This window comes from Cytobacillus oceanisediminis 2691 (assembly GCF_007678455.1).
GTDB lineage: Bacteria > Bacillota > Bacilli > Bacillales > Cytobacillaceae > Mesobacillus > Mesobacillus oceanisediminis_A.
Window position 1 is genome coordinate 1 of record NZ_VEEP01000012.1, and the last position, 115,343, is coordinate 115,343.

117 protein-coding genes, 1 pseudogene and 1 riboswitch (1 of these 119 running past the window's edge) are annotated in these 115,343 nt (G+C 42.7%); of the genes and pseudogenes, 86 read left to right on the forward strand and 32 right to left on the reverse strand.

From position 1 onward, the window contains the following. On the reverse strand, nt 1–1,024 hold a 1,024-nt coding region (locus FS736_RS20685; protein WP_144480908.1), incomplete at its 3' end, for an IS110 family RNA-guided transposase. Nucleotides 1,025–1,191: 167 nt separating this feature from the next. On the opposite strand from FS736_RS20685, the gene FS736_RS20690 reads away from it, so the two are divergent. From FS736_RS20690 to FS736_RS20740, 12 genes and pseudogenes are all read left to right on the forward strand, one after another. Continuing rightward, a complete protein-coding gene (locus tag FS736_RS20690; protein ID WP_144480910.1) occupies nt 1,192–1,599 on the forward strand; it encodes a hypothetical protein in 408 nt (135 codons plus the stop codon). Between the two features lie 115 nt (nt 1,600–1,714). Next, complete coding sequence (locus tag FS736_RS20695; RefSeq protein ID WP_102262484.1) at nt 1,715–2,077, forward strand: hypothetical protein; 363 nt, start codon at nt 1,715–1,717, stop codon at nt 2,075–2,077. A gap of 189 nt (nt 2,078–2,266) precedes the next feature. After that, entirely contained in the window at nt 2,267–2,641 is a 375-nt protein-coding gene (locus tag FS736_RS20700) for a YciI family protein (protein ID WP_144480912.1), read from the forward strand. Nucleotides 2,642–3,093: 452 nt separating this feature from the next. Then, on the forward strand, nt 3,094–4,389 hold the full coding sequence (locus tag FS736_RS20705) for an IS110 family RNA-guided transposase (protein WP_144480914.1): 1,296 nt from the start codon (nt 3,094–3,096) through the stop codon (nt 4,387–4,389). Between the two features lie 472 nt (nt 4,390–4,861). Next, on the forward strand, nt 4,862–5,008 hold the full coding sequence (locus FS736_RS24485; RefSeq protein WP_186326875.1) for a hypothetical protein: 147 nt from the start codon (nt 4,862–4,864) through the stop codon (nt 5,006–5,008). Nucleotides 5,009–5,377: 369 nt separating this feature from the next. After that, entirely contained in the window at nt 5,378–6,172 is a 795-nt protein-coding gene (locus FS736_RS20710; RefSeq protein WP_260983675.1) for a serine hydrolase domain-containing protein, read from the forward strand. A gap of 173 nt (nt 6,173–6,345) precedes the next feature. Beyond that, entirely contained in the window at nt 6,346–6,663 is a 318-nt protein-coding gene (locus FS736_RS20715) for a hypothetical protein (RefSeq protein ID WP_144480916.1), read from the forward strand. Nucleotides 6,664–6,746: 83 nt separating this feature from the next. After that, complete coding sequence (locus tag FS736_RS20720; protein ID WP_144480918.1) at nt 6,747–7,202, forward strand: SRPBCC family protein; 456 nt, start codon at nt 6,747–6,749, stop codon at nt 7,200–7,202. A 106-nt stretch (nt 7,203–7,308) separates the two neighbouring features. After that, nucleotides 7,309–7,476, forward strand: a pseudogene (locus tag FS736_RS20725) (GNAT family N-acetyltransferase); the annotation flags it as partial. 70 nt (nt 7,477–7,546) lie between these two features. Continuing rightward, nucleotides 7,547–8,155, forward strand: coding sequence for an SdpI family protein (locus FS736_RS20730; RefSeq protein WP_144480920.1), 609 nt, complete (start codon nt 7,547–7,549; stop codon nt 8,153–8,155). A 167-nt stretch (nt 8,156–8,322) separates the two neighbouring features. Beyond that, nucleotides 8,323–8,679 carry a DUF2750 domain-containing protein gene (locus FS736_RS20735; protein ID WP_144480922.1) on the forward strand — a complete coding sequence of 119 codons (357 nt, stop codon included), beginning with the start codon at nt 8,323–8,325 and terminating at the stop codon, nt 8,677–8,679. A 110-nt stretch (nt 8,680–8,789) separates the two neighbouring features. Next, a complete protein-coding gene (locus tag FS736_RS20740) occupies nt 8,790–9,251 on the forward strand; it encodes an SMI1/KNR4 family protein (RefSeq protein ID WP_144480924.1) in 462 nt (153 codons plus the stop codon). Between the two features lie 262 nt (nt 9,252–9,513). Here FS736_RS20740 and qoxD read toward each other — a convergent pair whose 3' ends face one another. The 5 genes from qoxD to FS736_RS24490 form a co-directional block, all read right to left on the reverse strand. After that, entirely contained in the window at nt 9,514–9,813 is a 300-nt protein-coding gene (qoxD, locus tag FS736_RS20745) for a cytochrome aa3 quinol oxidase subunit IV (RefSeq protein ID WP_144480926.1), read from the reverse strand. Between the two features lies 1 nt (nt 9,814). Then, nucleotides 9,815–10,420: a cytochrome aa3 quinol oxidase subunit III gene (gene qoxC / locus FS736_RS20750; RefSeq protein ID WP_144480928.1), complete on the reverse strand. Its 606-nt coding sequence runs from the start codon at nt 10,418–10,420 to the stop codon at nt 9,815–9,817. Then, complete coding sequence (gene qoxB / locus FS736_RS20755) at nt 10,410–12,389, reverse strand: cytochrome aa3 quinol oxidase subunit I (protein WP_144480930.1); 1,980 nt, start codon at nt 12,387–12,389, stop codon at nt 10,410–10,412. Before qoxB ends, qoxC begins: the two co-directional genes overlap by 11 nt. After that, nucleotides 12,379–13,383: a cytochrome aa3 quinol oxidase subunit II gene (gene qoxA, locus FS736_RS20760; protein WP_144480932.1), complete on the reverse strand. Its 1,005-nt coding sequence runs from the start codon at nt 13,381–13,383 to the stop codon at nt 12,379–12,381. The genes qoxB and qoxA overlap by 11 nt, the downstream gene beginning before the upstream one ends. 304 nt (nt 13,384–13,687) lie before the next feature. Further along, nucleotides 13,688–13,852, reverse strand: a complete 165-nt coding sequence (locus FS736_RS24490) for a hypothetical protein (RefSeq protein WP_186326876.1) — start codon at nt 13,850–13,852, stop codon at nt 13,688–13,690. A 133-nt stretch (nt 13,853–13,985) separates the two neighbouring features. On the opposite strand from FS736_RS24490, the gene FS736_RS25420 reads away from it, so the two are divergent. The 5 genes from FS736_RS25420 to FS736_RS20780 all read left to right on the forward strand — a co-directional run bounded on the left by FS736_RS25420 (nt 13,986) and on the right by FS736_RS20780 (nt 19,606). Continuing rightward, nucleotides 13,986–14,186 (forward strand): SDR family NAD(P)-dependent oxidoreductase, encoded by a 201-nt coding sequence (locus FS736_RS25420; RefSeq protein WP_313959739.1) that lies wholly within the window; start codon nt 13,986–13,988, stop codon nt 14,184–14,186. After that, nucleotides 14,176–14,880, forward strand: a complete 705-nt coding sequence (locus FS736_RS20765; RefSeq protein ID WP_313959740.1) for an oxidoreductase — start codon at nt 14,176–14,178, stop codon at nt 14,878–14,880. The genes FS736_RS25420 and FS736_RS20765 overlap by 11 nt, the downstream gene beginning before the upstream one ends. 186 nt (nt 14,881–15,066) lie before the next feature. Next, the gene (locus FS736_RS20770) at nt 15,067–15,294 is read left to right on the forward strand and encodes a hypothetical protein (protein WP_144480934.1); all 228 of its coding nucleotides are present in this window, start codon (nt 15,067–15,069) and stop codon (nt 15,292–15,294) included. Between the two features lie 127 nt (nt 15,295–15,421). Beyond that, nucleotides 15,422–18,025, forward strand: coding sequence for a bifunctional acetaldehyde-CoA/alcohol dehydrogenase (gene adhE, locus FS736_RS20775; protein ID WP_144480936.1), 2,604 nt, complete (start codon nt 15,422–15,424; stop codon nt 18,023–18,025). Between the two features lie 177 nt (nt 18,026–18,202). Next, a complete protein-coding gene (locus FS736_RS20780; protein ID WP_144480938.1) occupies nt 18,203–19,606 on the forward strand; it encodes a M28 family peptidase in 1,404 nt (467 codons plus the stop codon). 239 nt (nt 19,607–19,845) lie between these two features. On the opposite strand, the gene FS736_RS20785 is transcribed toward FS736_RS20780, so the two are convergent. Next, nucleotides 19,846–20,046, reverse strand: a complete 201-nt coding sequence (locus FS736_RS20785) for a cold-shock protein (RefSeq protein ID WP_044392209.1) — start codon at nt 20,044–20,046, stop codon at nt 19,846–19,848. A 336-nt stretch (nt 20,047–20,382) separates the two neighbouring features. Here FS736_RS20785 and FS736_RS20790 point away from each other — a divergent pair, with 336 nt between their 5' ends. Next, a complete protein-coding gene (locus FS736_RS20790; RefSeq protein ID WP_144480940.1) occupies nt 20,383–20,565 on the forward strand; it encodes a hypothetical protein in 183 nt (60 codons plus the stop codon). A 23-nt stretch (nt 20,566–20,588) separates the two neighbouring features. Continuing rightward, nucleotides 20,589–20,711 (forward strand): hypothetical protein, encoded by a 123-nt coding sequence (locus tag FS736_RS25285; protein ID WP_260983676.1) that lies wholly within the window; start codon nt 20,589–20,591, stop codon nt 20,709–20,711. Between the two features lie 87 nt (nt 20,712–20,798). Here the strand turns inward: FS736_RS25285 and bioB are convergent, their stop codons facing one another. Beyond that, the gene (bioB, locus tag FS736_RS20795; RefSeq protein ID WP_144480942.1) at nt 20,799–21,797 is read right to left on the reverse strand and encodes a biotin synthase BioB; all 999 of its coding nucleotides are present in this window, start codon (nt 21,795–21,797) and stop codon (nt 20,799–20,801) included. A 23-nt stretch (nt 21,798–21,820) separates the two neighbouring features. Then, a complete protein-coding gene (locus FS736_RS20800; RefSeq protein ID WP_144480944.1) occupies nt 21,821–22,411 on the reverse strand; it encodes a biotin transporter BioY in 591 nt (196 codons plus the stop codon). A gap of 180 nt (nt 22,412–22,591) precedes the next feature. On the opposite strand from FS736_RS20800, the gene FS736_RS20805 reads away from it, so the two are divergent. After that, on the forward strand, nt 22,592–23,359 hold the full coding sequence (locus tag FS736_RS20805) for an NAD-dependent protein deacylase (RefSeq protein ID WP_186326877.1): 768 nt from the start codon (nt 22,592–22,594) through the stop codon (nt 23,357–23,359). A 31-nt stretch (nt 23,360–23,390) separates the two neighbouring features. Here FS736_RS20805 and FS736_RS20810 read toward each other — a convergent pair whose 3' ends face one another. Next, nucleotides 23,391–23,699 carry a hypothetical protein gene (locus tag FS736_RS20810; RefSeq protein ID WP_144480948.1) on the reverse strand — a complete coding sequence of 103 codons (309 nt, stop codon included), beginning with the start codon at nt 23,697–23,699 and terminating at the stop codon, nt 23,391–23,393. Nucleotides 23,700–23,846: 147 nt separating this feature from the next. On the opposite strand from FS736_RS20810, the gene FS736_RS20815 reads away from it, so the two are divergent. After that, on the forward strand, nt 23,847–24,830 hold the full coding sequence (locus FS736_RS20815; protein WP_186326878.1) for an alpha/beta hydrolase: 984 nt from the start codon (nt 23,847–23,849) through the stop codon (nt 24,828–24,830). Between the two features lie 135 nt (nt 24,831–24,965). Next, on the forward strand, nt 24,966–25,415 hold the full coding sequence (locus FS736_RS20820) for a CoxG family protein (RefSeq protein ID WP_144480951.1): 450 nt from the start codon (nt 24,966–24,968) through the stop codon (nt 25,413–25,415). A 38-nt stretch (nt 25,416–25,453) separates the two neighbouring features. Here the strand turns inward: FS736_RS20820 and FS736_RS20825 are convergent, their stop codons facing one another. Continuing rightward, nucleotides 25,454–25,756, reverse strand: coding sequence for a hypothetical protein (locus FS736_RS20825; protein WP_144480953.1), 303 nt, complete (start codon nt 25,754–25,756; stop codon nt 25,454–25,456). A 120-nt stretch (nt 25,757–25,876) separates the two neighbouring features. Here FS736_RS20825 and FS736_RS20830 point away from each other — a divergent pair, with 120 nt between their 5' ends. Beyond that, complete coding sequence (locus tag FS736_RS20830) at nt 25,877–26,590, forward strand: DUF2161 domain-containing phosphodiesterase (protein WP_144480955.1); 714 nt, start codon at nt 25,877–25,879, stop codon at nt 26,588–26,590. A gap of 468 nt (nt 26,591–27,058) precedes the next feature. Here FS736_RS20830 and FS736_RS20835 read toward each other — a convergent pair whose 3' ends face one another. Then, entirely contained in the window at nt 27,059–27,925 is an 867-nt protein-coding gene (locus FS736_RS20835; protein ID WP_144480958.1) for a TetR/AcrR family transcriptional regulator, read from the reverse strand. Nucleotides 27,926–28,110: 185 nt separating this feature from the next. Between FS736_RS20835 and FS736_RS20840 the strand changes: the two genes are divergently transcribed. The 3 genes from FS736_RS20840 to FS736_RS24495 all read left to right on the forward strand — a co-directional run bounded on the left by FS736_RS20840 (nt 28,111) and on the right by FS736_RS24495 (nt 30,454). Beyond that, a complete protein-coding gene (locus FS736_RS20840; protein ID WP_144480960.1) occupies nt 28,111–29,649 on the forward strand; it encodes a DHA2 family efflux MFS transporter permease subunit in 1,539 nt (512 codons plus the stop codon). Nucleotides 29,650–29,721: 72 nt separating this feature from the next. Further along, complete coding sequence (locus tag FS736_RS20845) at nt 29,722–30,060, forward strand: nuclear transport factor 2 family protein (protein WP_144480961.1); 339 nt, start codon at nt 29,722–29,724, stop codon at nt 30,058–30,060. Nucleotides 30,061–30,295: 235 nt separating this feature from the next. Next, nucleotides 30,296–30,454, forward strand: coding sequence for a hypothetical protein (locus tag FS736_RS24495; RefSeq protein ID WP_186326879.1), 159 nt, complete (start codon nt 30,296–30,298; stop codon nt 30,452–30,454). A gap of 24 nt (nt 30,455–30,478) precedes the next feature. Here FS736_RS24495 and FS736_RS20850 read toward each other — a convergent pair whose 3' ends face one another. Then, nucleotides 30,479–31,315, reverse strand: a complete 837-nt coding sequence (locus FS736_RS20850) for a GDSL-type esterase/lipase family protein (RefSeq protein ID WP_144480963.1) — start codon at nt 31,313–31,315, stop codon at nt 30,479–30,481. Between the two features lie 235 nt (nt 31,316–31,550). On the opposite strand from FS736_RS20850, the gene FS736_RS20855 reads away from it, so the two are divergent. Together FS736_RS20855 and FS736_RS20860 are read left to right on the forward strand one after the other, a co-directional pair. Beyond that, nucleotides 31,551–32,918 (forward strand): MATE family efflux transporter, encoded by a 1,368-nt coding sequence (locus tag FS736_RS20855; RefSeq protein WP_144480965.1) that lies wholly within the window; start codon nt 31,551–31,553, stop codon nt 32,916–32,918. Nucleotides 32,919–33,019: 101 nt separating this feature from the next. After that, the gene (locus tag FS736_RS20860; RefSeq protein ID WP_144480967.1) at nt 33,020–33,541 is read left to right on the forward strand and encodes a DUF1572 family protein; all 522 of its coding nucleotides are present in this window, start codon (nt 33,020–33,022) and stop codon (nt 33,539–33,541) included. Between the two features lie 26 nt (nt 33,542–33,567). On the opposite strand, the gene FS736_RS20865 is transcribed toward FS736_RS20860, so the two are convergent. Continuing rightward, nucleotides 33,568–33,996, reverse strand: a complete 429-nt coding sequence (locus tag FS736_RS20865) for a DUF4395 domain-containing protein (protein ID WP_144480969.1) — start codon at nt 33,994–33,996, stop codon at nt 33,568–33,570. Between the two features lie 171 nt (nt 33,997–34,167). Here FS736_RS20865 and FS736_RS20870 point away from each other — a divergent pair, with 171 nt between their 5' ends. The 3 genes from FS736_RS20870 (at nt 34,168) to FS736_RS20875 (ending at nt 35,825) form a co-directional block, all read left to right on the forward strand. Next, nucleotides 34,168–35,175 carry a VanW family protein gene (locus FS736_RS20870; RefSeq protein WP_144480971.1) on the forward strand — a complete coding sequence of 336 codons (1,008 nt, stop codon included), beginning with the start codon at nt 34,168–34,170 and terminating at the stop codon, nt 35,173–35,175. Nucleotides 35,176–35,283: 108 nt separating this feature from the next. Beyond that, entirely contained in the window at nt 35,284–35,433 is a 150-nt protein-coding gene (locus tag FS736_RS24500) for a hypothetical protein (RefSeq protein ID WP_186326880.1), read from the forward strand. A gap of 41 nt (nt 35,434–35,474) precedes the next feature. After that, on the forward strand, nt 35,475–35,825 hold the full coding sequence (locus tag FS736_RS20875; RefSeq protein ID WP_144480973.1) for a hypothetical protein: 351 nt from the start codon (nt 35,475–35,477) through the stop codon (nt 35,823–35,825). Between the two features lie 38 nt (nt 35,826–35,863). Here the strand turns inward: FS736_RS20875 and FS736_RS20880 are convergent, their stop codons facing one another. The 6 genes from FS736_RS20880 to FS736_RS20905 form a co-directional block, all read right to left on the reverse strand. After that, nucleotides 35,864–36,082: a hypothetical protein gene (locus tag FS736_RS20880; protein WP_144480975.1), complete on the reverse strand. Its 219-nt coding sequence runs from the start codon at nt 36,080–36,082 to the stop codon at nt 35,864–35,866. Between the two features lie 133 nt (nt 36,083–36,215). After that, the gene (gene metH, locus FS736_RS20885) at nt 36,216–39,668 is read right to left on the reverse strand and encodes a methionine synthase (protein WP_144480977.1); all 3,453 of its coding nucleotides are present in this window, start codon (nt 39,666–39,668) and stop codon (nt 36,216–36,218) included. Continuing rightward, on the reverse strand, nt 39,649–41,511 hold the full coding sequence (locus FS736_RS20890) for a bifunctional homocysteine S-methyltransferase/methylenetetrahydrofolate reductase (RefSeq protein ID WP_144480979.1): 1,863 nt from the start codon (nt 41,509–41,511) through the stop codon (nt 39,649–39,651). Before FS736_RS20890 ends, metH begins: the two co-directional genes overlap by 20 nt. Beyond that, nucleotides 41,508–42,692, reverse strand: coding sequence for a cystathionine beta-lyase (metC, locus tag FS736_RS20895; RefSeq protein WP_144480981.1), 1,185 nt, complete (start codon nt 42,690–42,692; stop codon nt 41,508–41,510). The genes FS736_RS20890 and metC overlap by 4 nt, the downstream gene beginning before the upstream one ends. Continuing rightward, on the reverse strand, nt 42,689–43,804 hold the full coding sequence (locus tag FS736_RS20900; protein ID WP_144480983.1) for a methionine biosynthesis PLP-dependent protein: 1,116 nt from the start codon (nt 43,802–43,804) through the stop codon (nt 42,689–42,691). Before FS736_RS20900 ends, metC begins: the two co-directional genes overlap by 4 nt. Nucleotides 43,805–43,959: 155 nt before the next feature. Further along, a riboswitch (SAM riboswitch) is annotated at nt 43,960–44,069 on the reverse strand. Between the two features lie 396 nt (nt 44,070–44,465). Beyond that, nucleotides 44,466–46,097 carry a M4 family metallopeptidase gene (locus FS736_RS20905; RefSeq protein ID WP_144480985.1) on the reverse strand — a complete coding sequence of 544 codons (1,632 nt, stop codon included), beginning with the start codon at nt 46,095–46,097 and terminating at the stop codon, nt 44,466–44,468. 508 nt (nt 46,098–46,605) lie between these two features. On the opposite strand from FS736_RS20905, the gene FS736_RS20910 reads away from it, so the two are divergent. The 5 genes from FS736_RS20910 (at nt 46,606) to FS736_RS20930 (ending at nt 51,587) form a co-directional block, all read left to right on the forward strand. Next, the gene (locus FS736_RS20910) at nt 46,606–48,348 is read left to right on the forward strand and encodes a carbon starvation CstA family protein (RefSeq protein WP_144480987.1); all 1,743 of its coding nucleotides are present in this window, start codon (nt 46,606–46,608) and stop codon (nt 48,346–48,348) included. Between the two features lie 56 nt (nt 48,349–48,404). Continuing rightward, on the forward strand, nt 48,405–48,668 hold the full coding sequence (locus FS736_RS20915) for a cory-CC-star protein (protein ID WP_144480989.1): 264 nt from the start codon (nt 48,405–48,407) through the stop codon (nt 48,666–48,668). An 11-nt stretch (nt 48,669–48,679) separates the two neighbouring features. Further along, a complete protein-coding gene (locus FS736_RS20920) occupies nt 48,680–49,645 on the forward strand; it encodes an ArsA family ATPase (protein ID WP_144480991.1) in 966 nt (321 codons plus the stop codon). Nucleotides 49,646–49,742: 97 nt separating this feature from the next. After that, nucleotides 49,743–50,420: a hypothetical protein gene (locus tag FS736_RS20925; RefSeq protein WP_260983677.1), complete on the forward strand. Its 678-nt coding sequence runs from the start codon at nt 49,743–49,745 to the stop codon at nt 50,418–50,420. Nucleotides 50,421–50,510: 90 nt separating this feature from the next. Continuing rightward, complete coding sequence (locus FS736_RS20930; protein WP_313959741.1) at nt 50,511–51,587, forward strand: thermonuclease family protein; 1,077 nt, start codon at nt 50,511–50,513, stop codon at nt 51,585–51,587. Nucleotides 51,588–51,791: 204 nt separating this feature from the next. Here the strand turns inward: FS736_RS20930 and FS736_RS24505 are convergent, their stop codons facing one another. Then, nucleotides 51,792–51,953 carry a hypothetical protein gene (locus FS736_RS24505; RefSeq protein WP_186326881.1) on the reverse strand — a complete coding sequence of 54 codons (162 nt, stop codon included), beginning with the start codon at nt 51,951–51,953 and terminating at the stop codon, nt 51,792–51,794. Between the two features lie 130 nt (nt 51,954–52,083). Here FS736_RS24505 and FS736_RS20935 point away from each other — a divergent pair, with 130 nt between their 5' ends. Beyond that, nucleotides 52,084–53,337, forward strand: a complete 1,254-nt coding sequence (locus tag FS736_RS20935; protein WP_186326882.1) for a sensor histidine kinase — start codon at nt 52,084–52,086, stop codon at nt 53,335–53,337. Nucleotides 53,338–53,418: 81 nt separating this feature from the next. On the opposite strand, the gene FS736_RS25425 is transcribed toward FS736_RS20935, so the two are convergent. Further along, on the reverse strand, nt 53,419–54,261 hold the full coding sequence (locus FS736_RS25425) for an STAS domain-containing protein (protein WP_144480995.1): 843 nt from the start codon (nt 54,259–54,261) through the stop codon (nt 53,419–53,421). Between the two features lie 257 nt (nt 54,262–54,518). Here FS736_RS25425 and FS736_RS20945 point away from each other — a divergent pair, with 257 nt between their 5' ends. The 19 genes from FS736_RS20945 to FS736_RS21035 all read left to right on the forward strand — a co-directional run bounded on the left by FS736_RS20945 (nt 54,519) and on the right by FS736_RS21035 (nt 77,072). Further along, entirely contained in the window at nt 54,519–55,664 is a 1,146-nt protein-coding gene (locus FS736_RS20945) for an exonuclease SbcCD subunit D (RefSeq protein ID WP_144480997.1), read from the forward strand. After that, a complete protein-coding gene (locus tag FS736_RS20950; protein WP_144480999.1) occupies nt 55,661–58,798 on the forward strand; it encodes an SbcC/MukB-like Walker B domain-containing protein in 3,138 nt (1,045 codons plus the stop codon). Before FS736_RS20945 ends, FS736_RS20950 begins: the two co-directional genes overlap by 4 nt. 126 nt (nt 58,799–58,924) lie before the next feature. Continuing rightward, on the forward strand, nt 58,925–59,986 hold the full coding sequence (locus FS736_RS20955) for a DUF3900 domain-containing protein (protein WP_144481001.1): 1,062 nt from the start codon (nt 58,925–58,927) through the stop codon (nt 59,984–59,986). Nucleotides 59,987–60,115: 129 nt separating this feature from the next. Next, nucleotides 60,116–60,610, forward strand: a complete 495-nt coding sequence (locus FS736_RS20960) for an NUDIX hydrolase (protein ID WP_144481003.1) — start codon at nt 60,116–60,118, stop codon at nt 60,608–60,610. Nucleotides 60,611–60,629: 19 nt separating this feature from the next. Further along, complete coding sequence (locus FS736_RS20965) at nt 60,630–61,409, forward strand: class I SAM-dependent methyltransferase (RefSeq protein ID WP_144481005.1); 780 nt, start codon at nt 60,630–60,632, stop codon at nt 61,407–61,409. Nucleotides 61,410–61,557: 148 nt separating this feature from the next. After that, the gene (locus FS736_RS20970; protein WP_144481007.1) at nt 61,558–62,310 is read left to right on the forward strand and encodes an SDR family NAD(P)-dependent oxidoreductase; all 753 of its coding nucleotides are present in this window, start codon (nt 61,558–61,560) and stop codon (nt 62,308–62,310) included. Between the two features lie 28 nt (nt 62,311–62,338). After that, entirely contained in the window at nt 62,339–63,952 is a 1,614-nt protein-coding gene (locus FS736_RS20975) for a long-chain-fatty-acid--CoA ligase (RefSeq protein WP_144481009.1), read from the forward strand. An 84-nt stretch (nt 63,953–64,036) separates the two neighbouring features. Beyond that, the gene (locus FS736_RS20980) at nt 64,037–64,600 is read left to right on the forward strand and encodes a TetR/AcrR family transcriptional regulator (protein WP_144481012.1); all 564 of its coding nucleotides are present in this window, start codon (nt 64,037–64,039) and stop codon (nt 64,598–64,600) included. An 88-nt stretch (nt 64,601–64,688) separates the two neighbouring features. Then, a complete protein-coding gene (locus tag FS736_RS20985; RefSeq protein WP_144481014.1) occupies nt 64,689–65,090 on the forward strand; it encodes an acyl-CoA thioesterase in 402 nt (133 codons plus the stop codon). Between the two features lie 46 nt (nt 65,091–65,136). After that, nucleotides 65,137–65,916: an SDR family NAD(P)-dependent oxidoreductase gene (locus tag FS736_RS20990; protein ID WP_144481016.1), complete on the forward strand. Its 780-nt coding sequence runs from the start codon at nt 65,137–65,139 to the stop codon at nt 65,914–65,916. A gap of 23 nt (nt 65,917–65,939) precedes the next feature. Further along, nucleotides 65,940–66,728: an enoyl-CoA hydratase/isomerase family protein gene (locus tag FS736_RS20995; protein WP_144481018.1), complete on the forward strand. Its 789-nt coding sequence runs from the start codon at nt 65,940–65,942 to the stop codon at nt 66,726–66,728. Between the two features lie 11 nt (nt 66,729–66,739). Next, nucleotides 66,740–67,714, forward strand: coding sequence for a quinone oxidoreductase family protein (locus FS736_RS21000; protein WP_144481139.1), 975 nt, complete (start codon nt 66,740–66,742; stop codon nt 67,712–67,714). Nucleotides 67,715–67,736: 22 nt separating this feature from the next. Continuing rightward, nucleotides 67,737–68,729 carry a phosphotriesterase family protein gene (locus FS736_RS21005; RefSeq protein WP_144481141.1) on the forward strand — a complete coding sequence of 331 codons (993 nt, stop codon included), beginning with the start codon at nt 67,737–67,739 and terminating at the stop codon, nt 68,727–68,729. An 88-nt stretch (nt 68,730–68,817) separates the two neighbouring features. Continuing rightward, entirely contained in the window at nt 68,818–69,714 is an 897-nt protein-coding gene (locus tag FS736_RS21010; RefSeq protein WP_260983680.1) for an MBL fold metallo-hydrolase, read from the forward strand. 42 nt (nt 69,715–69,756) lie between these two features. Then, complete coding sequence (locus FS736_RS21015) at nt 69,757–71,274, forward strand: class I adenylate-forming enzyme family protein (RefSeq protein WP_144481022.1); 1,518 nt, start codon at nt 69,757–69,759, stop codon at nt 71,272–71,274. A gap of 25 nt (nt 71,275–71,299) precedes the next feature. Next, nucleotides 71,300–72,193, forward strand: a complete 894-nt coding sequence (locus FS736_RS21020) for a R2-like ligand-binding oxidase (RefSeq protein ID WP_144481024.1) — start codon at nt 71,300–71,302, stop codon at nt 72,191–72,193. A gap of 738 nt (nt 72,194–72,931) precedes the next feature. Next, on the forward strand, nt 72,932–74,461 hold the full coding sequence (locus tag FS736_RS21025; protein WP_144481026.1) for an aldehyde dehydrogenase family protein: 1,530 nt from the start codon (nt 72,932–72,934) through the stop codon (nt 74,459–74,461). A gap of 23 nt (nt 74,462–74,484) precedes the next feature. Continuing rightward, nucleotides 74,485–75,699: an iron-containing alcohol dehydrogenase gene (locus FS736_RS21030; RefSeq protein ID WP_144481029.1), complete on the forward strand. Its 1,215-nt coding sequence runs from the start codon at nt 74,485–74,487 to the stop codon at nt 75,697–75,699. A gap of 158 nt (nt 75,700–75,857) precedes the next feature. Continuing rightward, nucleotides 75,858–77,072 carry an acyl-CoA dehydrogenase family protein gene (locus FS736_RS21035; protein ID WP_144481143.1) on the forward strand — a complete coding sequence of 405 codons (1,215 nt, stop codon included), beginning with the start codon at nt 75,858–75,860 and terminating at the stop codon, nt 77,070–77,072. Between the two features lie 266 nt (nt 77,073–77,338). Here FS736_RS21035 and FS736_RS21040 read toward each other — a convergent pair whose 3' ends face one another. Then, on the reverse strand, nt 77,339–78,388 hold the full coding sequence (locus FS736_RS21040; RefSeq protein ID WP_144481031.1) for a M42 family metallopeptidase: 1,050 nt from the start codon (nt 78,386–78,388) through the stop codon (nt 77,339–77,341). Nucleotides 78,389–78,539: 151 nt separating this feature from the next. On the opposite strand from FS736_RS21040, the gene FS736_RS21045 reads away from it, so the two are divergent. The 19 genes from FS736_RS21045 to coaW all read left to right on the forward strand — a co-directional run bounded on the left by FS736_RS21045 (nt 78,540) and on the right by coaW (nt 97,730). Beyond that, the gene (locus tag FS736_RS21045; protein ID WP_144481033.1) at nt 78,540–79,433 is read left to right on the forward strand and encodes a superoxide dismutase; all 894 of its coding nucleotides are present in this window, start codon (nt 78,540–78,542) and stop codon (nt 79,431–79,433) included. An 81-nt stretch (nt 79,434–79,514) separates the two neighbouring features. Next, complete coding sequence (locus tag FS736_RS21050; RefSeq protein ID WP_144481035.1) at nt 79,515–79,826, forward strand: DUF3892 domain-containing protein; 312 nt, start codon at nt 79,515–79,517, stop codon at nt 79,824–79,826. 174 nt (nt 79,827–80,000) lie between these two features. After that, nucleotides 80,001–81,176: an acyl-CoA dehydrogenase family protein gene (locus FS736_RS21055; protein WP_144481037.1), complete on the forward strand. Its 1,176-nt coding sequence runs from the start codon at nt 80,001–80,003 to the stop codon at nt 81,174–81,176. 49 nt (nt 81,177–81,225) lie between these two features. Further along, complete coding sequence (locus tag FS736_RS21060; RefSeq protein WP_395883663.1) at nt 81,226–81,987, forward strand: beta-ketoacyl-ACP reductase; 762 nt, start codon at nt 81,226–81,228, stop codon at nt 81,985–81,987. A 17-nt stretch (nt 81,988–82,004) separates the two neighbouring features. Then, complete coding sequence (locus tag FS736_RS21065; RefSeq protein ID WP_144481041.1) at nt 82,005–82,454, forward strand: MaoC family dehydratase N-terminal domain-containing protein; 450 nt, start codon at nt 82,005–82,007, stop codon at nt 82,452–82,454. Further along, nucleotides 82,451–82,858, forward strand: a complete 408-nt coding sequence (locus tag FS736_RS21070; RefSeq protein WP_144481043.1) for a MaoC/PaaZ C-terminal domain-containing protein — start codon at nt 82,451–82,453, stop codon at nt 82,856–82,858. Before FS736_RS21065 ends, FS736_RS21070 begins: the two co-directional genes overlap by 4 nt. A 245-nt stretch (nt 82,859–83,103) precedes the next feature. Next, nucleotides 83,104–84,249 (forward strand): acyl-CoA dehydrogenase family protein, encoded by a 1,146-nt coding sequence (locus tag FS736_RS21075; RefSeq protein ID WP_144481045.1) that lies wholly within the window; start codon nt 83,104–83,106, stop codon nt 84,247–84,249. Between the two features lie 57 nt (nt 84,250–84,306). Beyond that, nucleotides 84,307–85,512, forward strand: a complete 1,206-nt coding sequence (locus FS736_RS21080) for an acyl-CoA dehydrogenase (RefSeq protein WP_144481047.1) — start codon at nt 84,307–84,309, stop codon at nt 85,510–85,512. A 12-nt stretch (nt 85,513–85,524) separates the two neighbouring features. Beyond that, nucleotides 85,525–86,298, forward strand: a complete 774-nt coding sequence (locus FS736_RS21085) for an SDR family oxidoreductase (protein ID WP_144481049.1) — start codon at nt 85,525–85,527, stop codon at nt 86,296–86,298. Between the two features lie 15 nt (nt 86,299–86,313). After that, nucleotides 86,314–87,483 (forward strand): thiolase family protein, encoded by a 1,170-nt coding sequence (locus tag FS736_RS21090; RefSeq protein WP_144481051.1) that lies wholly within the window; start codon nt 86,314–86,316, stop codon nt 87,481–87,483. 25 nt (nt 87,484–87,508) lie between these two features. Beyond that, on the forward strand, nt 87,509–88,567 hold the full coding sequence (locus FS736_RS21095; protein WP_144481053.1) for a phosphotransferase family protein: 1,059 nt from the start codon (nt 87,509–87,511) through the stop codon (nt 88,565–88,567). A 5-nt stretch (nt 88,568–88,572) separates the two neighbouring features. Then, nucleotides 88,573–90,291, forward strand: coding sequence for an alpha/beta hydrolase fold domain-containing protein (locus FS736_RS24510; RefSeq protein ID WP_186326883.1), 1,719 nt, complete (start codon nt 88,573–88,575; stop codon nt 90,289–90,291). 23 nt (nt 90,292–90,314) lie between these two features. Next, nucleotides 90,315–91,991, forward strand: coding sequence for a long-chain fatty acid--CoA ligase (locus tag FS736_RS21105; protein ID WP_144481055.1), 1,677 nt, complete (start codon nt 90,315–90,317; stop codon nt 91,989–91,991). Between the two features lie 44 nt (nt 91,992–92,035). After that, complete coding sequence (locus FS736_RS21110) at nt 92,036–92,899, forward strand: branched-chain amino acid ABC transporter permease (protein WP_144481057.1); 864 nt, start codon at nt 92,036–92,038, stop codon at nt 92,897–92,899. After that, nucleotides 92,899–93,924 (forward strand): branched-chain amino acid ABC transporter permease, encoded by a 1,026-nt coding sequence (locus tag FS736_RS21115; protein ID WP_144481059.1) that lies wholly within the window; start codon nt 92,899–92,901, stop codon nt 93,922–93,924. Before FS736_RS21110 ends, FS736_RS21115 begins: the two co-directional genes overlap by 1 nt. Before the next feature lie 2 nt (nt 93,925–93,926). Next, nucleotides 93,927–94,691, forward strand: coding sequence for an ABC transporter ATP-binding protein (locus tag FS736_RS21120; protein WP_144481061.1), 765 nt, complete (start codon nt 93,927–93,929; stop codon nt 94,689–94,691). Beyond that, nucleotides 94,684–95,391: an ABC transporter ATP-binding protein gene (locus FS736_RS21125; RefSeq protein ID WP_144481063.1), complete on the forward strand. Its 708-nt coding sequence runs from the start codon at nt 94,684–94,686 to the stop codon at nt 95,389–95,391. Before FS736_RS21120 ends, FS736_RS21125 begins: the two co-directional genes overlap by 8 nt. Before the next feature lie 90 nt (nt 95,392–95,481). Beyond that, nucleotides 95,482–96,681: an ABC transporter substrate-binding protein gene (locus tag FS736_RS21130; RefSeq protein ID WP_144481065.1), complete on the forward strand. Its 1,200-nt coding sequence runs from the start codon at nt 95,482–95,484 to the stop codon at nt 96,679–96,681. A 245-nt stretch (nt 96,682–96,926) separates the two neighbouring features. Next, nucleotides 96,927–97,730 carry a type II pantothenate kinase gene (gene coaW / locus FS736_RS21135; RefSeq protein WP_144481067.1) on the forward strand — a complete coding sequence of 268 codons (804 nt, stop codon included), beginning with the start codon at nt 96,927–96,929 and terminating at the stop codon, nt 97,728–97,730. 47 nt (nt 97,731–97,777) lie between these two features. On the opposite strand, the gene FS736_RS21140 is transcribed toward coaW, so the two are convergent. The 5 genes from FS736_RS21140 to FS736_RS24515 all read right to left on the reverse strand — a co-directional run bounded on the left by FS736_RS21140 (nt 97,778) and on the right by FS736_RS24515 (nt 101,087). Beyond that, the gene (locus FS736_RS21140; protein WP_144481069.1) at nt 97,778–98,800 is read right to left on the reverse strand and encodes an LLM class flavin-dependent oxidoreductase; all 1,023 of its coding nucleotides are present in this window, start codon (nt 98,798–98,800) and stop codon (nt 97,778–97,780) included. A gap of 139 nt (nt 98,801–98,939) precedes the next feature. Continuing rightward, nucleotides 98,940–100,259 carry an ammonium transporter gene (locus FS736_RS21145; protein ID WP_144481071.1) on the reverse strand — a complete coding sequence of 440 codons (1,320 nt, stop codon included), beginning with the start codon at nt 100,257–100,259 and terminating at the stop codon, nt 98,940–98,942. A 126-nt stretch (nt 100,260–100,385) separates the two neighbouring features. After that, nucleotides 100,386–100,709 carry a MerR family transcriptional regulator gene (locus tag FS736_RS21150; protein ID WP_144481145.1) on the reverse strand — a complete coding sequence of 108 codons (324 nt, stop codon included), beginning with the start codon at nt 100,707–100,709 and terminating at the stop codon, nt 100,386–100,388. A 75-nt stretch (nt 100,710–100,784) separates the two neighbouring features. Then, nucleotides 100,785–100,931, reverse strand: coding sequence for a Fur-regulated basic protein FbpA (locus tag FS736_RS21155; protein WP_144481073.1), 147 nt, complete (start codon nt 100,929–100,931; stop codon nt 100,785–100,787). A 12-nt stretch (nt 100,932–100,943) separates the two neighbouring features. Then, entirely contained in the window at nt 100,944–101,087 is a 144-nt protein-coding gene (locus FS736_RS24515) for a hypothetical protein (RefSeq protein ID WP_186326884.1), read from the reverse strand. Nucleotides 101,088–101,255: 168 nt separating this feature from the next. Here FS736_RS24515 and FS736_RS21160 point away from each other — a divergent pair, with 168 nt between their 5' ends. The 5 genes from FS736_RS21160 to FS736_RS21180 all read left to right on the forward strand — a co-directional run bounded on the left by FS736_RS21160 (nt 101,256) and on the right by FS736_RS21180 (nt 106,096). Further along, nucleotides 101,256–102,122 (forward strand): dimethylarginine dimethylaminohydrolase family protein, encoded by an 867-nt coding sequence (locus FS736_RS21160; RefSeq protein ID WP_144481075.1) that lies wholly within the window; start codon nt 101,256–101,258, stop codon nt 102,120–102,122. 734 nt (nt 102,123–102,856) lie between these two features. Next, nucleotides 102,857–104,317 (forward strand): alanine/glycine:cation symporter family protein, encoded by a 1,461-nt coding sequence (locus tag FS736_RS21165; protein WP_144481077.1) that lies wholly within the window; start codon nt 102,857–102,859, stop codon nt 104,315–104,317. Nucleotides 104,318–104,439: 122 nt separating this feature from the next. Then, on the forward strand, nt 104,440–105,354 hold the full coding sequence (locus tag FS736_RS21170) for a CBASS cGAMP-activated phospholipase (RefSeq protein WP_144481079.1): 915 nt from the start codon (nt 104,440–104,442) through the stop codon (nt 105,352–105,354). 71 nt (nt 105,355–105,425) lie between these two features. Next, entirely contained in the window at nt 105,426–105,695 is a 270-nt protein-coding gene (locus tag FS736_RS21175) for a DUF1292 domain-containing protein (protein WP_144481080.1), read from the forward strand. 131 nt (nt 105,696–105,826) lie between these two features. Beyond that, a complete protein-coding gene (locus FS736_RS21180) occupies nt 105,827–106,096 on the forward strand; it encodes a hypothetical protein (RefSeq protein WP_144481082.1) in 270 nt (89 codons plus the stop codon). 19 nt (nt 106,097–106,115) lie between these two features. Here the strand turns inward: FS736_RS21180 and FS736_RS21185 are convergent, their stop codons facing one another. Together FS736_RS21185 and FS736_RS21190 are read right to left on the reverse strand one after the other, a co-directional pair. After that, complete coding sequence (locus tag FS736_RS21185; RefSeq protein WP_144481084.1) at nt 106,116–108,176, reverse strand: metallophosphoesterase family protein; 2,061 nt, start codon at nt 108,174–108,176, stop codon at nt 106,116–106,118. Nucleotides 108,177–108,275: 99 nt separating this feature from the next. Continuing rightward, entirely contained in the window at nt 108,276–109,421 is a 1,146-nt protein-coding gene (locus FS736_RS21190) for a glycosyl hydrolase family 18 protein (RefSeq protein ID WP_144481086.1), read from the reverse strand. Nucleotides 109,422–109,582: 161 nt separating this feature from the next. On the opposite strand from FS736_RS21190, the gene FS736_RS21195 reads away from it, so the two are divergent. The 4 genes from FS736_RS21195 to FS736_RS21210 all read left to right on the forward strand — a co-directional run bounded on the left by FS736_RS21195 (nt 109,583) and on the right by FS736_RS21210 (nt 112,692). Beyond that, nucleotides 109,583–110,374, forward strand: coding sequence for an alpha/beta fold hydrolase (locus FS736_RS21195; protein ID WP_144481088.1), 792 nt, complete (start codon nt 109,583–109,585; stop codon nt 110,372–110,374). Between the two features lie 79 nt (nt 110,375–110,453). Next, the gene (locus FS736_RS21200) at nt 110,454–110,735 is read left to right on the forward strand and encodes a DUF3219 family protein (protein ID WP_144481090.1); all 282 of its coding nucleotides are present in this window, start codon (nt 110,454–110,456) and stop codon (nt 110,733–110,735) included. A gap of 3 nt (nt 110,736–110,738) precedes the next feature. Further along, entirely contained in the window at nt 110,739–111,734 is a 996-nt protein-coding gene (locus FS736_RS21205; RefSeq protein ID WP_144481092.1) for an LLM class flavin-dependent oxidoreductase, read from the forward strand. A 241-nt stretch (nt 111,735–111,975) separates the two neighbouring features. Beyond that, nucleotides 111,976–112,692: a YebC/PmpR family DNA-binding transcriptional regulator gene (locus FS736_RS21210; protein WP_144481093.1), complete on the forward strand. Its 717-nt coding sequence runs from the start codon at nt 111,976–111,978 to the stop codon at nt 112,690–112,692. A 48-nt stretch (nt 112,693–112,740) separates the two neighbouring features. Here FS736_RS21210 and FS736_RS21215 read toward each other — a convergent pair whose 3' ends face one another. Continuing rightward, complete coding sequence (locus FS736_RS21215) at nt 112,741–113,067, reverse strand: Mpo1-like protein (RefSeq protein WP_144481146.1); 327 nt, start codon at nt 113,065–113,067, stop codon at nt 112,741–112,743. Nucleotides 113,068–113,249: 182 nt separating this feature from the next. On the opposite strand from FS736_RS21215, the gene FS736_RS21220 reads away from it, so the two are divergent. Then, nucleotides 113,250–114,299, forward strand: a complete 1,050-nt coding sequence (locus FS736_RS21220) for a mechanosensitive ion channel family protein (RefSeq protein ID WP_144481095.1) — start codon at nt 113,250–113,252, stop codon at nt 114,297–114,299. Between the two features lie 109 nt (nt 114,300–114,408). Here FS736_RS21220 and FS736_RS21225 read toward each other — a convergent pair whose 3' ends face one another. Continuing rightward, nucleotides 114,409–115,053 (reverse strand): SDR family oxidoreductase, encoded by a 645-nt coding sequence (locus tag FS736_RS21225; RefSeq protein WP_144481096.1) that lies wholly within the window; start codon nt 115,051–115,053, stop codon nt 114,409–114,411. A 238-nt stretch (nt 115,054–115,291) separates the two neighbouring features. Here FS736_RS21225 and FS736_RS21230 point away from each other — a divergent pair, with 238 nt between their 5' ends. Further along, nucleotides 115,292–115,343, forward strand: the 5' end (the start) of a protein-coding gene (locus FS736_RS21230) for a YbxH family protein (RefSeq protein ID WP_144481098.1). It continues 140 nt past the right edge of the window; 52 of the gene's 192 nt are visible here — the first part of the coding sequence; the start codon lies at nt 115,292–115,294; the stop codon falls past the right edge of the window.

A 115,343-nucleotide genomic window follows, 5' to 3' on the forward strand; every position in this document is an offset into this window, starting at 1 on the left:
GTCCTTTCCATTTACCTGAACTGGCCTCTGAAAGATGTAATCCAGCATGGCGCAATAGAGAATTACCATGCGCAAAATCACTGAGGTCACCTGATTCTCCAAGAATGCCTGCAAGTGCAATTTCACTAATTCCTTTGATGGCAAGCAAATTTCTTGCGAAAGGAATTTGTTTAAGTAGGGAAGTGACTTCTTGTTCAACTCGTTCAAGTTGCACAGTGGCTAAATCAAACTCTTCAATTAACTGTTCCAAGTGTAGTTTATAAGCTTCGAGTGCTTGTCGAGTGCCGACTGAATGCACAGCTAATTCAATTAACGCTTGTGCTTTTTTTATCCCAGGTTGTCTTTTCATTTGGGATTTCCAGCCTTCAACGATATCGACTGCTTTCATGGAGCGAAGTTCAAGTGGTGTCGGGAATAGGCGAAGAGTCGCCATAGCTCCTTTGCCTTTAACATCTTTGAATACCTGTCGAAGTTCTGGAAAAACAATATCGACCCAACGGTTGATTTGATTGATGGCACTAACAAGTCTCTTAACCGTCATATCACGGTTAGACATTAAAACTCTTAGTTTTTCAAAGGTCTCAGAACTATGACGAATAAAGGAATAATAACCATTCTTGACCATATCAGCGATGACGAGAGCATCTTTTTTATCACTTTTCGATCGGCTATTATCACGGTTTTCTTTATTCTTTTTGACGAGATGAGGGTTTACAGTTACTGCTTCAATGTCTTGGTCATAAAGCCATTTTGAAAGGTTAATCCAGTAATGTCCTGTAGGTTCCATCCCAACGATAGTGGAAGCAAATCCTCTTAAGGTTTTTAACTGGTTTATCCACTGTAGTAATTTAGCAAAACCTTCTTCATTATTTTCAAATGTAAGTGGATCTCCGACTATTATTCCACGGAAATTCACAGCTCTAGCTACGTGTAATTCTTGTGCAATATCCACACCAACCACAAGGTGGCTATCTGAAATTCTTTCTATTAGTTGATTTTGTTTGTCCTGCATTTTAAACTTCATAGTAAGGGTTCCTCCTAGGGTTTTGAGTTAGAGTGGTGTCTATACTCATATCTTACTGAGGGACCTTATTTTTTTCAAAGTTGAGAATTAGCTCTCTACAGGAATTCTAAAGGGGCAGTAATGTTGAAGAAGATGAGATGCGACTTTATTAAAAAGGATGGATAGATGTGGATAAAACGTTCGAAGAATATATACTTAGTATGAATAAAAGAGCTGTTGAATATGCTAAGTCTTTTGATAAAGACTTTAATTATAAAGAGGATAACATAGAAGATTTGGAAGAAATATTAGATTATTACTCTAATGATTTAAAGAGTGAAATGCCTACTGAAAATCAAATATATTCAATGGCTTTGATATGGGGTGCTTATCTCGGACAAATGATAAAAGAACATGTCAATCCGGCACTAAACTGGGTTAATGAAGATGTATTTGATGATGGAGAAATTATTCACCTTAAATCTGGAGAAAATAGGATTTTCCCAATTGATAAGGTCTACAAGAGATTAATAAATGGTAAAGAAGATAACATAATCTCTTTTTATAAGGTCATTAAAGAAGAATTCAATAATTAGTTTTTAGGTTAATTAAGTGGGTTGATCCAAGCAGGATTGATTCACTTTTTTAGAAACTACTTTGAAACTAAAGAGACAGTTATGTTTAACAGGGCTTAATGAGGTGAGGAATTTGTTGAAAAGAGAAATGAAATTTTTAAATCGTTTATCAAAAAGAGCCAAAGTATGTGCATCAGGAGTAATCATAAGTTTATTGAGTATTTTTATTGCGGATTCTTCCCTTATGTTTTTTAGCGTAGTTTATTTACTTGGAGTATTTTTAATCTTTATCAGTACATTTATTGGTATTGAGAAATTTAATAAAAATTCAATAGGAGAGATAATATCAAGTTTTGCTTTGGTATTAATTATGTTAGGAGTATTTGCACCTATAGGTATTAGCCCGAAATTTTATTATGTTCAATTCGCAGGAGCTACACTGATGTTGGTCGGAACAACATTAAAAAGTCCAAAAAAGACCATCGATAACAATCCTTAAACTAATACATGCGTTGATCCGGGAGGGATTAATGCTTTTTTGTTGAATTCCTTTATTGAGCTAACGGTGCAGGTTAGTTGAACAAGATGATTTTATTTGGTTCAAGAAGGAATTATTTAAAGCTCGTAGAAAGTCTTAGTGTACAAGAATCATTGATAAGCTAAAAATCCAATTAAAAGGAGATTAAAGATGAAATTCTTGTGTTTGGGTTACCTTAGTCCAGAGAAAATGAATGTTCTCCCGAAAGGTGAAATCGAAGCTATTATGAGCGAATGTAGCCTCCACCTTCAGAAATTTTATTTGAGCGGTCAAGTGATTATGGATGTTGGTGTGGAAACGGAAGTCAAATCCATACGGCGTGAGAAAGGGAATATCAAGGTAACGGAAAACGCTTTAGTCGAGTTTGACGAGAGAATAGGTAGTGTGTTCCTAATAGAGGCTAATGATATGGAAGAAGCAATACGTATCGCATCTTTACATCCGACCACACAGTTTGATGCTGGAGAGGAATTAGGCTGGAGGATAGAAATTAGGCCAGTACACTATTTCGAAAAGAGTGAGTAAAAGAACATAACCTTGCATTCCTTAAACGAGGAATGCTTTTTCTTATTGAACAATCGATGCAGTTTAGTTTAAGAAGGAAAAATCGTCTTTTTCCAGAATAAGTATATATAAGATAATGCTTTGGACAGGAGGATTATTGTGAACGGAAAAAAAGCTTTGTGGAAATCCCTAATAAATAATGGGTTGTTGACTGCACTTACTGTATTGATAATGGGAATTATAGTACTCATTTATGTACTGATTTAAAAACTCTTACCTATAAATATTTTTCAGTGTTGATTCAATATGGATTAACACTCTTTTTTTGAATTTCTTATTAAACAAACGATGCAGCATTCCTGTAATGAAGGAAAATGGAGTTTGAACAAAAAAATAACCTCTTGGTAGAATGAGAGAGTCCTGACGCTGGCCAGCAAAAAGGACAAATATCTCAAATAACAGGAGGCTTTAAAATGAATTATAACCAGAATAAGAAGATTGCTCAAATAACTTCTCAGACTCTTATTATAGGAGTCGATATTGCAAAATTCAAGCATGTGGCACGTGCCCAGGATTTCAGAGGAATAGAGTTTGGATCCCCGTGTCAATTTGAAAATACTAAAGAGGGAATTGAGCAATTTCTTAAATGGATTTCGGAAATCAAAAAAGAAAAGAGAATGGAAAAAGTGATGGTTGGCATGGAGCCTACAGGCCATTATTGGTTTAACTTGGCCCATATTTTAAAAGAAAACGGGATTAAATTTGTCGCTGTAAACCCCTTGCACGTCAAAAAAAGCAAGGAGTTGGATGATAACTCACCTACGAAGAATGATGTGAAAGATGCCAAGGTCATAGCTCAACTGGTCAAAGACGGAAGATACGCAGAACCTACGATACCGCAAGGTGTTTATGCAGAACTCCGTGTGGCAAAGAAAATACGCGATCTTTTAATTGAAGACCTTCAAACGGTCCAAGGGCAGGTACACAACTGGATTGACCGGTATTTTCCGGAATTCCTCAAGGTATTTAAGAAATGGGAGGGTAAGGCTGCTTTACAATTCTTAAAGCTCTATGCCTTACCCCATGAAATAGCTGAATTCACTGAACAAGAGCTACTGGTCCATTTGAGAAAATCCGTATCCCGGAGTGTTGGATTAAACAAGATCCGCGAGTTAAAACAGGCAGCCACTAAGTCCATCGGACTAAGGCAAGGTGCCAAGATGGCCAGACTTGAGCTTAAAACCATTCTGGCTAAGTATGAATTAATTCAGTTACAATTCGAAGAATTAGATTCAAAAATTGATGGTCTGCTTGATGAAATACCTGGTGTACCACAAATGTTAGCGATAAAAGGTGTGGGTAGGGATACAATCGCCGGCTTCTTCGCGGAAATAGGGGATTTAGGCGAATATAATCATCCCCGGCAAATTATCAAGCTGGGTGGCTTAAATTTAAAAGAAAATACATCGGGTAAGCACAAAGGAAAAACGACCATCACAAAAAGAGGTCGGAAGAAACTGAGGGCTCTGTTATTTAGGGTTTGTATGATTCTCGTTGCCAAGAATTCCGCATTCAAGGCATTACATGTGTACTATACTCAACGTCCGGATAATCCATTAAAGAAGATGCAGTCTCTTATTGCTTTGTGTAATAAACTAATCCGGATTCTCTTTAAAATTGGTAAAAAGCAATTTGAATTTAATGAAGATAAGATGTTAAAGGACATTCCTCATTTGGCATTAGCCGCGAAGACGGAAATGGCAGCTTGACTTGGGTTTATCTTAGAAAAGTAATAGTTCTTGTTTTATAGATTTTGATACATTTGAAGCACGGATTAGTCGGCAAAGAAACTAAATTACGGGATTAGACCCTGTGGTGCAGCATGGCTGACATCCACCTCATGGAAAGGTTGGACGAAGGAATTTGAGAGCGAAGACTCTGTGAGGCATGGGAGGGTTGACCTCCATGAGTAAATGTGGACATCCACCAGTGCGGTTATATTTTTACTCATCCACCATTTTCTGTAAGGGATTGGTTAGTGGGTTATGGCTCTTTTTTCTTACTCAGTCCAAAAACATCCTTTCAAGTGTAGATCCTCCATCTATATAGGAATTTACCGTTTGGTAAACCACTATGAAATTCTATGAAAACATGAGTAAATCGGCGTTTTCGCTTCATTTATTGAGGGAGGATTGTTCAATAAGAGTTATTTCAAAAATAACTAAAAGGGTGTTTTAATATATGAGGTTTGAATATAAGTTACAAGGTGCTGGATGGGCAGATTTTTATATAGAAATTAATTCTCAAAGATTTACTTTTAGTCCCGGATATCTGACTGATGCATTAGGTGGTATTTTAAATGCCATAAAAGAAATCCATCCATTTTAGCGAATGCTTATGTTTATTTAATCCCTTTTTTTTATTGTGCTAAAAGAGCAGGTTTGTTGAACAAGGAATATTTTAAAACGCTATTAAAAGAGGATAAATAAAGGGGCTGGAGGGCAATTAGTTTGTTTCTCAACTATAAACGAAATAATAAATTTTCTTCTATATCAGGACACGTTAATAATACTTTCAATCAAGTAATTTGTTCCGGAGCTTCAGTTTTTGTTATTCATAATGATTCTATTGTTTTAGAAGAATATATAGGAATGCAATCCAACAAAAATGATGCTAGAAGAGTGCAGCAAGATACTCAGTTTCACGTAGCTTCAGTTAGTTAGAAAAAGCTATATTGGCTTTGCCGTAGCCTATGCTGTGTATTACGGTTACAAAGAAAGCATAGATGATTCCGTAATGAAATATTTACCTGAGCTTAAGGAGACTATTTGGGAAGCCACAACCATTAGGCATTTATTAACTCATACTCACGGTTTAAACCAAAAGGAGGAGGTTGTATTTCGTGAGTATCCTCCTGGGCAGAACTGGACTTACCGTCAGGTTGGCATAGATGCCCTAACACAAATTGTTAAAAAGACTACTTCTAGAACAGTATCTGATATTATTCAAGAGCAAGTATTTAGACCTTTAGGTTTTTCTGAATCCAATTGGTATGCACACAAGCACGAAAAACATGCGGATGTAAACCTTAGACATGAGGAAGATGGGAATTGGAAAACAAGTGAAAGCACAGAAGGCGACAAAATGAATATGTATGTTTCCGCACGTGAATTGGCTTATTGGGGTTATTTACACCTAAAACAAGGAAAGGTAGATGGAAAACAAGTTGTTTCAAAAGAGATCATAAAATTGGCTACATCTTTACAAAGCCCACTTACGTTGCATGAAGACCTACCGCAAAATGGTTTCTTGTGGTTTGTAAAAGACTTACCTGCTAAGCAATCAGAAATAGGGGCTGAAGTTCCGAAAGGTTCGTACCAGATACTAGGATATACAGGTGTTACTTTATTGGTAATCCCCCAGGAAAATCTGGTGGCCGTTCGTATGTTTAATAGTTTTGGCTCTCCTGAAGGATATGATTATCTATCTGATGTTAGGTCTTTTGGAGACACTGTAATGAATTGTTTACAAAGAATATCAATTGATGTATGACCATTTCACACTGTATCAGGTGCTTAGTTGAGGTTCAGGGCTGTCATTTAGGCAGCTTTTCTTATTTATCTAAGAAGCAGGATAGTTAAAAAAGTAACCCAGCCAGGTTTTACACAAATAAATGAAACTTTTTCCAAAATTTTACGTAATAATGAAGAAAAGGGGGAGTATTTGTGGGGAAGATTCTTAATATTGTTATAACTTTGGTTTTGATATTGGGGATAAACTATGTAGTATCCCATTTTTTAAATGGAGCCTTTATAGATTACTCTTTTTTTGTAGGACTTATAACTTCAATAATAATTGGATTTTTCACTTCCAGAGGTGGCCTTACTACTCAAAATAGCAATATGTTGATCCAAGCTCAAACAATGTATAAAATGGCACCTGAAAAATTTAAAATCAGACCAAACTTTGCGTTATATACTGCAATTGCCTATACCATTCTTTCTTTAATAACAATGATTTTTGTTTACAGAGATTACTTTTGATTTAGATTCTAATATCCTTACATTTTGAACAAAAGATGCAGGATAGTGGAAGAAGCATAACAGTTTATTAGTGAGGGACATGGATGCCCATTATTAAAAATGAACAATTTATCAAAGCTCCAATTGAACTCTGTTTTGACCTGGCAAGGAACGTAGATATACATACTCAAACTACTACTAAAACCAAGGAAAGAGCTGTTGGTGACATTAAAGAGGGATTATTGAAACAGGGTGATGTAGTTACCTGGGAAGCAATTCACTTTGGCGTTAAGCAAAGGTTGACTGCGAAAGTGATTATTATGGAAAGACCTCATAAGTTTGTGGATGTTATGGTAAAAGGAGCTTTTCAATCCTTTGTTCATACTCACCAGTTTATTGAACACCTAGATGGAACTATAATGACCGATATATTTGAGTATAAGTCACCACTTGGTATTTTCGGATCTGTAGCAGATACGTTGTTTTTAAAAAAGTATATGAGTGAATTTATTGCTACTCGTGCAACAGAATTAAAAAGGATTGCTGAGAAAAGAGTTTAACTTAATTCTTTTCAACTAAAGGGAGTTTAGTTGAAAAAGGACGAAGTAAATAGAAGGTTATAATACATGGTGTATTCCATATAATCTCGTTTTGAAGGAGATGACTATGATAATTGAAATGACTCAATTTAATATGGAGGATTTTAATAAACCTAACGAATGTTTTGTTGTTTCGGGGAGAATTATACCTACATTTGAACACAATGTTTGGAATTATACGGAGGAGATATTCTCTGAACCTTATTACAAGAAATATGAAGATGATGAGATTGATCCTTGAATTCTACAGTGTTTCAGGAAGTAATGAAATGGTTCATTCAATTTAATTCAAAAGGGGAAAAATAATGTTAAAAAAACTCGGTATTGGTTTCTTGACGGTTTTAAGTTGCGGACTGAGTGTATATTTGTTTTTTTCAAATTTAAAAATGGATGAAACAAAATATGGCTCTAGTGAAGTGATCCTCTTTAGCATTCCATTAACATTGGTATTAATTTATGTTCATCTACTTACTCTCCCGAAAATAATTAAACACCACAACTATGCTAGACTAAAAAAAGGTATGGAGAGTATTTTTTTATCTCTATCGGTTATTCTTTTTACTCTGCATATTGGGTTACTTCTAGTTTCTACCGGTACAGATTTCGAATTAATACGGTTAATTCCTATATCTATAGGAATTGTTCTTATCACCACTGCTAACACTCTTCCAAGATTCCATCTAAACATAGTTGAAGATTTCCCTAACGTAATTACCGCATCCAATAAACTCTGGAATATACTGCTACGTCCGATTTCTTTTCCTCTTTTTTTTGGAGGGTTACTAATGTTATTTTGTGTATTTCTTCAAGGTAATCAGATGTTTATATCGTTCTTCATCATTCTTTTTTTAACGTTAATTGTTTCAATATTACGTTCATATAGAGCTTATCAGCTCCATATAAATAATCGATAAGTCATTTTCCTGCATTTAGACTATATTTGCAAGATTGTATAGAAATTAGAAAAGTACTTTGATCCACAAGGATTAAGGTGCTTTTTGAAGTTTCTTATTCCACTAACGATGCAGGATAGCTTAAGAAGAATGTGAAAATATACATTATTATTATTGCGAGGTGAATTATGAGCCAAGCAGCAGCTCAATATGAAAATTTCATAAAGGAAATATTAGAATGTAAAAAAGTTTGGACAGTAAAAGACGAAAAAGGATTCCCGAGCTCAACAAATCCTAACGGTGAAACTGCACTACCTTTCTGGTCAAAAAAATCCAGAGCTGAAAAAATCATTGAATCCGTTCCAGCATATGAGAACTTCCTGACCTATGAAATCACATTAGAAAAATTTCTTGCCAGTTGGTTAACTGGTCTTGAAGAAGATGGATTATACGTTGGGGTCAACTGGAGTGGAAAAAGAGCAACTGGCTATGATATTAACCCGAAAGTTCTTATTGAAAGAATAAAATACGAACAAGTAAACTAGCGTTATTTCACAACTATCAAATATAGCCAGGAATTAATTTATGTATTTATCCTGACCTTCTTATTAAGCTAAAGAAGCAGGATAGTTTCAAATGAAGGTAGGTAATAAATTTGTATTCAAATAAAATTATAGGAACAAAAGAAAAAATTGTTGAGGATGATTTGTACAAATTACAAATGAAATATAATTTTAAATTTCCTTCTTTTATTAGAGAACATTATTTATTGTATAACGGTGGCTATCCTGAAAAGTCACTTTTTGTAGGTGGTGACAATCAAGAATATGTAGTGGATTACTTCATTCCAATAAAGAACGATCATGGACGAAATCTTTTTGAAGTCCTATATTTGCTAATTGATGAAAAGATAATCCCTAACTGGCTAATTCCATTTGCCGATGAACCAGGGGGTAATTTATTTTGTTTCAGTATTAGTGAAAAAGATAATGGAGCAATTTATTATTATAACCACGAATTTGAGTATGGTGATAATCCAGAAAATCACATAGTGTATTTGGCTGAATCATTACCTAATTTTATTAATGCCTTAGTTGAGTATGAAGATGAGCTATGATTAAGTAACTTATTGAATTAAATGAGCAGCATAGCAAAAAAAGTTAAAGTGAAAAAAAGCTAAGATTGTGAACAATTGTACTTAAACTATCGGGTGCTTATGTTGAATAAGAGCCATTATATCTAGGATCCGAAAAAACAATAAATAAAAAAATGGCGTGTCAAAACCGATGTCAGTTTACACGCCATTTTCATTGTCATTTAGAAGATTTGCACCCTAAAAAGGATAGGTGTACTTAAATAAATGGCCAAATTTCTGCTCATTAATGCGAGTGTCCAGATGTCATTACCCAGATGGAGCCTGCCACAATGACGACTGCAATGAAAGCTGAATAAATAATATTGATATTGTTTGTAACTTTATCATCGCCTTCGTTGATGTGCATGAACATATACAGCTGGATACCAGCCTGGACAATTGCCAGTGTGCCGATGATCCACATGACTGCCTTCATGGATAGGGAGCTTTGAAGGGCAATCCATGCTGCGCCGAACGTCAATACAAGTGACATGAAGAATCCGATGACATGGCTGATTGGGAAGCCTTTAGAATGATTATCCATATTACATCACCAACCCTCTTAGATATACGAAAGTGAAGATGAAAATCCAAACGACGTCAAGGAAGTGCCAGTATAGTCCAAAGATGAACGTCTTGCGGGCTGTCACTGGAGTTAGCCCTCTCTGCAGCATCTGGATGATCAACAGGATAGCCCAGCCGATTCCGATGGTGACGTGTAATCCATGCGTTCCAAGCAGGACGAAGAAACTGGAAAGGAATGCGCTTGTTTGCATCGTTGCACCTTCATGTACATAGTGCATGAATTCGCGGATCTCCATGAATAGGAAACCACCGCCGAGCAATAAAGTAAATACAAGCCACATCAGCATTCCTTTAATATTGCTGCGGCGCATCTCGAAAATCGAAATGCCCATTGTAAAACTGCTCGTCAATAGAAGGAAGGTTTGAATCAAAACGTCTTTTACGATAAAAATATCGCTCTGTGTTGGACCTCCCGCATGGCGCTCACCGAGGACACCATATACACCGAAAAGGGTAGCGAAAAGTACTATTTCTGCTCCAAGGAAGATCCAGAAGCCTAGGATGTTCATCCTGTTTTGTTCTGTCTGGTATTCAAGCGGCAAAGCGGCGTTGACTTTAGCTGACATGGTTCTTCACTCCTTTGTTCGCGCCTTTTCTCCATTTGCGTTCCGTTTCAGAGATTTCATCCTTGTGAACATGGAATCCTTCATCATAATCAAATGAACGGAAAGCCAAACCGGCAAATATTCCAAGAGCGGCAACCCCGGCAGCAATTGTCCATTCAAAAACAAGCAGGAATCCTGAGATACCAAATACTACACCCATATAGATCGGAATCCATGTATTGCTAGGCAAGTGAATTTCTTCAATCTCATCTTCACTCAGAGGCTGAATTTCATTGTTCTTTTTCATGTGCCAGAAAGCATCAAGCTTTGTTACTTCCGGAAGGGAAGCAAAATTGTAATGCTGCACAGGAGTAGCAGTAGCCCATTCAAGAGTTCTTGCATCCCAAGGGTCATTGCCGATGTTGCGGTCAGCATGGCGGGCACTCCAATAAATATTGTAAACAAGGGCCGCAAAGCCTGCTGCAAGAATGACTGAACCTGCTGCAGAAAGCATCATCAATGGTCCAAAGCCAGTTTCAGCTGAGTATGTGTACGCACGGCGGACCGCACCATCAAGTCCTAGGAAGAACATTGGCATGAATGTCACGTTGAAACCTACTACGAACAGCCAGAAATGCCATTTTCCGATTTTTTCATTCAGCATATAGCCGAACATCTTTGGCCACCAGTAATAAAGGCCGGCAAAGATCGGGAACACTACCCCAGGAATCAATACATAGTGGAAGTGCGCCACCAGGAACAATGTGTTGTGATACTGGTAATCGGCTGCAGCCATTGCAAGCATGACGCCAGTAACACCGCCGATGACAAAGTTAGGAACGAATGCAAGTGCCCAGAGCATGGATGTTGTAAACTTGATTCGCCCTTTTCTCATTGTGAACAGCCAGTTGAACACCTTCACTCCGGTCGGAATGGCAATCGCCATTGTTGTGATCGAGAAGAACGAGTTCACTGCGGCATTATTGCCCATCGTAAAGAAGTGGTGAACCCAAACAAGCATACTCAAGACAGATATCATCACAATTGAAATAACCATTGATTTATAACCGTAAAGCGTTTTGCGGGCAAAAGTTGAGATAATATCTGACAGCATTCCGAAAGCCGGCAGAACGACAATATAAACTTCAGGGTGTCCCCATAACCAGAACAGGTTTGCCCATAGCATATCCATACCGCCTCCGGAAATCGTGAAGAAGTGAGTACCGAATGTGCGGTCAAATGTCATCAATGCAAGTGCCACTGTAAAAATAGGGAAGCTGGCCACGATGATGATTGATGTAATGAATGATGTCCAGGTGAACATTGGCATCTTCATCAAGGTCATGCCTTTGGTTCTCATTTTTAACACTGTGACAACGAAGTTAATACCAGTCATCAAAGTACCGGCACCTGCAATTTGCAGAGCCACAGCATAAAAGTTATTCCCTATGCCCGGACTGAATTCTTTCCCGGCAAGAGGGAAGTATGAAGTCCAGCCAGCATCTGGTGAACCACCGATAATGAATGAAATGTTAAAGAGCGCAGCACCGCTCACAGTCAGCCAGAAGCTGAGTGCGTTTAGCTGTGGAAAAGCAACGTCCCGAGCGCCAATCTGCAATGGTACGGCAAAGTTCATGAGACCGATCAACAGCGGCATCGCCACAAACAGGATCATGATGACACCGTGAGTTGTAAAGACTTCATTGTAATGTTGTGCATTCAGGAATTCATTTTCTGGAACTGCCGTCTGGCCTTTCATCATCAACCCGTCAATTCCGCCGCGGAAAAACATCACGACACCAAGCAGGATATACATGATCCCAATTTTCTTGTGATCAACGGTTGTCAGCCATTCAGTCCAAAGGTAATTCCATTTTTTAAAGTAAGTGATTCCAGCTATCGCTCCTACGATCGTCAGAGCAATACCAATCTGTGATGCAAAAATCAGTGGATCGCCGGTTACAAAAAATTCATCCCATTTAATGCCCACTGTGCTCACCTCCGTGAGAATCCTCAGTTTCTGATTCTTTATGATTCATAGTTTTAGAGTCGTTTCCGTCTTTATTTTTGTAATTATTCTCGTCCTCAAAAATCTTACCTGGCCAGCCATGTCCTCTGTCATACATTTCAGGGTTGGTGTAATTCTTTGAGTGAGGATCGGAATGATCAACCCATTCAAGATGCGTATTTGAGAACGTCTTCCGGCCAAAGTGTGATGGCTCAAGCATTTTCTCATATTCTTCAAGAGTCATTTTTGGTGCCGTTTCCTTTACGTCCTTAATCCATTGGTCGAAATCTTCCTGTGTTTGGGAAAGGACTTCGAATTCCATTCCTGCATAGCCCTGGCCATTGAAGTTTGTATTTCGGCCTACATATGAGCCAGGATTGTCAGCGACAAGGTAAAGCTGTGTCTCGGCATGCGCCATTGTGTACTTTTGACCGGCAAGTGCAGGAATCCAAAAGCTCTGCATCGTACCAGCTGATGTCAGCTTAAAGTCGATTGGACGATCTTCAGGGATGTTCACATAATTGACTGTCTCGATCCCTTGTTCTGGATAGCTGAAAATCCATTTCCAGTCAGCAGAAGTAACATTTATGACAAGCGGTTCTTTATCTTCATAGCCTTTAGGAATTTCATCTATTGCATAAATTGTTTTGACTGTTGGAATGGTCAAAGCAATGATAATCAAAATTGGAATGACAGTCCAAATAATTTCCAAGACTGTGCTGCCGTGTTCTTCAGGCGGCTCATAATCCATATTGTTTTTTCGCTCACGGTACTTCCAGACAATGAAAGCGAAAAGCCCGAATACAACCACTGTAACAAGCAGCATCAAAGCAATCGAAAAGTTGATTAGCTCAAGAATTTGCCTGGCGATTGGTCCCTCAGGGTTAAATACCACCATATTGTTTTCACAGCCGCTAAGCAACAGCATAGCCATGATCGAGGTGAGGGAGACCAAAAAAAGTTTTGATTTCTTCATCACTGCAGCTCCTTTCAAATTTCAACCTTGTTCATTTTATCACAAACTTATGTTCATTTGTTCACAATGTTGTCAAAAGTAAGCCGAAAATGAACGGTAAGTTGTGGCAAAAAAGGTGTGATAAATATCACACTGCTTTATTTGTAATCATTCTAACATGGAAATTGTTACGGATCTGAAGACAAATGTGAACAAATTATGAAAACAAAAAATGTCATCTTCGTGAATTTCGAACGGCAGATATTGACGAAAAAAAACAGGGCCATATTGCAGGCCCTGTAAGGGTACTTCTTTTGTTTCTATTTTAAGATATCCTGTATGTTTCGATATAGGTCTCCAATGCTGGATGGAATTCTTTTTCGTAATGGGCAGATGGACAAACTTTTACAATAATTGTTTTGCTCTCAAGTTGTTTTTTCACTTTGAGGGTTGCGTCGCAGCGTGGGCATTTCTCTTTAAAAAGATTCATAGTTTGCACCTCCTATAATCCCTATGTGTTTAGTATGAATTAAAAGTGGTTATTTTTCAATGGTTAATAAGCCCAACTATGGTACGATGAAAGTGGAATGTGATCTGGTATTAATCGGAGTAGAGGTGTCAAAATGTTATTAGAGAATTTAACAGGAAAAAAGGCCATCATCACTGGTGCAAACAGTGGAATTGGCTATGAGGCTGCAAAGGACCTTTCTTCAAAAGGAGCATTTGTCATCCTGGCTGTTAGGAACATGGAAAAGGGCAAGGGAGCAGCAGAAGGCCATCCTTCAGCGAAATCCCCAGGCAAAAATAAAACTTATGAAGCTTGATCTGGCAGACTTGCAAAGTGTCCGCGATTTCACCGAAGTCTTCATGGAAGAATTCGATTCTCTCGATCTTTTAATCAATAATGCCGGGGTCATGATTCCGCCTTATGGAAAGACTAAGGATGGTTTTGAACTTCAGTTTGGCAGCAATCACCTTGGTCATTTTGCTTTAACGGGACTCCTGTTGCCGATTTTAAAAACAACCTCCGAATCCAGAGTGGTGACTTTAAGCAGTATCGCCCATAGAGGAGCCAAAATAGATTTTTACAATTTAGATGGCTCAAAAGGTTATAAAGCTATGAAGTTTTATGGGCAAAGTAAACTGGCCAACCTTTTATTCGCCAAAGAGCTGGATAACCGTTTCAAACATCATGGACTGGAGAGCATCAGTATTGCATGTCATCCGGGAATTTCAAATACGAATTTATTCCATTTAGGTAAAGGCGAAACTCCTGCATTCATGAAAGGGATGGTCAAATTCTTTTCGCAGCCTGCCGAAAAGGGAGCTGAGACAACCATTTATGCTGCTACTGAAGAAAGCCTGCAGGGCGGTGAATATATCGGCCCAAATGGACGAGGGAATCGCAAGGGGAATCCAGCAATTGAAATTCCAGCAGCAGGTGTTTACAACAAGGAGACCATGGAAAAATTGTGGGCAGTTTCTGAAGAATTAACAAATGTTAGATATACCTTTTAAAGGCTCTGATAATAGAGTCTTTTATTATATTAATATAATATTAATCGTGTAAGCGCTAACATATTCACTTATATTATTGTTATTATAAATGGTAATTTATAGTTCATATATTGTTCAATATTTCACAAACTATTATTGTTTTATTATGATAATCTTTAATTAGAAAGAAGAAAAGGAGTGATTGAAATGATGTACTGCGAATTCAAACCATTCTCCACCGATACTGAGACCTATTCACAGGAAATGCTTGAGGAGCTGATCGGTGATGAATTCGAAGCAATGATGTTTAAGGATGATGAGAGAATTCCAGCCTATATCTGGACAATCAATTTTGTGGTTATTGTCAAAAGAAGTACGAAATTTCTAACAGACATCAGCTTTGAAAAAATCCCCAGGAATCCAGTTTGCGAGTGATTTTTTTTACAAGTACTTGTGAAATGATTCACAAATAAAAACCTTTTATTTACCCTTAAACAAAAAATATGTACTAAAGTATAGCAAATTGAACAATCATCCCAATTTCTTAAGGAGGTCCTGAAAAATGGGCACAGTTGAAAAAGTGGTTAATTCGCATCCTTCCGTTGCTGAAATGATTGATGGTTTAGTCGTGAAAGGATTGAACGCCTTAACAAAAATGCGTGAGCTTGATCAGGAAGCTGTAAACCAGATTGTGAAGGAAATGGCGCTGGCAGGACTAGATCAACATATGCCGCTCGCAAAGATGGCAGTTGAAGAAACAAAACGTGGAGTTTATGAAGACAAGATTATCAAGAACATGTTTGCTACCGAATATGTTTACCACAATATCAAGTATGATAAAACAGCTGGCATCATTGATAAAAATGACCATGAAGGCATGATTACCATTGCTGAGCCCGTTGGTGTGATTGCCGGAGTGACTCCTGTTACCAATCCAACCTCAACAACGATGTTCAAGGCCCTGATTTCCATCAAGACACGCAACCCAATCATCTTCGCCTTCCATCCATCTGCTCAAAAGTGCAGCAGTGAGGCGGCAAAAATTCTTCGGGATGCAGCCATTAAGGCAGGAGCTCCTGAACACTGTGTGCAATGGATCGAAAAGCCTTCACTTGAAGCCACTCAGGCTTTGATGAACCATCCTAAGATTTCGATGATTTTGGCTACCGGCGGTGCAGGAATGGTGAAATCAGCATACAGTTCAGGCAAGCCCGCATTGGGCGTTGGTCCGGGCAATGTCCCTTGTTATATTGAACGGACAGCAAATGTGAAGAGGGCTGTCAATGATCTGATTTTATCCAAAACATTCGACAATGGGATGATTTGTGCTTCTGAGCAGGCAGTTATCATAGATAAGGAAATCTATCACGAGGTCAAATCTGAAATGGTTGCGAACAGCTGCTACTTTTTAAATGAGGAAGAAAGGATAAAAGTAGAAAAGCTTGTCATCAATGAACATTCCTGTGCAGTGAATGCTGATATAGTGGGAATGCCTGCACACAGAATTGCTGAAATGGCAGGCGTAGCAGTGCCGGAAGAGACAAAAATCCTTGTAGCCGAGCTTAAGGGTGTGGGGCCACAATATCCTTTGTCACGTGAAAAATTGAGCCCGGTATTGGCTTGCTATAAAGTGAACGGAACGGAAGAAGGGCTGAAGCGTGCGGAAGAAATGCTGGAGTTCGGCGGCCTGGGCCATTCCGCTGTAATCCACTCGACAAGTGATGAGATTATAAAGTCATTTGGTCTGCGAATGAAGGCAGGGCGTATTATTGTCAATGCACCATCATCACAGGGCGCAATCGGCGATATCTATAATGCCTATCTTCCATCCCTGACCCTTGGCTGCGGAACATATGGAGGCAACTCGGTTTCCACAAATGTCGGTGCAGTCAACCTAATCAATGTGAAAAAAGTAGCGAGAAGGAATGTGAATATGCAGTGGTTTAAAGTGCCTTCTAAAATCTATTTTGAGAAGAACTCTACACAATACCTGGCAAAAATGCCTAAAATATCGAAGGCCTTCATTGTTACAGATCCAGGAATGGTAAAGCTTGGCTATGTAGATAAAGTTCTCTATCACTTAAGAAAGCGTCCGGATTATGTCCACTGTGAAATATTCTCAGAAGTTGAACCAGATCCGTCAATTGAAACCGTGATGAAAGGTGCCGAAATGATGGCGAGCTTCCAGCCGGATGTCATCATTGCTCTAGGCGGAGGGTCGGCCATGGACGCAGCGAAGGGGATGTGGCTGTTTTATGAATATCCAGAGGCGGACTTCCATGGGTTGAAGCAGAAATTCCTTGATATTCGCAAGCGAATTGTCAAATACCCACAGCTTGGCCGCAAAGCGCAATTTGTTGCCATTCCGACAACCTCGGGAACAGGGTCTGAAGTGACCTCTTTCTCGGTTATCACTGATAAAAAGGCGAACATCAAATATCCGCTCGCTGATTATGAGTTGACACCTGATGTGGCGATCGTCGACCCGCAATTTGTCATGACAGTGCCAAAGCATATTACGGCCGATACTGGAATGGACGTTCTGACACACGCAATAGAAGCTTATGTAAGCTGCATGGCCAATGACTATACAGACGGACTTGCCATTAAGGCCATTCAACTTATATTTGAATATCTCCCTAGAGCGTACCGAAACGGACAGGATGAAGTGGCCCGCGAGAAAGTGCACAATGCTTCAACGATTGCAGGTATGGCGTTTGCCAATGCATTCCTCGGAATCAACCATAGCCTTGCACACAAGCTTGGAGCTGAATTCCATATTGCGCACGGCCGTTCAAATACAATCCTGATGCCGCATGTCATCCGTTATAACGCAACTAAACCGAAAAAGTTCACTGCTTTTCCAAAATATGAAAGCTTTGTCGCAGACCAGCGTTATGCTGAAATCGCCCGTATTCTCGGCTTGCCTGCACGTACTTCCGAAGAAGGTGTCGAAAGCCTTGTCCAGGCAATCATCAGGCTGGCAAACGAAATGGAGATCCCGATGAGCTTAGAAGCAAACGGAGTAGACAAGGCCGAATTCGAGGCGAAGGTCGACCAGCTTGCAGACCGCGCATTTGAGGACCAGTGTACAACGGCCAACCCTAAGCTTCCGTTAGTATCTGATCTTGCAGAAATCTATCGTTCAGCCTATAAAGGAGTTTAATAGTATAAAAAGGAGTGGAATCACCTGATTCCACTCCTTTTTTTCATATAACACCCTCCGCCATTCACGATTGGTTCTAAATTCCCAGTAAATATAGTAATAATTTAACTAGTTTTTATTTTCAAAATATTATATTATTTATCCTGGTTTACAATTTTCCAATCCAGGAGGTAATGTATGAAGAAAAAGCCCTATCTATCAATTGCTTTAGTTGCTGGTCTAGCTGTAAGTACCTTTGGCGCCCAAGCCATATATGCGGAACCCGCAAAAACTGCGCAGCAAGTGCAGCCATTCAATGTATTTGACAACAAGGTGCTCGACAAAATCAATGTTGAGAATATTTACAACAATATTGATTATCTTTCAAAGACCCCTCGTGTTGCCGGTACTGAAGCTGAACATAAAGCGATTCAATATGTTAAAGAGCAATTTGAATCATATGGTTATGAAACAGAACTTCAGGAGTTTACTTTCTATGGATATACCGCTCCACATACTGTAAAGCTATCGATTGATGGTTTTGCAGATGAAATCAAACCGAAATCATTTACATACGGAATGGACGGGAATGTCTCTGGTGAATTGGTATATGCCGGTTTAGGACAAGCAGCGGATTTTGAAGGAAAAGATTTAACAGGTAAAATCGCTTTGATTCAGCGTGGAGCTATTTCATTTGCAGATAAAGTTCTAAATGCTGCAGCGCATGGTGCTTCAGGTGTCATTATCTATAACAATGCACCCGGAGAGCTGAACGGAACATTCGGGACTCCAAATGAAAACTATGTTCCAGCTGTAGCCATTTCTCAGGAAGCCGGACAAGCATTATTTGACAAGCTTATGAATGGTGAAATCTTGAACGGAGCGATTCAAATTGAGGGTGCAGAAGGCGGCATAAGGACGTCATACAATGTAGTCGCCAAGAAAGCACCTACAAATAAAAATAAATCAACAGACGGAATCCTTGCTTTGGGAGCTCACCATGACTCAGTCCCTGGTGCACCCGGTGCGAATGATGATGCATCGGGCACTGCAATGACTCTTGAATTGGCGCGCGTCATGAAGGATCTGCCGACAAATATGGAAATGCGGTTCATTACGTTCGGAGCAGAAGAACTAGGTTTGATTGGTTCCCGTTACTATGTCAGCCAACTGCCTAAAGAGGAAAAAGAAAGGTTTGTCGGATATTTCAATATGGATATGGTTGGCAGCAGAGATGCCGGCGATTTGGTCATCAATACAGTCGACGGCAGCCAAAACATCGTTTCACAAACAGCTCAGGCATCAAGTGCCCGTCTAAATGGTGAACCGACACCAATCCAGACAGGAGGCAGCAGCGACCATGTTTCATTTTATGAGGGTGGAATCGCCTCCGGATCCTTCATCCACAGACCGCTTGAACCATGGTATCATACACCTGAAGATACAATTGATAAAATCAGCAAGGAAAAATTGCAGGATGTAGCTGAGATTGTGGGCACTGCCGTCTATGATATTGTACGTCCAGAGAATCAGGGGCCAAAAGCCAATAGGGGAGTAGAGCGAAAAGTACCACACTTATATTATGAGCAGGATATTAAATAATTGTATTTAAACTTCAGGTTAACCCTTGGTATGGGTTAACCTGATTTAATTTTACCCAGAAAGCTATTTATGGTGTCTTACAAGGTTATGATATGAAATCATTCAACCTATGAAGCCGTGAATTTCTTTCATACCCCTTGATTCTTTATGGGCAAACTAGGATGTTGAATGGAAGACGGTATCTGGACAAAATAAAAAGAAGGTCCCTAAGGAACCTTCTTTTTTCAACAAGACTAATATTATAGTTTTGTTACGTTAGCAGCTTGTGGTCCGCGAGCGCCTTGCTCAACGTCGAAAGATACTTTTTGACCTTCGTCTAATGATTTGAAGCCTTCAGATTGGATAGCAGAGAAGTGTACGAATACGTCGTCTCCACCTTCGCGCTCGATGAATCCAAAACCTTTTTCTGCGTTAAACCATTTTACTGTACCTTGTTCCATTACTGTTACCTCCTAGTGCAATTCGCACAAATGTTACTATCCTTGCCCAAAGTGATCATTAAGACGAAATAATTTCTATCCTTTACACCGAACAAAAATAATTCTATTTCATCATATCAGATACTGGAATCAATAGCAAACACAAACAAGAGATTTCGTCCTATTGTCCTATCTTGAGCAAGTGTTCCTTTTAAATATCATACAGATAACCTGGTTTTTTCTACCTTTTGAATGATGTAAAACTTCTTGACCATTGTTTTTTCCTTCAGGACTCGGAATCAGTAGAATGTCCATCTAAAAAAAACAAATAATAAAAGGAAAAGGAGGGTGAGGATATTGGGAAAATGGAATGAACAGGGTGCACCTAATAATAATTTGTCTGCAGAAACAATAGCGAGTTCCAAGCTTGTAGGAAAAGAAGGGCTGGAGGCGCACGAGTTTTCGGAAGAACTTTCGGACGAAGGAGAAAGGAATAAAGCGATCGACAAACAATTAAAGGAACACCAGCCAGGAATGTAAACAAGAAAGAAATGAAGGCAGGAATGAAAAAAGAGAATCGATACATGGATAAAAGGGGAGACTTCACCGCACACTCTGAGGGTGTGGCTGATTATCCTAAACGGCCGGAACACCGGACGATCAATCAGAATAGTAAGAAGAAATGAATTGAAAAGTTGCCGGGCTCTTGGATGCCAGGCAACTTTTCTTCTATTAAATAGAGAGTCGTTTTCAAAGCACCCCTTCTGGATGCCTTAAATTTCAACTCCATTTTTTTCTTTGTAAAATTCAATTTCAAATCCAAGGTCTTGAAGCATTTTATGGTCAGCAGTTGTATCTTGGCCTGCTGTTGTCAGATAATCGCCAACAAAAATTGAATTGGCAGGATAAAGACCTAAAGGCTGTAAGCTTCTGAGGTTAACCTCCCGGCCTCCTGAAATCCTGATTTCTTTTGATGGATTAATGAATCGCATCAGGCATAGGACTTTTAGACAGTACCGGGGATTTAATTCATCGGTCCCTTCAAGCGGGGTACCCTCAATTGCATGGAGGAAATTAACCGGAATGGAATCGGCATCTAGAACCTTAAGGCTCCTCGCCATGTCAACGACATCCATCTTTGATTCCCTCATTCCAATAATAACCCCGGAGCAGGGAGAAATTCCGCTGCTTTTAATCAGTTCAACCGTATTAACTCGATCTTGATATGTATGTGATGTCGTGATTGACTCATGATGGCTTGCAGATGTATTAAGATTGTGATTATATCGATCCACACCAGCAGCTTTGAGCTTTTCTGCCTGAGATGGTTTAAGGATTCCAAGGCATGCGCATACTTTAAGGCCAAACTTTTCTTTAATTTCCTGAACAGCCGAAGATACTGTATCAAGTTCCTTTTCGCTTGGCCCTCTGCCGCTGGCTACAATACAATAAGTACCTGCGTTGAGATTGTAAGCTTGTTCAGCACCCTGGAGGATGGTTTCTTTGTCCATCATTCGATACTTATCGATAGGAGCACTCGAGATACTTGATTGCGCACAGTAGCCGCAGTTTTCAGGGCATAAGCCTGACTTTGTATTAATAATCATATTAAGCTTAACTTTATTGCCAAAATGATGGTGGCGAATTGTGTATGCAGCCTGGAGCAATTCCAGCAGTTCTTGGTCCGGACAATCCAGTATACTCAGTGCTTCTTCATCCGTCAGTTCGTCGCCTTCAAGAACGCTAAATGCTAACCTTTTCCAGTATGACATCAAGAACCCCCCCTATGTTTGTTTTAAGCCGCTTTTCTTAAATGTTTAAAGTTCGCCTTTGACAATACTGTTTTTTCCAGTCTGTGACCCATCATACCAGCAAATACAGAAAGGAGGATGTCTTTCGGAAGAGGAGCAACCATCCAAAGCCATGCCATTTTATACGTAAATCCTTCTGGAGCAGCAGCCCAGAATTTATAAGCAAAATACATCCAATTTGTACCGAAAACATAATTAATAATAAGTCCGGCCAGTGATGCCATGATGAACGCAGAAAGTGACCGATGCTTCTCAACCATTTTGCCTGCAACATAGGCTGTTAAAATAAATGAAAGAATAAATCCGAAGGTTGGACTAATCACTGTAGAAAAGCCCGCACCGAATCTAGCAAAGATCGGTACGCCGACCAAACCTACGAGGGCGTAGACAGTCATTGATATGGCTCCCAGCCTGCTTCCCAGGATAATCCCTGCCAAAATCGCAAAGAAGGTTTGAAGAGTGATTGGTACTCCACCCACAACCATAAAAGGTACAAACGAAGTAATATTTGCCCCAATCGCCATAAGACCGACGAACATGGAAGCAAGAGTGAGATCAAGCGCTTTAAACTTCATGTTAATAGCTCTCCTTTTCTATAATATAAATTCAGAATAAACTTTCCGAATTATTTATGTCAACCAAAAATTATTTAAGTTAACATTTATATAAAAAAGAAACCAAAACACTTTTGCCATTGCCAGTATTTAATTTATAATTGTCATTATGATCTTCCAGCAATGACAGGGGATGGTAATATGGAAAAAATCCAATTATGCAGCGAAATAGTTGCCAAAGCAAAAAATATTGTTGTGTTGACTGGTGCAGGAATAAGTACAGAGTCTGGCATTAAAGACTTTCGTTCACGAACAGGAATCTATAATCATGCCCCGGAATATATCCTTTCAATGGATTATTTTCATGAGCATCCAATGGCCTTTTATGAATTTGCTTTCTCTAATCTTTACCATCCGAAGGCCATGCCAAATAAAGGCCATCGTATTCTGGCAAAATGGGAGCAAGAAGGACGTATTGATTGTATCATCACTCAAAATATTGATGGACTGCATCAAAAAGCAGGGAGCAAGAATGTAATAGAATTCCATGGAACAATGAAAACAGCAACTTGTCAAAATTGCGGTCAAAAGTATAGTGCAGATGATTTATTAATTAGGAAGCAGACAGATGAAAAATTTTTTGTTTGCAGGGAATGTGAGGCCGATCGAGATTTATTCCACCTTATAAAACCAGATGTGATTTTGTTTGGAGATGCGGGTGAGTGGTTTACACCTGAGGGATTCGAAAAAATCTTAAATAGAATTGCTGAAGCCGATTGTTTACTCATTTTAGGCACTAGCCTGAGAGTAACGCCGTTTTCTGCATTTCCTCAATATAAAAACAAAAATATCCCCATGATCATCATTAATAAAGGTGACACACCATATGACTATGACAATGACACCTATGTCATCCAGCATTCCATTGGAAGATGTTTAAGTGAAATTGATGATTACCTAAAAAATTAAAAATGGTGCACGGTTATCCGTGCACCAGAAATCATCTTATGCGGTTATGCATTTCCCGTTCAGGCAGCGGTCTGTCTATATCCAGCTGTTTATCTGTTTCAATTCCCGGATTTTCGGATGGATCATCCTCGTAATCCTTAAATGCTGATTCTCCCACATCCAGTTCTCCAGGACTGAAAGCATTAACAGGGTATTCCTTCGTCTTTTTCTTATCGAAGTTATAGCCTGAAATAGAACTATTGACCAGGTTTTGGTTTTTCTCCTTGATGCCTTCGATTGAATCTATCATTTCTTTTTCATTTTTATATGATTTAAGGATATGCTTTTTCTCGATTTCCATATCGATCAGCCTCCTAACGGTTTTACTTACATATACCCAATATAATACTCGTTTTAACTTTTTGTATTTTTTACCAGAATGGTCTTTTTGTTCTGCCAATCTGGTAAACTATTTTATAAGATAAGCTTGAATAAAGGGGACGAAGAGTTGAAGAAGAAAATCATTTGGACAGTCATTGGGGTGATTTTAACCATAGTCATCGTATTGATTGCTGCGGGAAATTATTTTTATGATGTGGCGATTAACCGCAGCCATGATGCTGTGGATCTCCATGGAGGGGGCGAGAGTGTAACAGCCGCGACTCTTTCAAGCGATGAAGAGCAACAGAGTAAACTTGAAGAGCTTACGGAATGGACCGAAAAGCAGAAGTTTGAAATTGTTGAAATAGAATCTGAAGATGGTCTTAAACTGAAAGCCAGATATCTGAAAAATAAACATCCAGGATCAAAAGCTGTCATTCTTGCTCACGGTTATAAAGGCAACAGCGAACAAATGCCTGGCATAACAAAATTTTATTACGATCAGGGTTATGATGTCCTTAAACCGGATGCGCGTGGCCACGGGTTGAGTGAAGGTGAGTATATTGGGTATGGCTGGCATGACCGTAAAGATTTGGTCAAATGGTCACAATATTTAGTTGATCAAAAAGGAGAGGACACCATCTTCCTCCACGGTTTCTCCATGGGCGCTGCAACGGTACTGATGACCAGCGGAGAAAAGCTTCCTGAGCAGGTTAAAGGGATCATCGCTGACAGTGGCTATACAACAGTTCAAGAAGAGCTGAGCCACCAGTTGAAATACCTCTACAATCTGCCCTCTTTCCCGGTCATGCAGGTTACAAGCGCAGTGACGAAAATCAGGGCAGGCTATTCATTTCCTGAAGCTTCAGCCATTGACAGTGTTAAAAAAAACAAGCTCCCTCTATTGATTATTCATGGGGATCAGGATCAACTGGTTCCAACAGATATGGGGAAGAGAATCTATGATAAAGCAAACAGCCCCAAGGAGCTATGGATTGTTCCTGGAGCAGGTCACACTGAGGCATACACTATTGCAGAAAAGGAATATAAAGACAAATTGAAATCATTCTGGTCTTCAGCAATAGAAAACAAATCGATACAGGATTATTGACGTGAACACACACATTAGTGGTGTGTTTTTCATTTTATGTTTGATTTAGTCTCAATGAGGAACAAAGTATAAAATACAGCAGAGGACATATATCTGGTAGAGGAGCAAATTTTTCACCGAAAAGGAGAGGGAGCAATGCCTCAAGGGAAACATGAAATATTAATTGATGTACCAATAGAAAAGGTTTGGGATTTCGTCAAGGATATGGATAACTGGGCCCCGTTATTGCCAGGCTATATCAGTCATGAAAAATTGAATGAAAAACAATCAAAATGGACGTTTAAGGAGACAGTTGGTGTCTTGAAGAAAAAAATCAGTTTGCAAGTCACCATTAAAGAATGGATTGAGCCTGTCAGGGTTACCTTTGACCTTAAAGGAATCAATGAAAACCTGACTGGGAATGGCTATTTTAAGGCAGATCCGGTGGATGTGAACAGGACGAGGATGACTGGATATCTGGAGATGACGGCAGAAGGAGCACTCGCCCCGGTCATGAATGCGGTAATGAAAACTTCCTTGCCAAAAAGCGGCCAGGAATTAACAACCGCAATCGCTGAGGAACTCGAGGGAAGAAAAGCAATTTGACAGGGATTTAAACAGGGGGCCTTGCATTGTGCAGACCCCTATTCAGCTTTTTCAATTTTAACAGGACCATCAATTCGCCCGCTTTTATCGAAGTAGACCGTAACCTTATCGCCGGTTTCAATATTTACCCCAGTCTGCACTTTTTCCTTTTTAAAATAAATGGTTTTACCGTTGCCTTCCCCGAAATAGCCTGATGAATCTACCTTGCTGATTTTATACTCTTCTGTAAAATAATCATATTTAACTTCGTTCGAGCTTTTCCTGGCATCGCTCATTTCGATCTTCAGGAAAATCATCAGACCTAGAAAGAGTGTTAATAAAAATAAGACAAGAGCTCTCATATTTTTTCCTCCAACGCTTCATCACCAAACAGTATATGTCCGATGCTTGTCTATATGACCTCATCCTTTTAAAGTTTGCTATAATTATAGGAAAACTGCAGGATGAACAGAGGTTTGAGCATGACTAAATTATTAGAATCCGATCTATACGAACCGATCAGGAAGCATTTTTTAAAACAGGGGTACCGAGTCAATGGAGAGGTCCATGATTGTGATTTAACAGCATTAAAGGATGATGAACTTATCATCGTAGAGTTAAAGCTGACATTTAATATTGAACTGCTCCTTCAGGCAACGAGAAGACTGCGCCTTACTGATATGGTGTATATAGCAATCCCAAAACCGAAGCGGATATCAAGGAGACGCTGGAATGATGTCATCCACCTGGTAAAAAGGCTGGAAATCGGCCTGATTGTCGTAACGTTTGCCGGAAATCGAAAAACCATTGAATTTAAGGTTCACCCAGAACCATTCAATCGCAAGTCGAGCAAGAACCGGCGAAAAAAAGCGGCTTTGATCAAAGAAATTGAGGGAAGAAGCGCTGACTACAATGTCGGCGGAAGTAATAAAAGCAAGATCATGACCGCATATAAAGAAAATTGTATCCAAATAGCCTGTTATCTTGAGAAACTTGGGCAGATGTCACCTAAAGCACTCGTGGCACTCGGGACCGGCGAAAAGACCCCATCAATCCTCCAGAAAAACTACTATAAATGGTTTGAAAGAGTCGAGAGAGGCGTATATGCACTTTCAGACCAGGGACAGGCAGACCTAAAGGATTTCCCTGAACTCGTAGCGTATTATTCAGGGAATCTGGAAGAGCCTAGTCAATGATATGTGCCCGGACTGAGAGAGAATCGCAAAAACCGGGCACATACAGAAAGGATATGTTCCCGAACTGACGGGAAAACGCAAAAACGGGGCACATAAAGAAAGGATATGTGCTCGAACTGAAGGGGAATTGCCAAAACGGAGCACGTAAAAAAAGAATATGTGCCCGAACTGAAGTAAAATCGCAAAACGGGGCACATAAAAGAGGGATATATTCCCGAACTGACGGGGAATCGCAAAAACGAGGCAAATAAAGGAAGGATATGTGCTCGAACTGAAAGTGAATTGCCAAAACGGGGCACGTAAAAAAAGAATATATGCCCGAACTGAAGTAAAATCGCAAAAACGGGCCACATAAAAGAAGGATATGTTACCGGAATCACAAAACGGGATAAATAATGAAAAAATTAATTTTAAAAAAGCACAGACAGAAAATCAATGTTGATTTCTGCCCGTGCTTTTTTAGTTTATTTATGCTTTTTCAAGAAAATGTTCGTCTATCAAAGCCTGTAATTCCTGTATTTCACGATTAAAATCAGATGACATTGAGAATAGGATACTATCAACCAGGAATTTTCTCGGTGCCTTGGAGCGAAGTTCTTCTTCAATGAAATTGAGCTTTTGGAGATGATCTTTATTTTCGCAATCAAGCTTTTTCAACCGGGAAATACCAGAATGGATTTTAGACCTCCAGTCTAGAGCTTCTCTATTTGAAACAGGGAGCCATGCATCAAGGAATTCTGGAGAAAGTAATTGTTCCTGAGACAGCGTCACTTCCTCAATCAAGTTTAGAATTCGGTTTACACTAAAGCGAACAATTGGAAGCATACTTGCCGAATCACCGTTGGCTTTACGATAAAACCGGACATTTTGAATGAGAATCCCATTAAGCATGATGGCAGCATCCAGAAGATATGGCCTGCAAAGATCATCGGTGATATCTGCAAGCCGGTCAGAATACCATCTCAATGTTTTCATTTGGCCTATTTCAATGAATTGCTTCAGTTCTTTATCCCCGGAAAAATAGACTTCTTCAAAAAGCGGGATGATTTTATTTTCCCTGTTTGCTGTCATCTGGAGTTCGATTTGCCTCATGAATACTTCTGGGTCACCTGGATCCTGGCCAAGCAATAAGGCGTCTCGGGCCATTTCCATTTTCCTGAAAGCTGCCCTGAAGATTTCCATGAGCAGCTCATTTTTTGATAAGAAATAATTATAAAAGGTTCCTTTAGATATTCCGCTGTAATCAAGGATATCCTGAATAGAGGTAGAGTGGAATCCTTTTTCTATAAAAAGCTCGTGCGCTTTTTCGATAACATTCCGTTTTCTGTCGTTCATTTCATCACCTTAACCCTTTTTGAACCGATTGTATAAAAAATATACTACATTAAATTTTCGGACATTACAAACCCTTTAACAACAATGGTTTAAAACTATTGCAAAAAATGGACCGATGGTATATGCTAGTGTCTATGCAAACACATTGTTGACAAATTTGTGAACAATAGAGGGGGAAATTCACAATGAATAAAAACTTTCAAGCGCCCGAAAAACCGCCGTACGGTATTCTCGCGGTATTGATTGTCGGGGCTTTTATCGCATTCTTAAATAATACATTGCTTAATATAGCCTTGCCATCCATCATGACAGACTTGAAGGTGGAGGCCACGACAGTACAGTGGCTTACAACCGGCTTCATGCTTGTCAGCGGAGTCATGATTCCGCTTAGTGCCTATTTGATTCAGAAGTACTCAGTTAGGCGATTATTCTTAACCGCAATGGGATTATTCACTGCAGGTACAATTTTGGCTGGTGCTGCTCATGTTTTCCCATTATTATTAACCGGCAGGATGATCCAGGCGTCAGGTACCGCCATCATGATGCCATTATTGATGAATGTCATGCTCGTCAGTTTCCCGATTGAAAAACGGGGAACGGCAATGGGGGTCTTTGGCCTGGTATTGATGTTCGCACCTGCAATTGGTCCAACACTTTCCGGCTGGCTAATTGAGCATTACGACTGGAGAATGCTGTTCCACTTTGTAACACCAATCGCAGCCATTGTTTTATTACTCGGCTTCTTTTTGCTTAAAGATAAAAAAGAAAAAGTGCATATGCATCTTGATGTTATTTCTCTGACACTATCCAGTATCGGTTTTGGCGGGCTCCTGTATGGATTTAGCTCAGCAGGTTCAAAGGGCTGGGATAGCCCAAATGTTTACTTAACTTTAACAATCGGTACTGTGTCATTGGTTACATTTATTCTTCGTCAATTGAGACAGGATAATCCAATGCTTAACTTCAGGATCTATAAATACCCTATGTTCGCCTTATCATCAGCTATTTCGATGATTGTAACCATGGCAATGTTCTCAGGTATGCTTTTGCTGCCGATTTACGTGCAGACCATTAGGGGAATTTCTCCAATGGATGCAGGATTGATGCTTTTGCCAGGTGCAATAATAATGGCAATCATGTCACCTATTACAGGCCGATTATTTGATAAATTCGGCGGACGTGCTTTGGCTATTATAGGCCTGACGATTACGCTTGTAACGAGTTATTATTTCAGCAAGCTATCATTGGAAACAACTTATACCCAGTTGATCATCCTTTACACTGTTCGTATGTTCGGGATGTCCATGGTCAATATGCCAGTTTCTACAAACGGGTTAAACCAATTACCTGCAAAATATTATCCGCATGGTACAGCTATGAATAATACAATGCAGCAGGTTTCAGGTGCTATTGGTACGGCGTTGTTGGTTACTGTAATGTCTACGCGTGCAAAAAGTTACGGTACGGAGCTGGCAGCAAATGCTTTTAAACAAGCTGCAGCAGCAGGCAAAGCCGTAACTCCGGCTGCCAAAGCTGAAATGGAACAGCAAATTGCCATGCAGGCAATGCTGCACGGAATCAATGATGCCTTTTATGTGACAGTATTCCTCTCAGCCCTTGCGTTGGTGCTTGCTTTCTTTATCAAACGCGCGACTCAGGCAGAAGATACAATTGGCAAAAAGGCAGCTGCAAAGAATCACTCTCATAAATTGGCCAATAATTAAGAATGTCCCCCTGAATTCCAGGGGGATTTTTAGTATAATGATGTAAATTATTCCGGGGAAAGGATGGCTAGTATGCAAAAGACGCCCGAAAAGCTTGCTCAGCAACAACTGGATGCCTATAATAAACAAAATTTAGATGAGTTTTTGTCCGTATACAGTGATGATGTGGTAATAATGGAGTTTCCGTCAAATGATATTACCACAAAGGGAATCGAAGAAATGAGGACTCGCTACAAAAAGTTATTTGAGCAGTATCCAAACAACCATGCAGAATTATTGGCAAGGATTGTCCATGGTAATAAGGTAATCGATCATGAACTGGTAACTGGCAGAGAGAATAGCGCACCCAAAAAAGCTGTTGCTATTTATGAAGTGACTGAAGGTAAGATAGCAAAGGTTTGGTTTTTATAATCTATATCTATCTTAAGAAACGAGCCAGACCATGCAGTACTATGGGTCTGGCTTATTTTTAAATCTGTTAATGCAAACCATTTTCGGAATTTGTCTCCCATTATAATTTTTATTCTGCGAGGGAGTCTAACAGTTACAGCCCTAAATTTAGCTTTTCACGGTTTGACAATACATTACGACGAAATATACCGATCAAAGTATATAGAACAAAGTATGTAAAAGGAGGTGTTTGAATATGGTGAACATGAAGAAAGATTGGGAAGATCCCGATGATGAAAATGGAATCGCCCGATTATTCGGTCTTGATAAAGAAACGAGCCTGCAATCTGTCAATTTTGCTACTTCAGAAAGTCTTCTGTTGAATGAACATTTTCAGGAAGACTCTCAAAAATAAAGAAAGCCAGGCGCATAGCCCAGCTTATTTTTCGCGGTTTGCCAGTACGGCATCCGCTTTATGCTGTTGTTGGAATTGCTCCAGCATCTGGTTTGAGATGGCGGTATTTCCTAATGGATTGGGATGGACTCCATCAGTAGACAGATATTGCAAATTTTCACTGTTGATGACATTCGTTGTCTGAACCACTATGGAATATGGTGTTTCTTTTGCTGTTTCGTAAATCATTAAATTCCATTTTGGAAGCAGTTTATCCGCTAATGAGTAAAATTGATGATCAGTTGGCATTGGATTATATAGTTCAAGAAAAACTATAGTCGCCGCTGGATTCAGTTCTTTGATCCTAGTGGTGATTTCAGAAAGATTTTTTGAAAATCCTCCTTGAAGGCTATCGAAAGACTTAAGTGCGCTGTAGATGTCACTTTTCTTGACGAGTTTAAGGATGTCATTACCGCCTACATTTAGGGTAATTAAATCGGCCCCTTTGACTTCCTCATCATATATTCCATCCTGTACCAGCACGTTCAATCGTTCGCTAGTTATTCCTATGATTCCTTCATTCTGAGAAATGACTTGTTTGCCAGTTTCAGCACCAAGCTTGCTTGAGAATTGACTGATGAAATTTTCTTCTTCAGAAATTCGATACCCGCGGATTATTGAGTCCCCGAGCGCAAGGTGGTTGACTGTACTGTCAGGGGATGTACGGTAATAATCTATATAAGTAAGCTTATTGGTTTTTTCAGTTACAGGGGCACTTTCCTGTTTCATCTTATTTAGCTGGTATTGTGGATAGTAAATCCATGCGGAAAGAGACAAGGCAGAAATGAGAACTAAGAGCATAAAGTACTTTATGATTTTCATGATGTTCACTCCTCGATATATGTCTATTGTATCAAGGATTTGGAAGAAAATAATTAGGGGGGTATTTCCATTTTTTAAAAAATAATAATATTTAGTTATCCGAAAAAAATCCTATCGTACTAATTAGATTTTGATATACTAGACAAGACTGCTTTGACTTTAAGTTTTACTATCGCTTTTGCAGTCGTTATAGGAAAAGAGACTTATATTACTACTATATTCAAGGAGTCCACAGATGTACCAGACTTTTTCGACAAAAGAAAAAATAAAGCAGATTTTTGTCTTACTGATACCAATCTTGATCACACAATTAGGGATGTTTTCCATGGTGTTTTTTAATACCATCATGTCGGGAAAATATAATTCCTCAGACCTTGCTGGTGTAGCGATTGGATCTTCAATCTGGAGCCCTGTATTCACTGGGCTTAGCGGAATTCTCCTCGCGGTGTCACCAATTGCTGCCCAGCGCTTTGGTGAAAAGAAGGGAAAAGAGGTATCTTCCATTCTTACCCACGGGATTTATTTAGCTTTAATCATTGCCGTAATTGTCATTATTATGGGGATTTTTCTGCTAAATCCAATTTTAAATGCAATGAACCTTCCTGAAAGTGTACATGAAACGGCATTTCAATACCTTGCTGGATTAGGCTATGGAATCATTCCCTTGTTTATTTTTAATGTTTTGAGGTCATTTATTTATGCTCTGGGTAAAACAAGAGTGGTCATGTATATTCTGCTCATGTCACTGCCAGTCAACTTCTTCCTAAATTATGTCCTGATTTTTGGTTATTGGGGCTTCCCGGAACTCGGAGGTGCAGGTGCTGGTTATGCTACGTCAATTACCTATTACATAATTGCAGCAATGACAGCTGTAGTCATAATCAGGCAACAGCCATTTTCCGATTTTGTAGGGCTGGAATACTTCAAGGAATTTTCGGGAAAGAAAGTTAAAGAAATCTTGAAAATCGGTGTTCCGATGGGATTGTCGATCTTTTTTGAAACAAGCATGTTTGCTGTCGTGACGATTTTGATCAGTAAGTTCAATATCACAACGATTGCCGCCTATCAATCCGCATTGAATATAGTCTCATTTCTTTATATGATCCCGATGAGTATTTCGATGGCATTAACTGTATTGGTTGGATTTGAAGTGGGAGCCCGCCGCTATAAGGATGCCAAAATATACAGCTGGCTGGGGATTTATTTGGCAACACTCATCGCAATAGGCGCGGGATTGCTTGTCGTGTTATTCCGTTATAAGGTGGCAGGTTTTTACTCAAATGAGCCCGCCGTTATTGCGTTAACCGGCCAATTTTTGATTTATGCGTTATTCTTCATGATCTCCGACGCCATTCAGGCTACTGCACTAGCGGCACTTCGCGGATATAAAGATGTGAATATATCATTCGTCATCACGCTGATTGCATACTGGCTCATTTGTCTGCCGGTAGGTTACCTGCTCACCCAAAATACCGGACTTGGAGCTTCAGGATATTGGGTCGGCCTTACCACAGGATTGCTGGCAGCCGGAATCTCTTTGTCACTAAGATTAATCTTCATCCAAAAAAGAAGATTCAATACGAATATGGCCGAGGCTGTTTAAAGAGGTTCCTTTTGGAATCTCTTTTTTATTCCTTTATTTGGAATTATCCGAAGGAATTAATGGTGCTTGTGAGGAATATTTAAAAAGGGGAGGTGTATTAAATGGCATATTTAAAAATTGCATTTGAAAATTTCCAAAGTATTAAGAATCAAGCCGAAAGAGCGATGTCTCAATTAAGTCTGGATCAGCTTCATTATTCCCCAAACAAAGAATCAAACAGCATCGCGATCATCTCCAAACATATGAGCGGTAACCTGAAATCAAGGTTCCGTGATTTCCTGACAGCCGACGGCGAAAAACCCGACCGTGACCGGGATGGAGAATTTGAAGGCGCTTTTCACTCGAAAGAAGATTTACTCAATTTCTGGAATGAGGGCTGGTCTGTCCTTTTTGAAACACTTGAAAAATTAACAGAAGGCGATCTTGCTCGAACGGTATATATAAGAAGTGAACCACATAATGCCATGCAAGCCATACAACGCCAAATTGCCCATCAGGCAAGTCATTCTGGACAGATTGTCTATCTAGCGAAGATGCTTAAAAATGAGGAATGGGAAACACTCAGCATCCCAAGAGGAAAGTCACGGCAATACAACGAATCCATGAAGCTGGAGGATAAATAAAAAAGAGAGACCAGTGAAGGTCTCTCTCAAGAAGTTGATGCATGTTTTGCTTTGTATTTGGTCCACTGGAAACGAATGAAACAGCCGATGCAGAATCCAAGAATCGCTATAAAAGCCGCTATTGCAACCATGATGGTGAAAAAGTAACCAATCGCTGTATATCCATTCGCGAAAGAAACAAGTCCTCCTGCTAAACAGATGACAGCTATTTTTTGATTAAACTGCTGCTGCTCCCAGTCTTCAGGGATATATGCGGAAAGATCTTTCTTCAAGAAATGTCTCGCAGCTTTCATTATCGGGTTATAACCGAAGAATATTCCTGATAATCCTGCAGCTAATGGTAAACCTAATATCCATTCAAAACCTGTTAACCAGGCACTAATTACACTTATGACAATGAACCACTGATTTGTCCTGACTAACGGCTGAGGAATTGAGCGTAATTGACCAGACAAAATTAATCCGACCTTTCTTATTGGTTTATAAGTATTTTACCTTTTTTTATCTGAAATGTTAAGTGTAAAGAAAAAATTCATGAAAACATCGCTGACATTGAAATATGGAAAAGTATCCCTGAATATAATGGAATGCTGCATAAATTATATATAAAAAAGACGGGGGAAAGCATGGGTCGATTTTTTAAAGGTGTATGGGTTTTGATTCTGGCAGGGTGCATTGGTGTTTCTGGCTGTGCTCAACAAACTTCGGTGAAGGATGAAACGGAAAAGAAGGTAGTCGAACCAGCTGAGGATCAAAAAGTCAAAGAAGAACAGGAACCAAAAGAACAGGAACCAGAAGTGGTTGAGCCAATTGTAGTGGAAGTCATTGAGCCAACAACACAGGAGGTTGTCAAATCACTGACACCAATTGAGTTGGGTTTTGGTACAGATGATGCGAAATACAGGAATGAGCTTGAGAAGTGGGCACGTGAACTGGCACGCGGTACAGAAACGACAGCTGGCTTTGACAGACGTATGATTCCGGATAAGCTCGGCCCAGACGGTCAGGTGATCAAGGGAAGCCCACTTATTATTTTGGAGGAAGAGGAACTTGTAAATAGCATCATCGAGGCCTCTAAAGAAGGAGGGGCTGTAGAGCTGCCTCTCTATGTGACTGCGAGCAGCTACGAAATAAGTGATGCAGCCAGACTTGATGAGGTGGTTGTAGGTAAGTATACAACCTATTTTAATGCAGGGGTTGCCGGCAGGACAAAGAATATTGAGTTGTCAGCAGATGCCATTAACAATGTCATTCTGGGAGTGGGGGATGTCTTTTCATTCAACACAACGGTCGGTCCAAGTGATGAGGCCCATGGTTACCAGCCTGCCGAGGAGATTGTTAACAAAAAGCTGGTCATGGGCATTGGGGGAGGAATCTGCCAGACTTCTTCTACCCTATTCAATGCGGTCGATGTTCTTGGGGTTGGATATGTGGAAAAACATCATCATTCGCTTTCGGTCGGTTATGTGCCTAAGGGAAGGGACGCCACCGTTTCATACGGAGGCAAGGATTTCAGGTTCGAAAACACAACAGGTGTGCCATTATTGCTAAAAGCAATTGTCAGCAAGGGCAGCCTCACTGTGGAAGTGAGAACTTCAAAAGACTATCAAACCCAAATGAAAAAGGGAATCTAAGGGCTTAAAAATAATCCGTCATAAGACGTAGAACGAATCAACCTAATGGTGAATGTTTCCATCATCGCCTTCCATTATTCTTGAATTAAGAACAGGGAGGCGATTCAAATGGAAATGAATTATCTTGCATTAGAATATATTTGGAATTCAAAACAGGAAGAACTAAAAAGGAAAGCTCACTTCAAAGAAACTTATCAGCTTTATCCGCAGAGTAAAAAGTTTGACTGGGTGAGTGCATTAAGGAGGGAAAATAAATAAAAATAATTAAATACATTTTATACACGTCAGGTTTTGTGATTTTGCAGGTAATGATAGGGAAGTTCCAGCTATTTTTTAAGAATATGGGAATGGAAACATATAGCCTCTATCCATGGAGCTTCCTTTCTGTATTATTTTATTTTCCATTAGGTGTTTATCTTGGAATTCCGGAACTGCTGAAGAAATTTAGCGAAAATGGCAAGTGGAAAATCAATTGGCTTAAAATCTTCTTCATCTCTTTCCCGTTGATCTATATTTCTTTCTTCTGGTTCATTCCTTTCTCTTATCCAATTCCGAATTTTTTGGCAGACACCAATACAACATTTAAATTAGCAATGATTGCAGCAGGTTTTATCTTTATGAATAGCATTGAAAAAGAAAACAGCGGATGAGAACATCCGCTGTTTTCCCATTAATTCATTTGGAGTTTTCATGAGGTACGTTTCTTTTCGTTCACATTCACCAACAGTCCCCGCTTGATCCAATAATCCAGATGGTCAACAGGAAAGACGCTTCGATTTTCAGCATTGTTCATTTGGATGATCACACTGCTCTCAGAAACCTCTAAAACCTTTAATCTGTCAGAGTTATACATATTCGGCATAAACCCATGCCTGATTTCAAACTCCATATTATTTTTATATTCCATAAAAAACCCTCCAGGATTTCTTTATGGATATAATATTTGCTAAAAACAGATGAATTATCCATTTTTGTCTTAACAGATTGCTGGTGAATTAAATAAAAAAGCAAGAGGGAGGTTACCCCTCTTGCAACTTCTGCTAATTCTTCAAAACATTGAAGTACCTTGCTTCTGGATGTGAAAATACAATTGCTGTGACTGATGCTTCAGGTTCCATCATACAGCCTTCGGTTAATTCTATGCCGATTTCCTCTGGCTTGAGCAGGTTGAAAAGTTTCTTTTGGTCTTCCAAATCTGGACAGGCAGGGTAGCCGAAAGAAAAACGCTGTCCCTGATATTTGGCGGCAAATCGGTCTTTCATAGTCATATCCGGTGTGTCGGGGAATCCCCAACGATCGCGGATTTGTCGGTGGAGAAGCTCGGCAAAGCCTTCTGCGGTCTCAAGAGCCAATGCTTGGAGGGCATGGTTTTCCAGGAAGTTCCCCTTATTTTTCAGATGTTCTGCTGCCTGTCGTATTCCCGCACCTGCCGTTACTGCAAACATTCCGACATAATCTTTTTCATCATCTGTTATAGGCCGAACGAAATCCGCCAGGCAAAGTCCTGGAGATACTTCTTGTCGCGGGAACTCGAAGGTTTCAATAATTTGGTCCTGCTGCTGAGGGTCGAAAATATAGAGTTTATCCCCTTCGGACTGGGCAGGGAAGAACTGATAGACTGCTGCCGGTTTAATCCAACCATTTGTTTTTGCCTCTGTTAACAACGATTGGACAACCCCTTGCAGCATGACTGCCTTTTCATTTGATTCAGCGAGCAATTTTTCCACTTTCCCTTTCAAACCCAGGTGATGTCCCAACAGCATCTGTTGATTGATATAGGGCTCGATATGGGAAAGGGAATAGGATTTAACGAGATGCCTATTTAAATCCTGCGGTATAAATACCGGTGCCTTTTCAATCACTTTTGGGCGTTCAAGGACAGCGGTAGCAGATTTCCGGCCAGGTATTATAATTTCTTGCTTGTTTAATGCAGCTTCCTGCTTTTCTTTTTGTTCTTGCAAAAACTGTTCATAGCCGTTTGGTTCCCGTAGTCGATTGGCGAGAGACAGGCCGTTCATCGCATCTTTTGCATATAATACAAGTCCGTCATATTGCTGCGCGATTTTTGTATCAGTAAACTTCCTTGAAAGGGCGGCACCACCTACCATTATCGGGAGATCGATGCCTGCTTGCTTCATATCCTGTGCAGTCAGCACCATCTGCTGTGCGGATTTCACAAGCAGACCTGAAAGACCCACGATATCTGGTTTTTCTTTTCTTATTGCCTCAATGAGGGCATTCGGGGCAACCTTGATCCCAAGATCGACGACATCATAGCCATTGTTGCTGAGGATGATATCGACAAGGTTTTTTCCAATATCATGGACATCGCCTTTTACAGTAGCAAGAAGCACTTTACCCTTAGCAGCGGTGGTATCATTTTTTTCCATATGCGGCTCCAGATGAGACACAGCTGCTTTCATGACCTCTGCGCTTTGGAGAACCTCAGCCACGATCAACTGATTATCATTGAACAGCCTGCCAACTTCTTTCATCCCATCCATCAAAGGACCGTTGATGATATCCAGTGGGGCAGGGTAGGTTTCAAGTGCAATATCCAGGTCAGGCAGAAGACCTTCTTTCGTGCCTTCGACCACATAGTAGGCCAGCCTTTCTTCAAGTGTCATATCAGGCAGGGTGCTTTTGGCTTCCTTCTTTTTATCCCTGTAAAAATCAGTAAAGTCAGCAAGTGTTTGATCTGTAGTATGGAACAATAAATCTTCAGCCATTTTTACTTCCTCTGGACTAATTGAAGCAAAACGCTCAAGCTTTTCTGTATTCACAATTGCATAGTCCAGGCCAGCCTGGGTGCAGTGATAAAGAAAGACAGAGTTCAAGACTTCACGGCCCACTGGTGGAAGCCCAAATGAAACATTGCTGATGCCGAGGATTGTTTGGGTTTCCGGGAATGTCTCCTTGATCATCCTGATGCCGTCAACAGTCGCTTTGGCTGAACCGATATATTGTTCATCCCCGGTACCGACTGGGAAGACAAGCGGATCAAAAATCAGATCCTGAGCAGGAATCTTATATTTATTGACAAGCAGGTCATATGAACGTTTGGCAATCGCCAATTTCTTCTCAGCGGAAACACCCATGCCTTCTTCTTCAATTGTGCCGACCACCACCGCTGCACCATATTTGTGGATCAGTCGGGCAACTGATTCAAAGCGATCTTCGCCATCTTCAAGATTGATTGAATTGATGATTGCCTTACCCTGAGAATAGCTTAGAGCCTTTTCAATCACTGTATCATCAGTCGAATCGATTACCAGCGGAACCTTTACCTTTTTGACAACTTCCTTAATGAACTGTTCCATATCCTGAAGTTCATCTCTGTCGGGGTCCGCCAGGCAAATGTCGATGACATGGGCACCGTTTTTAACCTGCGCTCTTGCAATTTCGGCTGCTTCTTCTATTTTCCCCTCGGAAATCAAGCGCTTGAATTTCCGCGAACCGATAACATTTGTCCGTTCACCAACCATGATTGGTCTTAATGTTGGATCATCATAGATGAAAGGTTCGATTCCAGATACCATGTGAAGCTGGTTTACTTCTGTCTGCCTTGGCTCACGTTCTTTCATTTTTTCCGAGATCGCCTTTATATGGGCCGGAGTGGTACCGCAGCAGCCACCGACAATATTCAGCCAGCCTTGTGTGGCAAAGTCGGATAGTTTCTGTGCAAGGGTATCAGGTGTTTCATGATATTGACCTTCTTCATCCGGCAGTCCTGCATTTGGATAACAGCTGACTGCTGACTGGGAGAGGGAGGACAGAGAGCGAAGGTGCTCTTGCATGAATTCAGGACCTGTTGCACAGTTCAGCCCTATGGCAATTGGATTCATGTGCTGAACCGAAATATAGAATGCTTCAATCGATTGGCCGGCAAGTGTAGTTCCCATCGGTTCGATAGTGGCAGAAATCATGATTGGAAGTTCTTTGCCGCTCTGTTCGAAAGCCTGCTTGATTCCGCTATAGGCTGCTTTGACGTTAAGCAAATCCTGGCTGGTCTCAAGAAGCAGCATGTCCACCTTGCCATCGATCAGCCCGAGAGCCTGTTCTTCGTATGCTTTCGACATTTCTTCGAAAGTAGAACCGCCGGTAACACTCAATGTTTTCGTTGTCGGTCCCATCGAACCAGCCACAAATCGGGGCTGGGAAGGTGTAGATGCCTCATCTGCGGCGGCCCTGGCAATCAGTGCTGCTTTCTTGTTGATTTCATAAGCTTTATGGCCTAAACCGTATTCGTCAAGGACCAGACTGGTGGCACCGAATGTATTGGTTTCTACGATATCTGCGCCGGCAGCGAAATATTCACGATGTATATGTTCAATCACTTCGGGTGCAGAAAGATTCAGGATTTCATTACAGCCTTCGAATTCTTCACCGCCAAAATCATCTGCGGAAAGATCAGCCTGCTGGAGCATCGTTCCCATTGCACCATCCATGATGAGGATTTTTTGTTTCATCTGCTCAATTAACAAGGTTGACATTTTGTTTCCTCCTCTTTAGAAGGCTGCTGTATTCATTGGCATATCCAGATAATTCGACAGTCATTTCATAGTTCATGAAAGGGGTGATTAAATAGATTCCGTTGAATAGTTCAGCTGCAGCCTCAATCAAACCCTTCGTGATAGCAATGCCTTCTTTCTTGGATTGAAGGGGTTCATTATTGAATTTCGCCATCGTTTCGAGTATTTCCTGTGAAATCTTGATGCCAGGAACCTCATTATGGAGAAATTCTGCATTCCTGCTGCTCGTAAGCGGCATCAGTCCAATATAGACCGGTGTATCCAAATGCTTTGTGGCTTCATGGACTGCCAAAAGCATCTTTTCTGAGTAGACCGGCTGGGTAATAAAATAATCTGCACCGGCTTTGATTTTCTTTTCCATCCTCAAGACAGCCTTATCAATGGAACGCACATTTGGATTGAAGGCAGCACCGATGGAAAAGGCGCCTTTTTGGCCTAAATCTTTACCAGAGTAGGAGAGTCCTGAATTGAACTGTTTGATCATCTCTATTAATTCAAAGGAAGAAACATCAAAAACAGAAGAGGCTCCGGGAAAATCACCCACACGGGCGGGGTCTCCGGTAACCGCCAAGACATCATGAAGGCCAAGGGTATGCAGCCCCATTAAATGCGACTGCAGCCCTATAATGTTTCGATCACGGCAAGTAAGGTGCACGAGCGGCCGCATTCCTATCTTTTCTTTTACCAGATGGCCGATAGCGGCATTTGAAATTCTTGGTGATGCAAGTGAATTATCCGCCAGTGTCAGGGCATCGATTCCTGTTTCTTTTAAAGCTTTCGCACCTTCAAAAAAGCGGGTCGTATCAAGTTTCCGCGGAGAATCCAGCTCGACAATCACAGAAGGACGTTCTTTTACTAAATCATGAAGTGGAGCTTCTGGCCTTTTAACATCTACTGGAGCGACCAAAACTCTGGTTTTTTTCGCGGCTATTTGCTTATCCGTTATTGGCTGTAATCCTTTTAACTCATCAGCTAATGCTTCAATATGTTGAGGGGTGGTTCCGCAACAGCCGCCAATTAACCTGACGCCCTGATCACGGAAGCTGCGGGCGGATTTCCTGAAATATTCTGGGTCTCCCTCATAATGGAATTTTCCATCTGTGTAAGCTGGCAAACCAGCATTTGGATACGCAGATAAGAACGCTTTTGCCGGAAGCTCAATTTGTTCAAGGCTTGAAATCATATGGTGGGGACCTAATCTGCAATTAAGCCCGACAATATCGGCACCTAGCTCCTCCAGTCTATCGAAAACTTCCTGAAGAGGGGTCTGGTCTTGCATGATGCCAATTTCCTGGAGAGACACCTGGGCAATGATCGGCAAATCTGTTTCCTTTCTGGCAATTTCAAGTACTGTCTCGATTTCTTCCATATCGTAAAAAGTTTCAAGCAACAGTCCGTCCACGCCTTCAAGAAGCAGGCAATAGAGCTGCTCCCTGAAGCTTCTCCTGATCTCTTCGATGGGGATGGCCGAGGGCCTGATTCCGCGATTGCCTCCCATCGTGCCAAGGACATATGCTTCGCTTCCAGCAGCCTGACGCGCGAGCCGGACGGCAGCGCTGTTGATTTCCTTCACCTGGTCTTCAAGTCCATATCTTTCGAGTTTTATATAATTGGCAGCATAAGTATTTGTCTGGATCAGGTCGGCTCCAGCGTTCATATAGGCTTTATGGATTTTTACAATCGCTTCTGGCTGAGAGAGATTCAACTCTTCGAAACAGGTACCACTTCCGTAGGAATGGAGGAGGGTACCGATTGCACCATCCGCTATCAAAATTTCATTTTCCATTCGTTTCAGGAAACTCATGATAATCCCTCCCTATATGCAGCTGCCGTTTCTAATCCGTACAAAGCCTGTTGAAAATCAGAAATCAAGTCATCAGCGTTTTCAAGCCCCACTGAAAGCCTGAGAAGACCATCACCTATTCCTCTTAGCTTGCGTTCCTCCGGCGGCATCGCTGCGTGTGACATTTTTGCAGGATAAGAGAGGATAGACTCTACAGCCCCAAGGCTGACTGCAAAAACCGGTAACTTAACGGAATCAATAAATCCAGGAAGGAGGCCTTCATTTCCAAACTCAAATGAAAGGACAGCTCCTGGACCACCCGCCTGCTGGGATTGAAGATCCGACTGTGAATGACTTGCCAGTCCAGGATAAAATACATTTTTGATCAAAGGCTGGCCTTTTAGAAATTGTGCAATCTTTCTAGCACTGTCCTGGGATTGGTTCATTCTTACAGATAATGTCTTAATTCCTCTCATCACCAGCCAGGCATCCTGGACTCCGAGGACCGCGCCGAAGGAGTTCTGAAGTGAATATAGCCTGTTTGCCAATTGCTCATCCTTTACAACAGCCAGGCCAGCAACGGTATCACTGTGGCCGGACAGAAACTTTGTGGCGCTATGAAGCACGATATCGGCTCCTAAATCCAATGGCCGCTGCAGGTAGGGAGTCATGAAGGTATTGTCCACAAAAGTATATGCTCCGTGCTTTTTGGCAATTGAGCTAAGTGCACGAATATCCGTTATTTTTAACAACGGGTTGGAAGGTGTTTCTGCATACAGCAATGCAGTGTTAGGGCGGACAGCCTGTTCCACGGCATCCAGGTCTGTCATGTCCACAAACGTATGTTCAATTCCAAAACGATTCAGAACCTGTGTTACCATTCTGTATGTACCACCATAAACATCCTCGGTGATGACCACATGATCTCCCTGCGAAAGCAGCATAAATGCAGTTGAAATCGCAGCCATTCCTGATGAAAAGGCAAATCCCCTTACACCGCCCTCCAATTCAGCGATTATATCCTCGAGTGCTTCTCTGGTAGGGTTGAGGCTGCGGCTGTAATCATATTTTCCAAAGTGATCAATCGAAGGCTGATGGTAGGTAGAAGCATGCTGGATTGGAACACTCACTCCGCCAGTTGCAGGATCCACCTTATATTTATTATGCAGCAGCTGGGTTTCGAAGGTATATGGTTGGCTCATTTAACTTTAGCCTCCTCGTATGCCTTTTTAAAAGCCGCTTCCAGATCATCAATTAAATCTTCGTGATTCTCAATTCCAACAGAGAATCGCAGGAGCCTATCACAAACACCTGTTTTTTCACGGACTTCTGCAGGTATATCCGCATGTGTCTGAGTAGCCGGGTAGGTAATGAAACTTTCAACGCCTCCAAGACTCTCAGCAAAAGTGATTGTGGATAGATTTTTCAAAAATGGATTGACGATGGCAGGAGACTGTACTCGGAATGAAATCATTCCGCCTCTGCCTGGATAAAGGACATCCTTTACAGAATCATGATTCTCCAAGAATTCAACCAGTGCTCTGGCATTCCGCTCATGCCGCTCCATCCTTAATGACAATGTCTTCATGCCGCGCAGAAGTAGCCAGGAATCGAAAGGGCTCAACACCGCTCCGCCCCCATTATGATGCAGGGAGAGGGAATCACAAATTTTTTCACCCCTCGCAACAATCAAACCTGCAAGCACATCATTATGGCCGCCAAGATATTTCGTGGCACTGTGGATCACAATATCTGCGCCTGAAGTCAAAGGCTTTTGGAGAAGGGGAGTGTAGAAGGTATTATCCACGATCAGCAGTATCCCGTTCTCTTTGGCAATCTCCGCAATGGCCTGGATATCAGCCAGTTCCATCAACGGATTTGTCGGCGTTTCCACAAACAGCGCCTTCGTATTTTGGTTGATGGCTTGTTTGATTTCATTTAAATTCGACATGTCCGCATACGTACTATGTAATCCCCACTTTTTGAACCCCTGCTCAAGTAGTCTGTAAGTACCTCCGTACAAATCTTTTGAGACAATCCATTCATCTCCAGACTGGAATAACGTAAGAATCGTCCAAATTGCCGCCATTCCCGAGCTGCAGGCATATCCTCGGTCACCTTCTTCAAGATCGGCAATCGCCTTTTCCAAAATTTCGCGAGTCGGGTTGCCGGTGCGAACATAATCATAACCGCTGGACTGGCCGATCCCTTCGTGACGGTACGCTGTTGTTAAATAAATAGGAGGATTGACTGCACCAGTTGCAGATTCACTTCGATTGCCAAGCTGTGCTAACTTCGTATCAATTTTCACCAATATACTCACTCCTTAATTTTTCGGCAGGAGGCAGGAGGCAATGTTTGTTTTAAATCCTCGCATTTAAACTAGTAAACTACCAGCGTAATTGCGAAAATAAAAATTAAAAACAAAAAAGCCTTCTAAAGAAGAAGACTTTTAAAATATTAGCCAACTTCTTATCTGCCAAGTTTTTAAAAACTTGCTGGAATTAGCACCTTTTCAACAATGTTGAAGGTTGCTGAAGCTTCATAGGGCCAGGACCCTCAGCTTCTCTCGATAAGATTAAATAAAATTGAATTATTAAATTTCTCTAAATATTAACGCTGTTATAGAAGATTGTCAATCATTTATTTAAAGCGGTGAAGTAATTGGGGGAAAATCACGGCGGTATGATGACCATCAAAAGCGTTTATCGATTATGACTTGTATCACAAAAAGGATTTTGTCTTAATTGGAGGATTATTAGGGATAACAGGGAGGATTGGTAACCTAAAATTCAGCAATTCTATAAAAATGAGCACCACAAGTGGTTATGGGTGACCAAAAGTTCAGGATATCTTTAAAAGAGGGCACCAATGCGGCTTTGACCTCAATCGGAAAGTAACTGCATTTCAAAAGAGATACATAACAAAGACTGGCTCTCTTAAAACAAGAGCCAGTCTGACTGAATATCAAGCTATTAATTTATTCCTACTGCTTCAAAAGCTTTATTGACTGCATCGACCTCTGGAGAAGTTGACCCATAAAGGTCTTTAGCAGCTTGTACAGCTCCTGCACGTGCCTGGCTGAAGTTTGTTGAAGATGTGTAATAAACTGTGTTTGCACGATAGAAGATTGCACCCATTTTTTCAGTACCGACTCCTGAAACCGTCACACCGTAATGTGTGCCGCCCTGGCTAAGAAGGTAGGCTGCTTTGTTGATAATTCCGCTGTTTGTGTGGACTCCGCCATTATCAGAAGTTCCAGTATAACGCTTGGAATAGTGATCAGGGTCGCCGTATTTAGTTGGGTCGCTCATTGAGCGCAGCGCGTCACCAGCCGTGTTAGGTGTGTAGATGTCCTCGCCGATTTCGAAATCAGGATTTCTGTTGTCATGGAATTCAGCGAGTGTGCCGAAGATATCGGAAATCGCTTCGTTCAGTGCGCCTGATTCGTACTGGTAAACCAGATCAGAACTGAAATCTGTCACAGCGTGAGTCAATTCATGCGCCACAACATCAAGACCTCCGGAAAGAGGGATGAAGGTTGTGCCATCACCGTCCCCGTAAACCATTTGCTGTCCGTTCCAGAAAGCATTGTTGTAACTTCTGCCATAGTGAACTGTGGATTTCAGTGCTGCTCCTTTGTTGTCATACGAATTCCGGCCAAACTTGTTTTTATAGTAATCATATGTCAGACCTGCATAATAGTGAGCATCCACTGCTGCACGATCATATGATGCATTCAAATTATTGTCCGCATCGGCCCAAAGGGTACCAGGAGTTAGTTGACGGTTTTTAGCATCGTATGTGAAAACGCCGTTTCCACGAGTATTGTCCTGCAGGTAATAAGAACCATTTGAAAGTAGAGTGTTCAATGATTTCTGGTCACCCAGTACTCCGACACCAGATCCAACGGTATTTGTACCAGTTAAAGATGGATTGGTTTTGCCGGCAGTATGAATCGCATTGTACTTATTGATAATTTCGCCTGTTACTGCATTGATAAAGTACTGGTAATTGCCTGGTTCCGGACTGAGGAAGTTCAATGTTACATGATAGGCATACACAGCCTGATCCTCTGCAGGATAAACAACCAATTCAGCAGATGGAGCTGCTTCGTAATCTGGTTTGAAGCCAAGATCTTTTTCGGCTGTTGCGATGGCGTCTCTCTGTGACTTCTTATTTGAAGCCTTTACCAGTTTTTCGCCCAATCCTTTGCTGACAGTACCACTGAAGACTTGAAGGACTCCAGCTTCATCCACTCTCGCTGCCTGGTTAGCTCCCCAAACAGGTACACCATTGTATACTTGCTGCAGGCGGACTACATCTCCGCCAAGCTGATCTGCTTCTTGTGATTTGACTATGAAACTATCATTGGCACTAAGGCTATATTTACCTTTAGAAGCTTTCAAATAGCCACGAACAACATCCTTAGCTGCTTTATCGGATGGGTTTGTAAGTTTGCCTGCAACAAACTCTTGTGTTCCATGGCTCTTTGTGAACTTCTTGGATGCTGAATCTTCCGAAGGTGCTGCAAAGCCCGAAGCTGCAACCAATCCGCTCAAGGCCAAGCTTGCTGTTAAACTTAATGAAACGACTTTCTTCTTCAAATAAACTCCTCCTAAAATCAAATTCTAGCTACTAGAAATTAGTAGATTATCATAGTTATACTCTAGTTATCTGAAGATTACAATAATTAAGTCTAAAAATGTCGAACCATTATGTTGGGAAAATTTTAGGGGAGGTGTTGAAGCTTTGACAGGAAGCTTCCTATTTAAATAGTAGCAAGACAGGAGATTTTCGCTTAAGGTGTTCCGATTTTCGTAGGGCGGGCCCTGAGCATCCTAAGAGGGTTTACTCCTGCCAGGTTTCCTCTGACCAGCTAAGCTCGAAGAACATTGAATTTGCATCCTCGAACCTGCCCATGCAGGATAAAAAAGAGTTTATATTTTCGGAGGAATCTTTAAGCTTTCCACTATAATCAACAGGAGAAAAACAACGTTAGAATTTAACAGAGGTTTATTCGAAAAAAAGAAGTCAGAATTTATTGACTAATCAACTAATATATTTTTATTATTAAGTTGTAGTACCAACTCACAAAAAGGGAGGGTTACATGAATGAATTCTTTATGGTTAGCTGTAATCGGAATGATTGTGTTTGCGATTGGCTATCGCTTCTATTCTAAGTGGGTAGCTGAAAAGATTTATCGCCTTGATCCAAACTACGTCACACCGGCACATCAATATTCTGACGGAGTCGACTTTGTTCCGACAAAGAAAATGATTTTGTGGGGTCACCATTTCACTTCTGTGGCCGGAGCCGCACCAATTGTAGGGCCGGCAATCGCCGTATATTGGGGCTGGCTGCCTGCATTCTTGTGGGTAACCTTAGGTACCGTCTTTGCAGCAGGTGTGCACGACTTTGGAACACTGGTCCTATCTGTCAGGAATAAGGGGCAATCAGTAGGTACTATCACAAACAAACTGATTGGCAAACGTGCAAAAATCATGTTCTTATTCATTATTTTAATTCTTGTTTTGATGGTCAACGCCGTTTTTGCATGGGTAATAGCCAACTTATTTGTCAGCTTTCCCGCAAGCGTCCTGTCAATATTCCTGCAAATCCCGCTTGCAATCTGGATTGGCTATGCTGTTTATAAAAAGAAAAAAGGGATGCTTCTGCCTTCCTTGGTTGCACTTGTCGTCATGTATGGAGCAGCCGTTCTTGCCAGTCGTGTTCCAGCATTGCAAATCGATCTAGTGAAATACTTCGGCGGTGCCGACAATACCTTAATGTTCGGTTTAAGCGGCGTATCAATGGCATTCTTTGTATGGATAATTGTCCTGATGGTTTATGTTTACATTGCTTCAACCCTGCCGGTCTGGAAGCTTCTGCAGCCTCGTGATTATATCAATTCACATCAGTTGGTTGTAGGCTTATTCATCTTATATGCAGGCCTTGTTTTTCTTCAGCCTGATGTTACTGCTCCAGCAATGAATGCAGCGGCAACGGATGTGTCCTGGTTTCCATTATTGTTCATTACGATTGCTTGCGGAGCCATTTCTGGATTCCATGGACTTGTTTCTTCAGGGACATCATCAAAGCAACTGGAAAAAGAAACTGACGCCCGCTTTGTTGGCTATGCAGGTGCAGTAGGTGAAGGTATCCTTGCCTTGATCGCCATTATTTCAGTTGTCACCGTCTTTGCAACTAAAGCTGACTTCAGTGCTGCATATTCAAGTTTTGCTGCTGCAAGCTCTGGAGGTCTTGGCAATTTCATCAATGGTGCTGCCCAGCTTGCGACTGGAATCTGGATTCCTGCGGATATCGCAAGGACAATAGTATCCATTATTGTGGTAAGTTTTGCTGCAACCACACTTGATACTTCAGTAAGATTGATGCGGTACATCATTGCTGAAATTGGAAGTGAATACAATGTTCAGGCTCTGACAAATCCTCATGTTGCCACTACCGTTGCAGTTGTTTCCAGTGCGGCGCTAGTATTACTGCCAAAAGGGCCAAACGGGTTCGGTTCAGGTGGATATTTATTGTGGCCACTGTTCGGAACAAGTAATCAGCTTCTAGCTGGAGTCAGCCTGCTGCTTGTTTCCATCTGGCTGAAGCGGCAGGGACGAAACTATCTTGTCACCTTCATTCCAATGGTATTCGTCTTCTTCATGACCCTTTGGGCTATGATTCAGCAGGTAGTATTTCAGTGGTCTGGATATGGAAGCAGCGAGTTGAATATGCTGCTTTTCGGAATTGGCGGCTTGATTTTAATCTTTGTTTTCTGGATTATCCTTGAAGCTATTACAGCCTTCAGCAGAAATAATCCACCGCCATTGACAAAGGAAATGTAAGCATAAGGAGGCCGGGTAACCGGTCTCTATTGTTATTTTTGCAAGGAGGAGATTTAATGGGGGTTTTGGAACAATTCAAACGTGCACTAGCTCTGTATGATGAGATACTCAAGCTGCCGCACAGAACGGAGATTGCAAGGGAATTAAGGGACGAGGAGGATTTATTTATGCTGCTTTGCTTTTCAGAATTGTTGGGACTCCCAAATCCTGCTTTTTACTATACCCTTGAACTCTACCCCGTCATCATTGAGAGATTCCATGATTGGCATCTGAGGGCAGGGATGGAGAAGTCCCCTCTGGATGGAATACGTTGTTGTTAGGAGGAGTTTTTATGAATATGCTGGAAAAGAAAATTTATTTCATCGGCGGAAAAGGCGGGGTTGGCAAAAGCACAACTTCAGCGGCAATGGCGCTTTTTCTCGGCCAAAAAGGAAAAAAGGTCCTTCTTGTTTCAACTGATCCCGCCCATAATACCGGGGATTTATTCCACAAAAACTTCAGTGGCGGTAAAATTGAAAAAGCAACGAAAAATCTTGATGTACTGGAGATTGACTCGGAACAGGAGTCAAGAAATTATATAAATGGAGTAAAAGTGAATCTGAAAGGTATGGTCAAAGCGACCATGCTGGATGAAGTGAACAGACAGATCGATATGGCAGCCGCTTCCCCGGGAGCAGAAGAAGCAGCATTATTTGATAAGATCACTTCGCTGATTCTTGAGGAAATTGCAAACTATGATGCTATCGTGTTCGATACAGCGCCAACAGGTCATACTATCAGGCTCCTAACCCTCCCTGAATTGATGGGTGTCTGGATGGACGGGCTGTTGGAACGGCGTAAAAAAGCGAATGAGAATTATGCACAGTGGATGAATGATGGGGAAATCAGAGAGGATCCATTATATGAAAAATTGAATGAACGGAAAAATCGCTTCAAGCGTGTCAGGGAAATCCTTCTTGATGAAACACAAACAGAGTATATATTTGTTTTGAACGCTGAACGTCTGCCAATTCTTGAAACCGGAAAGGCCATCGAAACATTGCATCAGCATGGAATCCATGTGAATACGATCGTGGTCAATAAAGTCATTCCCAGGGAAGCAGATGGCAGGTTCATGGAACAAAGAAGGACAAACGAAAAATTGTATCTGGATGAAATAAAAGAGAAATTTGAACATAAGAGACAGATTTTCCTTCCGCTCCTTGAACACGATATTTCATCTTTGGACATCCTGGAACATATTTCAGCTCTTTTAGGAAAGCAGATTGAAACTTTATATATCCATCATAATCATTAGCGTTTTCCCTTCCATATTTAGGGTTATATAACTACATGGATAATTATTGAAGCAAAAAAGAACTAAAACTATTGCTATAGAGAAAGGGGCTCGCAGAGTGAGACGGATTTTTCCCGGTTCGATTACATCATATAGCCAATTCGGGCATTTGAAAGTCCCCAAAAGCATTAAAAATGTTTGCCCGGTTTGCAAAGAGAAGGTTGAATTTATCCTCAAGTCGACTTATCAAAGCAGCAAACATGGATTGATGACTGAAAGTGCCTGTCCTTCGTGTAAAAATAGTGTTCCGTTTATCATCATTACAAAGGGAAACGACACGCATCTTGATGTGTACATATATGACCCACAACGTTCGACTGACGCGTTAAGCCAAATCGAACATATCCCGGGGATGCCGGAAGAGTTAATCCGGGCTTATAAGTCCGCCGTCAGCGTCTATCTTTCGAAAGAAAATGCGGCGACCGCTGTATTGGCTAAGAGGGTACTGGAAAATGTATTAAAAAACTTTTTAGCAGAAAAAGCGAATGGCCAGCCCCTTGACAAGCAATTCGAAATACTGCCGGAACATATCAATTTAGTAAAGTCTGTAACGTCATTAAGTCCTTTGATGGCATCAGATAAAGGACTTCATCGGATGCTCGAGCTTGAAGCAGAGATGGATGATGAAATGGCAGAATTAGTAATGGATCTACTGGAAAATTTGATTCAATACCTGTTTGTATTACCGGGAAAAATAGAGATGACCAGAGAACAAATTGAAAAGAAATTGACTTGACTTGTGGCAGCTTCCGGATGGGGCTGTTTTTTTATATTCAACATCAGGAACTATTTTGATATAGTAGGAGGGATTAAAGGGGGAGCAGCAGTGAATCATAAAAAAACGGTGAAAATATTACTCGCCATCCTTATGGCTTATTTTATTTTGCCAAATCTAGTTTCAGCTCATAATGGTTCACGAGATGAACTTGGTGGGCATTTCCGTAATGCGGATTGCACCTATTTCCTTCATGAACCAACTTCATTGGCGAAAAGTGCAGCAAATATAGATGAACTGATCCGTCTGATACAGGTGTATAACAATAATTCCGGTTGTGCCGATGGGTTGAGTGAAGGAAAGATCGATCTGGAGGGATATACTTTTCAGGGAGAAGGAGGAGCGGCTTCAAAACCAACTGAAAACTCGGTTCCTAAAGCAGCACTTGCAACTGGCAAATTGCAAATTGGCAAAACGTATGAAGCAGAATTAAAAGATTGTACTGACGGGGATACCGCCGTCTTTACGATCAACGGAAAAGACTATAAAACTCGTTTTCTATACATAGACACTCCAGAAAGCACAAGGACAAAGGAGCCGTTTGGACATGAGGCTGCTCAGTATACCTGTTCCTTTTTAAAACAGGGGGAAATCACACTAGAAACTGATGGCTCCAGCCTGTTCGATAAATATGAACGACTTCTGGCCTGGGTTTGGGTAGATGACAAACTTCATCAGGAAGCAATCACGAAAGCAGGTCTTGTAGAAGACTTTTACGATTACGGCAGCTATAAATACGAAAACCGGATCTGGTCAGCGATGGAGTTTGCAAAAGAAAACGGAAAAGGAATGTATGCCGGGGAAGGAAACACATCCCGCCCAAAAGATTCTGCAGACGATTCACCCAAAGGGCAGGAAAGCGAAAATAGTGAAGGGACAAAAGATGCTGACGAGCTAAATTGTGGATTTTTAAGCGGCCTTTTGTTCGCACTGTTATTTTACCTGACAGTCCCATTCAAGAAATCCCTAGGAAAGCCAACACTGATCGCCCACCGAATGTGGGGTGAAAAATGGTGGCTTAACCTATTGCTCGGAATTCTTTACGCATTATTGTGCTACATAACATTACTTTTATTGCTTGTGGAATTACTCCCTCTTCTAAAAAGTAATAAGCGCAGACGGTCATGACGGACAAATATCTCCGGGATTCTCGCAAAACTGTCCGTCATTGAGGGCATGATGGACAAAAAACTCTAGGATACTCACAAAACTGTCCGTCATCGAGGGCATGATGGACAAAAAACTCCGAGATACTCGCAAAACTGTCCGTCATCATAATGTTGACGGACAGTTTAATAAACTTTTAAAAAGAACCTCCAGCTCTTAAACACATTATTGATTATTATCATCCTGCGAAAGTAGCATATTCTCAATGTCCTCATTGGTTGGCGGTGTTTCTGGTTTCAAAAAATGAGTGAGCTTATCTATTTTTCTATGTAATCTTACGATATCAATCAAAATCAGCAGCAGTAACACAATTATTATCCAAGACATCGTTACCTCCCCCTTCTATAATTTCTAATATAAGGTAAATATTATGGAATGGATAGGCTAAAATGGATAAAGTTTGCGCTGGTCACTGGTTTATAATACTATTTTAATGACTATTTATGGTGGTGTTGCAGTGGAAATTACCAAGCATTTATTAATGAATCTTTCACTTCTTCTTGTCCTTCTTTTTTTTACGCAGTTAATCATGGAAAGGCAAGTGAAAGAAGAAAGTCGAAAAAATCTTGAATTAGTCTATTTCGTTATTGCCATTTTTACATGTTATATTTTTTCAGTGCAGGTCCAGGATGGTATCAGCTTTGACCTTCGCCAGGTGCCAATGATCTTAGGGAGTCTATATGCCGGCCATAGCTTTCTGTTTGCAGGTCTAACCATATTGATGAGAGGGTTTTTAGGGATTAATGATGGGTTTTGGATATCGGTCTTGGTGTTTACCACTCTTGCTTTCATTTTAAAATGGATGCATTCGTGGTTTAACAGGCTTACCATCAATCAGCGCGTCGGTGTATCAATCATTTTGACTGTCATGACTTCGTTCGTTTTGATGCAAATGGTGACGGTGGTCAATCAACCTATCAGGCACCCTGAAGCTTGGCTCAGCTTTATTTTGATCCCGGCGCTTACATCTGGCCTGGTCAGTTATTCAATTGAAACCATCAAGCAAACATTGATCATTCGCCAGCGGCTTGCGAAGGCTGATAAAATTGAGGCTGTCAGCCATCTGAGTGCAGCTATTTCCCATGAAATCCGCAACCCTCTTACAACGGTAAAGGGATTCCTGCAGCTTCTCAGCGAACAGGATTATCCTGATGAAAAGAAGAAAGAATTCATCCATATTGCAGTCGAGGAACTGAATCGCGCAGAAGAAGTCATCAATGATTATCTTACTTTTGCCAGGCCAGCGTTTGAAAAGGTCGAAGAAATCGACATAGAAAAAGAATTGAATCAAGTACTTAACGTGTTGAACCCGCTCGCTAATCTTAACGGTGTGGAAGTCAAGAAAAAATACACTTCAGGTTTGACGATTTCGGGGGACCGGTCAAAGTTTCAACAGGCATTCATCAATCTGATAAAAAATGCCCTTGAAGCGATGCCAAATGGAGGAGAATTGACAGTGCAGACCTTTCCTACAGGAAGTGTTGTCCATATTCTCGTCAAGGATACGGGAATTGGAATGACCAACGAACAAATCACCCGCCTTGGTGAACCATACTACACAACAAAAGGCCAGCAAGGAACAGGTCTGGGAATGATGGTGACATTCAGCATCATTCGGGCAATGAAGGGGAAAGTCGAAATAAAAAGCCAGGTCGGCAAAGGGGCGACTTTCCATATGCGTTTTAATCATTTTGAGAATAAGCCTGATTAGATTAAATCGGCTCAATACAGCCGATTATGAAGGAGTTGATTTTCCTGAAGGAAAAAGCCTGCCAGAAAACCTGGCAGGCTTTTAACGTTGGATGATTTTCCTGACAACATTCTGAAGATTTCCTTCGGTTGTAATATCCGAAAAGTTAATTCCGAGCTGTACCGCCGTTTGAGCGACTTCCGGCCGGATGCCTGTTACAATTGTTCGCACCCCAATCAGTTTCAAGGCGTCCATTAATTTAAAAATCTCATGGGCGACCATAGTATCTACCATCACGACCCCTGAAAGGTCGAGGATCAGCGAATTGATTTTGGCATCAATACTCTGGGTTAGCGTAGATTCCATCAAGCCTTTTGCTCTGGTTGTATCGATTTCTCCGATTAATGGCAGAAGGCCAACTTCTTTTGTAAGGGTTATGACAGGTGCACTTAACTCCTTGATCAAAGTTGCCTGGGAGGCAAGCCGGTTCATGAGAATTTCCATGAAAACGATAATAAAGGTTTCAAATACATAATCAAGCGTATAATTCAGCTTTTTTTCCCAGGTAAAGACATCATCCAAGGTAATTTCCAGATCCGTCTCTCTGACAAACTTTTGCACATACTCCCAATAGACGCGCCGGAATACACCTGAATTCCAGGCAACTTCCGTCAAGTCTGTTTTGGACTTGATCCGATCTGAAGCAGTCTGGCTCGTCCAAGCCGAAATGGTCTCCTTCATCTCTTCCTCGGTCTGGTAAAGCGACTTAGCCACCAGGCGTACATAATTCGAATTTTGTTCCATTACCCTGTTCATGATTTCAGGCGGAGCATCAGCAGAGTAATCTGAGCCTGTTATGATCCGCTGGCGTTTTAGCCAATCCTGGGTGAAGTCTGCAGCATTATCCACCAAAAACTGGTATAACGCCATTGTTTTTTGATCCATTTCAATCCCTGCTTTATTTAATATTGGATAACTCTATTCTTCAAGACTGCTTCCTAAAAGTCAAATTTCAATGTTTTCATTTACGGTGGTAGATGGCTTGATCATCTGTTAAAATCAAACAAGAACGCTAGTTCGCATATGTTTCCTTAATTTGAGTGCGCACTAAATTTTTGTGTTTGATATAATAATAGCATTCAAATTACACACTACAAAACAAGAGATATAGATAAGGAAATTTTACTAGGGGGAGGATGAACATGAAATTTATTCATACAGGTGATTGGCATCTTGGAAAGCTTGTCCATGGCATCTATATGACAGAAGACCAGCGGGAGGTATTGAATCAATTTGTTGATCTTGTTGCTGAGGAACAGCCTGACGCAGTTGTGATCGCTGGGGATCTATATGACAGATCTGTTCCGCCGACTGATGCAGTTGAGCTGCTCGATGAAATTCTTTTCAGGATCAATGTCGAGTTGAATACGCCAGTAGTAGCGATAGCAGGGAACCACGACAGTGCAGAACGACTGTCATTCGGCAGCTCATGGTACCGTCATAATCATTTTTACCTTACTGGCAAATTGACCAATGATTTTAACCCTGTACATATCAACGGGGTCAATTTTCATCTGATTCCGTACGCTGAACCCGGTGTAGTGCGCCACCTGCTTGGCGATACTTCGATCCATTCCCATCAGGATGCTATGAAAGCACTTATCGGTAAAATAGAAGAAAACCTGAATCCGAACGAACCGAATGTTTTTGTCGGACATGCTTTCGTTCTTGGAGGGGATTCCTGTGACTCTGAACGCGCGCTTTCAGTAGGTGGTTCTGGCTGTGTGACACAGGATTTATTTGATCCATTCTCGTACACGGCACTGGGGCACCTACACAGTCCTGATGCGATAAAACATGACAAGGTCAAATACTCCGGATCACTCTTAAAATATTCGTTTTCAGAGGCGAAACAGCGAAAGTCTGTCTCAATTGTCGAAGTGAATGATAATGGAAGCTTCGAAATGAGATATAAGAGCCTCAAACCCAAGCAGGATATGCGTGAATTGGAAGGACATCTTGAACAGCTTTTGGACCCTTCTTTTTATGAAAAAGAAAACACAATGGATTATTTGAAAGTGACTTTGCTGGATGACGGAGCGATGATTGACCCAATGGGCAAGCTGCGCCAGGTCTTTCCTAATGTCCTGCATCTTGAACGAAAAATCGAATCCATCGACCAGAAGCACAGGCAGCGCTTCACCTCCATCAGGGAAGAAAAAAAATCCGAGCTTGAGCTTTTTGAACAGTTCTACAAGGAAATGACGACTAGTGAATTCACTGAGGAGAAGCGCGGTATCATGACTGACGTGATTGGTAAAGTGTTAAAAGAGGAGGGACAGAAATGAAACCTCTTAAACTGACGATGCAGGCTTTTGGCCCATATGCCGGTACGGAAACGATTGATTTTAAAGAGCTCGCAAACAGGACAATGTTTGTCATTTCCGGTAAAACTGGTGCCGGGAAGACAACGATATTCGATGGTATCAGTTATGCGATTTATGGAAAGGCAAGCGGGGAAGACAGGAATGGCCCTGACTTGCGCAGCCAGTTCGCTGATGATGATGTCCTCACTGAAGTCTCCCTCGATTTTTCCTTGCGCCAAAAGACATACCGGATCACGCGGTCCCCGCAACAGGAGAGGAAAAAGAAATCTGGGGAAGGAACAACCACCGTCGGAGCAAAGGCAGAGCTTTATCTGATCGACGGAAATGGTGATATCCAGCTGCTGGCTTCCAATGTTCGTGAAGCAGATGAAAAAATAAAGGAAATTATGATCATTGACAGCAACCAATTCCGCCAAATCCTGATGATTCCGCAGGGAGAATTCCGGAAGCTGCTGACTTCTGACAGCAAAGAAAAAGAAGTCATCCTGCAAAGGTTATTCCATACTGAAATTTATAAAAGAGTGGAAGAAAAATTAAGAGAAGAAGCAACACTCTTAAAAAAGACGGTAGAGGACCAGGTAGAAAAAAGGAACGCTCAGCTGCGAAGCATTAAAGCAGTTGAAAACGATGAGCTCAAAGAACTGATTGATGCTGGTAGTGTGAATGACACCCTTATTCTTCCGCTTTTGAAAAACGAAATCGATGCTATGGAGAGCAAGCTTCGGGAACTTGCTAAGGACCGTGAAAAGCTTCAAAAAGACCGCGATCAAATGCAGCAGCGCTTGTTCGAGGCCGAAGCCACTTTGAAACAGATTCAATCCCTTGATACCTTGAAAACAGCGAAGGAAAAACTGGAATCCCAGCAATCCTTGTTTGCAGAAAAAGAAACGCAGACTGTACTTGCCAAAAAAGCTGCCCTGCTCGATGCCCAGGAACAGCTTTGCCACAGGCTGAAGGCAGATTTTGATTCAATGACGAACCAGGTCTCACAGATAACCCAGCGAATTGGACAGTTATCAGGGAAACTGAAAGAGGCTGAACAGGAAAACCAAAGACAAATTGAACGTGAACCTGAGAGAACAGCTGCAGCAGAACAAGTGAACCTGCTTAAGAATATGAGAGAAGAAGTCCTGGCATTTGATAGTACCGATTCCAGGGTCAAGGAAATGAAAGCATCCCTTGATTCCAAAAAGCAGGAACGTGAAAAGGGTGAACATTCCCTGAAGACAGCAGAAGAGCGTCTAAAGGTTCTGCAAATGGAGAAAGAAGAGGCGGAAAAGGCTCAATTTACTTTTCTTGAGAATGACCGGCAATTAGAAAAGCTGCTGCGCGAGTTGGACAAGCTAATTAAATTTAAAATCCAGACTCAGAAAACTCAAATGGCACAAACAAATTATGAAAAAAACAGAGGACAACTTAACCAGGCTGTTGCTCATCACAATGATGGAAAAGCCGCAGCAGAAGAGCTGGAGCAAAAGTGGCTGCATTCCCAGGCGGCCGTTTTGGCCGGGAAACTGCAGGAAGGCAGTGCCTGCCCGGTCTGCGGATCCAAACATCATCCGGTTCCTGCAAGAGCAAGCGAAGGCTTCATCCCAAACGAAGAGGATTTAAAAGCCGCACGGGAGAAGGTTTCCGTTCTCGAGAAAGAAAAGAGTACTTTTGAAAAAGCCTTTATTGAAGCAGAAACAACTTTAAGGTCATTAAACGCAAATAGCGACGAATTAATGGCTGAAATCATTGGTTTCCGTCCTGGCTTTGAAATTGATCAGACATCGGATGTCATCCTGATGACAGAGGCTGATATTGAAAAGCTTAAAAAAGAGCAGAATCGACTCTCCATAAAGCAAAAAGAGCTTGAAAAAATCAGAGCAGAAATCAAGAGATATGATGAAGGCAGGGAAAAATTGCAACAGCAATTAAAAGGGCTTGAAGAAGGATTCCAAAAACTAATCATCCAGTATACCGAAAAAAAGACCACGCTGGAGAGAATGACAGACAAAATACCGGAACAAATCCGTTCACTGCAAGCATTCGAAGCAAAGCTTCAATCTGCAGAACTGCAGCAGAAACAGCTTGACCAGGAAATGGAACAGGCCCGAAAGAACTTCCAGGATGCCAGGGAATTGCTAGGGACTGAGAAAGCCCGTCTTGAAGAGGCTGAGAAGCGTTTGAATGAAATCGAAGCGAAGTTGGTCGAAGAACGGGAAACGTTTAAAAACAACATGACAGCCCAGGGATTTGAAAATTACCAGGCATATCACCAGGCGAAGGTCCCTGAGCAGGCAATCCTGCGACTTGAAACAGAAGTAAGAAATTATCGCGAAGAATTGAGATCTGTCAGGGACCGTTTTACAGAACTCTCGGAAATGTTGAAGGATGTTAAAAAGCCTGATCTGGAAACACTTCAAACTAGTTTCGCAGAACTGAATCAAAAGATTAAAGAAGCTGATGAGGCATTCCAGGATCTCAATCTAAAAAAACGTGATAATCAGTCTATTTTTAAACAGGTTATCACATTGAATGAACAAATGAAGCAGCTTGAGGAAAAGTACAAATTAGTCGGTCATCTATTCGAAATCTCCAAAGGACAGAACACTTATAGAGTTACATTTGAACGCTTCGTCCTTGCTGCTTTCCTCGATGATATTCTTCGGGAGGCCAATGTCAGGCTGCATAAGATGACAAGCGGCCGATACAGATTATTGAGGAAAACGGACCGTTCAAAAGGCAATGTTCAAAGTGGTCTGGAACTGCTGGTACTTGATGCTTACACAGGGCAGGAAAGGCATGTCAAGACCCTTTCTGGGGGTGAGAGCTTCAAGGCGGCCCTCTCACTGGCCCTAGGCCTTGCGGATGTGGTACAGAACTACGCCGGCGGAGTTTCGCTTGAGACCATGTTCATTGATGAAGGATTCGGAACGCTTGATCCAGAATCGCTTGATCAGGCAATTGAAGCATTGATCGATATCCAGAGCAGCGGACGCCTTGTCGGCATCATATCTCACGTTCCAGAACTAAAGGAACGAATTGATGCAAGGCTTGAGGTTATCTCTACACAAACAGGAAGCAAAACTCAGTTTATGTTAATGAATTAACAAAGAATACAGCATCTTGAAATAGGTGCTGTATTTTCACGCTTAAAGAAAAGTCTATAAAACTCAGCAAAGCTAAATCAGCTTTTATTGAGCAATCATCAAATATAGTCAGCAGGGAGATAGATCATGGAATTTGGAGTTCAATACCTTTCATTCTACGTTGTGCAGGTAGAAGGCAAAGGCGATCAGGCAGATAAAAGGTACAAGCATTTCCAGACATTGAACGAGGAAGAGTATGAAAATAGTCCTTTAAAAGATTTCCTGGATGGTGAGTTCACAAAAATCGTAAAACGAAAGGTCGAAAGACATCCCAAAACGGATGAAGTTCCGACAAAGATCGGCTACTTCATTGTTGAGGAAGGGCATGACCTTACCTCAAACCCAAACTATAATCTTTTTCACCGGGCACGGTTTGCGGAATCAAAGGATGATTTCCAGCAGGAGAGTGAGAAGTTCGCTATTGCCTATGTGGATACAAGTGCTGTCCGCGGAGGTGCATTCATTGTAGCAAGGGCGAAGCTACGCAAATATTTTGATGATGCGTTTGTTTTCATCCTGAAATGTGACTTCGAACCAAAAGTAGCTTCCATTTCTGATGAATCCACATTGATCCGTCAGGTAGAAATGGCCATTACGACGAAGAATATGAAGTCAATCCAGTATCCTTTCATGCCTGAAGAAGGGATGATCCAGGATAATGAACTTAAAATCAACCAGTCTTCTCATGCACGTTATTTTGAGGATTTTCTGAAATATGTTGAATATGGCCAGTCGATGCCCGAAATCGTGAAAACTCAAGTCATCGAGATGGTCCGCGGCCACATGGAAGATACATTCGAACCGGAAAGTGAAGAGCGTGAGCATCTCGAAAACGCCATGGAAATCTGGGCGGCCAGCGAAAAACGGGAGCTGCAGGAGCGGTTTGAACCAGAACAAGTCATCGAGGCTGCGGCGCAACTAATCGAGCATACACCCGAGCTCGAGTTAAAAATGAAGCTTGATCATGTTTCAGTAAAAGGATTGCTTGCAGACTATGGTGACAGCATTCACCTGGCAAAATTAAATGGAAAATATGTCTTAATAATTGAAGCAGATACAGTTACCTTTGAAAAAGGTTTTTCGCCAGTCGAATTTGCGAAACCTGATGAAATCGGCACAGTAGTTGAAAAAATAAGACAAAAAGGCTAGAGACAAGTTCATAGAATATTGTGGGTATCGATGATTCGATGCTCTTCTTTTTATATTGTCAACCATTCCATTTTATGGGTATACTTGGTAAGTAGAATGATAGAATAAGTTAGTATGAGGTGGCACAGATTGGTCTCTACATATGTGAATTGGGGAGAGTCGAGAGTAAAATTGACCTGGAAAGAAACTAACCAGCTGCCGCCGGTCAATTTGATCACCAGTGTCCACGGTTTTTGCTTTCTTGGAAAAAACCTGCTGTTGGTAAAGCTGAACCACCGTGGCTGGGATATGACTGGCGGACATATTGAGCCTGATGAGTCTCCTGAGGAGTGTTTCAGGCGTGAGACGATGGAAGAGGCCTATGTGGAAGGAGACTGCAGCCTCCTGGGACACGTGATTGTAGATCATAGTGAAAATCTTCATTGGAATGAAAATAGTCCATATCCAAAGATTGGTTTCCAGGTTTTTTACTCAATGAACATTACCGAAATCCATGATTTTGAGGCAGGATTTGAATCAACTGAAAGGATTTTTATTGACCAAAATAGGGTGCAGGAATTTTATCACGACTGGCATGATTTGTATGAACATATTTTAGGCTGTGCCACGAAAAAACGAAACTAAGATAGTAAGGGTGAAATGTATGGATGCAATTAAGCAAAACAGCCGGGCCTGGGACAAGAAGGTTGAAGAAGGAGCTGTTTATACTAAAGCGGTGTCAAAAGACGTGATTGAAAAGAGCCGGGCAGGCGATTGGCAAATCACCGTAACTACCGGAAAGCCCGTACCGCGAAGCTGGTTTCCAGATTCTCTGGCAGGATTGAAGGTACTTTGTCTTGCTTCAGGCGGCGGACAGCAGGGGCCAGTTTTGGCAGCAGCTGGAGCTGATGTAACTGTTGTCGACATTTCTGCAAAGCAGCTGGAACAGGATGAATTCGTTGCAAAAAGAGATGGGCTTAACCTGAAGACACTGCAATGCAGTATGACTGATCTTTCAGCATTCAGTAATGAGGAGTTTGACCTCATCGTCCATCCTGTGGCAAATGTTTTCGTAGAAGATGTAAGACCAGTCTGGAACGAAGCTTCAAGAGTACTGAAAGACAAAGGGACGTTAATTTCTGGTTTCACAAATCCGCTGTTATTCATCTTTGATGATGATGAAGACAGAAAAGGAAACCTGGTAGTTAAAAACAAAATACCAGGTTCGACACTTGATAATTTGACCATTCAGCAAAAAGAAGAATATATCAGATTAAATGAAACAGTGGAATTCTGGCATACATTAGAGGACCAAATACAAGGCCAAATCGATGCCGGAATGATGATTACCGGTTTATACGAGGACGATTTCGGGGGCAGAAGGCCACTGGATGAGTATATTCAGTGCTTTGTCGCTACCAGAGCAGTCAAACTAAACGTATAGTTTTAATAATGCTGCCTTAGAACTTTTCTAAGGCAGCGTTATATTTTTAGAATATTTAGACTAATAGTTGAATATTTCAATATAAACGTTATAATAAAGTTAAAATTACATACCGACCGGTTAGTAGATTATGATAAGGGGGAAGTCAATGAGATTAGCCAACAAAACAGCCATCATTACTGGCGGTGCCAGCGGAATTGGCCGAGCAGCCGCCATGGTCTTTGCAAGAGAAGGAGCGAAGGTTGCCATCGCAGACTTAAATGCAGAAGGTGGGAGGGAAACAGCAAAGCTGATTGAGCACCAGGGAGGAACCGCTTTTTTTTACGAAACCAATGTAAGCGATTCCAACCAGATGCAAAGTCTTATATCCGCGGCTGTGGATTCTTTCGGACAGCTGGATATCCTCTTTAATAATGCCGGCATCGGACATCCTGATGTTAAAAGTGTCGATCTTGATGAAGAAGAATGGGATCGGATCATCGATATTAATCTTAAAGGGGTTTTTCTCGGAATAAAACATGCTGTTCCTCATCTGAAAAAGGCTGGCGGCGGTGCAATCATCAATACATCAAGCCTGCTTGGGCTCAAAGGCCAGAAATATCTCGCTGCCTATAATGCATCGAAAGCAGGGGTAGTTCTGCTGACTAAAAATGCAGCACTGGAATACGGCAGTGACAACATTCGTGTGAATGCCATTGCACCAGGAGTCATCGATACACAAATCATCGAAGGCTGGAAGAATGATGTTAGGAAATGGCCGATCATTTCAAGGGCAAATGCACTGGGAAGAATCGGGACACCTGAAGAGGTTGCGAACGCGGTTTTGTTCCTTGCCTCTGATGAAGCAACTTTTATAACTGGTGCGACGTTGTCAGTCGACGGCGGTGGGCTGACATTTTAGCATAAAATTTATGAATGGAGGAATAGAAATGAGCGAGAAAAACGTCTGGCTTTCCAAGTACCCTGACTCCATTGCAGCCACTATCACTCTGCCTGAAAAATCTTTGCCGCAAATGCTCCGTGAATCTGCAGGAAAGTATCCTCAAAACAATGCACTTTCGTTTTATGGCAGGAAGATCAGCTATGAACAATTATTACAAAGTGCAACACATTTCGCATCAGCACTTCAGAACAGGGGTGTTGAATCAGGTGACAGGGTGGCGATCATGCTTCCAAATTGTCCTCAATATGTTATTTCTTATTATGGCACCCTGACTGCCGGGGCAGTCGTCACCCAGGTTAACCCTATGTCTGTGGAACGTGAGCTGGAATATATCTTGAATGATTCTGGCGCAGAAACAATTGTTGTTTTTGATGCTCTTTATCAAAAAGTCAAAAGTGTTCAGGCATCTACCAAATTAAAGAATATTATAGTAGCCAGCCTCCAGCCTTCTGAGCATAATTTTAGTCCTGACACAAGATTTGAGGCTTTTCTATCAGAAAGCAGCGGCAGGATCTCAGTCGTGGATGTGGATCCTGCCGAGGATGTGGCAGTATTGCAATATACAGGCGGAACGACAGGAAGATCCAAAGGTGCTATGCTGACCCACCATAATCTTCTTGCAAATGTACTGCAGTCACATCAGTTTTTCAAGCATGATATAAAATTTGGAAAAGAGCGTTCCTTGACAGTCATTCCGTTATTTCATGTTTTTGGCATGACCGCTTGTATGAATCTGTCAATCTATACGGGAGCAGAGATCATTTTGCTGCCTCGTTTTGATCTGGAAGAGGTACTTAATACAATTAAAAATGAGCAGCCGACGATGTTCCCGGGCGTCCCGACAATGTATGTTGCGATCACAAACCATCCAAAAGCCGAGGAGTACGGAATCGGCAGCATTGAAATATGCAACAGCGGCAGTGCGCCCATGCCTGTTGAGCTTCTTCGGGAATTCGAAAGGAAAACTGGTTCGAAAATTCTGGAGGGCTACGGCCTTTCCGAAGCATCGCCGACAACACATTGCAATCCAAGTTTTGCCGAGAGAAAGCCAGGAAGTGTCGGAATCGGCATGCCATCAACTGAGTACAAGGTCGTGGACCTGGCTTCCGGGACAGAAGAAGTACCAGTGGGGGAACTAGGGGAAGTAATCATAAAAGGTCCACAGATTATGAAGGGTTATTGGAATATGCCCGAGGAAACAGCAACCACCTTGCGAAATGGCTGGTTATATACAGGAGATATCGCAAGAGTTGATGAAGATGGCTACCTGTATATTGTCGACCGAAAAAAAGACATGATTATCGCGAGCGGCTATAATATCTATCCCCGTGATATAGAGGAAGTACTCTATGAGCACCCTGCCGTACAGGAGGCAGTAGTCATCGGAATTCCTGATGATTATCGGGGTGAAGCCGTGAAAGCCGTCATCGTCCTGAAGGAAGGTAAGGAAGCGGATGAAGCTGGAATCAAGGAGTTTTGCCGAAAGAATATGGCGGCCTATAAGGTGCCTAACGTGGTTGAATTCCGTGATCAGCTGCCAAAAACAAGTGTTGGCAAGATATTGCGCAGGGCTCTGAGAGAGGAATTATTAAAAAGTTAATAACTCCATTGATCTAGAAGGGACAGGGGGTAAAATATGGTATAATTTTTTTATGCAGACTAGTAGGAATGCGAGGACAGCAAAGTGAAAGAGAAAATAACCGAGTACAGCATAAAATTATTCGAAAAAAAAGGCTTCAGTGAAACATCCATCCAGGATATCGTGGATTCAATTGGAGTTACAAAAGGGTCTTTCTATTATTATTTTTCCAGCAAAGAAGAACTTCTGATGGATATCCACCTGAGATATATAGACGAATTGCTCGGCAGACAGGAACAGATATTGGCTGATCAATCGACATGCAAACAAAAATTGTTCGATATCGTCTATATGCTGATCAGCAGCATTAAATCAAAAGGGGCATCAGCAAAAATCTTCTTCAGGGAGATGCGGCATTTAAGTGATGCCAGACTGGCACAGATAATCGCCAAACGGGATGAATTCAGGCTGAACGTGGAACGGCTGATCCGGGAAGGAATCGAAAACGGTGAACTCCGTAAGGATTTAAATCCAGTCATTGTTACCTTTGGTATTCTTGGTGCTGCTAACTGGAGTTATCAGTGGTTTAATCCAGATGGAAAGGTATCTGACAGGGAAGTAGCGGAGATATTTGTCGAAATGATCTTAAAGGGGATCGAGATCAACTGAAGAATAAAATAGGAAGGGGCTTTTATAAGCCTCTTCCCATATCCTTTACATACCAACCGGTCAGTAGGGGGAAAGTGAGGAGAAAAGGATGCAGGAAGTTCAGGTCCAGGCTCGTTTTGGCGAGACGGATGCCTTGGGACATATTAATAATACGAGCTATTTTGTCTATCTTGAAGAGGCAAGAATCCGCTTTTTCGAATCATTGGGCTACAACATGGAATTGGATGATTGGAAGTTCATACTAGCATCAACTAAATGCGATTTTATCAGCCAGGGATATTTTGACCAGCTTTTGACTGTGAAGACATATGTGTCAAGAATCGGGACAAAAAGCTTCCAGCTTGAGCATGACATCGTTTGCTCGCAGACGAATGAGCTGATCGCAAAGGGAAATGCCATCATTGTGCATTATGATTTTAAAAATCAGAGAAGTGAAGTTTTGCCGGAATTGCTCAAAGAAGGATTAAAGAGCTATTTTTTATCCGTTTAAAAAACTGAATATTTTGTATTTTAATTCATTACGGGGGGTGCAAGGTTTGAGGTTCTCAGAAACGGTAGCACTTATTACAGGAGCCGGCAGCGGAATAGGAAAGGCAGCTGCTTCTAGATTGGCTGCAGAGGGGGCAAAAGTGATTTTGGTAGGTAGGACAAAATCAAAGCTTGAAGCAGCAGCTCATGAAATAAACATTGCCCATAAACTCCCTAGAGCAGAAATTTTCCCTGCAGATGTGACCGATGAGGAAGACATCAGTGAATTAGCTGACTATGTTCAAGAACAATTTGGAGACTTGCATGTCCTCATAAATAATGCGGGCGGCTCTGTACATTCAAAAATCATGGACACATCGACAAGCGACTGGGACTTTGTCCAAAATACGAATCTTAGAAGTGTATTCCTTGTTTCAAAAGTATTGGGCAGTTTCATGGCAAAAAAGGCAAGTCTGGAGGAAGGAAAGTTGCAAAGCCGTTCCATAGTAAATGTCGCTTCGTTATCGGGACATCAGGCAGGCGCCCATATTCCTCATTATAGTGCCGCAAAAGCCGGTGTCATCAATTTCACTAGAGCATTGGCTCTGGAATTATCTCCGTTTGGAATCAGGGTCAATTCTGTATCCCCTGGTTTTGTCGAAACCCCTTTAACGGAGGAAGGCATGAAGAATGAACAATTCGTGAAGGCGATCAGGAAAAATACTGCGATGAAACGAGCAGGCAGGCCTGAAGAAATTGCAAGTGTCATCGCTTTTCTTGCCTCACAGGAAGCATCCTATATGACGGGTTCAGATGTCCTTGTCGATGGCGGATGGTTAATCAAATAGAAAATATGAAAGGGTGACGATTGATGAATGTAAAAACAAGTGACCATTTAATGGTTAACAGAAGCGGTGCAGTTCTTTCATTGACACTTAACAGGCCAGAGAGCCTGAATGCTTTCAGCCCAGAAATGATTTTCGGACTGACAGATGAAATCCGGAAGGCCCAGGAGGATCCCAATGTCAAAGTAATCGTGCTGTCAGGCTCTGGCCGATCCTTCAGTGCCGGAGGAGATGTGAAGACAATGGGACAGGCAAATGCCGTCGGCGTTTATGACCATATCGGCAAATTGAATGAATGCATTCTCACCATTAAGGATACTGAGAAGCCAATCATCGCTGAGGTACATGGTTTTGCTGCCGGCGCTGGCTTCAACCTGGCATTGGCATGCGATTTGATCATTGCAGCGAACGACAGCAAATTTGCCCTGAGTTTTTCCCAGGTAGGCCTGGTTTCTGATGGAGGCGGATCCTATTTTGTCCCGCGGCTGGTTGGACCGCACCTGGCAAAACAATTTATGTTCACCGCAGAGCCTGTACCAGCAGAACGCTTATACCAGTTGGGAGTCATCAACTACCTTGTGCCATTGGAAAATCTCCAAGAAGAAACGTTAAAACTGGCCGGCAAGCTTGCCAATGGGCCAACAAGGACGTATGGCATGATCAAGAAGCTGGTGGACCATTCAATGACCGCATCATTAGAGGAAATCCTTGAGCAGGAACGGATAACACAGACGATGATGGTTTCAACAGAGGACCATCAGGAGGGTATCGCAGCTTTTAAGGAAAAAAGGAAACCTAAATTTACAGGCAACTGAGGAGGATCATGATGAAAGCAATTCAATTTACAGAATACGGCGGACCAGAAGTACTGCAGACAGTCGAACTGGATCGGCCAATTCCAAAAGGGCAACAAGTCTTAATCGAAATCCATGCGATTGGCGTTAACTATGCTGACACTGCAAGAAGAGAAGGCCAGTATGTAGTACCTACGAAACTGCCATTTCTCCCTGGAGCAGAAATTGCTGGTGTAGTAATTGAAGCTGGGGATTCAGTAACGAATGTAAAACCGGGTGACCGCGTTGTGACGCTGATCGAATCCGGAGGCTACGCTGAGTACGCGTTGGCCGATTGCCGAGGCCTGATCCCCTTGCAGGATAATATGGACTTTGAACAGGCAGCCGCATTGCCGCTGCAGGGATTGAGTGCCTATCACATTCTCAAAACGATGGGGCGGCTGGAAAAAGAAGAAACCGTTTTAGTCCATGCTGCGGCCGGCGGGGTTGGCACTCTTGCTGTCCAACTCGCCAAGCTATTAGGGGCTGGCAAAGTAATAGCAACCGCTAGCAATCAGGAGAAACTGGCGCTCGCAGCTGAAATGGGTGCGGATGTTTTAATAAATTATACCGAACAGGGATGGGAAGATAAGGTCCTGGAAGCAACCGGCGGCAAAGGGGTGGACGTTGCCCTTGAAATGGCTGGCGGCGAGATCTTCAACAAGACGCTAAAATGTCTTGCTACATTTGGCCGGCTTGTCATCTATGGTGTAGCCAGCGGAGAGCAGAGCAGGTTTTATCCATCATCTTTGATGGCCAGAAACCAATCTGTCATTGGTTTTTTCCTTCCTCAAATTATGAGGAAGCCGGCATTGATTCAATCAAGCATGGCAGAAATGCTCAGGTTTATATCGGAGGGGCAGCTTAAGCTGACAATCGGTGGTGTTTACCCGCTCGAACAGGCAGCAGAAGTCCACCGCCTTTTACAGTCCCGGCAAACAAAAGGAAAGCTGATTTTAAAACCTTAAAAAGGGGTGCAGCAGTTTGGCTATGATCAATACGGTAACCGGTCCAATTAATGCAGAGCAATTGGGAAAGACTTTAATTCATGAACACTTTATCTTTGGCTATCCAGGCTTCCAGGGAGATGTGACGCTAGGTGCTTTCAATGAGGAAGCGGCTTTGGAAGAGGCAATCAACATTGCCAGGCAAATGCAGAGCTTCGGTGTCCGGACTGTCGTGGATCCGACCCCAAATGAGTGCGGCAGAAACCCGGAATTTTTAAAGAAAATTTCTGAGGCGACCGGACTTCAGATCATCTGTGCAACAGGCTATTATTATGAAGGCGAAGGGGCAACCCCCTATTTCAAATTCAGGCAGGCATTGGGTACAGCTGAAGAAGAGATCTATGAAATGTTCAAAAAGGAGCTGACCGAAGGAATTGCCGGTACAGGAATCAAGCCAGGAGTCATCAAATTGGCATCAAGCAAGGATGAAATTACCGAATACGAAAAAATATTCTTCCGTGCAGGAGCTCGCATCCAGCAGGAAACAGGAGCTGTGATATTGACGCATACACAGGAAGGTACAATGGGTCCAGAACAGGTTCGGCTTTTGATGGAAAATGGTGCGGATCCAGGAAAAATAATTATTGGCCATATGTGCGGGAATACCGACCCTGAATATCACAAGCAAGTGCTTGACCAGGGTGTAAGAATCGGCTTTGACCGCTTTGGCATCCAGGGGATGGTGGGAGCACCGTTCGATCAGCAGCGGGTACAGACCCTTCTTGTTTTGCTTAATGCCGGATATGAGGACCAGATTTTACTTGCCCATGATACCGTGAATATCTGGCTCGGGCGTCCTCCTGTTATGCCTGAACAGGCAGCAAAAATCATGGAGAACTGGCAGGCAGGACATATTTTCTCCAATATCCTGCCCCAGCTGAGGGAAAACGGAGTGTCAGAGGCACAAATCGATAAGATGCTTGGAGGAAATGCAATTGGTTTATTCACGGGATCTTCAGCCAATGTAATTTCCTAGAGTGCTGAATATTGATTCTATAAGAAAGGGGCGATGACCTATCCAAAAAATCATACCACTTACTCTGGATTCGCCTTTTTCTGAAGGAATCGTTGTTGTATATGCGGTTCTGGGCGAAACAGCAACACTGATCGACACAGGCAACCCGGGTGAGAAATCCTTTTACCAGCTCAAATCTCTCTTAAAAGAACATAAACTAGCATTTACTGATTTCGATCATATGATTGTTACACATATGCACACGGACCATTCTGGCGGTGTCAGTTTGATTCAAGAGGAAGCCGGACTCCCGGTGTATGTGCATGAGCTGGCCGAACCGGTGATCACCGGAGGCGAAACAGAGTTTAATAGAATGAACGTTTTTTTTAATGATTTCATCAGACAGTGCGGAGCGAATCCTTGCGTTCATCAGCATACCCGTAAATACAAAGAAGAAATCTGGCGTGATGTCCATTATATTAGCGAAGGAGAAGAAGTCTACATAGGAGGAAAACCTTACAAGGTCCTGCATGTTCCCGGCCATAGCCAGACGGATATCCTGCTGCTAAATGAACAAAAAGGAATTACCTTTGTCGGTGACCATATTATCCCTGAGCTTGCCGTTAATGCTTTTATTGAGCCTCCTCCACCCGGGAAGAAAGAACGGCCTGCTCCATTGATCCAGTATAGGGAATCACTGCGTCGGTCCAGAGATCTTCAACTCGGAAAGTGTTACTCGGGACATGGAAAACCTTTCACGGGGCATATTGAACTGATTGGAAAAAGGTTAGACCAACACGATGCCCGCTGCCAGCAAATCCATCGACTGTTGAAGGATCGGGATAAGAATGTTTACGAGATTTGCCAGGAAGTCTACCCCCATCTTAAAGGGTCGATTGTTTTTCTCGGACTCTCGCAAATTCAGGGGCATCTCGATTTGATGGAATCACGAAATGAGGTGATGAAAGAGAAACGAAACTCCATTTTTTATTATCGATTGCTGTGAAGTCGCTAGGCCTATCTTTCTTTTTGAAAAGGAGAGGGTTATATGAAACTTGCAGATCTGCTTGAAAACAATATCAGTGAATATGGTGAATATCCATTTATTTTTTATCAGGATCAGCAGTTTTCCAATGTGGAAACAAAAAAATATGCTGACCAAATCGCAAATGGTCTCAAGAAACTGGGCATCGAAAATGGTGACAGGGTTGTTGTCTGTATGCCGAACAACCCTGAAGTAATTTTTTCCTATCAGGGAATTACCAGAAGCGGCGCCGTGATCGTTCCAATCATGTTCACCCTTCATCCAAGGGAAATCCAGTATATTATTAAAAACTGCCAGGCGAAAGTTGTGATTGCCTCTGCTTATACGGCAGAAAATATGAAGAAGGCCATTGCGGAGCTCGAAGTGAAGCCGCTCCTTGTTGTAGCCGATCTTCCAGGCAGCGATGAGATGGTCAATCTATATGATCTTATGTCTGTGGACTCAATTGCCAACGAAGATAATGTCCATCGGAATGATACCGCTGTCATTTTATACACCTCTGGAACGACTGGAAATCCAAAAGGCGTTCTGTTAACCCACAAAAATCTCTACACCAATGCCGTTAACTCTGCAGCCCATAACGAAACCGACATAGGCGTTACAATCGGCGTCCTCCCGTTAGCGCACGTATATGGCCTGACCATTTCTAATACGTGCTATTTAACAGGGAGTTCTATTGTCGTCTTCTCAAGATTTGATCCGCAGGAAATTTTTAAAGCGATAGAGACATACAAAGTAAGGTCCTTCTCAGCAGTGCCTGCCATGATTCACGCTATGGTTGGAAGTCCGCAGGCTGATCAATATGATACCTCTTCTTTAGAATGGATTGGTTCCGGTTCGGCACCACTGCCAATAGCACTGTTGAATGGTTTTCGCCAAAGATTCGGTGCGAAGGTGTTGGAGGGCTATGGATTATCTGAAGCTGCCCCCATCGTTACCGCACATAATAAAAAAATCGACATTAAGCCTGGCTCAGTCGGAATCCCGATTCCAGGGGTCCAGATAAAAATCATTGATGACGAGGGCAGAGAGTTGCCGATCGGGGAAGTTGGCGAACTGCTTGTTGCGGGTGACAGCGTAACACCTGGTTATTATCAGAACAAAGAAGAAACAAACCGTGTCATCAGGGATGGATGGCTGCATACTGGCGACATGGCGAAAGTTGATGAAGATGGATATCTTTTCATCGTCGACCGGAAAAAAGATCTGGTCATCAGGGGCGGTTTCAATATCTATCCCCGTGACATCGAGGAACTGCTGAATGCACATGAGTCTGTCTCGGAAGCCGCTGTCATAGGTGTTCCTGATGAAAGGATGGGCGAGGAGATTGTTGCTTGTGTAGTGAGAAATCCCGAAACCGATCCGTCAGAAGAGGAACTGATTCAATACTGCCAGGATCACCTTGCAAGGAATAAGACACCAAAAAGGATTGTCTTCATGGAATCATTGCCACGGAATGGTGTCGGTAAAATTCTTAAAACTAGACTAAGAGAAACCGCTGCAAATATTCACACACTTTAAAACTGGTTATCAAGGAGGAATTCAAATGGAACAGAGAACGATTTTAACGACAAGCAAGCGAGGGCTGCAGGTGGATTCATTCCCGTTCCGACTCTATCAAAAAGCGAAGAAATTCGGCATCTGGAATCCTGCAGATATTGATTTTACCCAGGACCAGGAGGACTGGAAGCAGCTCAACGCAGAACAGCAAAATGATATTCTCCGCCTGATCTCGCAATTCCAGGCCGGTGAGGAAGCAGTCACACTCGACCTCCTGCCGCTGATCATGGCTATCGCAAAGGAAGGCAGGCTTGAGGAAGAGATGTTCCTCACAACCTTCCTGTTTGAAGAAGCCAAGCATACCGAGTTCTTCAGGCTTGTTCTGAACGCTCTGGGAGAAACAGGTGACCTCTCAGGACACCACACAGAGACTTACAAAACGATTTTCTATGAAATATTGCCAACTACGATGGATCGCCTTTTGACTGACCAATCACCGGAAGCCATCGCCGAAGCCGCCACCGTCTATAACATGTTCGTTGAAGGGGTACTTGCCGAAACCGGCTATTATTCCTTCTATCAAAATCTCGAAACCCTCGGCCTGATGCCAGGACTTCTTAAAGGAATCGGCAATTTAAAAAGGGACGAGTCAAGACATATCGGCTACGGAACCTTCCTGCTGCAAAGGTTGATCTGCGAGCATCCACATTTGTACGAATATGTAGAGGGCAAAATGCAAGAGCTGACTCCGCTGGCCATCCGCTTGAACCAGGAGGGCTTCCGTGACAAGGATGTCAGCACTTTTGGCAACCAGATCGAAGATACAATGAACTTTACATTAAAACAGCTTTCTGTTCGGATGGAAATCCTCTCGAGAGCAAGAGGCAAGCGGATCGAAGAGATATATAGAGTGTCGGAGAGTGAGATGGGAGTTTTGTAAGGAACTGCTAGAATCTCCTAGGTGACCTGATAATTCATTTTTGGGAATAAAGGTGTTCCATTAAGCCCTATTGGCAACCTAATAATCCAGTTTCTAGGAAACCATGGTTCCAATAAGCTCTATTGGTGACCCAATAATCCAGTTACTGGTAAAAAGAAGCTCCAATAAGCTCTATTGGTGCCCTTATAATCCAGTTACTGGTAAATTGGTGTTTCAATAAGCCGTATTGGTGACCTGATAATCCAATTAGTGGAAAAATGAGGTTCCAATAAGCCCTATTGGTGACCTGATAATCCAGTTAGTGGAAATACGGTGTTCCAATAAGGCCTTTTGGGGACATAATAATCCAGTTTGTGGAAATACAGAGTTCCAATATGCCCTATTGGTGACCTAATAATCCAGTTACTGGTAAACCAAGGTTCCAATAAGCCATATTGGCGACCTGATAATCCAGTTACTGGTAAACCAACACTTCAATAAGCCCTATTGGTGGCCTTATAATCCAGTTAATGGTAAACCAGGGTTCCAATTAGCCCTATTGACGACCTCATAATCCTGTTACTGGTAAATCAAGGTTCCAATAAACCCTATTAGTGACTTGATAATCCTGTTACTGGTAAACCAACACTCCAATAAGCCCTATTGGCTAACCAAAAATAGTGACTTCTTCAATGACTTAGCTATTCACTAACTAGTTTTTTAATAAATTTATATAAAACCCAATAAGGAGGGCACAAGATGACTGTAAATGTCGATGTAAAAACGTTTCCGTTATTCATTAATGGAAAGTGGGAGGCTGCAAGCACCCAGGAAACCTTTGATGTCTTTAATCCAGCTACCGGGGAATTGGTGGCACGTGTGGCAAAAGGAAATGCAGAGGATGTGGACAGAGCAGTAGAGGCGGCAAGGAAGGCATTCGATGAAACCGATTGGAAGGGAATGAAGCCAAAGGAAAGGTCGAAAGTGTTGTACGCCATTTCTTATCAGATTGCTGCACATGCTGAAGAACTTGCTTACCTTGAAGCTATCAGCTCGGGCGGTACCGTTAGGAGGATTGGGGCAAACGACATTCTGCAAATGGTTGACTTGTTCCAAACATTGGCCAAGTTTGTGGAAGAGTATCCATTTTCGGAAACGCTTCCAAGTCCGCCGTTCCCTGGGCCGGCTCACAATTTTATCTGGCGCGAGCCAATCGGGGTTTGCGCGGCGATCACTCCGTGGAATCTCCCGATGATGATTGCGACCTGGAAAATCGCACCGGCTTTGGCGATGGGCAACACAATTGTGATCAAGCCTGCGAGCTATACTCCATTATCGACCCTGAAACTTGCTGAAATCATTTCCCAGGTAGTGCCTCCAGGAGTCATAAATGTTGTGACCGGACCAGGTGCCGAAGTTGGGGAAACGCTGGCAAGCCATCCAAAGGTCGATAAGGTTGCTTTTACAGGGTCGACTGAAGCCGGACGCAAGGTAATGCAGTTAGCCGCAGGCACAGTTAAAAATACAACACTTGAGCTAGGCGGGAAATCTCCAAACATCATCCTTGAAGATGCCGACTTAAGCATCGCCCTGCCTGGAAGTTTATTTGGGGTGTTCCTGCATTCCGGGCAGCTATGTGAATCAGGGACAAGGTTATTTGTGCCTGACCATTTACATGATGTGATTGTGGAAAATCTCGTAAAGCTGGCTGGCAAAATCAAGCTTGGCAATCCGCTTGATCCAGCTACTGATGTTGGTCCAATCATTTCAAAGAAGCAAAAAGAAACCATCTTATCCTATATCGAAGCGGGCAAAGCCGAGGGTGCAACGCTCGTCTGCGGCGGTAAGGAACAAAAAGTGGCCGGCTGCGAAAATGGCCACTTCATCGAACCGACGATTTTCACGAATGTCACAAATGATATGAAAATCGCCCGGGAGGAAATCTTCGGACCTGTACTGTCTGTTATTCGATACACTGATTTGGATGATGCCATCAGGATGGCAAATGACTCTATCTATGGGCTTGCTGCCGGTGTATGGACCCAAGATGTCAATAAAGCATATGACGTTGCACGCAAGCTGCAGGCTGGTGTTGTCTGGATCAACGACTGGCATATGCTGCGCAATGATGCACCATTTGGCGGCTACAAACAAAGCGGAATCGGCCGTGAGATGGGGAAGCATTCACTTGATGCCTATACTCAGGTCAAGCATGTCCATACTTCGATGGTACCGGAAGTTCATAAGCGTTCCTGGTATGGCTTGCTGCTTTCCGACAGTGCTGAATAAAAAAAAATAATGAGGTGAAAAGGATGCAAAGTACAACATTATCTCAATTCTCGCTCCGCTCAGCAATATACAGCGGCTCAAATTCAAGGGCAATGGTGCCTGATTTGTTTAAGGGATTAGGTGCAAAAAGGGTGGTTCTTTTTAGCGACAGGGGCCTTGAAAAAGCAGGAGTAGTCGAAAAAGTTGCCCAGATTTTTGAATTGACGTCCAAAGGCATGGGTCCTGAATTAGCTGGTATTTATGTGGATATTGCTCAGGACGCAGAAAGCAGTTCAGTGAATGAGGCACTACGCTATGCAAGGGAAGTTGGTGCGGATGGCTTGCTTGCTGTTGGAGGCGGAAGCGTACTTGACACGGTCAAAGGCGTAAAATACGCCATGCATAAAGGATTGACCGACATAAAGGAAGCCATACCCGGAGGCTTTTTATATGAGCAATTCCCGAAAGCAACCCATATTCCGATCCCGCATATTGCAGTACCAACTACTGCTGGTACAGGTTCAGAAGTCTCGCCGATCGCGGTCATATACAATGAGGATATCCAAATGAAAGGAAATATCATCAATCCTTTCATCAGCGCGGACATAGCCGTGCTGGATCCGGACCTTACAGTAGGTCTGCCGCCGGCAATCACCGCGTTCACAGGCTTCGATGCACTGACACACGCAATTGAAGCCCTGGCATCGCCAAATGCAAATGCACTTACTGATGCACATGCATTGCACGCAATCAGGCTGATTGAAAAGAATCTCCCTGTTGCCGTATCTGAAGGCTCTAACCTTAATGCAAGAATGGAAATGCTGCAGGCGAGCCTAATGGGAATTACCGCGTTCAGCTTTTCATTGAATGCGATCCCGGTCCATAACTTTGCACATGCATATGGCGCACTCTTCAGGATTCCGCATGGCCTGGCGAATGCTGTTTTCCTTCCTGTCGTCATGGAACTTGTACCAAGCCTGTACCTTCCGAAGGTAAAAGAACTGGCATCTGCCTTGCGTGTTTCATGCAATGAAGACGATGACAATGAGACCGTACTGCAAAAAGTCGTTGAAAAGATTCGAGTCCTTCAGCACAAAACTGGCTTGCCGTCAGATTTTGCACAGTATCGTTTAACGGAGGAGGACCTGGAGAAGGTTGCCGGAGCTGTAGCGAAAGACCCTGCAGCAGTTTCTTTCCCGTTGCCGAAGGAACTGATTCAGGCTGTCGGCCAGCAGGTTGTGCCGATTGGCGTAAAGTAAAAATATAATTTAAAAAAATGTCTAGCTTCAGCGCCTAGCCCCTCGAGTCGTTTCGGTCCGCTTAATAAACTCAAAGAACGACTTCACCGGTCGGCCCTCTAACGCTTGTCGGGGCTGACCAGGCGCTTAACGCTTTTCTTAAGGAGTGATCATCAATGATGAATTTTGAATTTACAGATGAACAAGAGTTGTTAAGGAAAACGGTCAGGAATTTTGTTGACAGGGAAATCATGCCTTATATTAAAGAATGGGATGAAAAGCAGCACTTTGAGAGTAATATTCTGACAAGGCTTGCGGATCTTGGCCTCATGGGAGTCTGCATACCGGAACAATATGGCGGCAGCGGGATGGATTATAATTCACTGGCAATTGTGTGTGAAGAACTTGAGCGCGGGGATACTGCCTTCAGGACCGCAGTCTCCGTTCACACTGGCCTAAACAGTATGACTCTCCTGCAATGGGGAAATGAAGAGCAAAAACAGAAGTATTTAGTTCCTCAGTCAAAAGGGGAAAAGGTAGGGGCTTTTGGATTGACCGAGCCGAATGCAGGTTCGGACGTTGCGGCAATGCAGACAACAGCCGCTGACGCGGGGGATCACTATATTCTGAATGGGTCAAAAACCTGGATTTCATTATGTGATGTTGCTGACCATTTCCTCGTATTTGGGTATACGGATAAAAGCAAAAAACACCATGGCATATCGGCCTTCATCGTGGAGAGAAACTGGGAGGGCTTCTCCTCCAAGGCTATAAAAGGGAAGCTTGGAATCAGGGCCGGGAATACCGGCGAAATCTTTTTTGACAATGTAAAGGTTCCTAAACAAAACCTTCTGGGCAAAGAAGGTGACGGCTTTAAAATCGCGATGTCCGCCCTGGATAATGGCCGTTTCACCGTGGCCGCAGGTGCGTGCGGAACGATTATGGCAAGTCTTGAAGCAAGCTTGAAGTATTGTCATGAAAGAAGTACATTCGGCAAGGAAATTGGCAGGCATCAGCTCTTCCAGCAGATGATCGCGAAGATGGAAGCGGGGCTGATACAATCACGCTTGCTCGTGTACCGGGCAGGCTGGCTTAAAAATCAGGGCAAACGGAATACCCGTGAAACCTCACTGGCCAAATGGCAGGCATGCGACTATGCTTATGAAGCAGCAAATGATGCCGTACAAATCCATGGGGCCTACGGTTTCTCAAACGAATATCCTGTCGAACGATATTTGCGGAACGCAAAAGCGCCGGTGATCTATGAAGGAACACGGGAAATCCATACGGTTATGCAAGCGGAATATGCGCTAGGCTATCGAGTTGATAAACCACTTTCGAATATGCTCCCGGCATGGCCTTTTGAGTCGGTATCAGAAGAAATCATGAAATAAAATAAAGTGACACCACCAAGCTAAGAAAAAAAAGGGAGATGTGCTTCAATACTGAAGAGCATCTCCTTTTTACAATTGGCTGTTTTCGTAAAGATTGTTGTTAAAATCTTAAAGCCGATTTTAACGGGCTATAAGCAATTTTGCAGTTCGTTTTTAAGTGGGCAAGCTCTTTTCTCATAATAAGCTTGAATTTTATAAAGAAAACTAGGTCATTCAATCCAATTTAGTAGTCAATAGCAACAAAGTTTGAGAAAAGAGCCTTACAATTATAAGACCATTTCAGATTGCACATAGTGATAAAGCAGCTTAGCTGTATTTTCAATAGAATCTTTATGTGTTCTTTCAAATGCGTGTGAGGAATCGATTCCGGGACCAATAAGACCGTGGATAATATCGTGTCCTGAACGGATTGCGGCTGAAGCGTCCGATCCGTAAAACGGATAGATATCGAGTTTGTAGCCGATTCCATTGTCAATGGCCAGTTGTGTCAGCCTTTTTCTAAGTTCATAATGATAAGGGCCGCTCGCATCCTTCACACAAATGGAAACCGTGTATTCATCGGTAGATTGGCCATCACCCATCGCCCCCATATCCACCGCCAGGTACTCGACTGTTTCCGGCGTGATATTCGAATTGCCTCCATAGCCGATTTCTTCATTATTTGAAATCAGGAAATGAGTCGTATATGGCAATTCGATGTTTTCACTTTTCATTTGTTTGATTAGCTGAAGCAGGATCGCTACGCTTGCTTTATCATCCAGATGACGCGATTTAATATATCCGGACGGTGTTAGCTGTACACGAGGATCAAAAGAAACAAAATCTCCAACCTCGATGCCAAGTGCTCTCACATCATCAGCGTTATGTACTTTTTCATCGACTCGCACTTCCATATTATCCTGATTGCGCTCAGCTTTCCCGGCATCCTTATAGACATGTACGGAGGTTTGGTGCATCAAAATTGTTCCCGTGAACTTTTTGCCGCTTGAAGTTTCAATCTCGCAATATTCGCCCTCGATGGAGTTGTACTTAAAGCCGCCGATTAAATCAAGCTTAAGGCGTCCGCTTGGCTTAATTTCTTTTACGATGGCTCCAAGAGTATCGACGTGGGCAGTCAGCATCCTATGATTTTGCTGATCTTTACCTGGCAAGCTAGCAGTCAACCCGCCCTTGCGGTTTCTTTTTGTTTCTACCTGCAATTCCTTTAAATAATTCTCTACATATGTAATCACTTCATTGGTATTTCCTGAAGGACTCGGGATGCTGACCAGTTCCTTTAACAGATTCACCGTCTCATCCGTATTTGGGTATGCCATAAATGAAATTCCTCCCTAAAATAAATTCTCACATAATTAATATTATAAGCTTTTTTCCCGAAGCAAAGTACCATTTATCTTTAATTCCTGTAATCCCTAAACCAGTCTGCTCATATTTTGATTATGGATGTAGTTTTGGGGAGGCGATTAAATGAACGGGTATTGGTTTAGGTATTCATTGCAGGAATGGTGCAGGGAAATGGAAGAGAAATGGGACTCCGTTAAGGCTCAGCTTAGAGAATCTGGTGATCAAGACTCGTTAGAAAAATGGGAAGAAAACTTTTTCACCTTGAAAAAGAAAGCAGAAAGCAACTTGGATGAGGAACAGATATATGCAGAAGCGAGAAAATTATTTGACGAACTTACAGATTATGCGAATGACCCTGAAATTGGCCGCCAGCAAGCGCAGAGACTACAGCCGGTGCCAATAGGAGGTCACAAATTGCCGCCACTGCCTTATGCCTATAATGCGCTCGAGCCTGTGATCGATAGAGAGATCATGAGACTTCATCACTTAAAGCATCACCAAAGCTATGTTGATGGCTTAAACAAAGCTGAAAAAGAAATGCAGAAAGCCAGGCAAACCGGTGATTTCTCTTTGATTAAACACTGGGAAAGGGAAGCAGCTTTCCACGGATCGGGACATTACCTCCACACGATTTTTTGGAACATTATGGTCCCGAACGGCGGGGGAGCTCCAAAGGGACAGCTTAGCAAAGCAATAAATGATACATTCGGCGGCTTTGAGGGCTTTAAAAAACATTTTACAGAAGCCGCTAAAAATGTCGAAGCTGTAGGGTGGTCCATCCTTGTCTGGTCTCCGCGTTCCCACCGCCTCGAAATTCTCCAGGCTGAAAAGCATCAAAATCTGACACAGTGGGATGTTATTCCACTTCTCGTTCTGGATGTTTGGGAGCACGCCTACTATCTGCAATATAAAAATGAACGGGCTAAATATGTTGAAAACTGGTGGAATGTCGTCAACTGGAAGGAAGTCGAGCAGCGGTTCAATAAAGCCAGGACATTAGCCTGGCAGCCATTTTAGAAGAGTGACGGAATGTCACTCTTTTTTTGTATAAATGCTTCCCTTTGGCAAAGACTAAACATATGTTCGGGAGGTGGTATTTTGGATAATAAAGATTTCAACCAGATTTACAAGGAATACAAGGAGCAAAGCAGAGCACAAGCTGAAATTGAAGCGAACACAGACCAGCCCGGGAAAGAGCAAATTGTGGCTGTCCGGAAAAATGACGACGGGGATCTGATCGCATTTAAGACAGAAAATGGCAGGGAGCTGGATTATGTCACTGCCCTTAATGAAGCAAAGGCTGGCAGACTGGCCCATGTGGATGTATTCCATAAATACGGACGGGATATTCTCAGAAGTGAGCCGGACGGAATCAAAGAAAACAATCTTGATCAACTGCCTGATTTTTAGCAGGGAATCTTCCCTGCTATTTTTGTTTTCATTTATAAAAAACTTGATTTTTCAGAAATTTCAATCTAAAATTAACAATAACATACCAACCGGTAGGTATGTGAAAAAGGATAGTAACATACAATTTTAATAATGATGCAGATTTATAAGAAAAAAGTTAGGGGAGTGACTTGAATGCATTTACGCCTTACAGAAGAACAAAAAATGGTCCAGAAGACCATCCGCAGGTTCGTTGAAAAAGAACTGGTGCCTCTGGAAAATGAGGTTCTCAGGAATGAAAGAGAAGGACGCCCAAGCCTTCCGCCAGGTAAATTAAAGGAGCTGCAATTAAAGGCAAAGGAAGCAGGCTTCTGGGGAATCAATACACCTGAACAATATGGCGGTGCCGATCTTGGTCAAATGATGATGGCCATCGTATTGATGGAAATTTCCAAGACCTTCGTTCCTTTCCAATTCGGTGGGTCAGCAGACAATATTCTTTACTACGGAAACGAAGAACAGAAGCAGAAATATTTGATCCCAACCATCAACGGCGAGAAAAAGTCCTGCTTCGCAATGACAGAGCCAGGCGCGGGATCGGATACAAGAAATATTAAAATGACCGCAGTCAAAGATGGCAATGAGTGGGTTTTGAATGGCGAAAAGACGTTTATAACGGGTGGAAATGAAGCGGACTTTGTCATGGTCATTGCCATTACCGATAAGGAGAAGCATCGGGCAACCGGCCGTGATGGAGTGACCTGCTTTATCGTCGACCGGGATATGGGCTGGAAGTCGGAGTATATACATACGATGGGTGAGTGGGGTCCTGCCGGTCTTGTGTTTGATAATGTCCGCGTTCCAGAAGAAAACATTCTTGGTGAAGTAGATGGCGGTTACAAATTAGGACTTGAATGGATTGGCTTTGCAAGGTGGGTTGTTGGTGCAAGGGCAATCGGATCTGCAGAACGTCTACTGCAAATGGCGATTGACTATTCAAAAGAACGCATCACCTTTGGCAAACCGATTGCTGAAAGACAAGCCATCCAGTGGATGATTGCTGATTCGGCGGTTGAAATCGAAGCAGCAAGGTGGCTGGTATTGAACGCCGCCTATACGCTGGATGCAGGTGAAGATAACAGGCATATGGCCTCGATGGCTAAATTGTATGGCTCGAATATGGGGAACAGGGTAGTGGACCGCGTCATGCAAATACATGGCGGTATGGGATACACAAGGGAATTGCCAATCGAGCGCTGGTATCGTGAAGCCAGGCTTTGGAGAATTTACGATGGAACAGATGAAATCCAGCGCATGATCATCGCCAGGGACCTGTTAAAAGGACATGTAAAAATTGGGCAGTTTGTTTAATAAGTGAATTTGTAAGCGTTAACAGTTGACTCGATAGGGAGGAATTATTATGGGAAGATTTGATGGCCGAGTGGCTTTTGTAACAGGAGGAAGCCGGGGAATCGGAAAAGGAATCGTCCAGCTTTTCGCGCAAGAAGGAGCTAAAGTTGCTTTTATTGATTTGAATGAGGAAGCTCTTGCAGATACAACGAATGAACTTAATGAAAAGGGATATGAAGTCTACTCAAAGGTAGCGAATGTTACTGACGCAGAGCAAGTTGAACAAGCATTCAAAGAGGTGAAGGACACTTTTGGTTCTGTTGATATCCTGGTAAACAATGCGGGTGTTATTCGTGACAACCTTCTTTTCAAAATGACTGATTCTGACTGGCAAACTGTCATGGATGTCCATTTGAAGGGATCCTTCAATGCAGCCAGGACTGCACAGAAGTACATGGTCGAACAGAAATATGGCCGAATCATCAATATTTCTTCGACTTCCGCACTTGGAAACCGAGGACAGGCAAACTATGCTGCAGCCAAGGCAGGGCTTCAGGGGTTCACAAAAACCCTGGCCATTGAGCTGGGGCGCTACGGCATTACCGCAAACTCCGTGGCTCCAGGGTTTATCGAAACGGAAATGACAAAAGAAACTGCAGCTCGAATTGGCATCCCTTTTGAGGATTTAATTAAACACAGTGTAGCGGGCATTCCGGTTGGCAGAAGCGGAAAACCAGAGGATATTGCCAATGCTGTCGCATTCTTTGCAGATGAAAAATCATCCTTTGTAAATGGGCAGGTCATCTATGTAGCAGGCGGACCTAAAAATTAACGCGAGGTGAAGGATCAATGTTCAAAGAGCATATTGGCAAGCAATCGAATAAAGTGAAAAACATGGTCGAGCGCGGCGCTGTCAAAAAGTTCGCGGAAGCAATCGGGGATCTTCATACCATTTTCGTGGATGAGGAAACGGGCAAAAACTCCAGATACAGCAAAAACATCGCGCCGCCAACGTTTCCGAGGGTATTTGACTATGGAACAATCGACGGATTGAACCTTCCAAATAAAGGCCTGATCCATGGTGAACAAACCTACCATTATGAGCGTCCCTTATTGGTAGGCGAAGAAATCACCTGCTACTCGGTAGTGAAAAATTACTTTGAAAAAAAAGGCACCCAGGGAGAAATGGGCTTCCTTGTATTAGAAAGCTTTGGTGAGGACGAGATGGGGCAGGTTGTTTTCACCTCTACACAAACAGTCATTATTACTGAAGCAGTAAGGAAGGTGCTGATTGGATGAGTAGATTAGCAGAATTGAAGATTGGTGAATCTCTAAAGGAAATCCTGCTGGATCCAGTGGATCGAATCACTTTGATTAAATACGCTGGCGCGTCCGGAGATTATAATCCGATCCATACAATAGACGAAGAAGCAAAGAAGGCAGGACTGCCGGGGATTATCGCACACGGAATGTGGACGATGGGCAATCTGGCCAAACTGTTTACTGATTTTTACGAGGAAGGTTTCATTCAGGACTATACAATCCGCTTCAAAGGAATGGTGTTCCTGAATGACGTTGTCACTCTCCAGGCAGAACTGGCAGAGGAAAATGAAAACAATCTCCGATTCCTCGTCCGTGCAATCAACCAAAATGGCAATGAGGTCATTAAGGGAGATGTTTCGTACCATCTGTATGCGTCTTAATACAAATTAAACCCGGCATAGCATTGCTGGGTTTATTGCTATAGGTGGTGCAGCATTTAGGAATATAAATCGATTTTAAGGAAAATAAGTTCATTTTTAAGGAATAAAAAGAAAAAGTCAGGAATAAATGATCAATTTTAAGGAATAAAATCAGAAATTCCGGTATATCTGCTGCCAATTGATTCAGCAAGATCTACTTTTGATAAAAACTTTTGTTTTTACCAGAAATGAGGTGACAAATACAGGTGAATTTTGACTTTGATGAGGATTTATTAGCATTAAAACGCAATGTCCGCGATTTCATCCAGGGTGAAGTCGAGCCTGTTGCGATGCAAATTGAAGAAGAAGACAAAATCCCAGAGCGGATCATCCAGCTTTCCAAGGAAATGGGACTTTTTGGACTCAGCATCCCAGAAGAATACCATGGACTCGGTATCGGCATGGTTCAAAAATGTGCACTTTATGAGGAAATTGGCCAGACACACAACGGGTACACCACTTTAATAGGCGCCCATACCGGCATAGGCACGGTTGGCATCGTCGAAATGGGTAATGAGCAGCAAAAACACAAATACTTGCCGGCGATGGCAAGGGGTGAAAAGATCGGCGCTTTCGCCCTCACTGAGCCTGATGCTGGTTCCAATGCGGCTAACCTTAAGACGACTGCGGTCAGAGAAGGTGATAAATATGTGCTTAACGGTTTGAAGCATTATATTACAAATGCTGTAGAGGCAAGTGTTTTTACAGTGATGGCGGTAACAGACCCTGAAAAAGGGGCGAAAGGCATCACTTCCTTCATTGTTGAGAAGGACTTCCCGGGGTTCAAGCTTGGCAAAGTCGAAAAAAAGATGGGACTCAAAGGTTCTCATTCAGCTGAATTGGTTTTCGAGGATTGCGAGGTCCCTGTTGAAAATATGCTTGGAGAAGAAGGACAGGGTTATGTGAATGCCTTGAAAATACTTGCAAACGGAAGGGCGGGCCTTGCATCGCGCAATCTCGGGTCCTGCCAGAAGCTTCTCGACATGTCGGTTGCCTATGCAAAGGAAAGGATCCAGTTCGGCAAACCGATCATCAAGCAACAGGCGGTAAGCCATATGCTGGCGGAAATGGCGGTTGAAATCGAAGCGCTTCGATCACTTACATACCGAGTCGCCTGGATGGTGGATTCGGGCAAGAAGGTCATCAAGGAAGCGGCCATGCTGAAGCTATATGGTTCGGAAGTGTATAACCGGGTGGCTGATAAAGCTGTTCAAATCCACGGAGGGCTAGGCTATATTTCGGACTATCCTGTCGAAAGGTTTTTCCGTGATGCCAGGATTACAAGGATTTATGAGGGAACTTCCGAAATCCAGAAAAACATCATAGCAACACAGCTTGAAAAAGAATATTAAACAGGAAACATACCTACTAGTTAGTATGAAAGAGACAAAAAGAAAGAGGTGGACTAAATGAATTTTGACTATACAGAAAAGGTCAAGGGATACCAGGCCAGGCTGACGGAGTTCATGGATGAATACATCTACCCGAATGAACAGGTGTATAAAGAACAAATTGACAAGATTGACCCTTTTTCAAAAGTTCCTCCGATCATGGAAGAACTGAAGGCAAAGGCAAAAGAAAAAGGTCTTTGGAATCTGTTTTTGCCAGAGAGCGAATATGGTGAAGGACTGACAAATCTCGAATACGCTCCCCTTTGCGAAATCATGGGCAGGTCCAGCATCGCGCCAGAGGTATTCAATTGTGCTGCACCGGATACCGGGAATATGGAAGTGCTGGTCCGTTACGGAACTGAAGAGCATAAGGAACAATGGCTGAAACCGCTTTTGGACGGTGAGATTCGTTCCTGTTTCTCCATGACGGAGCCAGATGTCGCTTCATCTGATGCAACGAATATCCAGGCAAGCATCCTTCGCGATGGTGACGAGTATGTCATTAACGGGACAAAATGGTGGTCATCTGGTGCCGGCGATCCACGCTGCAAGATTGCGATCGTAATGGGCAAAAATGACCCAAATGCTCCAAAGCATGAGCAGCAATCTATGATTCTCGTTCCGCTGGATAGTCCAGGAGTGACAATTAAGAGAATCCTGCCAGTCTTTGGTTACGATCATGCTCCGCATGGCCATGCCGAAATAGAATACAAGAATGTCAGAGTGCCTGCTTCCAATATGCTTTGGGATGAAGGGAAAGGCTTTGCGATTGCCCAGGGGCGTCTTGGTCCTGGCAGGATCCACCACTGCATGAGGACAATTGGAGCGGCTGAAAGAGCGCTTGAAGAAATGAGCAAACGGGTCCTGGAGAGAACCGCTTTTGGAAAAAAACTTGCCGAGCAGGGGGTCATCCAGGAATGGATCGCGGAAGCACGAATCGATATTGAGCAGTCCAGACTCCTGACATTGAAAGCTGCCTACATGATGGATACGGTCGGAAACAAAGAAGCGAAAGCAGAAATTGCGATGATCAAGGTCGTTGCGCCAAATATGGCGTTGAATATCATCGACAGGGCGATTCAGGCTTTTGGCGCAGCCGGGGTAAGTGATGATACCACACTAGCTGCTTCCTGGGCGAATATCAGGACATTGAGGCTGGCGGATGGGCCGGATGAAGTGCACAAACGCGCAATCGCAAGGTACGAACTGAAAAAATATATGTAAGGGGGAGCAGCAATGCATGTATCAAAATTATTTTCACTAAAAGGAAAAGTCGCCATTGTCACTGGGGGCGGACGCGGTCTCGGCGAACAGATCGCTGTGGGTTTTGCTGAAGCAGGAGCCAATGTTGTCGTCTGTTCGCGACGAGTCGAAGCATGTGAGGAAGTAAGCCAAAAACTAAAGGAAATCGGTGTTGAATCTCTTGCTTTGAAATGTGACATCACGAACCCGGAAGACGTGAAAAATGTCGTAGACCAAACTGTTGAGAAATTCGGCCGGATCGATATTCTCGTCAATAACAGCGGAGCATCATGGGGGGCGCCGGCGGAAGAGATGCCGCTGGAGGCCTGGCAAAAGGTAATGAATGTCAATGTGACTGGAACATTCCTAATGTCACAGACAGCAGGTAAAGTCATGCTAGAGCAAGGTTCAGGCAAAATCATCAATATTGCATCAGTGGCGGGATTAAAAGGTTCAAACCCAAAGGTGATGGATGCGATCGGCTATAACGCCAGCAAGGGAGCCGTCATTACTTTTACAAAAGACCTGGCAGTAAAATGGGGACCGCGTGGCATCTACGTCAATGCAATAGCACCTGGATTTTTTCCGACAAAGATGTCAAAAGGGCTGCTGGAAAAAGGCGGCCAGGCGATTCTCGAAGGAACGCCACTAAGGAAATTCGGCTCTGATACTGACCTTAAGGGAGTCGCTGTATTCCTGGCGGCACCGGCTTCAGACTACATCACGGGAGACATAGTCGTAGTGGATGGCGGGACACATGTTCTTTAGAAGGGGGATACTGCTTTGAAAAGAGAAGCTGTAATCGTTTCGGCCGTCAGGTCAGCCATCGGCAGGCAGGGCGGAGCGCTTGCCACGGTACCTGCCCATGTCTTTGGAGCAGAAGTCATAAAGGAAGCTATCAGGAGGGCGAGTGTCCAGCCTGAAATGATCGAAGATATAATCATGGGGAATGTCATCAGCGGCGGAGGCAATATTGCCCGGCTGACCGCCCTGCAAACAGGACTATCACTCGAATTGCCCGGCCTGACGATTGACCGGCAGTGCGGATCGGGAATCAACGCAGTTACTCTCGCGGCCCAGGCGATCAGGGCAGGTGATGGGGATATCTATATTGCAGGCGGGATTGAAAGCATGAGCCGTGCACCATACTTGATGGATAAACCCGACAAACCATACAGCCCCGTTCCCCCAAGCTTCCGGAAGTCCCGGCTGTCACCGGAGGAAATCGGCAATCCGCCAATGGGCATCACAGCAGAAAACCTTGCAGAAAAGTACTCGATCTCAAGAGAAGAACAGGATGAATTCGCCCTGGCAAGCCAGCATAAAATGGCTGCCGCGATGGCTGATGGACGTTTTGACAAGCAAATTGTTCCAATCACGATTCCGGTCCGAAAAGGGGAGCTAATCGTTTTTAATAAGGATGAACACCCAAGGCCGCAAACGACAATTGAAGCACTTTCCAAGTTGCCGCCAGCCTTTTTACAGGGAGGAACGGTTACAGCCGGCAGCAGTTCCGGCCTGAATGATGCTGCAGCCGCACTAGTCATCATGTCGAGAGAGAAAGCTCAGGAATTAGGTGTGAAACCGATGGCCGTGATCAGGGAACAGGCAATAGCAGGGGTCGACCCGAACATCATGGGCATCGGTCCTGTACCAGCCGTTAGAAAAGTTCTTGAAAGATCAGGTCTTAATCTTGACGACATGGATCTGATTGAAATTAACGAAGCTTTCGCAGCCCAGGTGATTGCCTGCGATCGGGAGCTTAATATGGATATGGAGAAGGTCAACGTGAATGGCGGTGCGATTGCCCATGGCCATCCACTGGGGGCTACTGGAGCGATCCTGATGACAAAAGCCGTCTATGAACTTGAAAGAAGAGACGGGCGTTACGCAATGATTACGGCCTGCATCGGCGGTGGCCAGGGAATCGCGGCTATTATTGAACGTGAATAAATTTTCAAAAGGAGGAATGGCACTTATGGCTTCTGATACGATACCGATCAGGCAAGGAGAAGAGCTAGATACAAGTGTTATCGAAAAGTACCTGAGGGAGCAATTGCCTGATCTTCCAGAAGGCATTCTAACAATCGACCAGTTCAGTTTCGGTAAATCAAATCTGACCTACCAGCTGAAAATCGGAGAATGGGAGGCGGTTTTAAGGCGTCCGCCTCTCGGTCCTGTTGCGCCAAAAGCGCATGATATGGAAAGGGAGTACAAGATCCTTAAAGAGATTAGCCCTCACTTTGCGGCTGCTCCCAGGCCCTATTTATTTGCTGATGAAAATGTCATCGGCAGTCCGTTTTTCGTGATGGAAAGAAAGCGCGGCATAGTCCTTGATACGGACTTTCCTGAAGGCATCATGCCGACTGACGAAATGTGCAGATCCCTTTCGGAAACGATGGTCGACCACCTTGTTGAGCTGCACAGCATCGATTATACGAAGACCAGGCTTACCGAAATGACAAAACCTGAAGGCTTCATGGAACGGCAGGTCATCGGTTGGATTCGCCGTTATGAGCGGGCGGAAACAGATATTGTCGAGGGCGTGGAGCACTTAAAGCAATGGATGCTGAAGAATGTTTCGGAATCCAAAACGCCAGCGATCATTCATTACGATTATAAACTGAATAATTCCATGTTCAATGAGGATTTAACGAAGATGGTCGGTCTTTTCGACTGGGAGATGACGACGGTAGGTGACCCGCTGGCCGATCTGGGTGTGGCGATGAGCTACTGGATTCAACCGGACGATTCCGATCTGTTAAAAAGAGGGATGGGAAAACCGCCGGTCACAGTGATACCAGGGTTCATGACCCGTGATGACTTCATGGAGCGGTATGCGAGGAAAAGCGGCATGGACCTTGCGAACATGAATTTTTACCAAACATTTGCCTATTTCAAGCTTGCCGTCATTTGCCAGCAAATTTATTACAGGTGGAAAAAGGGCCAGACAAAGGATAGCAGGTTTGCGCATCTTGATGCATTTGTCAGCAGCCTGATCCAATATGCGTTATATACCGCAACAAAGAAAGGGTGAAGGACATGATGAAGATTCACCTTTTGCTAAAAAAAGAGGACATCGACAAGCAAAAAATGGCCGATAACAAAATCGCTGTCGTCTTTGATGTTCTTCTGGCAACTTCCACGATCACCTCTGCCCTGGAGTTCGGTGCCAAAGAAGTAATTCCGGTCCTTGATGGAAAGGAAGCGAAAAAAGAAGCTGAAGGCAGGGAAAAAGATCATTTCGTACTGGTCGGCGAGTATCAGGGGAAAACAATCGATGGGTTTCTGTCACCAAATCCGTTGGAATTAAGAGAAAAAATCGAGGGGAAGTCCGTCATCCTGTCGACCACCAACGGAACCGTCGCCCTTAAAAGTTCTGCCGAAGCAAAGGCTGTTTATGCAGTGTCGCTGATGAACTGCAAGGCAGTAGCCAATCATATTTTAAAAGATTACCAGGGAGAGACGATTGTCGTCGTCTGTTCTGGTTCTTCGAATGAGTTTAATGCAGAGGATTTCCATGGAGCGGGATGCTTCATTGACTGCCTTATAAAGGAATATGACAAGGAATTTTTCCTGACGGATTCTGCTTATGCCGCGCGCTGTTTCTACCATGCCCACAATCAAAACAGTGATGATATTCTAAAAGACTCCAGAGTCGGCCGGATGCTAAGTAAACATGGCTTTGACCAGGAAATTGAATTTGTTTCACAGCAAAATGTTTTTGCCACGGTTCCAATACTGATAGACAGAAAGAGGATTATTGACGCGGCAAATGATAGCGTTTACAAAAAAGGAGAGGAAAGTATGTCATTGAAGCCGGAAGTAAAAGCGTTGCTTGAAGCCTATGCTCAAAATCCAGTGCCGCCCTTGGAGCAGCTTCCGCTTGCAGAAGCAAGGAAGGGTTTTGAACAGTCTGCAAAACTCATGAGCAAGGCTGAGAAACTTGCAAACACAAAGGATTTCAAAATCCAGGGATACAAGGATGAGATCAAGATAAGACTTTATTCACCAGACGGAACAGATGGAACCAAGCTTCCCGCGATTGTCTACTACCATGGAGGCGGCTGGGTGATCGGCAATATCGAAACACATGATGCCCTTTGCCACACTTTATCCAATGAAGCTGGATGTATCGTAGTTTCCGTGGATTATAGTCTTGCACCTGAAAGCAAGTTCCCGGTTGCAGTCGAGGATTCATATCTAGCTGCCAAATGGGTGTTTGAAAACGCTGATGAAATGAACATCGATGAAAACTTTATCGCTGTCGCAGGAGATAGTGCGGGAGGAAACCTGGCAGCAGTGGTAAGTTACCTTGCTGTCCAGAGACAGACACCGTCGATTGCTTATCAAATGTTGTTTTACCCGTCTACAGGCTTTGAATATACTCCATCCTATGAAAAATACGGTGAAGGCTATTATTTGACCAAGTCTACAATGACCTGGTTCCGCGAACAATACTTAAACTCACCTGAAGATACGCAAAATCCACTGGCCGCGCCGTTGTTGATCCCAGATGAGATTACCCCGCTGCTGCCGCCGGCTTATATCCTGACTGCGGAGCTTGATCCACTATGTGATGGCGGAGAGCATTTTGCTGCGAAATTAAAGAATGCAGGCGTAGAAACCGAGTATGTCTGCGCTCCGGGGATGCTCCATGGTTTCCTTGGGATGACTGAATATTTGCCCGATGGAAAGGAAGCAATCAAGGCTGCTGCGGAAGCCATTAAAAAAAGAAGTGCTCTTAAACCGGTTGAATAATAATCTTTGAGGAGGACTAGACGATGCCTAATCTACACTTTGATCACTGGCCGAAAATCTCTAAATCACTGACATTGCCCGAAACATCACTCTATGAAAATCTCAAAGTCAGTGCGGAGAGATATCCGGACCAAAGCGCAATCTATTACTATGGAAACGCCATCTCATACAGTGAGCTTAACGAAGAAGTTAATTCGCTTGCTGGATTCCTCCAGCAGAAACTTGAGGTTGCAAAGGGAGACAGAGTTTTATTATTCATGCAAAATTCTCCCCAGTTCGTCATTGGATTCTATGCAATTTCACGAGCTGATGCAGTCGTCGTGCCCATCAATCCAATGCTGACTGCAGATGAATTGAGCTTTTACATTAAAGATTGTGAGATTACTTCGGCGTTGGTTGGACAGGAGCTTTATGACAAAGTTGAGCCGCTGATTGATTCTACCCCATTACAGAATGTCGTGGTTGCTGCCTATTCTGATTACAAAGGAGAGAATTTTAACGGTGTCATGCCTCCAGAGGTCGAGGCTGCCAGGGTGGTTTACGAACAGCCAGGGCACTTCCATTGGAAAGAAGCCATTGCAGCACAATATGAGACAGGGACCCACACGTCAAAGGCGGATGATATTGTTGTGCTTCCGTATACATCCGGGACAACCGGACTTCCAAAAGGCTGCATGCATACCAATCGGACCGTCCAGGCGAATACCATCGGTGCCTATCACTGGTCCAGCTCGACAACAAGTGCCGTTCACCTTATGACACTGCCATTATTCCATGTGACCGGGATGGTACACAGCATGCATATGCCGATTTTTTCCGGAAGCACGATGGTCCTGATGACGAGATGGAACCGGGAGGCTGCCGTGGAACTGATTAAATCCCAGGGATGCACGCACTGGGTAGCGATCGCTACTATGATTGTCGATTTCCTGGCAAATCCAAAACTGGACCCAAAAGATATTGCCACGTTGACATCGATATCAGGCGGGGGTGCAGCTCTTCCAGAAGCAGTGGGGGAAAAGCTTTACAAACTTACTGGCCTGCGATTTGTAGAAGGATATGGACTTTCCGAAACAATCGCCCAGACACACTTCAATCCGCCAGACCGGCCTAAAATGCAGTGTCTTGGGATTCCATCCTTCGACGTAGACGCGAGGGTTATTGAACCGGCTACGGGAAAAGAACTTGGTCCTGGTGAAGCAGGAGAAATTGTCGTAAATGGCCCACAGGTGATGGTCGGCTACTACAACAGGGAGGACGAAAACAGGAATTCCTTCATTGAGATTGATGGCAAGAAGTTTTTCCGGACAGGCGATATTGGCCGGTATGATGAAGAAGGCTACTATTTCATGGTCGACCGTGTTAAAAGGATGATCAACGCATCTGGATATAAGGTTTGGCCTACAGAGGTTGAATCTTACCTTTACAAGCATCCGGCCATCCAGCAAGCAGTTGTAGTAGGAATACCTGACCCAAGAAGGGGCGAATCGGTAAAAGCATTTGTCATTTTAAATGATGGATATGAAGGCAAAATCAGCGAAGAAGAAATCATTGAATGGTCCAAACAGCATATGGCGGCTTATAAATACCCTCGCGAGGTAGAATTCAGGACGCAATTCCCAATTACCAGCAGCGGCAAGATCCTGTGGCGGAAGCTTCAGGAGGAAGAGAGGGAAAAAGCTGAAAATCAGGTGAGGTAAAAAGGCTCCGTCACATCAGCTATTAAATTATAAGGAGGATCTTGATGGAGATTTTGGTTCAGCAGCTGTTCAATGGCCTTACCATTGGCAGTGTTTATGCTCTTGTCGCTCTTGGACTCACTCTTGTTTACGGTATCCTTCATATCCCGAACTTTGCCCATGGCGCTTTATACATGATGGGTGGATATATCACCTTGATGATGATGGTGCAATACGGCCTTCATTACTGGCTGGCCATTCTTGTTTCTGTCATCGCGGTAGGATTAATCGGCGTTCTGATGGAGCGACTGGTCTTCCATCCCTTAAGACATGCCCCGCCGATTCATGACAAAATCGCAGCAATTGGAATTCTGTTATTTTTGGAAGCCTTCGCGCAATTCATCTGGGGCGCGGATTACCAAATGATGCCGACACCTTACGGCCAGGTCGTCCAGGTGTTCGGCCTGACCTTCACGATGCAAAGACTGCTGATCATCATTGCAGCAATTGGTGTAATGGTACTGCTTTACCTGTTCCTGAAAAAGACGTTCACGGGTGCGACGATCATTGCGATGTCCCAGGAACGGGATGGAGCGAATCTTGTAGGAATCAATACTAACCGCGTGGCAATGCTTACATTCCTGATATCCGGAGGGCTTGCAGCAATAGCCAGCTCTCTTGCAGCGCCTATAAATCTCGTTTTTCCTGGAATGGGCCAGCTGGTAATCTTAAAGGCTTTTGTCATCATCATTCTGGGAGGGATGGGCAGCATTCCCGGAGCGATTATTGGAGGCTATATTTTAGGTTTCAGTGAAAGTCTCGGCGCCACGTACATTTCTAATGATTACAAAGACATCATAGCGTTCATCCTGCTGGTCATCATTTTAACAGTAAAACCAACCGGCCTGTTTGCCAAGGGGGGACATTGATGGCGAAGGTAATCAATAAACGTACTATTATACTTGCACTTTTGTTATTTGCGATTGCCTTTCCATTCGTTACCCAAAATGATTATTTCATCCATGTAATGACTCTGTCGTTCATCTGGATGATCGGTGTCTATGGGCTTAACCTATTGGCGGGCTATACAGGCTATCTCTCGCTGGCGCATGCTGGGTTCTTTGCGATCGGTGCGTATTCATTGGGCCTCCTGACGGTAAAGGCCCAGATAAATTTCTGGCTTGCTTTTGTTCTGTCGCTTCTTATCACCTCAATTATTGGATTTTTAGTCGGTGTCATTGCCCTAAGGACCAAGGAACATTTCTTCGCCATCTATACCCTATGTGTCGGGTATATCATCTACCTTGTCATTGATAAATGGGACAGTTTGACAGAAGGCGTCCGCGGTTTGATCGGTATCCCCGCGCCGGCAAATATTGGACCGATCTCATTCGAGTCATCCCTGTCACAATATTATCTTGTTTTGGCCATATTGCTTCTCGTGATCCTGTTTGTTTATCGAATCGTGCATTCCCTGACCGGAAGGACGTATATTGCGATTCGCAATAGTGAAGACCTTGCGCAGACTATCGGAATCTCAACAATGAAAAATAAATTGGAAGTTTTCGTGCTTTCCACTTTTTTCGCCGGACTGTCAGGAGCTCTATATGCGTCATTCATCCGTTTCATCGGGCCAGATATCGGAAATATCGTTATCACATTTGATTTGCTGACATACCTCCTGATTGGCGGGATCGGCACGTTATCAGGACCTATTGTCGGCACCGTATTGGTTGTATGGATTTCCCAACAGCTGCAGTTCCTTCAGGATTACCGGATGCTCATTTTCGGACCTGTGCTGACACTCCTGGTCATATTTTACCCGCAGGGAATCGCCGGGGCAATTGGCGGCTGGAGGTTAAAGCGCGCCGAAAAGAAGCTGCATAAAGATGAGATAAAAGAGGGATATTCACAAAATACGATCAGTACAGACAAACAGGTGAAGGAGGGGTAAGGATGTTCCTGGAAACGAAGAATTTAACGAAGAAATTTGGCGGTTTGACAGCTGTTAACGATGTTGATTTTTCGATCGAAAAAGGAAAAATCAATGCGATCATAGGACCGAATGGAGCTGGCAAGTCCACTTTTTTCAATCTCATCAGCGGCTTTCACCCTCCTACATCAGGCCATATTATTTTTAAAGGCAGGGACATTACCAATCTGCCGGCAAATAAAATTGCAGAACTGGGAATAGCACGTACCTTTCAAACTACCAATCTGTTTGAACAATCCACTGTCCTTGACAATGTGATCGTAGGACATCGATTGAGGACAAACTCCAATTTGCTCGATGCAGTGTTCAGGTCGAAAAGATTAAAGAAGGAAGAAGAGAAATGCCGGGAAAAGGCTTTTGAAGTAATAGAGTTTACAGGATTGGAAAAAGTGGCAAACAAACTTGTTGGAAGCCTCACGCAGGAAGAAAAAAAACGGACGGCATTTGCGCTGGCATTAGCAACAGATCCTGAAATTGTGTTCCTTGATGAGCCTGCAGCTGGTGTGAATCCTGATGAGACAGAGGGATTGGCTCTTTTGATGAAAAAAATGGCTGATAAAGGGATTACTGTCTGTTTGATTGAGCACAAAATGCAAATGATCATGAAGCTTGCGGATAAAATAATGGTCCTCAATTACGGAGAAAAAATCGCCGAGGGAAATGCAGAAGAAATCAGGAATAATCCTACTGTAATCAAGGCCTACCTGGGAGGGAGCGCCAGTGCTTAAACTGCGAGATGTTAAAGTGAATTATGGGAGCTACACAGCGGTAGACAAGGTGAACCTCGATGTCTCTAAAGGGGAAATCGTTGTCCTTCTGGGTGCCAATGGTGCCGGGAAAAGTACAATTTTCAAGACAATCAGCGGATTGAATAAAGTTTCTTCAGGAGACATTCTGTTTGAGGGAAAATCCCTGAACAAAACTACACCGGATAGAATCGTCCAATCAGGAATTGCCCAATGCGCGGAAGGCCGAAAGCTGTTTCCATCAATGACCATTCAGGAGAATTTGAGAATGGGCGCTTATGTCCATAGAAAGCATAAAAAAGGAATAAAGGAATCGATGAATCATGTGTTTGAACTGTTTCCGATCCTGGAAGAAAAACAGCATGATATGGCAGGTTCACTCAGCGGGGGGCAGCAGCAGATGCTTGCAATTGGGAGGGCGTTGATGGCAAAGCCAAAATTGCTGCTTCTTGATGAGCCGTCTATCGGACTTGCACCACTTATTGTTGAGCAAATGTTTGACGTGATCCAGACCATCAATCGGGAGGGAACGACAATCCTTCTGGCCGAACAAAATGCGAATGCTGCCTTGAAAATTGCAGATAAAGGCTATGTATTCCAAAACGGATCTGTAGTACTGGAAGGGACTTCTGATGAATTGTTTGCTAATGATGAAATAAAAAAGGCATATATCGGTGCCTAGAACTGCTTCTTTCTTTTGGGGAGGTGGTTGGCTAGCAGTACAAATATCAATTTCTGAATATTGAAAATTCAAACTCAAGGGGGAAAACGAATGAAAAAGTCCAAATTGCTGTTGGTCTTAAGTGTAATATTTGCCTTGATTTTCAGTCTAGCCGCTTGCAATAACTCAGAAAAAACAGATTCAGGAGGAAAGGGTTCTGAAGCAGCATCTGGTGAAGGGATAATCAATATTGGATATACTGGACCGCTGAGCGGACCTGCCGCGTTTTATGGAGAAAGGACATTGAACGGTGTCCAGATGGCAACTGAGGAAATCAACAATGCCGGCGGAATTGAAGTGAATGGCAAGAAGTATAAATTCAATGTTGTCTCCCTGGACGACAAGTATTTGCCTAATGAAGCCGGTGCGAATGCTAAAAGACTCATGCAGGAAAATAAGACACCCATCATTTTCACACCGCATAGCGGCGGCGTGGCTGCTTTGCAGGTGTTCAACCAGCAGGATAAATTCATTATTGGCGCATACACAAGTGAACCAAAGGTAACGGAAGTCGGGAATAAATTAACGGTGAGGATCCCTCCTCGTTATGATGGCTATCTTGAGCCATTCACGAATTATACGATGGAGAAGTTCGGCAAAAAAATCGCATTCCTGCCAACTTCATCTCAGTATGGAAAGGATTGGGCTGAAAAGCTGCAGCCTCACTGGGAAAAGTCAGGTGGTGAAGTGGTGTACAATTCATCAATCGACTTTGCCAAGGATACAGATTTCTTTACCATCATCACAAATGCACTAAAGGAAAAACCAGATGTACTTTTTATCGGCGGACCGTCTGAACCAACTGCAAAAGTCGCCAAGCAGGCCAGGGAACTTGGCTTCAAGGGTGGTTTTATCGTGATGGACCAGGCAAAGTTCGATGAAATGAAGAAGGTGACAGGTACGTATGACGTCCTAAACGGCGCAATCGGTGTCATGCCGCTGGTCAATTCCGAAAGTCCCGGCATTCCCGAGTTTGTAAAGAACTACAATGCAAAATACAAAGAGGATCCAGGCTCTGAAGCTGGCTTGAATTACATTGCCATGCATGTTTTCGCTGAAGCCATAAAAGCAGCAGGGTCTGTGGATGACCCCGAAAAAATCATGGCCCATATGCAGGATGGGCTGGATAACCTGCCAGAGGACAAAAAAGTTTATGTCATTCCAAAAATCGACCCAAATGGCGGATTTGAAGGTGAATTGATTGTTGCGGCAATTGAGGATGGAAAAATCGTCCCGATAAAAGCTGATTAATTTGCAGTAAGAAAAACAGATACTTTTACGGGATAGCCGGGTAGAGTAGAAACAGATACTGGTTTTGCTATTCTAACAGTCTATACTTTTTAAAAAAGTTCAATGCTGATGTTTACTGTGAGGAAGTAATGAATGATGGAAGCGGCAGTTCGGATGAACTGCCGCTTTTTCGTTGCTTTCATGTTTTCCGAAGACATACAATAAGAAATAAGAGTTCACCAACGATTCCTAAAAGGAGTGGTAGCATGAATAATAGCATCGGAATTGACGCGGGAGGATCACTTCTCAAAATTGCATATGAAGAAAATGGGAGATTGCATTTTCGAAAACAGCCTAATTCAGAAATGGATGGAGCATTACAGTGGCTGAAAATCATTTCATTAAATAAGACAATTTATCTGACAGGCGGAAAGGCAGGAACTATTAAAGCCAATTACTTCCCGGAGGCAAAGGTAGTAGATGAATTTTCGGCTGTATGCGAAGGCAGCAGGTACCTGAAAATGAAGGAAGCCATGTCTGTCAGTGATCCTTACATACTGGTCAACATCGGGACAGGCACTTCCTGGTTTACCATTGACGGGGAACAGTATGAGCGGGTTCTTGGCAGTGGAATTGGCGGCGGTACTTTTATGGGACTAGGTAAAATGTTTACTGAAGCTGATGCTTTTTCCGATCTGGTAAGTTTGGCTGCTGAGGGGGACAAGGGGAATGTTGACCTGCTCGTGAAGGATATTTATCATCCGGAAAAACCCCCGATTCATGGTGAATTAACAGCAAGCAATTTCGCGAAGTCACAAGGGATTACTTCAAGTTCTCCAGCCGACAAAATGGCTTCCCTTAACAATATGATTGCAGAAACGTTGACTCTTCTCACTGTCCAGGCTGCTAGTCTTCACAACATAAAGCAGGCTGTCTTTATCGGAAGTACTCTTGCAGGAAATCAACTCCTCCGGGAAAATCTGGAGACGTATTGTAAAATGTCTGGAATTGATCCGGTTTTTCTGGAACATGGTGAGTTCAGCGGGGCGATCGGGGCAATGCTCACATAGTGACAAAAGAGGAGAAGCCACTTTGGCTCCTCCTCTTTTGTTGAATTTTATCTGTTTCCTTTAAATACTTCAGAGACAATTTCAAAGGATTTCAATCTGGCTTTGTGATCAAAAATTTGTGCGTTGATGATCATTTCATCTGCCTGAGTTTCATCAAGGAATTCCTGAAGCTTGGTTTTAATGGTCTGCGGGCCGCCAACAATCGAGGAACCGATCCGGCTGTCCAGCAGCATTTTTTCATATTCGCTGACCTGGTTATTAAAATCTTTTACAGGCGGCAGCAGGGGACTAGGGTTATTCCTGAAAAGATTCAGGAATTGCTGCTGCATAGACGTGGCCAGAAAATCTGCTTCCTCATCCGTTTCGGCCGCAATCACATTTACGCCAACCATTGCATATGGCTGGTCTAATACTTCAGATGGCTGAAAATTCCTCCGGTATAGCTTGAGAGCTCCTAAAGTATTTTCGGGAGAGAAGTGGCTTGCGAATGAAAAAGGCAAGCCGAGTTGTCCTGCAAGCTGCGCGCTATAGCCACTTGATCCCAACAGCCAGATTGGAATGTTCAATCCCTCACCTGGAATGGCACGGACACTTCGAAATTGTGAATCAAGTTCCGGGTTGAAGTATGCTCGAAGTTCATCCAATTGCTCAGGAAAGTCCTGGCCATCACTGCGTCGTTCGCGCCTTAAAGCATAGGCTGTCACCTGGTCGGTTCCAGGCGCGCGTCCGAGTCCGAGGTCAATCCGGCCCGGGAAGAGAGATTCAAGGGTCCCGAATTGTTCAGCAATTACTAGCGGAGCATGGTTTGGCAGCATGATACCGCCGGAGCCAACCCTGATCGTGGATGTTCCTGCTGCCACATGTCCGATGACCACCGAAGTCGCAGAACTGGCAATTCCAGGCATATTATGATGTTCTGCCAGCCAGTAGCGGCGATATCCCCACTGTTCCGCATGCCTGGCAAGATCAAGCGTATTTTGAAGTGAATCTGAAGCTGTGCCTCCTTGAATGATTGGAGCAAGATCAAGCACAGAAAATTTAATATCGTTTAAACGTTTGCCGTCCGTCATAATTGCATCTTCCTTTATTGAATGATATTAACAGCCAGGAATAGCTTTTAACCATCCCCAGCGATTATACAATTCAATAGTAACAATTATCTTTCGGTAATCAAAATAAAATGGTTTGAATCGACAGTTAGCCTGGCAGTTAATTAATGGAAGGCCGCTGGGTTACAAGGGAAGGATTTTCACTCCTGTGAGCGCTGCTGGATTCTCTAATGCTTGCTTCGATATTGACAAACTCCGGGTATCCGTAATTACCATGTTCACTGATGTCCAGTCCAATATTTTCTTCCTCTTCTGTAACTCGCAAGCCATTCATCGCGGTTTTCATTCCCAATAAAATGAGATAGGAAACAATGAAAGCAAAAGCACCCGAAACCAAAACCCCCAGTGCCTGCACACCCAGCTGGTCAAAACCTCCGCCATAAAATAAACCGGGTTTTCCGACGGTCGCCAATTCTGGAGTTGCGAAGAATCCAGTCGATAAGGTACCCCAAACTCCTGCTGCCCCGTGAACGGATAAAGCAAATATAGGGTCATCGATTTTTTTGCTTTCAAAAAACCTGATGCTGTAGAAGACGAGAATTCCGGCAACCAATCCAATCACAACTGCTGCCCAGGTATCAACAAAGGCACAGGAAGCGGTGATTGCGACAAGGCCGGCAAGTGTTCCATTCAGCATCATCGGGATATCAGCCTTTCCCATTACGATCCACGAAATAGCAAGTGCAGCAATGGTACCAGCCGCGGCTGCAAGATTAGTGTTCAGTGCCACGAATCCGAAAAATGCACCATCTACCGAAACCGTGCTGCCTGCATTGAAACCAAACCAGCCCACCCAAAGGAAGAGTACACTCAAGGCGGTGAATACGAGGTTATGGCCTTCAATTTTATTGGCCGAACCATCTTGATTATATTTGCCTATACGAGGTTTCAGCAGGAGTGTAGCTGCCAGTGCGGCCATAGCACCTGTCAGGTGAACGACTGTCGAACCGGCAAAATCCTGTTTCCCATGCTCCGCAAGCCAGCCGCCACCCCAAATCCAGTGTGCAATAAACGGATAAACCAGGACGGAAAATAAAAGTGCGAAAACAACATATACAGATAATTTCGCTCTTTCAGCAAACCCGCCAAAAGCAATCGTGATCGAAATGCCTGCGAAAGCCAGTTGAAATAGGAAGAAGACGGATCCTGAAAGGCCAAGCCCTTCAACATCATAGCCTGAATAAAAGAAATCCGAGAATCCTAAAATCGAATTTCCTTCACCGAAAATCAATCCATATCCTACAGCCCAGAAAACAATGGAGGAGATGCCGAATGTTAAAATCGTTTTACCTGCGATATGTCCAGCATTTTTCATCCTTGTTGAACCTGTTTCAAGTAAAATGAAACCCCCAATCATCAAAATAACCAATACTGCAGAAATCATGACCCATAAACTATTCAATAAAAAAACAGTATCCATTTGCTCAACTCCCTTAATAGTGATGTTTTATGTATTTTGTCATTTAATTCAGAATGAAACCACGTTTATGTCAGGTAACCTCACATGGTTTTTGAGACAAAAAAAAACCTTCTTTTACGAAGGTCATCATTTTTTTCGTATACCAAATCGGGCATTTATTTGTCCCTGGATCATTTTCTTATGTTCTTCTGCTTCATTTCGTTTCTTTTGCTTCACCATTTCCTGCCTGATTTCATACGTCTGTACGCCGTCTTCAATTTTATTGGCTATCTCTACCAATAATTCTACATCTGAAAACGAATATCTTCTGCTCCCGCCTGGAGTTCGATCAGGGAAAACTAATTTTCTTTCTTCATAATATCTTATTTGCCGTTCTGAAAGTCCAGTTAGTTCACTAACAATCCCGATTGTAATGACTTTTTTGTCTTTATAGGAGGAATCGGCAGCCAGGAGGATCACCACACTTCTTTTTTATGTTATATTTTCTCACATGATTTGATGTTTTGTAAATAAAAACTCGAAGAACTAACGCCCAGTTGTTAAATTTTTCAGTTCTGTCAGTGTTAATTTCTTTAATTCATTTTCAGTATCATTCGAAAGCCCTGTTTTAATCAAATGCTGGATATAATGGTCTTTCAGTTTATCAACAGCTGTCCGTAAATGTAATGACACAGAGAAACCCCCTTAAAAATAGTCATTTTGAACTTCACGCAGGATTTCTAAAGCCCGCATGCCTTCTTTTTTCAAAAGCTGCTCATACAGTTCATCGCGAAAAAGATCAACCATGACAATCAATTGCGCCAAACCCATTTCCTTCTGTCCGTCCATAGAAATCTCCTCATTTCTTTTAATTAATTTGATTCATCTTAACGAATAACTTTTGTGCAGTCATTAAGTTCGGAAGGATATCTGACAGGGATTTTAACGGCATAAGTAATGAATTGCGTGCGAACCGGAAAACCTATAATGATGATTTGTCCATAAGGAGGAGTAGTGATGGAACAGAATACGCAGCCAAATAATAGAGGGTATATCATTAATGAATATGATGTACTTAAGAAAGTCATTCTTTGCCAGCCACAATATATGACCATCCGCGATGTCATAAATGAAACCCAAAAACATTTTAAGGATGAAGGCATACATATCGAAGTTGCCTTGGAGCAGCATCATGAATTTGTGAATACATTAAAGAATTACGGCGTAGAGGTCATCCTGCTCCCGTACCATAAAAAATTCCCGGAGCAAGTCTTCACAAGGGACATCGGATTTACACTTGGTGAAACTATTTTTGTAGCAGATATGGCCAGCGACGTCCGAAAGGGTGAGGAGGATGTCTTGAAACAGTGGCTAGAGGATGAAGAGATCTCCTATTATAATCTCCTGGGTGATCAGATCGAAGGTGGCGATGTAGTCATTGACCAGGACACCGTATATGTGGGCTTGAGCAATCGGACCAACCAGCAGGCGGCGGATCACCTTAAGGGATTGCTCCCGAACTTAAACGTGCGAGCTATTTCCTTCAAAGCTGAGTACCTTCATCTTGATTGTGTTTTCAACGTCGTCTCACCTGAAGTAGCATTGATTTATCGCCCAGCATTGACAGACGAAGACATTGAACTATTCAGCTCCCGTTATGACCTGATTGATGTCAGCGAAGAGGAACAATTTACACTTGGGACCAATGTCCTGAGCATTGGAAACAAACGGATCCTCAGTCTGCCTGTGAATAAAGGCGTGAATGAGCAACTCAGGGGTAAAGGATTCGAAATAATCGAAGTCGATATTACTGAGATTATTAAATCCGGAGGCTCATTTCGCTGCTGCTCATTGCCCATTTTACGTGAGAGGAATGTACATTAGTATTAATCCCCTAAGTTATGTTATGAGAAAATCACTCTGAAGCAGGTGGCAATCGTCATTTGCTTTTTTCATTTAAAAAAGGTAACTTCGGACAGCTTTGGGGATTGCATGCGAAAGTTGTTCGAACTCAGACTACTTCGGACAACTTTTGTGGTCGCAGGTGAAAAGCTGTCCGAACCTGAAGCTACTTCGGACAGCTTTCGTCGTCGCAGGGGAAAAGCTAGCCGAACTCGAGGCTACTTTGGACAGCTTTCGTGGTCACAGGTGAAAAGCTGTCCAAACTCCGGGCTACTTCGGACAACTTTTGTGGTCGCAGGTGAAAAGCTGTCCGAACTCGGAGCTACTTAGGACAACTTTGGTGCTCGCAAACCAAAAGCTGTCCGAACCGGGAACTACTTCGGACAGCTTTCGTCGTCGCCGGGGAAAAGCTGTCCGAACTCGGGGCTACTTCGGCCAGCTTTCATGCACGAAGATGAAAAGTTGTCCGAACTAAAGGTAACTTAAGATAACTATTATACCCGCAGATAAAAAGTTGACTAAATCGAACAACTGTCCAACCCAACTTGCTCCATATTTTTGTTTTTGTGATAACTACTGCAAACGCTGTCAAATACTGTATTTATAACAGACCAAAAAATAGTTTGCTGTTAAACATCAGTTTTTGATTGTCCTTTGTGCCCAATTATCTTATAATTCAAAATAGAAAGAAATCAAACAAGTAAAGGGGGATTCATTTGGAAGCTTTTGTTTCTTGGCTCAATGGGATTTTGTGGAGCAACCCGGTCATTTATATCATTTTGGGAATTGGCCTGGTGTTCTCCATCCTGACACGTTTTTTACAAGTAAGACTCTTGAAGGACATGGTTACACTTATGTTCAAAGGGAGAAGTTCCGATGCGGGCGTTTCATCTTTTCAGGCCTTATCTATCGCTTTATCCGGCCGTGTAGGAACTGGTAACATCGCTGGTACTGCTACTGCAATTGCAATGGGTGGACCTGGTGCGGTTTTCTGGATGTGGACAATTGCGTTTATCGGGGCGAGCAGCGCTTTTGTTGAATCTACATTAGCCCAGATTTATAAGGTTAAGCAAGATGGTCTTTATCGAGGCGGTCCTGCTTATTACATCGAGAAAGGTCTTGGCATCAAATGGTTTGCGATTGTGTTTTCTGTTGCGGCCTTGCTTGCAATGGCTCTTTTAATGCCAGGAATTCAGTCAAACTCGATTGCTCTTGGACTTGAGAATGCTTTTGGTGTCAGCAAATCAGTTTCTGGTTTAGTTATCATCGCTCTTTTGGGTTTTATCATTTTTGGCGGCGTTAAAAGGATCGCTACGGTGGCCCAATATACTGTTCCATTTATGGCGATCGGGTACATTCTTGTAGCTCTTGTCATTATTGGAATGAATATAACTGAAGTTCCTGCTGTTTTCGCTTTGATTTTCAAGAGTGCTTTCGGTGCTGACTCCATTTTTGGCGGTATTTTGGGCAGCGCGATTGCCTGGGGTGTAAAACGGGGTATTTATTCCAATGAAGCTGGACAGGGTACAGGTCCTCACGCAGCTGCTGCAGCTGAGGTTTCCCACCCGGCAAAACAGGGTCTTGTCCAGGCATTTTCAGTTTACATCGATACCTTATTTGTTTGTTCAGCTACAGCCTTTATGATCCTGTTCACAGGAATGTTCAACACTGTTGGCGCTGACGGTTCATTCATCGTCGAAAACTTGAAAGGTGTAGAGTCAGGGCCAGGATATACACAGGCTGCTGTTGATGCTGTTCTACCTGGATTCGGTGCAGAATTTGTTGCTGTAGCGCTATTCTTCTTCGCTTTCACAACAATCATGGCCTATTATTATATGGCTGAAACAAACATCGCTTATCTTCTCAGAGGAAGAAATGGCAAGGTTCCGATGTTTGTCCTTAAAGTCGTCATCCTTGGAGCAACTTTCTACGGTGCCGTTAAAGAAGCGTCACTTGCATGGGCGCTTGGAGATGCTGGTCTCGGATTGATGGTATGGCTCAACCTGATTGCCATCGTCCTGCTTGCGAAGCCGGCACTGATTGCTTTGAAGGACTATGAGGAACAGAAAAAGCAAGGGCTTGATCCGGTCTTCAATTCCAAAAAGCTCGGTATCAAGAATGCAGAGTATTGGGAAGAAGAATATTCCTTCAACCATGAAAAAGAAAAAGTATCATAAGACTGATTTTGTGAAGAGCTGCCTGATCAATGGCAGCTCTTCTTTCAGTCTATCCGGTTTATTCATATTGTTTTGGTGGAATGGGAAGGATGATAGTATCAAGGATGTAGCGGGTGACTATCATGAAATTGTTATGCATTGACGGTGGCGGTATTAGAGGTGTATTCCCGATTGCCATCCTGAAGGCTATTGAAGAAGAATTCGGCAAGCCTGTTGGCCAGCTGTTTGATGTGATCTCGGGCACCAGCACAGGGGCCATCATTGCCGCTTCAGTTGCTTTGAATACATCAATGGGAGAGTTGATGGAAAGGTACGAGATTTATGGGGAAAAGATTTTCGTCAAAAAATCAAAGGTAGGCCTTTTTAAAAGTGTATACAGTGACCGTTATTTAAGGAGGCTGTTGAAGCATGCCTTCAAAGACCTTACCCTTGGAGAAATCCAAAAGCCTTTGTTGATTCCTGCTGTTGATATCACCCATGGAAAACCCTATGTCCATCGAACAGACTTTGGTTATTCATCGGAAAATGAACTTTCAATCAAGCTATGGGATGCTGTTCTTTCATCTTGTTCGGCGCCTATCTATTTTCCTCCAAACAATGTTAACAATCAATACTTATCGATTGATGGGGGATTGTGGGCAAATAATCCATCATTGGTTTGTGTGACTGAGGCATTACATCATTTTAAAATCGATCTGGAGGAAATACATATCCTCTCGATCGGGACAGGCCAGCAGAACATCGACTTTACGATGGAGGAGAATAAATACTGGGGAATCCGTCAGTGGCTGCCATTCCAGTTTCCATCCTTTAAGGTAACACCTAAGCTCTTGGATCTGGCAATGGACTTATCCTCTGAATCCGTTTCCTATCACTGCAGGCTTTTGCTGCGTGACCATTATCTCCGCTTAAATACAGAGTTGTCTGAGGAAGTGCCTTTTGATGATTTTACTTATACGGAAAAATTAAAGGAACTGGGAAAGCAGGTATTTGAGTCAAACAAAGGGCAAATCACAGCCTTTCTTTTTGAGAATTAGACCATTTGTTTTACAGAATGAGCCATCCTTCATTGGGTATACTATTTTTACAATTTAGAGGAGGAACCATAATGGAAAAAATTGAAGTTGGTGAAGTTTTTACAATTAGCGACGAAAGCGATATCGAGCAGGAGGTCGAAGTAATCGGTACGTTGAACATAGACGGATCTGATTATGCAGCTGTAAGCTTTGTTGACGACCTGCAAACGGAATCTGACGAAGACATTGATATCTTTTTTCTCAAGCTCGACGAAGATGGAGATTTTGCTGCCATCGAATCTGATGAGGAATTCGAAAAGGTTTCTGCAGCTTTTGATGAAATGATGAATGAAGAAGAATAACGGGGAGGAGGGGAGGTTAAGCTCCTCTCCTTTTTTGGTATATATACATAGGAAGTACGTTCGTAAAAAAGTTGTAAATAGAAGGAAATCATTCGCGTCTGTCGAATTGATTTTTAAAGGAGTTGATACAATTGGATAGCGTCATCCTCGTAACCTTTAAAATCAAGGGAATACCGATTCCTATCAAAATAGCATCTACAAATGAACCAAGCAGAGAGCAAATCCTCAAAAAGATCACTGATTTGGCCAAGGGATATGATTTATCGGGCGAAATTCAATTCAAGAAGCTCCTAAAAGAGCACGGCCACAAAATGTATATATATGAAATTGGGGATAAAAAATGCATGGTGCTGGTAGAGCGGCTAGAGAAGATAAAAGAGTTTGAAGAAATAGGTTCATAGCACGCTAATACAATCGGTTTTACAATAAATTTTCATCATTCGATATCGGTTCCGCAGCCATAAGCAAGGTATTCTCAGGTAACGCTTTATCAAAATGAAGATAGCCAATTGAGTTTTTTGTTTCGGCAATGCTGCCGTCTTGGAATGAGTAGTAGTTAATCGTTTCTTCCCATAGATTTTGCTTCGGGATTTCTGTTTTATCTTTGGTAAGGGTCATGCTGTAGGTCTCACTGCAGCTGCGGTAAAGCGATTGTTCCTTTCGTTTTTGAGCGTTGAGCCACAGTACCGACTTCATTAAAATACCCCATATCCCAGTAAAACTTTCATTATGGACGGGGCTGCTCGTAAACTGATAGAAAGAATGTATTTTACCATCGTTAAGCTTGACTTCTGATTTTACCGATGAAGAGAAGTGGACATCCCCAGACAGTAAAATGACGCAACTTGGGTCCCAGCTGGAAACTTGTGAAAGGAATGCATGAAATCCTTTGCCGTTATACTTCCATCCATCAAAATCAAATGACGTCTGTACTGGGAATCCTAATACTTTGAAAGGATATACATATTTATGGAGGAAGGATTCAATTAGTCCCATTCCATAAACAGGAGTTGGGGAGACAATATTCAAAGGAGTACGCTTATTCCACCCGCTACTAAGGAGTTTTTCGGTCGTGCTTTGCCAGCCTTTTTCAGAAATCAGCAAAGGTGTCCTGGTTGTCTCCTCCATCAAACTTCCAAGCTGAACCGCTCTGGGCCTTGGATCGAAACCACGCTGTGTACGCGTATCAAGGAAAACAGTTTTAGGAACAGTTGGAGCAATGAAGTGCCAGGAGTGATAGTCCCATAAAAAATCCAGTCCTACTTTATAATCCTGTGATTCCATGTTTCCAGACTCGAGATACTTTTCGATTTTATTACGGAAAGTTGTGTCAAAGCTTTTAGGGTCGTTGCCCCAGCCCTGGAACAGCCAATAAGCCGCCAATCCGTTGCCAATGATATATTTGCCCAGCGGTGAATTCCTGGCCGTCGCCGTCCACTTTTCGGATATATTCCAATCATCCGTTACATCATGGTCATCAAAGATCATGTAGGTTGGTATGTTCGCCATCAATCTTCTGGTCGCTGATATAGATACAATGAATTCCCTGATCTGTTCCATTTGTTCCTCATATCTGGCTTCCAGCCTGGAAAGCTCCTTTTCCCGCTTTTTCGGTTCACCCTCGAATTTCAAGTAAAGCTTTTTATTATCAATAATTTGCCTGAAGGATTGGATTAGATCGTTTTCCTGGATGAATTCCCAGATTTCCGGGCTCCAGCTGATTAAATACATTGCTGCATATTCTCCGAATGTGATTAAATGGTTATCACCTTTTCCGGTTGAAAAGTTTGACAGATGTTCAATCAGGAATTGCCGTGCATTTACCTTAGAAAGCCGGGAATGCAAAACATGAGGAATCAAATCGGATAATTTACTATCATCACGATGACCGACTAATTCGGATGAAAGTACCGATAGAATCGGGAATAGCGGGTCCGCAACATCATCGGCATAAATCTGGTCACCCATAAAAAATAATCCATTGGGCCTTTGTGAATGATCCAGATGTTTTTCCTCCACAAGGAAGTCTGCTGAAATCAAAGCATCTTCGCCAACGCCATGGGGCTTTCGGCAGGAGCCATAAAGCAAATTTGTCGGCAGGCTTTCATGATCGATATAAAATGCTGGATACTTCAGATTCCCGTATACAATTGATCGGCTATGTTCCTTGGTAAGAAGGCCATAGTTTCCCAGATCACGGACCATCGCGTCTTTTTTAAAAAATAAGTTATAGCCAAGGAGAGTGCAGGAAGGGAAAGGAGTCCTTCTCGGTGAAATCTTAATCAGGTAAATATATAACTGCTCGCCAGCTTTGAAAGTTTTTGTCTCGGTATTGATATCCAAAGGGATATAGGTATCCTGATTGATTTGAAATAATTGAGCGTCCATCTTGATTTGGCGGCTCAAAGCAATCCAAATGTAAAGGGATGTTGGTTCAACCCTCCTGAGGATTGGGCCAGACAAAATAAATGGTAACTTCATCGCTTGCACCACCGTTCAGTTCTTTACTGCTACCTTATTCAAGCAGGTTCAGAACGGTGTCCAACAGCCTAAAGCAAAAAAAGCCCTTTTAAGGCTTTTTCACTTTCTTGTATAATAACGAGCGTCTTGATGCTCCAATAATTCATTAGCAATCAGTTTGGCTGCACTTTGATTTCCGGGGGCATCAAGTCCTGCTTCCCAGAGCATCATACCGCCCAACTGCTCAGAAAGCGCGAGTTCTGTCTTCTTTTTCAAAGTGGAATGCCCATTATAATGGTATGTGATTCCATTTATATTGACCTGATCCTTGCCCGGATTCTCAAGGGCATGATCAATTAGTGCTTCATATGAGATTTGCTTTGCCGAAGGGTCTTCAGGCTGTGCATAAAGAGGGACTCCAAGAACAAGTTTCTCTCTGGAAAAGCCATGTGAATCAAATAAAGAGGTCCAATAGTTTACTATATTTGCGGAATAGGTGAAAGGTGATAGATTCGCTGCGTTGTACTCTCCATCCCACTGACCATCATATGCCATCAAATTGACATGGTCAAAGTATCCGAACATCTCGGGCTCAAAGACAACAGAGTGAATTTCAGTCCCTGTAACGCTGTGCACTTTGGCGTTTACAGCGATTGAAAGTTCTTTGCCCATCGGTTTTAGCTGTGCACTCAAATCTTTAGAGAACTCAGCAAGATATCGGGCATCATCTGCTGATCTGGGATGCTCAAAGTCGATGTCAATTCCATCGAGATTCTCTCTTTCTGCAAAACTAACAAGCTCGTGTACTAGTTTTTCTCTTGAAGCCGGAGTTGAAATGGCCGCCTTAAAATAATCGTAAGATTCTCCGCCATTGATATGGTACCAGCCACCAATGGCCAGGATGACTTTTGTCTCGTGCTTACTTGCATTGTCCACGATTGCCCTCAAATTTTTGATTGCCTGATCTCCATTTAATAAAATCCTGCCATCAGCAGTTGGGTGAGCAAACGAAAATATGACATGGGTCAGGCTTTGGTAATCGATTTCAGCAGGATTACGGAAGTCCTGAACATATCCGATCAATACCTTTGCGTCCTGTCTTTTCTCAGGTGTTTTTTTCACAGCGGCTGTTTTGGACGACAATGTGACAGGAGAACTGGACGCTTTCTCGTTGTTTTGTTGTTTATTGGCAAATATAGCGCCTGATAAAAACCCTCCTATGAAGGTTATCATGATAATCAATATGGACAGGGAACGTTTTCTCATTTAGGAATCCTCCTGGGTTTTGTCAACTTTAAAATTGTAACAGAGAAAGCGTCATTGATGCTGTGGTAATATCAGGCTAAATACATAAATATCAAACGTATAGATTAGTAAATGTGTTTCAGGGAATAAACTAATTAGTATAAAAGATAGGAGAGATTGGAATGAATACACAAAAAATAAAGGCAGCAGACACAGAAATCAGTTTTTATGATGAGGGAAATGGAAAACCGATTGTCCTTATTCATGGTTTTGCCGGCGGGAAAGAGTATTGGGACAAAGTCCTTCCTGATTTGGCCAAAGAGAACAGGGTGATTGCTTTGGACCTCCCTGGACATGGAGGATCCGGCATGGGGAAGGAAAGTTATTCCATTGAGGATATGGCAGATGTGATAAAAGACTTTCTTGATCATTTAGGGCTTAAGAAAGTAACAATGTTTGGACATTCACTTGGCGGATATATTACTCTTGCTTTTGCCGAGCTTTATCCTCAATACTTAAACGGTTTTTCACTGATCCATTCCACAGGAAATCCTGACACTGACGAAGCTAAAAAAGGCAGGGACACAAATTCGAAAAAAATACTGGAGGAGGGTCCGGGTTCATTTATCGATGGACTATCCAAAAAGCTCTTTTCGCCTGATAACCTTGATTTGAATATGGATGAAATTGCAGAGACAGTCAATATCGGCCTTAAGACTTCTGTAAAGGGGCTTGTGAGTGCACTGACTGCGATGAAAAATAGACCGGACCGGAATTATGTGCTGGAAGAGACCGGGCTTCCGGTGCTGTTGGTTGCTGGTGAACTCGACCAAATCGTTCCACCAGAGAAAACATTTACGGTTGATAGACAAAATATCCAAAAAAACATTATCAGAAACAGCGGACATATGAGCATGTATGAACAGCCCCAGGATCTGGTGAGGGCAATGAACGTATTCCTTGCCAAACTATAAATGCCTATCAGCCTGCCCGTTTAGGACAGGCTTTATCTTTTGTAAACACATAAGAGTTGAATAGCAGGGAGTGTTGGTATTGGTAAAAGAAATCGTCTTAGATGGCTTTCCAATCGAGATCCGTAAATTTGAACATTCACGTGAACACGGACTTCGCATAGTCTCAGTAGAATTTCCGGTGACTAGTGAAAGGTACCATGATGTGACTACCTTATTATATAAGGGCGAATTTGATATAAATATTTCAGGTTACCCTTCCTTTCGCGGAAAAGTTGTGGAGTACTCTACTTCGGTTACAAATCTGTACGCAAGAGGGCAGGTGGGTCAATTTAAATTAGCATTGATGGAGGTGAAAAACTAAACCATGAAATTAAGCATTCTTGACCAGGCACCAGTCTCAAGTAACCAGACAGCCAGAGAAGCATTGGAGCAATCCGTCCTGCTTGCACAGACAGCAGAGAGGTATGGATATACTCGCTACTGGATTGCTGAGCATCATGATATGACGGGGTTGGCCTGTCCGGCTCCTGAAGTAATGCTCCCTTATATAGGTGCCAGCACAAGCAGGATCCGTATTGGGTCCGGCGCTGTTCTGCTGCCACATTATAAACCGTATAAAGTGGCGGAAATCTACAATATGCTGGCAACCCTATTCCCAGACCGGGTGGATATCGGGATTGGCCGTGCACCAGGCGGCTCTGCGGAAGTAACAAATGCATTATCTGATCATTTCCTCCAGAATGTATGGAATATGACTGAAACATTGAAGGATTTACTTCATTTTATCCATAATGATCACCCTGCTGGAAGCGAACTCGCTAAAATCAAGGCTGCGCCTCTTCCTGAAATCTCTCCGGAACCATGGCTTTTGGGGACAAGCAAGAAAAGTGCTCTGCTGGCTGCAGAGCATGGAATGGCATATGCATTTGGGATGTTTATGAGCGACAAGGATGCCGTGGAAATTGTCAATCTTTACAAAGATTCTTTTCAGCCAGGAAGCATACAATCACCAAAGACAATCTTAGCTGTTTCGGCGATCTGTGCTGAGACGACCAAACAAGCGGAAGAGATTGCTTTAAGTTCCCTGTGCTGGAGTATCCAGAGGAAAAATGGGGAGGGATTAACTGGGGTGCCATCAATTGCTGAGGCAAAAGATTTTATTCTCTCAGCCACAGAAAAGGAAGAGCTAAGAGGGATGCGAGAAAAGATGATCATTGGAAATCCTGCAGATGTAAAAAATCGACTGCTTGACTTGCAGAAACAAACGAAAACAGATGAAATCATGATTATCACCATTACATATTCTCCACAGGATCGTCTGAATTCTTATCAATTAATTGCAGAAGAGTTATTAGAGTAATTAACTTTTATAGATTTTTCTCCTGCAATCAACTGGATAAAAGTGTAATGAACTCATTCATCTTGGGTGAACGGGGCTCGCGAGATCATCTACACTAAAATTCCTCGTGAAGCAGAGAGATAGTTCCCTATTAACAAATTCCCTTTTTAAGGTATAATATTATTTGTGAAACGCTGCATGGCTTGTAATCTAGTACCTTTAGCATGCAGTTAACTGATATAACTTGAAAGAGAGTGGGATTATGGGTCGTAAATGGAACAACATCAAAGAAAAGAAAGCGTCCAAGGATGCTAATACCAGCAGGGTTTATTCTAAATTTGCATTGGAAATATATGTTGCAGCCAGGCAAGGTGAGCCGAATCCAGAATCGAACCAGGCTCTGAAATTCGTTCTTGAGAGAGCGAAAACATATAATGTACCAAGAGTCATTATTGACCGTGCAATTGATAAAGCCAAGGGCGGAGGAGAAGAAAGCTATGATGAGCTTCGTTATGAAGGCTTTGGTCCTAACGGCTCAATGATCATTGTTGATGCACTCACAAACAACGTAAACCGTACTGCTTCCAATGTACGCGCTGCTTTTGGCAAGAACGGCGGCAATATGGGAGTAGCCGGATCGGTTTCCTACATGTTCGATAAAACAGCGGTAATCGGTTTTGAAGGAAAGTCAGCCGATGAAGCATTGGAAATTTTAATGGAAGCTGATGTGGATGCACGTGATATCCTTGAGGAAGAAGATTCAGTCATTATCTATGGCGAGCCTGAACAATTCCATGCTATCCAGGAAGCTTTCAGGAATGCCGGCATTACAGATTTCACTGTTGCCGAATTGACGATGCTTCCACAAAATGATGTCACCCTTGATTCGGACTCACTAGCCCAGTTCGAGAAGCTTGTTGATGCTTTGGAAGATTTAGAGGATGTTCAGCAGGTTTATCATAACGTAGATCTTGATTAATATAAACAACCCATTCCGCTGATGGAATGGGTTGTTTTTGTGTAAAGTTCATCCTGCCTTCTTATGTTTAACAAGTTCCTCAGCCAGTTTCCCAAATAAAGTTAACCGGTACATGCGAAAATCAGCACGCAAAGACCAGACGGGGTGGCCAAAAGTAGCTGGCTTGTTCCCTTCAATAAAAAAATGGCTGAACCACGCGAAAGCATAGGCAGTTACAGGCGCCAGCAAAATCAGCCACAAATTCCTGGTAAAAAGAGCTGCTAAGACAAAAACAAAAACGAAAGTAGTTCCAACAAAGTGCCATTTTCTTGTTGAAGCTTTACTGTGCTGTGATAAGTAAAATGGCCAGAACTCTTCATAATTTTTAAACTCCATCATAAACCTCCAAAAAATAATTACTAATATATTTCTATTTCCGAATGAAAATTCCTCTAAATTTATTGTCCTGATTTCTATGATTGAGTATGTAATTGATAGTCAACACTTAAATCCCTATAAGTTTAATCCCCTTGATTTTCAGGAATAGACAGATATATTGGAAATGACAGGTGGTATAAATGATAGATACTTTTATCAGGGACATCTCACGTGAAGAAATCATCAGATTTGCCGTTATTCTGGTGATCATAATTATATTCAATTGGGGTATCAAAAAAGCAGCCCAGTTTTCTGCGGCAAAAAAATCACGCCTTTTTCAAAAAGCTTTGCCGATCATCGATTCCATGGCAGACTGGATCACCTTTTATGGCATCATTATTTTATTATTGCTGACCATGCCTAAAACGGATTGGCTTTTTTATACGCTGTACACTAATGGTGAAATCAAGGTCACAATCCTGCTTATCGTAATAGCCTTTTTGATTGTGTCGCTTGCGCATAGACTGGTTAAGTTATTCAATAAATATATTCTGACATCCGTTTATGACTATTACGGTGTGGACAGGGGCCTTGGCTATACATTTAATCAAATCATCTATTATATCGTCATGTTTGCAGCACTGGCTATAAGTCTTACAAGTGTGGGCATCAACCTGACTGCCATAGGTGCTGTAGTTGGTGTTCTTGGCATAGGGATTGGGTTTGGGATGAGGAATGTTGCCGGCAACTTTGTATCAGGCATTATTATTCTTTTTGAAAGACCAATTGAAGTGGGGGAAGTCATCCAAATCAATGATAAAATAGGGCGTGTTGAAAAAATCCGCTTAAGGTCAACAGTAATCCGTACAGCCAAGGAAGGCACATTGATTGTGCCCAATCAGTATTTCATCGAACAAATCATCAAGAACCGCACGAGTGCCAGGATGATGGCCCAGGTACAGGTCAGTGTGGCTTACGGGACAGATACCCATAAAGTACAGGCTCTTCTTGAAGAGGCCGTAAGGGAAATCAAGGACGGCGAGAAAGGGATTCTGGACCAGCCTGAACCTGATATCCGTTTTATTGATTTCCGGAGTAATGCCCTGGAATTCCTGATTGAAATTCCCGTTGTTAATTTTGAAATTAAAGAAAAAATCGAAAGTAAATTAAGGCATATGATTGCAACAATTTTCATAGAAAATAAGATCCAGCTGCCGAATTTGCCGTTTCAGGCAATTGAGAGTAACTGATCTTTAAATCAAAAGATCTTAGGATCAGGAAAGAAATGATATAGGTAGAAGAGAATATTGTCCGTAAAAAAGAGTTTACCAGGCTGGTAAACTCTTTTTCATTTTCTGTTTATAGAGTTTTTAGTGCTTCCGCCACATCTGTATCACCGGATATTAAATCGAAGGATTTTCTGAATGTGTTTTCCTCATTCAAGCATGACAGGATAGTTCTTGCTACATCATTCCTTGGGATTGTACCTCTATCCAGGTTCTCAGCAACCTTTATTTTTCCAGTACCTGCTTCATTCAGCAATCCGCCCGGCCTGATGATGGTATAATTCAAGCTGCTCTGCAGCAATGCCCGGTCTGCATAGTGTTTTGCAACATAATAAGGTTTGATGGTTTCAGACCAATTTTCCCGTTTGTGGGCTTGCAGGGCACTGACCATGATAAACCTTTCGATTCCGGCCTGTTCTGCAGCTTCTACCGTCTTAACGGCACCATCCAGATCAACTAAAAGGGTTTTATCCAATCCTGTATGGCCTCCTGATCCTGCTGCGAACACGACCGCATCGCATCCTTTTAATGCAGACGCGATATCCTTAACAGTACCTTCCAGACTGGCGATTGCTGTTTCTACACCTCTTTGTTCAAACTCCTTAGTTTGTTCTGGTTTTCTAAGCATTGCTCTAACTTCATATTCTTTACTTTCATTAAGCAGATCGACAAGCTGTTTGCCAATCTGTCCATTTGCACCTACGACAAGAACTTTCATCAAGTTACCTCCCTGAATAGCAGAATTCGTTTTAATAAAACTATTGCCTGGTAAAAGCGTCGGCGTACTATGCTTTATTGATGACATTACGGACTGTATTAGTCCACATGTATATAATCTACCCTTTAATCAGGAATGTAAAAGGAATGGGCACTTTTTGATGATAAAGGTTAAATAAGGGGTAAAATCACTATTCAAGGGGAATACAAAGAAGGAAACGAAGCAGGAGGGAGATAAGATGGGTGCAATAGAACGAAGCGGCTATGTATTCGAACCTGAATATAGTGTGA

Excerpts from the sequence above, each read along its gene's own strand:
- FS736_RS20855 (WP_144480965.1), top strand. The coding sequence starts at position 31,551 with ATGTACCAGACTTTTTCGACAAAAGAAAAAATAAAGCAGATTTTTGTC.
- FS736_RS21120 (WP_144481061.1), top strand. The coding sequence starts at position 93,927 with ATGTTCCTGGAAACGAAGAATTTAACGAAGAAATTTGGCGGTTTGACA.
- FS736_RS20830 (WP_144480955.1), top strand. The coding sequence starts at position 25,877 with ATGACTAAATTATTAGAATCCGATCTATACGAACCGATCAGGAAGCAT.
- FS736_RS21160 (WP_144481075.1), top strand. The coding sequence starts at position 101,256 with ATGGAACAGAATACGCAGCCAAATAATAGAGGGTATATCATTAATGAA.
- FS736_RS21130 (WP_144481065.1), top strand. The coding sequence starts at position 95,482 with ATGAAAAAGTCCAAATTGCTGTTGGTCTTAAGTGTAATATTTGCCTTG.
- FS736_RS20880 (WP_144480975.1), bottom strand. The coding sequence starts at position 36,082 with ATGGAATATAAAAATAATATGGAGTTTGAAATCAGGCATGGGTTTATG.
- FS736_RS20720 (WP_144480918.1), top strand. The coding sequence starts at position 6,747 with ATGCCCATTATTAAAAATGAACAATTTATCAAAGCTCCAATTGAACTC.
- FS736_RS21190 (WP_144481086.1), bottom strand. The coding sequence starts at position 109,421 with ATGAGAAAACGTTCCCTGTCCATATTGATTATCATGATAACCTTCATA.
- FS736_RS21175 (WP_144481080.1), top strand. The coding sequence starts at position 105,426 with ATGGAAAAAATTGAAGTTGGTGAAGTTTTTACAATTAGCGACGAAAGC.
- FS736_RS21105 (WP_144481055.1), top strand. The coding sequence starts at position 90,315 with ATGCCTAATCTACACTTTGATCACTGGCCGAAAATCTCTAAATCACTG.
- FS736_RS20785 (WP_044392209.1), bottom strand. The coding sequence starts at position 20,046 with ATGGAACAAGGTACAGTAAAATGGTTTAACGCAGAAAAAGGTTTTGGA.
- FS736_RS21210 (WP_144481093.1), top strand. The coding sequence starts at position 111,976 with ATGGGTCGTAAATGGAACAACATCAAAGAAAAGAAAGCGTCCAAGGAT.
- FS736_RS21215 (WP_144481146.1), bottom strand. The coding sequence starts at position 113,067 with ATGGAGTTTAAAAATTATGAAGAGTTCTGGCCATTTTACTTATCACAG.
- FS736_RS20995 (WP_144481018.1), top strand. The coding sequence starts at position 65,940 with ATGAATGTAAAAACAAGTGACCATTTAATGGTTAACAGAAGCGGTGCA.
- FS736_RS20985 (WP_144481014.1), top strand. The coding sequence starts at position 64,689 with ATGCAGGAAGTTCAGGTCCAGGCTCGTTTTGGCGAGACGGATGCCTTG.
- FS736_RS21225 (WP_144481096.1), bottom strand. The coding sequence starts at position 115,053 with ATGAAAGTTCTTGTCGTAGGTGCAAATGGACAGATTGGCAAACAGCTT.
- FS736_RS20835 (WP_144480958.1), bottom strand. The coding sequence starts at position 27,925 with ATGAACGACAGAAAACGGAATGTTATCGAAAAAGCGCACGAGCTTTTT.
- FS736_RS21035 (WP_144481143.1), top strand. The coding sequence starts at position 75,858 with ATGAATTTTGAATTTACAGATGAACAAGAGTTGTTAAGGAAAACGGTC.
- metC (WP_144480981.1), bottom strand. The coding sequence starts at position 42,692 with ATGAGCCAACCATATACCTTCGAAACCCAGCTGCTGCATAATAAATAT.
- FS736_RS20920 (WP_144480991.1), top strand. The coding sequence starts at position 48,680 with ATGAATATGCTGGAAAAGAAAATTTATTTCATCGGCGGAAAAGGCGGG.
- FS736_RS20970 (WP_144481007.1), top strand. The coding sequence starts at position 61,558 with ATGAGATTAGCCAACAAAACAGCCATCATTACTGGCGGTGCCAGCGGA.
- FS736_RS20840 (WP_144480960.1), top strand. The coding sequence starts at position 28,111 with ATGAATAAAAACTTTCAAGCGCCCGAAAAACCGCCGTACGGTATTCTC.
- FS736_RS20965 (WP_144481005.1), top strand. The coding sequence starts at position 60,630 with ATGGATGCAATTAAGCAAAACAGCCGGGCCTGGGACAAGAAGGTTGAA.
- FS736_RS21085 (WP_144481049.1), top strand. The coding sequence starts at position 85,525 with ATGCATGTATCAAAATTATTTTCACTAAAAGGAAAAGTCGCCATTGTC.
- FS736_RS21015 (WP_144481022.1), top strand. The coding sequence starts at position 69,757 with ATGAAACTTGCAGATCTGCTTGAAAACAATATCAGTGAATATGGTGAA.
- FS736_RS21195 (WP_144481088.1), top strand. The coding sequence starts at position 109,583 with ATGAATACACAAAAAATAAAGGCAGCAGACACAGAAATCAGTTTTTAT.
- adhE (WP_144480936.1), top strand. The coding sequence starts at position 15,422 with ATGGGCACAGTTGAAAAAGTGGTTAATTCGCATCCTTCCGTTGCTGAA.
- FS736_RS21145 (WP_144481071.1), bottom strand. The coding sequence starts at position 100,259 with ATGGATACTGTTTTTTTATTGAATAGTTTATGGGTCATGATTTCTGCA.
- FS736_RS20945 (WP_144480997.1), top strand. The coding sequence starts at position 54,519 with ATGAAATTTATTCATACAGGTGATTGGCATCTTGGAAAGCTTGTCCAT.
- FS736_RS20805 (WP_186326877.1), top strand. The coding sequence starts at position 22,592 with ATGGAAAAAATCCAATTATGCAGCGAAATAGTTGCCAAAGCAAAAAAT.
- FS736_RS21110 (WP_144481057.1), top strand. The coding sequence starts at position 92,036 with ATGGAGATTTTGGTTCAGCAGCTGTTCAATGGCCTTACCATTGGCAGT.
- FS736_RS21040 (WP_144481031.1), bottom strand. The coding sequence starts at position 78,388 with ATGGCATACCCAAATACGGATGAGACGGTGAATCTGTTAAAGGAACTG.
- qoxD (WP_144480926.1), bottom strand. The coding sequence starts at position 9,813 with ATGGATAATCATTCTAAAGGCTTCCCAATCAGCCATGTCATCGGATTC.
- FS736_RS20700 (WP_144480912.1), top strand. The coding sequence starts at position 2,267 with ATGAAATTCTTGTGTTTGGGTTACCTTAGTCCAGAGAAAATGAATGTT.
- FS736_RS20825 (WP_144480953.1), bottom strand. The coding sequence starts at position 25,756 with ATGAGAGCTCTTGTCTTATTTTTATTAACACTCTTTCTAGGTCTGATG.
- FS736_RS25425 (WP_144480995.1), bottom strand. The coding sequence starts at position 54,261 with ATGGATCAAAAAACAATGGCGTTATACCAGTTTTTGGTGGATAATGCT.
- FS736_RS20845 (WP_144480961.1), top strand. The coding sequence starts at position 29,722 with ATGCAAAAGACGCCCGAAAAGCTTGCTCAGCAACAACTGGATGCCTAT.
- FS736_RS20860 (WP_144480967.1), top strand. The coding sequence starts at position 33,020 with ATGGCATATTTAAAAATTGCATTTGAAAATTTCCAAAGTATTAAGAAT.
- FS736_RS24485 (WP_186326875.1), top strand. The coding sequence starts at position 4,862 with ATGAGGTTTGAATATAAGTTACAAGGTGCTGGATGGGCAGATTTTTAT.
- FS736_RS21080 (WP_144481047.1), top strand. The coding sequence starts at position 84,307 with ATGAATTTTGACTATACAGAAAAGGTCAAGGGATACCAGGCCAGGCTG.
- FS736_RS20915 (WP_144480989.1), top strand. The coding sequence starts at position 48,405 with ATGGGGGTTTTGGAACAATTCAAACGTGCACTAGCTCTGTATGATGAG.
- FS736_RS24495 (WP_186326879.1), top strand. The coding sequence starts at position 30,296 with ATGGTGAACATGAAGAAAGATTGGGAAGATCCCGATGATGAAAATGGA.
- FS736_RS20780 (WP_144480938.1), top strand. The coding sequence starts at position 18,203 with ATGAAGAAAAAGCCCTATCTATCAATTGCTTTAGTTGCTGGTCTAGCT.
- bioB (WP_144480942.1), bottom strand. The coding sequence starts at position 21,797 with ATGTCATACTGGAAAAGGTTAGCATTTAGCGTTCTTGAAGGCGACGAA.
- FS736_RS21000 (WP_144481139.1), top strand. The coding sequence starts at position 66,740 with ATGAAAGCAATTCAATTTACAGAATACGGCGGACCAGAAGTACTGCAG.
- FS736_RS20810 (WP_144480948.1), bottom strand. The coding sequence starts at position 23,699 with ATGGAAATCGAGAAAAAGCATATCCTTAAATCATATAAAAATGAAAAA.
- FS736_RS20975 (WP_144481009.1), top strand. The coding sequence starts at position 62,339 with ATGAGCGAGAAAAACGTCTGGCTTTCCAAGTACCCTGACTCCATTGCA.
- FS736_RS21025 (WP_144481026.1), top strand. The coding sequence starts at position 72,932 with ATGACTGTAAATGTCGATGTAAAAACGTTTCCGTTATTCATTAATGGA.
- FS736_RS20950 (WP_144480999.1), top strand. The coding sequence starts at position 55,661 with ATGAAACCTCTTAAACTGACGATGCAGGCTTTTGGCCCATATGCCGGT.
- FS736_RS24505 (WP_186326881.1), bottom strand. The coding sequence starts at position 51,953 with ATGTCTTGGATAATAATTGTGTTACTGCTGCTGATTTTGATTGATATC.
- FS736_RS20955 (WP_144481001.1), top strand. The coding sequence starts at position 58,925 with ATGGAATTTGGAGTTCAATACCTTTCATTCTACGTTGTGCAGGTAGAA.
- FS736_RS21220 (WP_144481095.1), top strand. The coding sequence starts at position 113,250 with ATGATAGATACTTTTATCAGGGACATCTCACGTGAAGAAATCATCAGA.
- FS736_RS24500 (WP_186326880.1), top strand. The coding sequence starts at position 35,284 with ATGGAAATGAATTATCTTGCATTAGAATATATTTGGAATTCAAAACAG.
- FS736_RS25420 (WP_313959739.1), top strand. The coding sequence starts at position 13,986 with ATGTTATTAGAGAATTTAACAGGAAAAAAGGCCATCATCACTGGTGCA.
- FS736_RS21095 (WP_144481053.1), top strand. The coding sequence starts at position 87,509 with ATGGCTTCTGATACGATACCGATCAGGCAAGGAGAAGAGCTAGATACA.
- FS736_RS20735 (WP_144480922.1), top strand. The coding sequence starts at position 8,323 with ATGAGCCAAGCAGCAGCTCAATATGAAAATTTCATAAAGGAAATATTA.
- FS736_RS21170 (WP_144481079.1), top strand. The coding sequence starts at position 104,440 with ATGAAATTGTTATGCATTGACGGTGGCGGTATTAGAGGTGTATTCCCG.
- FS736_RS21020 (WP_144481024.1), top strand. The coding sequence starts at position 71,300 with ATGGAACAGAGAACGATTTTAACGACAAGCAAGCGAGGGCTGCAGGTG.
- FS736_RS21070 (WP_144481043.1), top strand. The coding sequence starts at position 82,451 with ATGAGTAGATTAGCAGAATTGAAGATTGGTGAATCTCTAAAGGAAATC.
- metH (WP_144480977.1), bottom strand. The coding sequence starts at position 39,668 with ATGTCAACCTTGTTAATTGAGCAGATGAAACAAAAAATCCTCATCATG.
- FS736_RS21205 (WP_144481092.1), top strand. The coding sequence starts at position 110,739 with ATGAAATTAAGCATTCTTGACCAGGCACCAGTCTCAAGTAACCAGACA.
- FS736_RS21030 (WP_144481029.1), top strand. The coding sequence starts at position 74,485 with ATGCAAAGTACAACATTATCTCAATTCTCGCTCCGCTCAGCAATATAC.
- FS736_RS24515 (WP_186326884.1), bottom strand. The coding sequence starts at position 101,087 with ATGGACGGACAGAAGGAAATGGGTTTGGCGCAATTGATTGTCATGGTT.
- FS736_RS24490 (WP_186326876.1), bottom strand. The coding sequence starts at position 13,852 with ATGAATCTTTTTAAAGAGAAATGCCCACGCTGCGACGCAACCCTCAAA.
- FS736_RS21185 (WP_144481084.1), bottom strand. The coding sequence starts at position 108,176 with ATGAAGTTACCATTTATTTTGTCTGGCCCAATCCTCAGGAGGGTTGAA.
- FS736_RS21065 (WP_144481041.1), top strand. The coding sequence starts at position 82,005 with ATGTTCAAAGAGCATATTGGCAAGCAATCGAATAAAGTGAAAAACATG.
- FS736_RS21005 (WP_144481141.1), top strand. The coding sequence starts at position 67,737 with ATGATCAATACGGTAACCGGTCCAATTAATGCAGAGCAATTGGGAAAG.
- FS736_RS21140 (WP_144481069.1), bottom strand. The coding sequence starts at position 98,800 with ATGACGGACGGCAAACGTTTAAACGATATTAAATTTTCTGTGCTTGAT.
- FS736_RS20770 (WP_144480934.1), top strand. The coding sequence starts at position 15,067 with ATGATGTACTGCGAATTCAAACCATTCTCCACCGATACTGAGACCTAT.
- FS736_RS21045 (WP_144481033.1), top strand. The coding sequence starts at position 78,540 with ATGAACGGGTATTGGTTTAGGTATTCATTGCAGGAATGGTGCAGGGAA.
- FS736_RS20730 (WP_144480920.1), top strand. The coding sequence starts at position 7,547 with ATGTTAAAAAAACTCGGTATTGGTTTCTTGACGGTTTTAAGTTGCGGA.
- FS736_RS21115 (WP_144481059.1), top strand. The coding sequence starts at position 92,899 with ATGGCGAAGGTAATCAATAAACGTACTATTATACTTGCACTTTTGTTA.
- FS736_RS20890 (WP_144480979.1), bottom strand. The coding sequence starts at position 41,511 with ATGAGTTTCCTGAAACGAATGGAAAATGAAATTTTGATAGCGGATGGT.
- qoxA (WP_144480932.1), bottom strand. The coding sequence starts at position 13,383 with ATGAAGAAATCAAAACTTTTTTTGGTCTCCCTCACCTCGATCATGGCT.
- FS736_RS20910 (WP_144480987.1), top strand. The coding sequence starts at position 46,606 with ATGAATTCTTTATGGTTAGCTGTAATCGGAATGATTGTGTTTGCGATT.
- FS736_RS20800 (WP_144480944.1), bottom strand. The coding sequence starts at position 22,411 with ATGAAGTTTAAAGCGCTTGATCTCACTCTTGCTTCCATGTTCGTCGGT.
- FS736_RS25285 (WP_260983676.1), top strand. The coding sequence starts at position 20,589 with ATGAAAAAAGAGAATCGATACATGGATAAAAGGGGAGACTTCACCGCA.
- FS736_RS21060 (WP_395883663.1), top strand. The coding sequence starts at position 81,226 with ATGGGAAGATTTGATGGCCGAGTGGCTTTTGTAACAGGAGGAAGCCGG.
- qoxC (WP_144480928.1), bottom strand. The coding sequence starts at position 10,420 with ATGTCAGCTAAAGTCAACGCCGCTTTGCCGCTTGAATACCAGACAGAA.
- FS736_RS21055 (WP_144481037.1), top strand. The coding sequence starts at position 80,001 with ATGCATTTACGCCTTACAGAAGAACAAAAAATGGTCCAGAAGACCATC.
- FS736_RS20765 (WP_313959740.1), top strand. The coding sequence starts at position 14,176 with ATGAAGCTTGATCTGGCAGACTTGCAAAGTGTCCGCGATTTCACCGAA.
- FS736_RS20820 (WP_144480951.1), top strand. The coding sequence starts at position 24,966 with ATGCCTCAAGGGAAACATGAAATATTAATTGATGTACCAATAGAAAAG.
- FS736_RS24510 (WP_186326883.1), top strand. The coding sequence starts at position 88,573 with ATGATGAAGATTCACCTTTTGCTAAAAAAAGAGGACATCGACAAGCAA.
- FS736_RS20870 (WP_144480971.1), top strand. The coding sequence starts at position 34,168 with ATGGGTCGATTTTTTAAAGGTGTATGGGTTTTGATTCTGGCAGGGTGC.
- FS736_RS20850 (WP_144480963.1), bottom strand. The coding sequence starts at position 31,315 with ATGAAAATCATAAAGTACTTTATGCTCTTAGTTCTCATTTCTGCCTTG.
- coaW (WP_144481067.1), top strand. The coding sequence starts at position 96,927 with ATGAATAATAGCATCGGAATTGACGCGGGAGGATCACTTCTCAAAATT.
- FS736_RS20705 (WP_144480914.1), top strand. The coding sequence starts at position 3,094 with ATGAATTATAACCAGAATAAGAAGATTGCTCAAATAACTTCTCAGACT.